The organism is Buchnera aphidicola (Cinara strobi), from assembly GCF_900560745.1.
GTDB lineage: Bacteria > Pseudomonadota > Gammaproteobacteria > Enterobacterales > Enterobacteriaceae > Buchnera_F > Buchnera_F aphidicola_AJ.
Genome location: NZ_LR025085.1, coordinates 288,358 through 403,700, shown reverse-complemented (window position 1 = coordinate 403,700; position 115,343 = coordinate 288,358). Strand labels below are relative to the sequence as shown.

The window sequence follows — 115,343 nt, the reverse complement described above, 5'->3', positions numbered from 1 at the left end:
TTATTTAGGTCAGGATCCTGATATTAGATACATGCCTAATGGAGGAGCTGTAGTAAATATTACTATTGCTACTTCAGACACATGGAAAGATAAAAATACAGGCGAAAATAAAGAAAAAACTGAATGGCATCGAGTTGTCTTATTTGGTAAAATAGCTGAAATTGCGGGCCAATATTTAAAAAAGGGATCTCAAGTATATATTGAAGGATTTCTTCAAACTCGTAAATGGAAAGATCAAAATGGGTTAGATCGTTATACTACAGAAATAGTAGTTAGTGTTACAGGTTCGATGCAAATGCTAGGTTCTCGTAATACAAATAATTCAAATGTTTTATCAGAAAAAAAAGTTCAAAATATTTCTAATGAATCTATTTTATCAAATTCTATGCATGATGATGATTTGTCAAATAACTTATCTGATGGATATGATAATAAATCTCATTTAGTAGATACTGCATCCAAAATTGACTTTGATGATGAAGATATTCCTTTTTAGTTGAGAAAATATATTCATGAATTCAGAAATAGAATTTTTAATTTAACATTATTGTTGTATTAACTATTAGGAAATATTTTTTTTATAAATTTTTTTATCATGTAACATAATACATCGGGGTGTGACAGGAAAGGAGCGTGTCTAGCCCCGGGAATAATAAAAAAATTATTTTTTTTCCATAATTTTTCTATTGCTTTACATGTGTCAAAGGATACTAGATTATCAAATTCTCCGTATATCCTTAATGTAGGAATATTTTTTTTTAACTTTTTTTTTCTTTGATCTATTTGTATTAACCATTTATATCCTATTTCAATAGCTTTTTTATTTGGATTAGGATATTTTTTTGCAATAGAATAATTTTTTTGAGAATAAAAATGTTTTTTTTTCTTATCAATTATTGCATGTAGTTTTATAAATTCTATTATAAATTTCTTATAATTAGATAACATATTTTTTTTTATTTCTTTTAATATTTTGATAGTTACCCCTGGCCAATTTTTTTTTTTAATAAAACAAGGAGATGAAGTAATGTATATAACAGCAATTGTATGTTCTGGATATTTAAAACTAAGATAGTGTGCAAATAAACCTCCTATAGACCATCCTAACCAAATTACTTTATATTTTATGTTTTTTAATAAAAAAAGAGATAATTTCTTAAAATTCATTATAGGACAGTTAATGCTTTTTCCAAATCCTGGTAAATCAATCAAATGTAAGGTAAAATGCTCTTTTAAGAGAGGAACAATTTTTCTCCAAATTTCGCAAGATAATCCCCATCCATGAAGTAGTATAATGTGAATTTCTCCTTTACCAATAGTAGACCAGTATATTTTTTTTTTTGTTTTTTTCATATGATATTTTTATATGTAAAAGTGTATTTTTTTAGTAGTAAAAAATTGTATTTTTTTGATTTATATTTTATAGACCATAACATATTATGAAGAAAAATTTTATGATTAAAATTTCTAGTGCAGCAGAAAAATATATTATTCAGTTGTTATCTAAACAAAAATTAAGAACTAATATTAGAATTTTTGTTAATTCACCGGGAACAATGTACGCTGAGTGTGGTATGTCATATTGTGATAGTTCAGATTTTAATGATTTTGATGATGAAAAAATCTCTTTTGATAAATTTGATATGTATGTTTGTAAATCTATGATTCCTTTTTTAAAGGATGTAGAAATAAATCTTATTCAGAATCATTTAGGGACACAGATTACTTTAAAAGCACCTTATGCAAAATTATTATCAAAATCGAAGAAATTTCTTAAATTAGAACCGGAAGTGAGAAATTTTTTGTTGACTATAATTAATCCAAATCTTTCTTTGCATGGTGGTTCAGTAGATTTATTAGGTATTGATAATTCTGGGATAGCTATTTTGAAATTTTCAGGAGGTTGTAATGGATGTTCGATGATAGATTTTACATTAAAAACATCAATAGAAAAAAAATTAATTAAAAATTTTCCTGAAATTATAGGTGTACGTGATATTACAGAGCATACAGCAGGTAAACATTCTTATTATTAATAAGATTTTATTAAAACAATCATTTAAAATATTTAATAAACATATAAATAATTGTATAAATTGATAAAGTTATTTTTGTAAAAATTTTTTTGAAATATTTGATGTTTACTAAGTAAAGTATTTATTAGTACATTACTAATTATAATGTATTTTTTGTTTTTTGAATTTTTTAATGGTGAGAAAGGGATTCGAACCCTTGATACCTCTTACAATATACATGCTTTCCAAGCATGCTCCTTCAACCACTCGGACATCTCACCATGTTTATTAGAAGTAATATATTATATTATAATTTTCTTTTATTATTTTTAATATATAAAAAAATATTTTAAAAATCAAGTTTTTTATTATATTATTAAATGTATTTTAATGAACCTAGTATTATTTTTGATATTTTTTAAGTATTTTTTTTGAATTAATAGAAATTATTTCTATTTTTGGAGGTTAGAGATGTATAGACATAAAAAAAAAAATATTTTTTTAATCGGACCAATGGGATCTGGAAAAAGTACTATCGGTCTCTGTCTTGCGAAATCTTTGAAGTATTTATTTTATGATTCTGATGTAGAAATTTCAAAAAAAACTGGTATGTCTATAGAAAATTTATTTAATCTTGAAGGTGAGTATAATTTTCGTTTGCATGAAGAACAGATGATTAAAAAATTAACAAAAAAAAAAAATATAGTACTGGCAACTGGAGGGGGGTCGATAATTTCAGAAAAATCAAGAAATTGTTTAATTTCCAGAGGTATTATAATATACTTACGAATTACTATTGACGAACAATTAATAAGAACTAGTTTAAATACTACTAGACCTTTATTATCTAATAATATTAGTAATAATAAAAAAATATTAATGAATTTGTCAAAAATACGCGATCCACTATACCATAAGATTGCAGATTTTTCTATAGATACTCATAACAAAAAAATTGATGTAATTCAAATGGATATTTTGCATAATATTAGTAAATTTTGTCATTCTAATTGATTTTTTCTTTTAAATAAATTTTTAATCAAATATGAGTCTTTTTAAGATGATAGATCAAATACGTGTTAATTTATATAGAAATAGTTATACAATATATATTGGTAAAAAATTATTAGACCAAAAATCTTTATTTACTTTAGTTTTTAAAAAAAAAAATAATCTTATTATTACTAATTCAACAATTAAAGATATTATTTTTAAAAAAAAAAATGATAGTCTTTTTAAAATTATAACAAAGATTCCGTATTATATTATTCCAGACGGAGAATCTTATAAGAATTTATGTGAAGTTGAGAAAGTAATATCTTTTTTATTAAAACGATCATATGGAAGAGATTTAAATTTGATTGCTCTTGGAGGAGGGGTAATTGGTGATATTACTGGATTTATTGCTTCAATATATCAACGAGGAGTTAGTTTTTTTCAGATTCCAACAACTTTATTATCTCAAGTAGATGCATCTATTGGGGGGAAAACAGGAGTTAATCATATATTAGGAAAGAATATGATAGGATCTTTCTGGCAACCTAATGGTGTTTTAATCGATTTAGATTTTTTGTCTACATTACCTAAATCACATATTATTTCAGGAATGGCTGAAGTCATAAAATACGCTATTATTTTTGACTATAAATTTTTTTGTTGGTTAGAAAAAAATATATTACAAGTATTAAATTTACAGGAAAAAGAATTATTATATTGTATTAAAAAATGTTGTAAATTAAAATCTATGGTAATTGAGAAGGATGAAAAAGAAACAAGTTTGCGAATGTTTTTAAATTTAGGACATAGTTTTGCTCATGCTATTGAGACTTATTCCGGTTATGGGAGTTGGTTACATGGAAGTGCGGTTTCAGTAGGTATTGTAATGGCTGCTCAGTTATCTTTTTATTTAAATATTTTATCAAAAAGTGAATTATTACGTATAATAAAAATATTTGATAGTAGCGGATTGCCTATTTTTGGACCTAAAAATATGCTTCCAGATGATTATTTGGAGTTAATGCTTCGAGATAAAAAAGTATTGAATAAAGTTATTCGTTTAATCTTGCCTATTTCTATAGGACAAGTAAAAGTATTCCCATCTATAGATAAAGATTTTCTATTTAATTTTATTAAAATTTATCAAAAAAAAATATATTTTTTTGGACTAAGGTGATTTTAATAGATTTCATTATAAGAATTTTTAGTAAAATAGTTTATTATATTTAATTTTCAAAGATTGAAATAGATATTTTTTTGAGGGAATTCATGAAAAAATTTTTGATTGTTCCATCTCTTTTATCGGCTAATTTTTGTTATTTAGGAAAAGAGATAAAAAAAGTCATACATGCGGGTTGTAATTTGATTCACTTTGATTTAATGGATTATCATTATGTTCCTAACCTTACTTTTGGCCCAATGATTCTACAATCAATAAAAAATAATGGTATTCATGTTCAATTTGATGTACATTTAATGGCTTCACCTGTAGATTCGTTGATTTTATTATTTTCTGATTTAAATGTTAAGTTTATTACTATTCATCCTGAAACAACTAAGCATTTAGATAGATCAATACAATTAATTAAACAAATCGGCTGTAAAGTAGGCATAGCTCTAAATCCAGCTACTTCTTTAAGTTATCTTGAATATATTATAGATGAAATAGATCTGGTTTTAGTAATGGCTGTTAATCCAGGTTTTGGCGGTCAAGTTTTTTTAAAATATATAATAAAAAAAATTCGAAAGGTACGTTCCTTAATAGATAGAAGAAAAAATGATATACTACTATCAGTAGATGGCGGAATTAATTTTTCTAATGTTGTACAAATTTTACGTTCTGGTGCTGATATTTTAGTTATTGGTTCAGCTATTTTTCATTCAAGTAATTATTTGAAGACGATACAGCGTTTTAAAAATTCTTTTCTTTAATAATTAGATATAATATTTGCGATTAATATATATTCATATAATTTATGAAATTAGAATATTATTTTTAAGGATTTTTTATATGTTAGATATTAATAAAAAAGACATTATGTTTACAGGTATTCAACCTACTGGAAATTTAACTTTAGGTAATTATTGTGGAACTATGTCTAGTTGGAAGAAAATGCAAGAACAATATCTTTGTTTTTTTTGTATTGCTGATTTGCATGCATTAACTGATACTGCAAAAAAAAATAAAAAAAATATTTCATATAATAATATATTAGATATGGTAGCATTATATTTATCTTGCGGGGTTAATCCTCAAAATAGTGTTGTGTTTTTGCAGTCTCAAGTTCATACTCATAGCCAATTGTATTGGATTTTAAGTAATTTTAGTTATTTTGGTGAGCTTTCTAGGATGACGCAATTTAAAAAAAGAGTTTTTTTTAATGCTAATAAAGTTAGTTTGTCTTTATTTAGTTATCCAGTTTTAATGGCTGCTGATATTTTATTGTATAAAGCTAATTATGTTTCTTCGGGTTTAGATCAAAAGCAACATTTAGAGTTAGTTCAAAAAATTGCTCGTCGGTTTAATTTTATATATGGAAATATCTTTATTGTACCAAATATTTTGATTAAACGAGTAGGATATAAAATTATGGCATTAAGAGAGCCGCAAAGAAAAATGTCTAAATCTGATTTAGATCAGAATAATGTAATTTTTTTACTAGATGATTTAGATATCATACGTGATAAAATTAGTAAAGCTATAACTGATTCCGATAATCCTGCTCAAATTATATATAATATGAATAAAAAACCAGGAATTTCTAATTTATTATCAATTCTTTCTTCTATTACAGAAAAAAATATTTCTCAATTAGAAAAAGAATTTGAAGATTATTCATACTCTCTTTTTAAGAGAAATATATCTGATTGCGTATGTGATGTTATATCAGAAATACAGAGATCATATTTTAGATTTAGAAAAGATCAAGATTATTTAATTGATGTTTTAAATTTTGGAAAAGATATAGCTATAAGTTGTAGTGAAAAGAATTTTGATGTTATCTGTAAGGCATTAGGTAAATGATACTTTGAAATATTAAATATTTTTGGTATATATTTATATATTATATAAATATATTTTATATGCTATTTACATAGATTTTTATCTAAATAAATATTAAATAAAAAAATCAAATTAAAAATAATTTTTATTTTTAAGAAATTAATATTAATAAAATAATAGTTTAAAATAATAAATTTTATTTATATGTAGTATAGTACTACTATTTATTAAAAATAAGTTTGTAGTATAAACTATGTATATAATATTATAATAGATTTTGCAATAAAAATTTAGTTTTATTGAATAGTCAAATAGATAATATTTATCAATTTTTAATATTTTAAATTATTTTATCTAAATAATTCTTAATTATATTATAGTTTAATATTTTTTTTGAGTAATTTCATTAATTTAATAGATATATTATTTTTATTTAAATGATATTTAAAATAGGTATGGTGGTAGGGTTATATATGAAATATTTAATTTTTGTAACAGGACCCCCGTATGGATCTCAAAATGCTATATCAGCTCTTCTATTTGTTAAGTCTGTTTTTTTAATGAATCATTCTGTGAAAAAAATTTTTTTTTATTCATCAGGTGTATATAATGCTAGTAGCATGTTATCCCCCCCAGAAAGTGAATGGAATATTTTATTAGAATGGGGAAAATTAAAAAAAAAATATGATTTACAATTGTGCGTTTGTCCTAGCTCTTCTTACAGAAGGGGAATAGTATCTGATAAGATAGCTATACAATTTGGTTATTTCAAAGGATGTTTTTCCTCATATTTTCAGTGGATGAGTTTATCTGAATTAGCATATTCAATAAATAATTATGATCGTATTATACAATTTTAACTTAATTTTTTAAATTTAATTTTATGAAATCAACTGCTTTTATTTTTTCAAGCTCCCCACATGGGAGTAGTATAGGTAGAGAAGGATTAGATGTTGCTTTATCGTTTTCGCTAGTTACAAAAAAAATTTCATTTTTTTTTATTGATGATGGTGTTTTACAATTAATGTTATATCAAAATCCTAATTTAATTCATTCACATCATCATTCCTTGAGTTTTAAAATTTTTTTATTATATGAAATTAAAGGTTTTTTTTTTTGTCAACGATCAGCTTATCAGCGTGGATTAAAGGAGGATGATAATTTTATTGTACCGGTAAAATTTTTAAATTCTCACTGTTTTTTAGAACAAATAAAGAAATATAATTTTATTTTGAAATGGTAAAATATTAAAGTTATGCTACATATCTTATTGAATTCACCGTATAAAATATCTCAATTGTCTTTATTTTCTTTAAGTTCTATTTTTGATGATTTAATTTGTATTCAAGATGGAGTTATATTAAGTATAGCAAATGATTTATTTTTTAAAAATATATATAAAAATTTTAATTTAGTTTATTTTTTAAAACATGACTTAATAGCTAGAGGTTTATTAACTCGTGCTTTAGAAAATAATTTGTTAGTTATCAGTTATCAATGTTTTGTTTTTTTAACGCTTGGTCATAATAAAAGTATAACATGGTGATTTTAAAGATTAATAGATATTAAATATTCGTATTAAATTATTTTTTTTCTGTAATATTTTTTTGATATTATTAACGTTAATGTAGTATTTGGAGTTTATATGTCGACAATTAATCAACTAGTACGTTTTTCTAGAAAACGAAAAATAGTTAAAAGCAATGTTCCTGCTTTATCTATGTGCCCTCAAAAAAGAGGTGTCTGTACTCGAGTGTATACCACTACGCCTAAAAAACCTAACTCTGCGTTAAGAAAAGTATGTAGAGTTCGACTTACTAATGGTTATGAAGTTACAGCTTATATTGGAGGAGAGGGTCATAATTTACAAGAACATTCTGTTATTTTGATTCGAGGAGGACGAGTTAAGGATTTACCGGGTGTTAGATATCATGTTGTTCGTGGTTCATTAGATTGTTCGGGAGTTAAAGATAGAAAAAATGGTCGATCAAAATATGGTGTTAAAAAAATAAAAGTATAAATATTCTAAAGGAATTTAATTATGCCTCGTCGTCGTATAGTAGGACAGCGTAAAATTTTGCCAGATCCAAAGTTTTCTTCAGAGTTACTAGCAAAATTTATTAATATATTAATGGTAGATGGAAAAAAATCTATTGCAGAAAATATTGTTTATTCAGCATTATCATCTTTATCTGAAAAAATACGAAAAAATGAATTAGATATTTTTTCTTTGGCATTAGATAATGTTAAACCTGCAGTAGAAGTAAAATCACGAAGAGTAGGGGGTTCTACATATCAAGTCCCTGTAGAAGTTCGTCCAATAAGACGGAATGCTTTAGCAATGAGATGGATAGTAGAAGCTGCTCGTAATCGAACTGATAAATCAATGTCTATTCGTTTAACTAATGAACTATTAGATGCAATGGATAACAAAGGTGCTGCTGTACGTAAACGTGAAGAAGTACATAAAATGGCTGATGCAAATAAAGCATTTGCGCATTATCGTTGGTAGTATTTAAGATAAAATTAGCTCTCATTGTTTTTTTTAAAAATATATTTAATTTTTATTAAAAAGATGTTAATAAGAGGACAGTTATGGTACGTATAACTCCGGTTACTCAATATCGAAATATTGGTATTAGTGCACATATTGATGCAGGTAAAACCACTACAACAGAACGTATTTTATTTTATACTGGTGTTAATCATAAAATTGGAGAAGTTCATGATGGCGCTGCTACTATGGACTGGATGGTTCAAGAACAAGAGAGAGGTATTACAATTACTTCTGCAGCTACTACAACCTTTTGGTCTGGAATGGCTCAACAATTTTTACCGCATAGAATTAATATTATTGATACCCCAGGTCATGTTGATTTTACAATAGAAGTTGAACGATCTATGCGGATACTCGATGGGGTTGTTATGGTTTATTGTGCTGTAGGTGGAGTACAGCCGCAGTCTGAAACTGTTTGGAGACAAGCAAATAAGTATAAAGTTCCTCGAATTGCTTTTATTAATAAAATGGATCGCATGGGGGCTGATTTTTTAAAAGTTGTTAATCAGATTCATACACGTTTACATACGATTGCTGTTCCTATTCAGTTATCAATTGGTTCTGAAGAAAATTTTAAGGGAGTTATTGATTTAATAAAAATGAAAGCTATTCAATGGTCTGAAAATGATCAAGGAGTTACATTTCAATATTATGATATTCCTCAGGAGTTATTATCTATTTCAAAAAAGTGGCATATGTATTTAATTGAAACTGCCGCTGAAGCGAATGATGAATTAATGGAGAAATATTTAAAAAATGAAATTCTTGAGGAAAAAGCAATTAAAGAAGGATTAAGAGTAAGAGTTTTAAACAATGAAGTAACTTTAGTAACTTGTGGATCTGCTTTTAAAAATAAAGGAGTTCAAGCTCTATTAGATGCTATTATTGAATATTTACCTTCTCCTAAAGATATTAGTGAAAAAAAAAAACTTATGAAAGAAAAACTTCCTGTTTCTTTATGTAAACCATTTAATGATCAAGAATCTTTTTCTGCTCTTGCATTTAAAATCGCATCAGATTCTTTTGTAGGAAATTTAACTTTTTTTCGCGTTTATTCTGGAGTTGTTCGTTCAGGTGATATAGTTTTAAATTCAACAAAATCTCATACAGAACGATTTGGCCGAATTGTACAAATGCACGCCAATAAACGTGAAGAAATTAAAGAAGTACGTTCTGGAGATATTGCTGCGGCTATTGGTTTAAAAAATGTAACTACGGGGGATACGTTATGTGATATAAATAATCCTATTATTTTAGAGAAAATGGATTTCCCTGAACCGGTCATCTCTATTGCTGTAGAGCCAAAAACTAAAGCGGATCAAGAAAAAATGGGATTAGCTTTAAATCGATTAGCAAAGGAAGATCCATCTTTTCGAGTATGGACTGATCATGAGTCCAATCAAACTATTATTGCAGGAATGGGGGAATTACATTTAGAGATTATTATTGATCGCATGAAACGTGAATTTAAAGTAGATGCAAATATAGGAAAGCCTCAAGTTTCATATCGTGAAACTATTTTAAATAAAGCTTTAAATATTGAAGGAAAGCATATTAAACAATCAGGGGGGAGAGGTCAATATGGACATGTTGTTATAGATATTTTTCCCTTAGAGAGAAGTGATATAGGTTATTCATTTGTAAATGATATTAAAGGTGGAGTAATTCCTGGAGAATATATTTCTGCTATTAATAAAGGTATTCAAGAACAATTAAAATCTGGTCCTTTAGCCGGATACCCTGTAGTAGATATTGGTGTGCGTTTACATGATGGTTCTTATCATGATGTTGATTCTTCGGAATTAGCTTTTAAGTTAGCTGCTTCTTATGCATTTAAAGCTGCGTTTAAACAAGCTAAACCAGTTTTATTAGAACCGATTATGAAAGTAGAAATAGAAACTCCTGAAGAATATATGGGTGATGTAATTGGTGATATTAATCGACGTCGAGGTATTATTGACGGAATGATTGATGATATGCTGGGCGGAAAGAATATAAAAGCTCATGTTCCGTTATCTGAAATGTTTGGGTATGCTACAGATTTACGTTCTCAAACACAAGGTAGAGCATCTTATTCCATGGAATTTATGAAGTATACTGAAGCACCAGGTATAATTTGTGATACTATTATCTCTAATCGATAATTTAAATTTATTAAAAATATAATATTTTTTATAATACAGTTTATATCAAACAATAAAAATAAAGGAATTTTTTATGTCAAAAGAAAAATTTAATAGATCCAAGCCACATATTAATGTTGGTACTATTGGTCATGTAGATCACGGTAAAACTACCCTGACAGCAGCAATAACTACCGTTTTATCAAAACGTTTTGGGGGAACTGCTTGTGCATTTGAGCAAATTGATAATGCTCCAGAAGAAAAAGCTCGAGGTATTACTATTAATACCTCTCATGTGGAATATGATACAACATTGCGTCATTATGCGCACGTTGATTGCCCCGGACATGCTGATTATATAAAAAATATGATTACTGGAGCTGCTCAAATGGATGGAGCAATTTTAGTAGTTGCTGCTACTGATGGACCGATGCCTCAAACTAGAGAACATATCCTTTTAGGGAGACAGGTTGGTGTTCCTAATATTGTCGTTTTTTTAAATAAATGTGATATGGTGGATGATGATGAATTGTTAGAATTAGTGGAAATGGAAGTTCGTGATTTATTAACTCAGTATGATTTCCCTGGTGATGATATTCCAATTGTGAGAGGATCTGCTTTAAAAGCATTAGAAGGAGAAAAAATTTGGGAAGATAAAATTATTGAATTATCTAATTATTTAGATAATTATATTCCAATTCCTGTAAGAGCAATTGATGAACCGTTTTTATTGCCCATTGAAGATGTTTTTTCTATTTCTGGTAGAGGGACAGTAGTAACAGGTCGTATTGAACGTGGTGTATTAAAAGTTGGAGAAGAGGTAGAGATAGTTGGTATTAAAAATACTACTAAAACTATTTGTACTGGCGTTGAGATGTTTCGAAAATTATTAGATGAAGGTAGAGCTGGAGAAAATGTTGGAATTTTATTAAGAGGTACAAAACGCGATGATATTGAGAGGGGGCAGGTTCTTGCAAAACCTGGAACTATTCATCCTCATTTAAAGTTTGAATCAGAAGTTTATGTTTTATCTAAGGAGGAAGGAGGTCGACATACTCCATTTTTTAAAGGTTATCGTCCTCAATTTTATTTTCGAACTACTGATGTAACCGGATCTATTGAATTACCTGAAAATATTGAAATGGTAATGCCTGGTGATAACATAAAAATGGTTGTTACATTAATTCATCCTATAGCTATGGCTGAAGGTTTACGATTTGCAATTCGAGAAGGAGGTCGTACTGTAGGAGCCGGAGTAGTTACAAAAGTGATTGCATAATGATAATATAAATTTTATTATACATCAATATTTTGACATTTTGTCAAGAATAGAGTAATTATTCTCTTTTCTTGGCATATTTTTTTATAGTACATTTTTAATAATCACTAATTGTTAATTATTTTATTAATATAATTTTAATTCATTATTTTTCATGGTTAAATAAGATTTAATTTTATTTTATCTATTAAAATTAATAGGAGTGCATCTTTTTTAATAAGGAGTTCTGTATTTATGCAGAATCAAAGAATTCGTATTCGTTTAAAAGCGTTTGATTATCGGTTAATTGATCAATCTACAGCAGAAATTGTAAATACAGCTAAACGTACCGGGGCTAAGGTTTTAGGTCCAATTCCTTTACCTACTCGTAAAGAAAGATTCACTATTCTAGTTTCACCGCATGTAAATAAAGATGCTCGTGATCAATATGAAATTAGAACTCATAAGCGTTTAATCGATATTGTGCAACCGACTGAAAAAACTGTTGATGCGTTAATGCGATTAGATCTTGCAGCCGGGGTTGATGTACAAATTAGTTTGGGGTAAATTAGGTATATAATATTGAGCTAGTTGTTAACTTATAAAGGTAAAATATTTCATGATAGGTTTAGTTGGTAAGAAATTAGGAATGACAAGTATTTTTTCCGATAATAGTATATCTATTCCAGTTACTGTTATTCAGGTTGAAGATAATACGATTGTACAAGTTAAATCATTGGCAATTGATCGATATAATGCTATTCAAGTAACTACTGGAATTAAAAAAAAAAATAGAGCACTGAGATCAGAAAAAGGTCATTTTTTGAAATCTAATACTCCAGTTGGAAGAGGTTTATGGGAATTTAAATATGAAAATTTATCTCAATTTAAAGTGGGTCAAAAAATAACTATAAAATTATTTCGAAATATTAAAAAGGTAGATATAACCGGGATTTCTAAGGGAAAAGGATTTTCAGGTACAGTTAAGCGCTGGAATTTCAGTATGCAAGATGCTACGCATGGAAATTCTTTATCTCATCGTGCTCCTGGTTCTATAGGGCAAAATCAAACTCCAGGTCATGTTTTTAAAGGAAAAAAAATGTCGGGTCACTTGGGTTTTGTTCGTGTTACTGTGCAAAACTTGAGTATTATTAAAGTAGATGAGATAAAAAAGATTGTTTTAATTAAGGGGTCTGTTCCTGGTTGTATAGGTAATTATATATTATTAAAACCTGCTGTTAAATTAAAATAAAGGTAGAAATAAAAATGGAATTAACGTTACAGGATTCAGAAAAAACATATTTTTCTTCTAAATCATTATTTAGTTCAGATTTTAATGAAGCTCTAGTACATCAGGCGGTAGTTTCTTATTTAGCTCGTAAAAGACAAGGCAGTAAAGCTCAAAAAAGTAGATCTGAAGTATCTGGTTCTGGAAAAAAACCATGGAGACAAAAAGGGACAGGTAGAGCTCGTGCTGGTTCTTTACGAAGTCCTATTTGGAGATCTGGAGGAGTTACTTTTGCAGCTAAGCCGAAAAATTATTGTCCTAAAATTAATAAAAAAATGTATCGAGGAGCAATGCGAAGTATTTTTTCTGAATTAATGCGACAAAATCGTTTATTTTTTTTTAAAGATTTTTCAATTTCTAAGCCAAAAACAAAAATATTATTAGAAAAGTTAAATTTAATAAATTTAAAAAATGTTTTAATTGTTGTTGATGTTATACATGATTATTTATTCTATGCCTCAAGAAATCTGTATAAGATTAGTGTTTTAAGTGTTGATTCTATTAATCCGGTTAGTTTAATATCATATAATCATATTTTAATTACTATCCCGGCAATCAAGAAAATTGAGGTGATGTTTCAATGATTCTGAAAGAGAGATTATTAAAAATACTATTATCGCCATATGTTTCTGAAAAAACATCAAGTCATATGAAAAAAAATAATACTGTTGTAGTAAAAGTATTAAAAGATGCTAAAAAGAGTGAAATTAAATTAGCTATTGAAAAAATTTTTCAAGTTCAAGTGTATAAAATTAATACTTTGATAGTAAAAGGTAAAAAAAAACGTCAAAAAAACAAAATATTCCAGCGTAGTGATTGGAAAAAAGCATATGTTATTTTACAGTCTGATCAAAATCTAGAGTTTTTAGGTTCTTCGGATAGATAATAAAAAAGAATAATAAGGAGTTGATGTGGCAATTATACGGTGTAAACCAACATCTCCGGGTAGACGTCATGTAATAAAAGTTGTTCATCCGCATTTATATAAAGGCCGACCTTATATGCCATTATTACAAAAAAAAGTAAAAACTGGAGGGCGTAATAATTTTGGTCGAATTACAACTCGTCATATAGGTGGAGGGCATAAAAGATTATATCGTTGTATTGATTTTAAGAGACAGAAAGATGATATTAAAGCAGTCGTTAAACGAATTGAATATGATCCTAATCGTTCATCAAATATTGTATTAATATTATATCGTGATGGAAGTAGAAGTTATATATTAGAGCCTAAGGGAATTCAAATTGGTGATATTATAGAATCAGGAAATATTGTTCCAATTAAATTAGGTAATTCTTTATTATTAAAAAATATTCCTATTGGAACTATAATTCATAATATTGAAATGAGACCAGGAAAAGGTGGTCAAATTTCAAGATCAGCTGGAAATTATGCTCAATTGATTTCTAAAGAAAAGAATTATGTAATTGTACGATTACGTTCGGGAGAGTTAAGAAAAATTCATATACAGTGTCGAGCAACAATAGGAGAAGTTGGGAATTCAGAACATATGTTACGAGTTTTAGGTAAAGCAGGTGCTAAACGAAGATGTGGTATTAAACCTACTGTTAGAGGAACTGCGATGAATCCTGTAGATCATCCTCACGGTGGTGGTGAAGGTAGAAATTTTGGTAAACATCCAGTTAGTCCTTGGGGTTTAAAAACAAAAGGTAAGAAAACTAGAAAAAATAAAAGAACTGAAAGGTTTATCATACGTCATAGAAACAAATAATTATTTATATAGGATAAGAAGTATATGCCGCGCTCTATTAAAAAAGGTCCTTTTATTGATGTTCATTTATTAAATAAGGTTAAAATAGTTGTAAAAGAAGAAAAAAAAAAACCTATTCGTACTTGGTCTAGACGTTCTACTATTTTTCCTAATATGATTGGTTTAACGATATTGGTTCATAATGGTCGTCAACATATTCCGGTATTTATTATGGAAGAAATGGTTGGTCATAAGTTAGGAGAATTTGCTGTGACTCGAACTTATCGAGGACATACTGCAGATAAAAAGATTAAAAAACCAGTTAAGTAAAATTATAAGGACATATAACATGGATATATTAGCTAAGTATAATCAAATTCGTTCTTCAGCTCAAAAAATACGTATAGTAGTCAATCTTATTCGAGGAAAAAAAGTATTATCAGCATTTCAAATACTAGCTAGTCTTAATAAGAAGTCTGCTATTTTAGTTAAAAAGTTATTGAAATCTGCATTATCAAATGCAGAGCATAATTATGGTTGTGATGTACAAAGTTTGATTATTTCAAAAATCTTTGTGAATAGTGGAAGTAGTATGAAACGTATGATGCCTCGAGCAAAAGGTAGAGCAGATCGTATTTTAAAACGTACAAGTCATATTACTGTTATTTTATCTGAACTTATTTATAAGGAGGGTCGAAATGGGTCAAAAAGTACATCCTAATGGAATGCGCTTAGGAATTATTAAGTCATGGAATTCTATTTGGTTTGCTAGTAAAAAAGAATTTTCTAACTATATCGATAGTGATTTTAAAGTACGTCGATTTATAATGAAAAAATTAGTAAAAGCATCGATATCTAGGGTAGTTATTGAGAGATTATCTAAAAGCGTTAGAATAACAATACATACTGCCAGGCCTGGTATTGTCATTGGTAAAAAGGGAGAAGATGTTGATAAGTTGCGTATAGAAATTTCTAATTTAATGGGGGTTTCGGCCCAAATAAACATTTCTGAAATTCGTAAGCCAGAATTAGATGCTAAATTAGTGGCTGATAATATAGCTTCTCAGTTAGAAAGAAGAATTATGTTTCGAAGAGCAATGAAGCGTTCTGTTCAAAATGCTATGCGTCAGGGGGCAAAAGGTATTAAGGTAGAAGTTAGTGGTCGTTTAGGGGGAGTAGAAATTGCTAGAAGAGAGTGGTATAGAGAAGGAAGAGTTCCTTTGCATACTTTAAGAGCAGATATTGAATATAATACGGCGGAAGCTCATACTACATATGGTATTATTGGTATTAAGGTATGGATTTTTAAGGGTGAAGTTTTAGGGGGGATGGTTTTATCTCATAGCAGTGAGAAAAAAGTTTTTGGTTTAGTGAAAAAGAATTCTCGAAAATATAGAAGATAAATAATGGAGATTTAAATATATGTTGCAACCAAAACGAACAAAATTTCGTAAAATGCATAAAGGAAAGAATCGAGGTTTATCACTAGATAATAAAGTTAGTTTTGGTGCATATGGTTTAAAAGCTATTGGCCGTGGTCGATTAACTTCTAGACAAATTGAATCTGCGCGTAGAACTATTACTAGATCAGTAAAAAGACAAGGGAGAATGTGGATTCGTATTTTCCCAGATAAACCAATTACGCAAAAACCTTTAGAAGTGCGAATGGGAAAGGGTAAAGGTAATGTAGAATATTGGGTTGCTTTAGTTCAACCAGGAAAAATATTATATGAAATTGAAGGTATATCTGAAGAAGAGTGTCGATCTGCCTTTAAATTAGCTTCTTCGAAATTGCCTATTAAAACTACTTTTGTATTTCGAAGGATGATGTAATTATGCGAATCATACGAAAAAAAAGTATTAATAAAGAAAATTTAAAAAATCAATTAATAAATTTATTAAAAGAACAGTTTAATATTCGACTTCAGTTAGCGTCTGGAAAATTGAAGAAGACTCATTTAATACGACAGGTAAGAAAAAAAATTGCTTGTATTAAAACTTTGTTAATAGATCGGATAAGTAATGAATTATGAATGAAAAAAAAAATATTTTACACGGTTATGTTAAGAGCAATAAAATGAATAAATCTATTATTGTTATTGTTAATCGTAGAGTTAAACATCCTATTTATGGAAAATTTATAAAAAAAAGAACAAAATTCTGTGTTCATGATGAAAATAATATTAGTAATGTTGGTGATTTAGTAGAAATTTGCGAATCTAAGCCGATTTCTAAAACTAAATCGTGGACCTTATTAAGTATTTTAGAAAAATCTGTAATTAAATAATTTATACCTTGATAGGTAGGAGGCATGATAATTAAATAGTGATTTTTTTCATGTCTTCTATTAGATGTTTTAATAATTAAAGATTTTTTATATGCTTAATAGTCTTAATAATACATATTAAATAAAAGGTTTTTTATATGATTCAAGTTCAGAGTGTTTTACAAGTTGCTGATAATTCAGGAGCTCGGATTGTTATGTGTATTAAAGTTTTAGGAGGTTCTCGTAAGCGATATGCTAGAATTGGTGATATCATTAAAGTAGCTGTTAAAGAAGCTGCCCCTCGGGGTAAAGTAAAAAAAGGTGATGTTTTAAGGGCTGTAATTGTTCGTACTAAAAAAGGTATTCGAAGAATAGATGGTTCGATGATTTGTTTTGATAATAATTCATGTGTTATTTTAAATGATACTACTGATCAACCTATTGGTACACGTATTTTTGGTCCTGTTACTAGAGAATTACGAACAGATTCTTTTATGAAAATTATATCTTTAGCTCCTGAAGTTTTATAAAATAAGAAAGGAAAAAATATGGCTTATAAAATACATGCAAATGATCTAGTTATAGTTTTGACTGGAAAAGATAAAGGTAAAACTGGTGTAGTAAGAAAAATATATCGAAATAAAAATACTGCCATAGTTTCAGGTATAAATATAGTGAAAAAACATCAAAAATCCATCCCTGATAGAAATCAAATGGGAGGAATTATTGAAAAAGAATTACCTATTCAACTATCTAATTTATCTATCTTTAATAAATTAACGAATAAAGCGGACAAAATAGAGTTTTTTTTAGATTCTGGAAAAAAAATACGTCGTTTTAAATCTAATAAAGAATTATTAAAGTAACTATAGGAAAATTTTATGTCTAGGTTATATCGTTATTATATTAATCAGGTTATCCCGCGTTTAATTAATCAATTTAATTATTCTACTATTATGGCTGTCCCTAAACTTGATAAAATTACTTTAAATATGGGTGTAGGGAAATCTATAACTGATAAAAAAGTATTAAGTTATGCTATGAATGATTTAACTCAGATTTCTGGTCAAAAACCAGTTATTACAGTTGCTAAAAAATCTATTGCTAATTTTAAAATTCGTAAAGGTTATCCAATAGGATGTAAAGTAACATTAAGAGGAAAAAGAAAATGGGATTTTTTTGATAAACTGATTACTATTGCCATTCCTCGGATACGTGATTTTAGAGGTATGTCAAATAAGTCTTTTGATGGTAGAGGTAATTATAGTTTAGGGATTCGTGAACAGATTATTTTTCCTGAAATTAATTATGAAGCTATTGATTCTATTAGAGGCATGAATATCACTATTACTACTACAGCTAATTCTGATAAAGAAAGTCGATATCTTTTAACTGAGTTTAATTTCCCTTTTCAAAAATAAAATTATTAAGGTCAATAGTATGGCTAAACAATCCATGAAGGCTCGAGAAATTAAAAGAATAAAATTAGCATTGAAATATTATTCAATAAGATTGAAATTAAAAAAAATTATAAATTCTCCATCTTCTTCTGATAAAGATCGTTGGGAAGCAATGTTAAAACTTCAAACTTTTCCTCGAGATTCTAGTCCTTCTAGACAACGAAATCGTTGCCGACAAACGGGGCGTCCTCATGCTTTTTTACGTAAATTTGGATTGAGTCGAATCAAGTTAAGAGAAGCTGCAATGAGAGGTGAAATTCCAGGTTTAACTAAAGCTAGTTGGTAATTATTTAAAATTTTTATATTACATTTTTAATTTGATTAAAGAGGTTATGTGTTTATGAGTATGCAAGATCCAATAGCAGATATGTTGACTTGTATTCGTAATGGTCAGCGTGCAAATAAAATCTATATTATTGTTCCATTCTCTAAAATAAAAGAAAATATTATTAGAGTATTAAAATATGAGGGATATGTTTATAATTATCAGATTAAAAAAAATGATAATTGGACATTAAAAGTTTTTTTAAAATATTTTAATGGACAAGCTGTTATTGAGAATATTTCTAGAGCAAGTCGTCCTAGTTTACGAAAATATTGTAAAAAAAATACTATACCGGTTGTTATGAATTATTTAGGTATTGCAGTTATATCTACTTCTAGAGGTGTTATGACAGATCGTATTGCTAGAGAAAAAGGTTTAGGCGGGGAAGTTATATGTTATGTCAATTAATAGTTATAATCTATTAAAATAGATAAGGAATGAAAAATGTCTCGTGTTGCTAAGTCAACTATAATTATCCCAAAAAATGTAAAATTTTTTTATAATGATTTAAAGGTTGTTATCGAAGGCCCGTTAGGTAAGTTAAAACGTATAGTTCATAAATGTGTTAAAATTAAACAAAGAAAACATTCTTTATTTTTTTCACATGATCACTGTTCGCAAACATATGGGTGGATGCAAGCAGGTACTTGTCGCTCTTTAGTATATACAATGATTATTGGGGTAACATCAGGTTTTCAAAAACAATTGAATTTAGTAGGTATTGGTTATCGTGCTTCATTAGAAAAGAATAATTTCCTAAAATTATATTTAGGTTTTTCTCATCCTATCTCTTATCAACTTCCAAAAACGGTACAAGTTACTATAGAGTCACAGGTTGAAATTACTTTAAAGGGTATTGATAAACAATTAGTAGGTCAAGTTGCTGCTAATTTACGTTCTTATCGTATCCCTGAGCCATATAAAGGAAAGGGTATTCGTTATTTAAATGAATCAGTTCGTATTAAAGAGGCGAAGAAGAAGTAGCATGAAAGGAAAAATAAATAAAAGATCTATTCGTATTAGGCGTTATACCAAAATACGTAAAAAAATACATAGTACTTGCAATTTTCGTTTAGTTGTGCACCGTTCATCAAAACATATATATGCTCAAATTATTTCTTATAAAACAGCCATGGTTTTAGTGTGCGCTTCTACTTTAGAATTTAAAAGGTTAGATATTAAAAATTTATATACAGGAAATAAAGAATCGGCAAAATTTGTGGGTACCTGGATTGCAGAAAGAGCTTTAAAATATGGAATTAAAAAAGTTTCTTTTGATCGATCTGGATTTAAGTATCATGGTAGATTAAAAGAATTAGCTGAATCAGCTCGTAAGTCAGGATTAATATTTTAAAAATAAGGATAAAGTATGAATTTTGAAAAAAAATTATCTACAGATTTACTAGAAAAATTAATTTCTGTAAATCGAGTATCAAAAACTGTAAAAGGAGGAAGAATTTTTTCCTTTACTGCCTTGACTGTAGTTGGTAATGGTAATGGAAAAGTAGGATTTGGTTATGGAAAAGCTCGTGAAGTCCCTGCGGCTATTCAAAAAGCAATGGAAAAGGCAAGAAAGAGTATGATTGTAATTCCTTTATTTCAGCAAACTATACAGCACTCTGTTAAAGGTTCGCATACTGGATCAAATATATTTATGAAGCCTGCATCTGATGGTACAGGTATTATTGCTGGTGGAGCTATGAGGTCAATTTTAGAAGTTGTAGGTATTAAAAATATTTTAGCTAAAATATATGGATCAACAAACCCAATAAATGTTGTTCGGGCGACTTTAAATGGTTTAAAAAAAATTCGATCACCTGAAATGATTTCTAAAAAACGTGGTAAATCCATAATTAAATTCTAAATTATAGGAGTGTACTTTATATACTTATGAAAAAAATTATTATCAAACAAATAAAAAGCCAAATTGGTCGTTTACCAAGTCATATTTCAACAATGAAGGGATTAGGTTTACGTTATATTGGTGATATTGTAGAAAGAGATGATACTCCAGCTATTCAGGGTATGATAAAAAAAGTTTTTTATATGATTTCAATTGAGAAAAGGAATTAATTATGTATTTAAATTCATTATCTAATTCAGTATATTTACGAAAAAAAAGAAAACGTGTATGTCGTGGTATTGGTTCTGGATTAGGAAAAACAGGAGGTCGAGGACATAAAGGACAAAAATCTAGAACTGGAAAAAAAATTCGTATTGGTTTTGAGGGAGGACAAACCCCGTTATATCGTAGAATTCCAAAGTTTGGTTTTGTTTCTAAAAAAAAAATATTAGTGGACGAGATACGGTTATTTGAATTAAATAATTTACTTGATGTAAATAATATTAATTTGTCAGTTTTAAAGAAGAAAAATTTGGTTAAAAAGAATATTAAATATGTTAAGATTATAAAAATAGGGTCTATTAATAGACCTTTAGTGATTTCTGGGTTATTAGTAACTAAAGGTGCTCGTGTGTGTATTGAATTAGCTGGAGGAATTGTTAATCCTTAAAAGATAATTTTATATAACTAAATAATTTATTTTAATAGAAAGTATATTATGTCTACATTATATAATTTACAAAAAAGAATTTTATTTGTTTTAATATCTATAATAATATTTCGAATAGGCTCTTTTATTCCAATTCCTGGTATTAATATTAAAGTTTTAGAACAATTTTTTTTAAGTAAAAGTGCTTCTTTATTATCTATGTTTAATATTTTTTCTGGAGGATCTTTAAATCGAGCATCAATTTTTACATTAGGCGTTATGCCGTATATTTCTGCTTCTATTATTATGCAATTGTTAACTTTAATTTTTTCACACTTAAGTCATTTAAAAAATGATGGAGCGGCCGGTAAAAAAAGATTAAATCAATATACTAAGTATATGACGTTATTTTTATCTTTTATTCAATCTACAAGCGTTATCGTTGGCCTACCTTTTCTTCCAGGTATGGAAAATATTATTGTTAGTACTAATTTTAGTTTTTATGCTGTTTCAGTGATTAGTTTGGTTGCTGGTACTATTTTTTTAATGTGGTTAGGAGAGTTTATTACAGAGAAAGGTTTAGGTAATGGTATTTCATTAATTATTTTTTCTGGAATCATTTCTCATCTTCCATCATCTTTTATTCAAACATTATCTTTAATGAAGAGTAGAAATTTTCATTTTTTACATATTTTATTGATTTTTTTAGTTATGTTTTTTGTAATTTTTATGGTAGTTTTTATAGAAAGTAGTCAGCGTAGAATTGTAGTATGTTATGCTCGCCGTCAGCACGGTCGACGAATGCATTCTTCTTACAATAGTTATTTACCTTTAAAATTAAATATGGCTGGAGTAACACCTGTAATTTTTTCATCTAGTTTAATTTTATTTCCTTCGATTATTATGACATATTGTCATCATTTTTTTAATGATTGGATTTATTTAGAAAAAATTTTTAATTTTTTTGAATGTAATTATGGTATTTACTTATTAATTAATGCATTACTAATTATATTTTTTTGTTTTTTTTATACTAATGTAATGTTTAATGTTTCTGATACTGCCATAAACTTAAAAAAATCAGGTGCTTTTCTTCCTGGTATCCGACCTGGTATACGTACAGCTGAATATATTCAAGCAATTGTTTTTAAATTAACGATAGTAGGGTCAATATATACTGTTTTAATATGTTTAGTACCAGACCTTATGCATTTTTTATTAGAAGCTCCATTTTATTTTGGAGGAACGTCTTTATTGATTGTAGTAGTAGTTTTAATGGAATTTATTACCCATGTTCAAACTTTAATGATGTCAACTCAATATAGACAGGTATTAAAAAAATCTAATTTATATTTAAAAAATTAATAAAATGATATAGTTTATCTATATTTCAGGAGAATTAATGAAAGTTAGAGCGTCAGTTAAAAAAATATGTCGTAGTTGTAAGATTATACGTAGAAAAAATATTATTCGAGTTATTTGCGGTAATGATCCTAAGCATAAACAACGACAAGGATAGATTAGGATAATAATTATGTATGATAAATAATAATAAAAATTATTATATTTACTGATTTATGTTATTTTTAATTTTTGTATAAAATTAAAATAAAAGGAGTAATTTATATGGCTAGAATTGCTGGAATTAATATTTCTGATTCTAAGCATGTTTTAATTGCATTAACTGGTATTTACGGTATTGGACGATCTTTATCTAGAAAAATTTGTATAGCATCTAATATTCCATATAATATGGTTGTTAGTAAATTAAATGACAGGCAACTTGATAGTTTACGAGTTATTATTTCTAAATTTATTGTTGAAGGTGATTTGCGTAGAGACAAGGCCGTTAATATAAAAAGATTAATGGATATTGGTTGTTATAGGGGTTTACGCCATCGTAGACACTTGCCAGTTCGAGGACAAAGAACAAAAACAAATGCTCGTACTTGTAAAGGTCCAAGAAAATTAATTAAAAGTAGATAATTAGGAAGATTATTTTTATGTCAAAAAAAATAGCTCATCGCCATATTAAGAAACGTATAAAGAGACAAATTTTAGATGGTATTGCGCATATACACGCATCTTTTAATAATACTATTGTGACGATCACTGATCGTCAAGGTAATACATTGAGTTGGGCTACTTCAGGTGGTTCTGGTTTTAGAGGTTCAAGAAAATCTACTCCTTTTGCCGCGCAGGTAGCAGCAGAAAAATGTGCAGATCGTGTTAAAGAATATGGAATAAAAAATTTAGAAATTATGGTTAACGGTCCGGGTCCTGGTCGTGAATCGACTATTCGCGCTTTGAATGCTTCAGGTTTTCGTATTACAAATATTAAAGATGTAACACCTATTCCCCATAATGGATGTCGGGCACCAAAAAAACGTAGAGTATAATGATTTTTTATTGAAGGAATATAAAAAGATGGCGAGATATTTAGGTCCTAAATTAAGATTAAGTAGACGAGAAGGTTCAGATTTATTTTTGAAATCAGGAGTTAGATCCATTGAGACAAAATGTAATATTGATCAAGCACCAGGTCAGCATGGATTTAGAAAATTACGTTTATCTGAATATGCTAAACAATTAAGAGAAAAACAAAAATTACGTCGTTTATATGGAGTTTTAGAAAAACAGTTTCATAATTATTATAAAAAAGCTGCTAGGTTAAAAGGAAACACTGGACAAAATTTATTATTTTTGTTAGAACATCGGCTAGATAATGTTGTGTATCGAATGGGGTTTGGGACCACTAGATCGGAAGCACGTCAATTAATTAGTCATAAATCTATTTGCGTAAATGATAAAATAGTTAATATTCCTTCTTTTCAAGTATCTTTAAAAGACAAAATATCTATTTGTCAAAAATCGAAAGGTCAATTGAGAATCAAGGCGGCAATAGAAATTATGCAGCAGCGAGAGCAATCTAATTGGTTTGATGTTAATTATAATGCTATGGAAGGTGTTTTTTTACGTTCTATTGATCGTTGTGATTTGTCTTCAGATATTAATGAACATTTAATAGTAGAATTATATTCTAAGTAGAAGTAATTATATATTTTAGTGAGGATGATAATGGAGCGGTTTGTAGAAGATTTTTTGAAGCCTAGATTAGTTGATATCATACAACTGAGTTCGACTCGTGCTAAGATTACTTTGGAACCGTTAGAGCGTGGCTTTGGACATACTTTAGGAAATGCATTAAGAAGAATTTTACTATCTTCTATGTCTGGATGTGCTGTGACAGAAGTAGAGATAGACGGTATTTTACATGAATATATGCATAAGGAAGGAATTCGAGAAGATATATTAAATATATTATTAAACTTAAAAGGTTTATCAATTAAATTATTTGGTAAAAATGAAGTAGTTTTACGATTGAAAAAAAATGGTATAGGACCTGTTTTAGCTTCAGATATTGAATATGATGCTTCTACTGAAATTATAAATTTACAACATGTTATTTGTTATATAACGTCTTCTACTGTATCTATTGATATGAGAATAAAAGTAATGCGAGGAAGAGGCTATATTACAGCTCAATCAAGAAAGGATTCTCAAGATGATAGTAATATTATCGGAAAATTATTTTTAGATGTATCATACAGTCCAATAGAACGTATGATTTATACTGTAGAAGCGGCAAGAGTAGAGAAAAGAACTGATTTAGATAAGTTAATTATTGATTTAGAAACTAACGGAACCATTGATCCTGAAGGAGCTATTAGAAGTGCAGCAACTATTTTGGCTGATCAATTGGAAGCTTTTGTAGATTTAAGAGGTTTTCGCGAACCTAAAATAAAAGAAGAAAAACCAGAATTTGAACCAATTTTATTGCGCCCTGTGGACGATTTAGAGTTAACAGTTCGATCTGCTAATTGTTTAAAAGCTGAAAGTATTCATTATATTGGTGATTTAGTTCAAAAAACGGAAGTAGAATTATTAAAAACTCCAAACTTAGGTAAAAAATCATTAACTGAAATTAAAGATGTATTAGCTGCGAGGGGTCTATCACTAGGAATGAGATTAGATAATTGGCCACCTAATATTTTAACAGAAGATAAGATTATATAAAAATAGATTATTATTTTGTATATTTTTAAAAATATAAATTACATTAATAGGATGAAATATTATGAGGCATAGAAAAACAGGTCGATTATTAAATAAAACAAGTAGTCATTTAAAATCTATGTTAAAAAATATGACATGTTCGTTAATTAAGTATGAACGTATTAAAACTACTGTACCAAAAGCCAAAGAACTACGTCGTTTTATTGAGCCAATTATTACGAGAGCGAAATATGACACGATTTCTAATCGTCGGTTAATTTTTTCTCGTATATGTGATATTTTTGCAGTAAAAAAACTATTTCATGAATTAGGTCCTCATTTTTATTCTCGTCCAGGTGGTTATTTACGAGTTTTAAAGTGTGGCTTTAGAAAAGGTGACAATGCATCTATGGCGTATGTAGAGTTTGTTGGCCGTAATATTTAAGGTATGTTTTATATATAAATAACATATTTTTAGATATCGGTTTAATAAAAACGGCATTTTTATGCCGTTATTTTTTATATCTTTAAATATTAGGGTAATACAGAATTTTTTTTAAATAATTTTTTTTTTGAATGTAATATTTGTGAAATATGTACTGTTTTTTTTCCCGGTAATTGTATTTTCTCTATATTTAGTATACCTGATCCAGTATTGACTTGTAATCCAGTTTTTGAAATTTCAATAATTCTTCCTTCTTGAAATTTATTTTTATAAATAGATAAAATAGATGATTTTTTAATTTTAATAAAAGTATTTTTAATTAAAAATTGACAACATGGCCAGGGTATCATAGCTCTAATTAATCGATCAATTTCAATAACAGTAAGAGACCAGTTAATTATTCCGTCCTTTTTTTTTATTTTTGGGGCTATGGTGGATAGTTTTTTATCTTGTTTTAAGTATTGGCGTGTATTGGAATAAATAACCATTTTAAGAGATTGATACATACATTGTAATGAAATGGGAATTAATTTACTTAATAATGATATGGTAGTATCAGTAGATTGAATTGGACAAGATAGAGTGTATATTATTTTTCCAGCATCAATAGTAGAATTCATTTTTATTACGCTAATTCCAGTTTTTTTATCTCCTGATAAAATCGCCCATTGTATTGGAGCTGCACCTTTCCACCGGGGTAATAAAGAGGCATGTAGATTTATTCCCCCTAAGGGAAATATTTTTAGTATAGTAGAAGGTATTTTATATCCATATGAAGAGACGATTAATATGTCTGCTTTTATTTTTAAAAGAAATTTATAAAATTTTTTTTCAAATAAATTATCAGGTTGTAACAAAGGAATATTTTTTTTAATAGCAAATTTTTTTACTGAAGAAAAATTATTATTTTTTTTTTTTATAAAAATATTATCCGGTTTTGTCAATATTGCAGAGATAGTATATGAAGAATAAAATAGTGAATTTAGATGCGCTAATGAAAAATCATTACTACCTGCAAATACAACTTTTGATATTTTTTTTAGCATATTTTGATTTATATTTGATTATATAGAAAGTTATAATTTTATTGTATTGTAGTCTATAAATAGTTTTCCAATTAAATGATCCATTTCATGCTGTATACAAATAGATAATAATGATTTTGCTTCTAATATGAAAGATTTACCAAAAGAATCTTGTGCTTTTATTTTTATATATTTTGATCTATAGATTGTAGAGGTGATCAGTGGAATAGATAAACAACCTTCGGTTGATTGTATATATTTTTTTTTTTTTTTTAATATTCTTGGATTAATTAAGATTAATTCAGGTTGTTTAGGTGATAAAGAACTGATTACAATAATTTGTTGATGTATATTTATTTGAGGTGCAGCTAATCCGATTCCATTATTAGCATACATAGTGTCAAACATATCAGATATAATTCTTTTAGTATATTGATTTATTTTTTTAATTGGTCGTGATTGCCAACGTAAACGCTGATCTGGAAATTTTAATATTTTACGTATAGACATAGTTATTTTTTTAAATTTTTTTTAATTTTTAATCAAGATAAAGAATGATTTTTTATTAAATACTTTATACGATAATTTATCGTATTTATTTAATTTGATTTTTTATATATATTAAATAATTTTAAAACTGTTCAAGGAGGTTTTATTATGTTGCCATTTCAAGGTATAAATAACTCTTATTCTATTGCTTTATTTGGAAATCCAGTAAAACATTCTTTATCTCCTGTTATACATGAAAATTTTTCTAAAGAAATAAAAATTAAATATCATTATAACATTTTTTTATGTAATGAGTTAAATTTTTTTAGAAAAGTAACGAAATTTTTTAACCAAGGGGGGTTGGGATGTAATATAACGGTTCCTTTTAAAAAAAAATCGTTTTGTATTCCTAGTAAATATACTAAAAGAGTCAAAGTTTCTCATTCTATTAATACGTTAGTAAAGCGTGAAGATAATAGTATTTTAGGGGATAATACGGATGGGATAGGTTTAATATATGATTTGAAGCGTTTAGCTTTTCTTAAAAAAAATACTTGTGTACTTTTATTAGGAGCTGGTGGAGCTGCTTGTTCTATTATATTTCACTTATTGAAAGAAAAATGTTGCATTTTTATTCTTAATAGAACTGTTAGTAAATCTATTGAATTAGTAAAGCGATTTAAAGTTTTTGGAAAAATATTTATTTTTTCTGATTTTTTATATCATAAAAATTTTGATATTATTATTAATTCTACATCGTGTGGTCTTTATGGATCAATTCCTCTTTTTCCAGAAAATTTAGTTTTGCCATCAACGAAATGTTATGATCTTTCTTATTCCAAGACATTATCTCTTACTCCTTTTTTAAAATTTTGTAAACACTTAGGTAGTAAAAATATTTCAGATGGTTTCGGAATGTTAGTTGCTCAAGCTGCTTATTCGTGTTATTTATGGTTTAATATACTTCCGGATATTAATAAAAATATTTTTAATTTTAAACATTCTAAATAATTTAAATTAATCCAAGTAATAAAAATATTATTTCTTATAAAATAAGATTAATGATATAGAAAATATTTTTTTATTTTTTTTTAAAGAAAATATAAAAAAACACTTGACACTTTTTATTCCTTCTGTAACATTGTAATGTAATATTTATATTTGATTGTTTTTTCTGTCCCCTTCGTCTAGTGGTTAGGACATCGCCCTTTCACGGCGGCAACAGGGGTTCAAATCCCCTAGGGGACAAAAATTAAAAATATTTTTGTATACTCATAAAAAAAAATATGATATAATTATTTTATAGTATATTAAGTTTAATAAAAATGTTCTTTAAAAATTTGGATATGATTAAAAATTTAGAAAAACACCTGTGGGTTGTAAGGTTAAGCGTAATAAGCGTATTTGGTGGATGCCTTGGCATTCAGAGGCGATGAAGGACGTACTAATCTGCGATAAGCATCGGTTAGCTGATAAGAAGCGTTATTACCCGATGATTTCCGAATGGGGAAACCCGACGTATAAACGTCATTATTAACTGAATAAATAAGTTAATAAAGCAAACCAGGGGAACTGAAACATCTAAGTACCTTGAGGAAAAGAAATCAATTGAGATTCCCTAAGTAGTGGCGAGCGAAATGGGAACAGCCTCGAATCAAAAAAGAGTAAAAGTATAGTAGAAAAGTTTGGAAAAGCTTACGATACAAGGTGATAGTCCTGTATACGAAGTATTTTTTCTCTGGGATTCAAAAAGTAGAACGGGACACGAGAAATCCTGTTTGAAGATAGGGGGACCATCCTCTAAGGCTAAATACTCCTGAATGACCGATAGTGAACTAGTACCGTAAGGGAAAGGCGAAAAGAACCCCGGTTAGGGGAGTGAAATAGATCCTGAAACCAGATACGTACAATCAGTAGGAGCTTTTTTCTAAAAAAGTGACTGCGTACCTTTTGTATAATGGGTCAGCGACTTGTATTTTGTAGCAAGGTTAACTATATAAGGGAGCCGTAGGGAAACCGAGTCTTAAAAGGGCGAATTTTTTATAGTTTCAAGATACAGACCCGAAACCCGGTGATCTAGCCATGAGCAGGTTGAAGGTTAGGTAAAACTAACTGGAGGACCGAACCGACTGATGTTGAAAAATCAGCGGATGACTTGTGGTTAGGGGTGAAAGGCCAATCAAACCGGGAGATAGCTGGTTCTCCCCGAAAGCTATTTAGGTAGCGCCTCGTGAATTCATTTTCGGGGGTAGAGCACTGTTTTGACTAGGGGGCCATCCCGGCCTACCAAATCAACGCAAACTCCGAATACCGAAAAATGTTATCACGGGAGACACACAGCGGGTGCTAACGTTCGTTGTGGAAAGGGAAACAACCCAGACCGTCAGCTAAGGTCCCTAAGTCATAATTAAGTGGGAAACGATGTGAGAAGGCATAAACAGCCAGGATGTTGGCTTAGAAGCAGCCATCATTTAAAGAAAGCGTAATAGCTCACTGGTCTAGTCGGCTTGCGCGGAAGATATAACGGGGCTAAATTATGCACCGAAGCTACGGCAATAAAGATACTTTTATTGGGTAGGGGAGCGTTCTGTAAGCCTGTGAAGATATTTTGAAAAAAATGTTGGAGGTATCAGAAGTGCGAATGCTGACATGAGTAACGATAAAGCAGGTGAAAAACCTGCTCGCCGAAAAACTAAGGGTTCCTGTCCAACGTTAATCGGGGCAGGGTAAGTCGACCCCTAAGGTGAGGCCGATAGGCGTAGTCGATGGGAAACTGGTTAATATTCCAGTACTTTTTTTTACTGCGATGGGGGGACGGAGAAGGTTAGGTTATCCGGGTGTTGGTTGTCTCGGTTTAAGTATGTAGGATGAAAAATTAGGAAAATCCGATTTTTTATAAAAATCTAAGATACGAATACGAATTATGAAAATAATGAAGTAACTAATACCATGCTTCCAAGAAAATCCTCTAAGCTATAGGTAAAATATAAATCGTACCCCAAACCGACACAGGTAGTTAGGTAGAGTATACCAAGGCGCTTGAGAGAACCTGGATGAAGGAACTAGGCAAAATAGTGCCGTAACTTCGGGAGAAGGCACGCTAACATATAAGTGTAAAAATTTACTTTTGAAGCTTAAGTTAGTCGCAGATACCAGCTGGCTGCAACTGTTTATTAAAAACACAGCACTGTGCAAACACGAAAGTGGACGTATACGGTGTGACGCCTGCCCGGTGCCGGAAGGTTAATCGATAAAGTTAAGGGAAACCTGAAGCTTTTGACTGAAGCCCCGGTAAACGGCGGCCGTAACTATAACGGTCCTAAGGTAGCGAAATTCCTTGTCGGGTAAGTTCCGACCTGCACGAATGGCGTAATGATGGCCAGGCTGTCTCCATCCAGGACTCAGTGAAATTGAATTTGCTGTGAAGATGCAGTGTACCCGCGGCAAGACGGAAAGACCCCGTGAACCTTTACTATAGCTTGACATTGAAAGTTGATTTTTATTGTGTAGGATAGGTGGGAGACTTAGAAGTTTGTGCGCTAGCACAAATGGAGTCAACCTTGAAATACCACCCTATAAAAATTGGTTTTCTAATCTAGTGTCGTAATCCGATACAGAGACAGTGTCTGGTGGGTAGTTTGACTGGGGCGGTCTCCTCCCAAAGAGTAACGGAGGAGCACAAAGATTGGCTAATTACGGTTGGAAATCGTAAGGTTAGTGTAAAGGCATAAGCCAGTTTAACTGCAAGCGTGATAACGCGAGCAGATGCGAAAGCAGGTCTTAGTGATCCGGTGGTTTCTGTATGGAAAGGCCATCGCTCAACAAATAAAAGGTACTCCGGGGATAACAGGCTTATACCGCCCAAGAGTTCATATCGACGGCGGTGTTTGGCACCTCGATGTCGGCTCATCACATCCTGGGGCTGAAGCAGGTCCCAAGGGTATGGCTGTTCGCCATTTAAAGTGGTACGCGAGCTGGGTTTAGAACGTCGTGAGACAGTTCGGTCCCTATCTGCCGTGGGCGTAGGAAAATTGAGAGGGGCTGCTTCTAGTACGAGAGGACCGAAGTGGACGTATCCCTGGTGTTCGGGTTGTCATGCCAATGGCATTGCCCGGTAGCTAAATACGGAAGAGATAAGTGCTGAAAGCATCTAAACACGAAACTCGCCTCAAGATTAGTTTTCCCTGAAATATAAAAATTATATTTACTGAAGGGACGTTGGAGACTACGACGTAGATAGGCTAGGTGTGTAAGCATAGTGATATGTTAAGCTAACTAGTACTAATGACCCAAGAGGCTTAACCTTACAACACCAGAGGTGTTTTTCTAAAAAAAATAATATTATACCTGGTGACAATAGTGTTATGGTACCACCTGAATCCATTCCGAACTCAGAAGTGAAACATTTCAACGCCAATGGTAGTGCAAGGTCTCCTTGTGTGAGAGTAGGACATTGCCAGGTATTATTGTTTTTTTTAATTTTATTTTTATCATATTTTTTAAAATTTTTATATTCTTATTTATATCTATTTCTTTTAAATTTATATTAATTAATAATTATGTTAATTTTAATAAATTGCTATTTTTAGAATTAATTTATTCTTAAAATAAGTACATTTTTATGAATTTAATATTGATTCTAGATATAATTTTTAGTTTATATTTTCACTCTAAGGTAATATATAGATGTCCAAGATTAAAGGTAATGTAAAATGGTTTAATGAATCTAAAGGGTTTGGTTTCATTACTCCAGAAGATGGAAGCAAAGATGTTTTTGTTCATTTTTCTGCTATCCAAAGCAACGGATTTAAAACTTTGGCGGAAGGTCAGAGTGTTGAATTCGAAATTACCGAAGGCGCAAAAGGCCCGTCAGCTGCTAATGTTGTAAGTATTTAATATTTATTAAAATATTCTATATTTTTTATAACAGCGGTAGTTCTTTTGCGGTGCGGAGGTATTTAATAATACCGCATCGCAAAATATTTTTATAAAACCATTCTAACTAAATGAATCTTACTTAATTCATTATACAAATTTTTTATTTGTTTGAAATTTTTCGCACAAATCGTTATAGATATTGATAAATATGTTCCTTTATTACTTGATTTTATTTGAGGTGCATAATCTCCCGGTATATGATGTTGTATTATTTTGATAATATTATTAGTTAGTTCGGGTTGAGCCAAACCGATTACTTTGTACGTAAATGTACAAGGAAATTTGAGAATTTTTTCTAGTTTTTTTTCCATTCTAAACTCTCCTTTTTTAATTATCTTTTTTTACTATTGTTTTTAATATTTAATTAAATTAATATTTTTATTATCACAATATTATATTTCATTTTGAATTGAAATAAAATAATATATTAATTTTAATTATTTTTTTGGTTATTATTATTAATAATTTGTTATTTTTTTTGTTTTATTTTTTTAAAAATATAAATTTTTATGATAATATTTTATTGGAATTAGAGTGAAAAAAATTCTACTATATATAGTATATTTTTGGTTGTATTGTTATGAGTATAACTATGTTAAAAATATTTAATACATTTACTAAAAAAAAAGAACTATTTTTACCGTTATCTAAAAAAAAAATAAATATTTATGTATGTGGCGTGACGACATATGATATTTGCCATATTGGGCATGCTCGAACTTTTCTCATATTTGATATAATTGTACGTTATCTACAGCATTTAGGGTATCGAACAAATTATGTTAGGAATATTACTGATATTGATGATAAAATTATAAATACTGCTCGTAAAAATCAAGAACCGGCTTTTATTTTGTCTCAACGCATGATTAAGTATATGAATAAAGATTTTTTACGTTTAAATTTAATTCTTCCTAATGAAGAACCCAGAGTTACTGAATGTATGCAAGAAATTATAAAAAATGTTGATCTTTTGTTGAAAAATAAACATGCATATATCTCGGATAATCGAGACATACTCTTTTCTATTTTACGTTATAAAAATTATGGATTACTGTCTCACCGTAAATATAGAAATTTTTCTCATTACGACTCTTTTTCTGCTGGAAAGGATTACAGGTTATCTGATGATTTTGTATTATGGAAGTATAATAACAATATTAAAAATAATTCTGATTCTTTATGGAATTCCCCCTGGGGATTTGGAAGGCCTGGTTGGCATATAGAGTGTTCCTCGATAATCAATAAATATTTTCATAATACGGTAGATATTCATGGAGGTGGAATTGATTTATTATTTCCTCATCATGAAAATGAAATAGCTCAATCGACATGCATGAATAGAAATTTTTCTGTACAATTTTGGATACATGTAGGTATGGTAGTTTTAGATAAACAAAAAATGTCAAAATCTTTATTAAATACTATCTCGATACGAAATTTATTAGAAAAATATGATTCTGAAGTTATTAGGTATTATTTTTTGTCTTCACATTATAGGCATCCATTAGAATATTCTGAAAAAAATCTTATTAAATCTCAGAATATTTTAATAAAGATTTATATGTCCCTTTTAGGATGTTCTATTAACTTATCGTATCGATCTTTGAGAAGGATACAAGTTAGAGATGATTTTAAAAATCAATTTTTTCAAGCTATGAATAATGATTTCAATACACCTGTCGCATGTTCAGTTTTGCGAAAATTATCTAAATATATCAATAAAATTAAAAAAAATAATTTTTATTTAGCTAATATTTTAGCATCTGATTTGATTTTTTTAGGTAATATTTTAGGTTTATTTACTCATAAACCAAAAGAATTTTTATTTAAATTAGATCAAGTTTTTATAAAACATTCTTATATTATTAGAAATTTAATAAAAATGCGTAATAATTATCGTTTTGAAAAAAAATGGCATTTATCGGATATAATTAGAATTAAGTTATTAGAGTTAGGAATTATTGTTGAAGATCATTTAAATAAATCTGTATATAGATACAGATAAATAAATCAATAAATTAATAAATAAAATTTTTTAATCAATCATTTTTAAAATTTTTGCATGCTTTTAGTGAATTTTGGAGCAACGATGCTATGGTCATAGGACCTATTCCACCTGGAACTGGGGTGATATAAGATGCTTTAAGTGACACTGAATCAAAATGTACGTCTCCAACTATTTTTTTATTTTGATTAATATAATTAATTCCTACATCTATTACAATGGCTCCTTCTTTTACCCAGTCTCCATATAAAAAGTTTGGTTGACCAACGGCTATAATTATTAAGTCTGCCCTTTGAACATGATTTTTTAAATTGATAGTTAATTTATTAGTTAGTGTAGTAGTACAGCCAGCTAAAATTAGCTCTAAACACATAGGTTTCCCGACTATGTTTGATGATCCTATGATTACTGCATGTAAACCAGATATATTTATTTTATAATTTTTAAGCAAGGTCATAATTCCTTTTGGTGTACATGATCGAAATTTTGAATTACATTGATATAAAGATCCAATATTATATGGATGAAATCCATCTACATCTTTATTAGGATCAATATTATTTACAATATTTATATAGCTAATATTTTTAGGTAACGGTAATTGTATCAATATTCCATCGATATGTTTATTATAGTTTAATTGGTTTATTAATTTTAATAAGTTTTTTTCACTGATATTGATTGGAAGATTCCAGTATACTGAAAAAAATCCTACTAAATTGCAAGCTTCTCTTTTTTTAAGTACATATGTCAGAGAAGCTGGATTGTTTCCTATAATAATCATGGCTAAGCTAGGAATTTTTTTTTTGTTTTTTTTTCTTTTGTCTATTTTCTTTTTTATTTTTTTTATTATTTTATTGGAAATTTTTATTCCATCTAAGATTTTTGTTTCCATGATTTCTGTTACCTAATAATATTATTTTTAATTTCCAAGCATAATATAATATGGATTGATATTTTTATATATATAAATGCATATTTATAGATAGATTGATTGATCTTTTATAATGTATTACGTATAATAAAGAATACTGGCTTTTAAGTTAAGCTAGTGTATAAATCTTTTCGCGCTCTTAGCTTAATTTGGATAGAGCAACAGCCTTCTAAGCTGTAGGTTACAGGTTCGAGTCCTGTAGAGCGCAAAAATTTTTTATTTTATTTTTCTATTGATGTAATCAATTATTTTTTTATTAATTCTGTTAATGGATTTACTAGAATCTAATTCTAGATATTCTATTTTTTTTTGAATTTGTTCATTTTTGAACCAGTTAACTAGTGGTTTGGTATATATATCATATTCTTTCAATCTATTTTTAATGATTCTCTTTTTATCATCTTTTCTTTTACTTAATAAGTCACCTGTTATATCATCTATATTATTTTTTTTTGGTGGATTAAAAGTTTTATGATACGTTCTCCCTGAAGGTTCATGTATTAATCTACCCTCAATTCTTTCTATTATATCTAAATACTTACTATTTAGATGTATAACACAGTGTATTGGAATCGTTTTATTTAAAGATTGAGCTTGTTCAATAGTTCTTGGAAATCCATCTAATATAAAACCATTATAGCAGTTTTTTTCTTGAATGTTTTTTTTAATTAATCTAATAATAAAATTATTTTTTACTAATTTTCCTTGGTTAATGGTATTTTTTATATAGTTTTTTGTTAGTTCATTTTTTTTTATTTCTTGACGTAATATTTCTCCAGCAGATATAAAGGGTATTTTTAAGTATTTTGACAACAAATTTGCCTGAGTACCTTTTCCGCTTCCAGGGGCTCCTAGCATAATAATACGTATCATTATAATTTCCTTTAAAAAATGATTTTCTATATAAATTTTTTTTTTAAAAAAAGTAATATATAAATTTTATGATAAAAATAGATTATTAATTTTTTCAATAAATATATTTGGATTATCTAAACTTCCTTTTTCTGCTAAAACTGATTGTAAAAATAATACATCTATCCAATTAGAAAATTCTTCTTGATTTTCTACTTTTTTTATTTTTTGGATTAAAGGGTGATTGGGATTAATTTCTAATATGTATTTTATTTTAGGTACAGGTTGCCCAGCAGCGCTAAAAATTTTTGCCATCTGTGTACTCATATCATTGGTATCTGTCAATACTATAGATGGTGTATTTTTTAATCGATATGTAATACGTACATCTTTAATTTTTTTATCTAATATTTTTTTTATTTTTTTAATAAAATTATCAAACTGATTGATATCAATATTATTATTTTTTTCGGAAGTTAATTTTTCAATTGAGCTATCTGATTTACTGACTGACTGAAATTTTATATTATTAAATTCAGTTAAGTAATTCATCATCCATTCATCTATTCTATCTGATAATATAAGTACATCAATATTTTTTTCTTTAAATATTTCTAGATGAGGGCTACTTAAACCGGATTTATAGCTATCTGATGTAAGAAAATAAATTTTCTTTTGTTCCGGTGTCATATTACTAATATATTTATTTAAAGATAATATTTGTTGTTTTTTTTTAGTTTTTATAGATGCAAATTTCAATAAATTAGCGATTACTTTTTGATTAGATGAGTCTTCAGCTAATCCTTCTTTTAAAACTAAACCAAATGTATCCCAAAATTTTTGATATTTTTTCTTATTTTCATTTTTTAGCGAATTCAGCATACCTAAAACTTTCTTGGTTAATGATTTACGTAAAATATTAGTAACCGAACTGTCTTGTAATATTTCTCTAGATATATTAAGAGGAAGATCTTGAGAATCGATAATTCCTTTTACGAAGCGTAAGTAGTTTGGAAGAAATTGTGTTGCCTTATCCATAACATAAACATGTTTTACATATAATTTTAATCCATGTTTATTCTCTTTATGCCACATATCCCACGCTGCTTTTTTAGGAATATATAAAATATTAATGTATTCTTGCTTTCCTTCAACTTTATTATGACTCCATGTTAATGGTTTTTCAGAATCATTTGTTATATATGTATAAAATTTTTGATAAGATTCTTTTGAAATTTCATTTTTATTTTTTGTCCATATAGCTTGTGCTTCATTGATTTTTTCCCAGGTAAGAGTTTTTGTTTTTTCGTCATAATTTTCTAATTCTACTGGAACTGGAATATGATCTGAATATTTTTTTATAATTTGTTTAATTTTCCAGTTTTCTAAAAATTCTTTTTCATTTTTTTTTAAAAATAAAATTATTTTAGTCCCGTGTTTTTTTATAGTTGTAGATTCTACAGTATAATCTCCTTCTCCATTTGAAATCCAAAGAGTCCCCTCATCTCCATCATTAGATGCATGTTTAGTGTATACAGATACACTATCAGCCACTATAAAAGAAGAATAAAATCCTACACCAAATTGGCCAATAAAATCATTTTTTTCTTTATTTTCTATTTTATTAATTTTATTTAAAAATGATTTTGTTCCAGATTTAGCAATAGTTCCTAAGTTTTTTATAACTTCTTCATGAGTCATGCCTATTCCGTTATCAGAAATAATAATTTTATTTTCTGTTTTTTTAATAGAAATTTTTATTTTAGGTATATCTGTATTTTTTTGATATTTGTTTGGATGATATAGTTTTTCAAATCTAATTTTTTCTATAGCATCAGATGCATTAGATATTAATTCTCTTAAAAAAATTTCTTTATTAGAATATAGAGAATGAATCATCAAGTGTAGTAATTCTTTAATTTCGGATTGAAACGAAAAAGTTTTTTTATTTTCCATATTAGATTTCTCTATTAAAATATTATTTTTATTTTTTTTATTATAAATTTTGGATTTTTTTATAAATTAGATATGTAGTATTTTATAATATTTTATGTGATATATTATTGATTGGATTCATCTAGAATACTAGATTCTAGTGATAATTTTTTTTTTTGTAATATGATAATTTTTTCTACAGCATTATTAACAGCCGAGACAACTAAATCTTGTAGGAATATTTTATTTTTTTCATTCCAAGCTTCATTATGTATTGTTATACACTTACAATAATAATTTCCTAGCATGGTTACTGTTACTAAACCTGCTCCAGATGTTCCTTTAATTTCTGTTGCATTAATTTCTTTTTTTATTTTTTCCATTTTTTGTTGCATTTTTTGTGCTTGTTTCATAAAATCACTGATTTTTTCATTAGTATACATTTTTTTTTCTTTTTTATTAAGCAAAATTTTTTAAAATTTTTTATGTTTGATATTATTAGTATAATATATTTTTTTATTTATATATAAATATATTTATTTATTTTAATTAATTTAATTTTATGAAACATGATATTTTTCATTTGTATATTGATATATTTGAAATAATATTATTTCCATTCCAATTCGAGGACTAGGAGCATACTTCAGGTATTTTTTTCCTCTGATAAGAATTTTACAATAATTTTGTATATCTTGAAAGAGAATTTTTTTAGATAAAATATAAATTTTTTGTTTATATTTAGATTTTTCATTTATTAGATTGTTTTCTTTTAATGTAGTAATTTTAATTATAGATAAGTTATGAAAGAATATAATTAATGATGATATAATATTATTGCATTGAACTCCTATTTTTTCAGCATAGTCTAGTATTTTAAGTACACTATGGATATTATTTTTAATAATATTTTGAGCTAGTATAAAAATACTATGTTTATCAAAAATTCCTAATAATTTATTTACATAACTAGTTTTTATTTTTTTTTTTTTTATTGAAGAAATAATAAGCTCTAAGTTGTTTATAGCATTTCTAATACTCCCTTCAGAAGAATAAGAAATTATATTTAAAATTTCTTTTTTTATATCAATATTTTCTTTTTTTAATATCTGTTCTAAATAATTTGATATACATGTTGGTTCAATAGAAGATAGGTGTACATGTAAACACCTTGATAGTATAGTTCTTGGTATTTTTTTTAAGTGGGTGGTAGCTAAAATAAATTTAATATATTTTGGTGGCTCTTCTAGAATTTTTAACAAAGCATTAAAACTATGTTTTGATAACATATGTATTTCGTCAATTAAGTAAATTTTAAATCTTCCTTGTATTGGAGGATATTGAGTTGAGTCTAATATTATTTTTATATCTTCAATTCTTGTTTTTGATGCTGCATCTAATTCTATGAAATCTAAAAATTTTCCTTTTTCTATTGCTTTGCAGTTAGCGCATGTTCTACATGGTTGTGACGTGATATCTTTTTTGCAATTTAAGCTTTTAGCTAATATTCGAGCTATGGTAGTTTTACCAATTCCATGCATTCCTGATAATAGCCATGATTGATGAATACGTTTTAAATTAAGACTATTAACCATCATTTTTATAAGATATTTATGACCTATAATTTGATTAAATTCTTGAGGTCTCCATTTATTTGATAATATTTGATATATCATTTTTTCCTACCGTTATTATTAATATAAAATTTTTTGATATTAAAATGTATATTTTTTCTTGACTTATATTCAGTATTGATGTTTAATATATCGATTGATAATCAATTCATTTTTATTGATTTATATTCTGTTAGAGGTTATTAATAATTCTATTAATTTAAAAAAATGGTCAGGTCTGGAAGGAAGCAGCCAAATTAAAGGATATAGGTTTTATTAATACTTCTAACAGAAGTTATAAAATAACTTTGTATTTAAAATAAAAATGATGATAATTATTTATTTTTTAATTGATTTTTATACATTTTGTAGTATAAATTTTTATTTTTTAACAATTTTTTATGTTTCCCTTTTTCAATTATTTTTCCTTTATTTAATACAATAATCATATCTGCATCTATTACGGTAGATAATCTATGAGCAATAACAATAACTGTAGATTTTTTTTTTATCTCAGATAATATTTTTTGTATTTTTTGTTCAGATTCTGAATCTATGCTAGCTGTTGCTTCATCAAATATAAGTATTTTAGGATTAGATACTAGTATTCTAGCAATTCCTATCAGTTGTTTTTGTCCTTGAGATAAACTTTCTCCGTTTTTTCCTAAAACAGATTTATATCCTTTAGGTAAAGTATTTACAAGTGTTTTTAATTGACTTTTATCTATCACTTTAATAATATCTTTTTTTTTAATATTTCGACCTAGTGATATATTCTTAATAAGACTATCACATATAATTGTAGGTTCCTGTTGGACAATAGAGATACTTTTACGTAATGTTTTATTTGATAGTGTATTAATTGGTTTTTTGTCTAAATATATTTTTCCTTTAGTAGTTTTATAATATCCTGATATTAAATTTGATAATGTAGTTTTCCCACTACCAGTTTTTCCAACTAATGCGATAAAACTTTTATCTGGAATATTAATGTTTATTTTTTCTAAAATATTTTTTTTGGTATTAGGATATGAAAAGTATATATTTTTTATTTTTATTTCTCCACTTTGTAATAATTGGGTATCTTCCCCGTATTTTTGGATAGGAAGGTCAATAAATTTAAAAACTCTTTGAGAAGAAACGATGACTTGCTGTAATATTGATTGTTGATTAGTTATTATAACAAGAGGTTCGTTAAGATATCTTAAGTAATTTATAAATGCGTGTAATACACTAATTTTTAAGGTTACGATAGGAAATAATTTTAATGTCATCACAATACAAGATAAAAGAATAGCAGATATTAAATTTAATAACGGTCTTAATAAGATTCCGTCTATTTTTAATATTTGCATTTTATGAAAGTATATTTTTTTGTTAAGAGTTGCAATTTTTTTTATAAATTTTTTTTCTTGATTAAATTGTTGAATTACTGTAATTCCACTAATAATTTCATTAATTTTAGTGTTTAACTGTGATGCATATGATTTAATTTTTTGAATAGATGGTTTACTATGATATTTATGTGTTCTTATAATTAAGATTAAAATAGGTGTAATTATAGAAGTAATTAAAGCCATATGCCATTCTAAAGTAAACATAGTTATTAAAATCATGCTAAATAATACAATATTTTTTATGAGTGATGATAATATTGTATCATAAAATTCTTTAATAGATTCAGTATCATTTGTAATTTTAGTAATTACTGAGCTGATAGGTTTTTTATCAAAAAATTCCATTGGTTGTTGTAATGCAATTGTTAGAATTTTAATTCTTATTTTTTTGATAATATTAGTTGACATTGAATTAAATTGGATTGTATAAAAATAGCAAAGCAGAGATGATGATATTTGTAGTGTTATAAATGAAATAGCTAAATATAAGATAGATGTTAACTTAACAGTATGATTTTTTATAATATTTGCAATAAAATTACTAAGTATAATAGGACTAGATATTTCAGTAATTATGCTAAATAAAATTAATATACATGAAGATAATAATAAATATTTTTTTTTATTATAATAAGATAATAGTCTTTTTATTATCTTCCATGAAGAATATTTATTCTCTTCCATTATTATTTTTCCTGTATTTATGAGAGTTTTTTAGATAATAAATATTTTTATTTTTCAGATTTTTGATAATTATACATTTTTTTATACCAATTATTTTCAGATAATAATTTTTGATGTCCCCCTGATTGTAATATTTTTCCATTTTTTAGAACAATAATATTATTAAATTTTTTTAATATTGAAAGTCTATGTGTGGTCATGATAATAGTAGCTTGGTTTTTTTTTGTATATTTATATATATTATTTATAATTTTATATTCTGTTTCATAGTCCACAGATGATAAAGGGTCATCTAAAATTAAAATTTTAGCAGTTACAAAAAAAGCTCTAGCAATCGTAATTCTTTGTTTTTGACCTCCTGACAATTTAATTCCATTTTCACCTACTTGAGTAAGGTATCCGTGTTGTAATTTTTTTATTTCATGATGAATACACGCTAATTTAGCTGCTTGTATAATTTTTTTCATGGTTACTTCTTTTTTTCCAAAAGAAATATTATTTAATATAGTGTCTGAAAATAAGAATGGTGTTTGATTAACTACCGATGCAATATTTCTCCATTTTTTTTTACAAATATTTTTTATATTATATTGATTATATTTGATATATCCTGATGATAGTTCAAAATGTTTTTGTAGTAATCGAATAATAGTAGTCTTCCCTGATCCAGTTGGACCGCAGATCCCTAATGTAGTATTTTTTTGTAATATAAATTTTATTTTTTGTAATGATTGTTTTGTTCTTGTAGGATATATAAATTTCTTGATGTTTACATATAAATTATTAAAATTTTCAAGATCATTTAAAATAACTGAATTTTTTTTTTTGTTATCAATGTTTTTTTTTATTTTATTAATTCTTTTCCAAGAAACATTTCCTCTTTCTAAAACATTAAACATCCATGAAAATGCTAGTATAGGCCATGCCATAGATCCTAAATATAAAATAAAACTAGTTAATTGCCCAAATGTTAATTGTTCTTTTACAATCAACCAACTTCCACCTAATATTGCAAATAAATTAGAGATGGCTATTGAAACATAAATGATTGGATTGAATTTTGCGCTAATTTTAGAGACTTCAAAATCTTTTAATTCTACATTTTGAGCTGCTGTAGCAAATTTTTCTATTTCTGTTTTTTCTAGTTTAAAACTTTTGATCATTTGTATGTTAACAAGACTATCCTGAGCTTGATTATTTAAATAAGAAAAATATTTTTGTGATTTCTGAAAATTTACATATAATTTATTTCCATATTTTTTTATTATTATAGCCATAATAGGCATAGGAAATAAAGAAAAAAAGGCGAGTTTCCAGTTTGTTTGTATGCACATCATGGTAAATATAGAACATCCTAGACTAATTGAATCAATGATTGTTAATACACCTTCTCCTGTTGCAAAAACTACTCTATCAATATCATTTGATATTCTCGATATTAAATCTCCATTTTTATATTTTGAATAAAATGTAGTATCTTGCTCTAGTAAAGCCGAGCAAAATTGTATTCTTAGTACAGATGCTAAATTATATGATGCCCCAAAAAGTAAGATTCTCCATAAATTTTTTAATATGTAAATTGTAGCAGATATTAAAATAATTTTTAAAACTTGCTGTAAGATTATATAAGTAGATGCTTGATTATTTAAAATTAAATCAACTACTGATCCAATTATTTTAGCTGGAAATAGTTGTAATAATGTTACTGTAATTAATAAAAAAAATGCCCCGGTATATCTTTTCCACTCTTGTTTAAAATGCCATTTTAATTGTTTTAATAGTTCCATTGAGCTGCCTTATTTTTTTTGAAATCAACTAGGTCAATGATTTAAAGTATAAAATATATATTATATAATAATATAGTTACTTAGTTGTTTTGAATAATTTCCTATTAAATATATTCTTTCTAAGAATTGTATATTAATTTAGATTTTTTATATAAATTTTTTAAAATTTCTGTAATAATTTTCATTTTAAGTTGTTGTTTTATTTGTTGAACAATAATATATTTTTCTTGTTTATTAATTTTTTTTAAAAATGTTTTTTTTAAAACAATAAGTTGTTTTTGCCCTTTTAAAGCAGGAAACAAAAAATATATGTAGCGATTATCTTTTAATTTAGGTAATTTATTTAAAATTTTAACAATTTCTTTATTATTTTGATTGGATATTGTTAATGTTGGATAAATATCAATAAGTTTTTTATTTAAATATTTTTTTTTATTATTCTCTTTAGTTAATAAAAATTTTTTTATATATAAGTGATTTTTATCATTTATTTTTTTCCATTGAAATAAATGCACAATCTTTTTAAAAATTATATTTTTATCTTGTAAACTTTTCCTAGTATATGAATGTATTTGTGAAAGATATATGTGTTTATTCTTATTTATATAAAATTTTATAGATGGATTAACATTTATATTTTTTTTATAAAAAAAATTTTTTTTAAGATATTGATTAAAATAACTAGAATGAGAGTAATAAGTTATATTTTTATAATTAATAGGATGAGTTTTTTGAGTTTTTTTCCAGTTTTTAGAGAATATTGTTTCTAATTTTAGATTTTTATTTTTTAATAATTTATTTAATTGGTTATTAAGGATCATTTTTTTAAAAATAATATTATTAAATTTTAATTTTTTTTTTATATATTTTTTTGCATATAAAATATTTTTAATGTAAGGTTTTTTAATAGAGTGAAGTTTAAAAATAAAAAAATTATTTTTATAAAAGATTATATCAGAATATTCGCCATTTTTTTTTAATTGAAATTTCTTGATAAAAGTAGGTATATTTTTTTGATCAATCCACCCAATATTTATACAATTAAAATTTGTTTTTTTATTTTTTATGGTTTGTTTTTGATTTTTTATGGATTGTTTTATATTTGAAAATCTTTGTATCATTTGAATTGCTTGTTGAAGGTTATTAGTTTGAATTAAATGGTAATTATATTTTTTTTGTGTTAAATATTTATTTATATTATTGTGATAATATAGTTTTTTTTTTTTATTTTTATCAATGAATTGTGTTCGTTTTTTTAAACAAAGAATTTTTAGTTTAATAGATTCTGGATTAAAAAATTTTTCTTTGTTAGTATGAAAATATTTTTTTATTTTTTTTATATTATATGTATCTTTTAAGTTTTCTTTTTTAACTTTAAAAGTAATTTGTTGTATGTTTTTTTGTTTTATTATTTTTTTTAATTCTTTTTTTATATCTGATCGTAAAATTATAATTGATTTTAAAAATACTTTAAGTAAATATTGAGCAGCTATTTTTTTATTTAATGCATCTATATATTGAGTATGTTTATATCCAATAAAATTAATGAATTTAAAGTATTTTGAATAACTAAATTGATTATTTTTTTGAAAATATTGAGAAGACCGAATAATTTTTTTTGCATATTTATTTAACATATATAAATCTATTTTATTTGCATATTGTTTAAAAAGAGATTCGTTTATAGCTTTCATAACTACTTGTTGAAATAAATATTGTTCATATTCATTTTTATGAATATTTTTTGAAAAAAATTTTTTTATTTCTTTTTCTTGTTTTTTGTGTGCCGTTTCATAGTTTAATTGTAATATTTCTGGGTAAATTTTTTCTTTATTGACTTGTATAGCCGGCAATGATTTTTTAAATATAAAAAAACTAGAAAAATGACTTAATATAATAGATAATGTAATAATAAGAGTAACAATTAGTAAAATTTTTTTTTTATAAAAATTCCGAAGAAACGACATAGTTTTTTGGACCTTTTTGATGAAATTATTTAACTAGATAAAAAAATTATTAATTTTAAAATACATTTTTTTATTTAGAAATAGCTATAGCTAGCATGATTTTTTTTGCTAGCTATCTTGATTATTGTGAAACTTTTATTTATTTTTTTTTTCACGTTTTTATTTACTTTAGATTACTAACATAAGGATTTTTTTCTAATGCTAACGTTAATACTTCTTCTATATTTTTTATTGGATATATGTGTAAATCAGAGAGAATGTTTTTTGGTATTTCTTCTAAATCCCGTTTATTTCCATGAGGTATAAGAACTTTTTTTACTCCACCTCGATGAGCCGCAATTATTTTCTCCTTTAGACCTCCAATGTTTAATACCTTCCCTTGTAGTGTTATTTCTCCAGTCATGGCGATATTAGATTGAACAGGGTTTTGGGTTAAGCATGATACTATTGCAGTACACATAGATATTCCTGCACTTGGCCCGTCTTTAGGTGTAGCTCCTTCAGGAACGTGTACGTGAATATCATTTTTATTATAGAAATTTTTTTTAATATTTAATTTATGCGCTTGAGATCTAACTACTGTTAAAGCTGTCTGAATAGATTCTTGCATCACTGATCCTAGAGAACCCGTATATATTAGTTTTCCCTTTCCTGATACACAGGCACATTCAATGGTTAAAAGATCCCCTCCCATTTCAGTCCAAGCTAAACCAATAACTTGTCCAATTTGATTATTTTTATTTGTTTTCCCATATGTATATTTTTTTATTCCTAAGTAATTTTTTAAATTATTTTTATTTATAATAATATTTTGAATATTTTCTAGTAATATTTTTTTTACTGATTTTCTACAAATTTTTGAGATTGCTCTTTCTAGATTTCTAACTCCTGATTCTCGTGTATAATACCTAATAATGTTTATTAAGGCTGTATCTTTAATTAATAATTCTGTTTTTTTTAGTGCATTTTCTTTCATTTGCTTGGGTTGTAAATATTTTTTTGCAATATTGATTTTTTCTTCTTCGGTATATCCAGATAGTCTAATAACTTCCATTCGATCTAGTAAAGGAGCAGGTATATTCATAGAATTAGAGGTTGCTACAAACATAACTTCTGATAGATCGTAATTTATTTCTAAGTAATGATCATTAAAAGAATTATTTTGTTCTGGATCTAAAGCTTCTAGTAAAGCTGCTGCAGGATCTACACGAATATCAAACGCCATTTTATCTATTTCGTCTAATAGAAAAAGAGGATTCTTGACACCAGATTTTGTTATATTTTGCATTAATTTTCCAGGCATTGATCCAATATATGTTCTCCTATGCCCCCGTATTTCTGCTTCGTCTCTAATTCCCCCTAAAGCCATACGTATATATTTTCTACCTGTTGCTCTGGCAATAGATTTCCCTAATGAAGTTTTCCCGATACCTGGAGGACCAACTAGACATAGAATAGGTCCTTTTATTTTTCTTTTTCGGTTTTGTACTGCCAAATATTCTAAAATATGTTCTTTAACTTTATTTAATCCAAAATGATCAATATTAAGAATTTTATGTGCAGTTTTTATATTTTTTTTTATTTTGCTCTTTTTATTCCATGGAACTTGTATCATCCATTCGAGATAATTTCTGACTACTGTTGCTTCTGCTGACATTGGTGACATCATTTTTAGTTTTTTCAATTCTGCTTTTGTTTTCTTTTTTGCTTCTTTAGGCATTTTTAATAAATTGATTTTGTTTTTTAATTTTTCATTTTCATCTATAGAATTTTCTGCATCTCCTAGTTCTTTTTGAATTGCTTTCATTTGTTCGGTTAAAAAATATTCTCTTTGATTAGTTTCAGTTTGTTTTTTGATCCTATTTCTAATACGTTTTTCTATTTTAATTAAATCAATTTCATTTTTCATTGCTCCCATTAAAAATTCTAAACGTTGATTAATAGACGGCATTTCTAGAATTAATTGTTTATCCTCTATTTTTAAAGGCATTTGGTGAGCTAAAGTATCACTGAATTTTTCGATATCTTTTATTTTTTTTAATTCATCTAATATCTCAATTGATAATTTTTTATTTAATTGAATATATTTTTTGAATTGTTTTAAAGTTGTTTTTAATAGTACTTTTTTTTCTTTTTCTTTTATTTTTTCTGTTTTAAGATAATTTATATTTGCGAAGTAATGGTCATCATTTTTTTTTATGTTTTGAATTGTAGCTCTTTTTTTTCCTTCTACTAATATTTTAACTGTTCCATCAGGGAGGTTTAATATTTGTAATATTTGTGCAACCGTACCAATTTTAAACAAATCATTTTTTTTTGGATTATCTGTTACAGATTCTTTTTGTGTAACTAAAAGTATTTTTTTATTATTTTTTACAGAAGATTCTATGCATTTAATTGATTGTTTTCTACCTATAAATAAAGGAGTAACCATATACGGATAAATTACAATATCTCGTAAGGGTAATATTGGAATAGTAATATTTTCAGAAGACCCAGAATTCATATATATCTCTCTCTATTAGTATTGTAGATATATAAAACTTATCTTGTTTTATATTTTTGTTTTTATTTTTATAAGAGTACATTTTTTATTTTAATGGATATGCATGATAATAGATTATCATATTACGTATTTTTATCTGATTTTTTTTCTAAAAAAAATAATTTAGGTGATGACTCTTTTTTAATTACAGATGCATTAATATGTATTCTTTTAATATTTTTTATAGTAGGTGTTTTATACATTGTATTAAGTAATATAGATTCTAAAATTGAACGCAGTCCTCTTGCTCCTGTTTTTTTTTTAATTGTTTGTTTTGCAATTTCTAGTATTGCTGAATCATCGAATGTTAATTCGATATTTTCTAAAGCAAATAATTTTTTATATTGTTTTATTATAGCGTTTTTTGGTTTACATAGTATTTGTATTAAATTATTTTCGGTTAAATCTTGTAACATTACTATAATTGGTAATCTTCCTACAAACTCCGGAATTAATCCGTATTTAATTAAATCTTCAGGTTGTATATTTATATCATTGTTATATTTTTTTTTTACTGTAGATTTTATTGTATTATTTGAGCGAAATCCAATTTTCGGTTTATTATGAATTCTGTTAAATATAATTTTTTCTAATCCAAAAAAAGATCCTCCACAAATAAATAAAATTTTCGAAGTATTGATTTTCCAGGTATCCTGTTGAGGGTGTTTTCTTCCCCCAGTCATGGGGATTGAGGCAACGGTTCCTTCAATAATTTTTAATAAAGATTGTTGAACCCCTTCTCCAGAAACATCGCGAGTTATAGAAATATTTTCTGATTTTTTTGTAATTTTATCAATTTCGTCGATATATATTATTCCTTGTTCTGCTTTCGAGATATCAAAGTTGCTATTCTCTATGAGCTTTCTTAAAATATTTTCTACATCATCTCCGACATAACCTGCTTCTGTAAGCGTAGTTGCATCAGCAATAGTAAATGGTACTTTTAGATATTTTGCTAAAGTTTCAGCAATTAGTGTTTTTCCTGTACCGGTTGGTCCAGCTAATAATATATTACTTTTACCTAATTCAATAGAATTAGTATCTTTAGATAAATAATGTAATTTTTTATAATGGTTATATACAGCTACTGATATAATTTTTTTAGCTTTCTTTTGTCCAATTATGAATTTATCTAAATATTTTTTTATATTTTTTGGTTTATTTTTCAAGAGGTCTGTTTTTTTTTTCTTAACATGATATTTATTTAAAATATCATTACAAAGTAAAATACATTGATCACAAATATGTCCAGACAACCCGCTAATTATTTTTTTTGCATCATTTTGGTTTTTTTTACAAAATGAACAAAGTATAGGTTTTTGAGTATCAATAGTATTATCCATATTTTTCCCTATAATTATTAAGAATTTAATATTTTTATAAAGATTTATTATATTGATTTTTTTTTAAAATTTTATCGATTAGACCGTATTCAAGAGCTTCTAGTGGGGAAAAAAAGTAATCGCGTTCTATTTCTTTTGTTATTTTTTCAATAGGTTGTTTAGTATGGAGAGATAGTAAATTATTAATTATTTTTTTTATATTTTTTATTTCTCTAGCATGTATGATAATATCTGAAGCTTGTCCTTCAAATCCGCCAAGTGGTTGATGTAACATGATTCTTGCATGAGGTAAACAAAATCTTTTTCCGTGTTTTCCAGCACATAGTAGGATAGCTGCCATTGAACAAGCCTGACCTAGGCATATAGTATTTATATCAGGTTGAACAAATTGCATAGTATCATAAATAGATAATCCAGATGAAATAATTCCTCCAGGTGAATTAATATATAAAAAAATATCTTTTTTTTTATTTTCTGCTTCTAAAAATAATATTTGAGATATAACAATACTAGCTAAATTATCATTTATTACTCCAGTAATAAAAATTATTCTTTCTTTTAATAGTCTTGAAAAAATATCATAGGATCTTTCTCCGCCATTGGTTTTATCAATAACAAATGGTATTAAAGATAGGTTGTTGGTTATCGTATTTTTTTTTTGAATAATTTTCATTTTTAATATTTTCTTTAAATTAATGATAAGAAATGTATTAGAAAACTATATTTTTATAAATATAGTTAATTTGATTAATTATTTAGATTACTTTACAGTAAATTTAATATTTTTCAAAATTAATAAATTTATTTTTATAGGTTAGTTTTAATAATATATATTTTGATATGTATAATAATTTTTATTTGTTCTTTTTATATCAATATAAGATTGATGTTAATTATTTGTTATAAATTAAAAGATTATATTTTTTAAATATAATTAATAGTGTCTAATAATAAATAATTATTATTTTTTATAATAAATTATCTATTAAATATAGATATTATTTTCTTTAAAATAAGATATTTAATTATATTTATAAGTATAATTTTTTTTTATGCATGGAATTGATTTAAATTTTTGATTTCTTTTTTTTTTCCATTCAGTAACGCTATAAGTATGTAACTGAATTGAATATATTTTTTGAGGGATATCTTTAAAAAAAATTTTATAAACTTTTTTATGTTGTTGAAGTAACGATATATTATTAAATTCGTATGCAGATACAATGATTTTATAATGCTTTGATGTTTTTACATTTGATTGATGTAATTTACTATTATCTATTATTTTTAAATAAAAAACAGTAAGTGAAGTTTTGATTTTTTTTTTAATGTTTTTTTTCATGATAACTTATTTTAACAGAATATTTATTGTTATATACTAAAATTTTTATTTTAACTAATACTAGTAAATAATTTTAGATGAATTTTTAAAGATTTTAAATTTTTTTTAACATATTGAACAGAAATTAAATAATTATTTTTTAAAAAGGTTTTTTATTATGTTTATATAAATCTTTTATTTTGAAAAAAGAAATCATTATGTAATAATATAATAAAAATTTCTTAATTATTTAATTATTTACGAGATTTGTTAAATATATATATTTTATTAATAAAATTTTTTTTAATATACAATATAATTGTTATGACTGTCAATTTAGAATTATTAATTGTATTTTTATATATATAAAACAATGAATAAATGTTATTTGTAATTAAAAAATGATATTTTATTTTTTATTCATATTTTTTTAAAAAATACTTATTTATTTTTATGAAATTATAATGATAAGTAAGTGTATTTTATGGTATAGGTTTTAAAATGATAAAATTATTTAATAAAAATAATATACTGAAATTTTTGTCTATTTCTTTTATATTAGTAATTTCTTTATTTGTAATGTATTTTAGTAACAATATACATATGTATAGTGATGGGTATATTTTACATCGTGAACTAAAATTAGCTTTAGTAGTTTTTAAGGTGATGTTACTTGTTGTTATACCTGTAATTTCTTTAGTATCATTTATTGCATATTACTATCGGGAATCAAATATTTTTGCAGCTTATAAACCTGATTGGACCCATTCATACTTTTTAGAAACAATATGCTGGTTAGTTCCAATTATTATAATAATTTTTTTAGCAGATTTATCATGGAAAAATACGCATAAATTAGAACCTAGTAAATGTTTATGTATTAATTCACAAGAGCCTATTATTATTGATGTAGTATCATTGAATTGGAGATGGTTATTTATTTACCCGCAGTATAAAATTGCAACAATTAATGAGATATATTTTCCTAAAAACACTTCGATATATTTTCGTATTACTTCACATTCTGTAATGAACTCTTTTTTTATTCCAGGTCTAGGAACTCAAATTTATACCATGGCTGGAATGAAAACAGAGTTAAATTTATTTGCAACTCGAGATGGTTTATATAAAGGAATTTCATCAAATTATAGTGGTCGTGGTTTTTCTAATATGAAATTTAATGTTTATGTAAAAAACAACTTAACTGAATTTCATGAGTGGGTAAATAAGGTTAAATCAAAAAATAATTTTTTAATCTTTAAGCAACAGTTTTTAAAGCTTTCTTGTAATAACGAGAAATATCATGTTCAGTATTTTTCATATGTTGATCCTTTATTATTTTATAAAATTATAAGCATTTTTAATAAATCTCATTGTATGTAATATTATGGTTAGTTTGAATTAAATAAATTTATTTTTTAATTTTTATATTTTAAGGATGAACTAATAATGTTTGGAAAATTGACTATAGATGCAATACCATATCATGAACCAGTTATTATGGTTACATATATTTTTATTGCGTTATTTTCTTTAATAATATGTGTATATATTACATTTTTAAAAAAATGGAAATATTTATGGAATGTGTGGTTTACTTCAGTTGATCATAAGAAAATTTCTATTATGTATCTTGTTTTGTCTTTTATTATGTTTATTCGAGGTTTTTCTGACGCGATTATGATGCGTTTACAACAGTATTTTTCTTCACTCCCGGGGCACGCTAGTTTACTTCCTTCAAATCATTATGATCAAATTTTTACAGCTCATGGGGTTATTATGATTTTTTTTGTTGCAATGCCATTAGTAATTGGTTTAATGAATTTCGTTATTCCTTTACAAATTGGAGCAAGAGATCTTGCTTTTCCATGGCTAAATAATCTTAGTTTTTGGTTAACTGCTAGTGCAGTTGTTTTAATGATGCTTTCTTTAGGAGTTGGTGAATTTGCTAGAACTGGTTGGTTGGGGTACCCACCTTTATCAGAAATTGAATTTAGTCCTGGAGTTGGTGTAGATTATTGGATTTGGATTTTACAAATTTCTGGAATCGGAACTCTTCTGACGGCTATTAATTTTATTGTAACTATTTTAAAATTACGGGCTCCGGGTATGTCAATGTTTAAATTACCTGTTTTTACATGGACTGCTTTATGCACTAATATTTTAATATTAATATCTTTTCCTGTGTTATTTATTACCTTGATATTTTTATCATTAGATAGGTATTTAGGTTTCCATTTTTTTACCAATGACATGGGCGGTAATATGATGTTATATGTTAATTTAATTTGGATATGGGGTCACCCCGAAGTTTATATACTGATATTACCAATATTTGGAATTTTTTCAGAAATTGTTTCTACTTTTTCAAGAAAGGGATTATTTGGATATTTTTCTTTAGTATGGGCTACTATTGTAATTACAGTTTTGTCATTTTTAGTTTGGCTGCATCATTTTTTTACTATGGGTGCAGGAGCGAATGTTAATTCTTTTTTTAGTATTACTACTATGATTATTGCGATTCCAACAGGAGTAAAGATTTTTAATTGGTTATTTACTATGTATAAAGGTCGTATTGTTTTTCATTCTTCTATGTTTTGGACAATTGGTTTTTTAATTAGTTTTACTATAGGTGGAATGGCAGGAGTTTTATTATCTATACCTCCTGTAGATTTTGTACTACATAATAGTTTATTTTTAGTTGCTCATTTCCATAATGTTATTATTGGAGGTGTCGTTTTTGGTTGTTTTGCAGGAATTACTTATTGGTTTCCTAAAATGTTTGGTTTTAAGTTAAATGAGTATTGGGGGAAATGTGCTTTTTTCTTTTGGATCTCTGGTTTTGTCGTAGCATTTGTACCACTATATATATTAGGTTTTATGGGTATGACTCGTAGATTAAGCCAAAACATTGATTGTGAATATCACGGTTTGTTAACAACAGCTGCTATTGGAGTTTTTATAATTTTTCTAGGTATTATTTCCCAATTTATTCAATTATTTGTTTCGATTAAAAATCGTCATACAAATTTATATAAGGATAATACAGGTGATCCATGGAACGGACGGACATTAGAATGGTCTATTCCCTCTCCTCCTCCAGTTTATAATTTTGTACGGATACCTACTGTTAAAAAAATAGATGATTTTTGGTATAAGAAAATTAATAAAAAAAAATATTTTTATACAGATAATTTAGAAGAAATTCATATTGAAAATAATACTGCTTCTGGAGTTTTAATAAGTACATTTGTTACTTTTTTTGGTTTTTCTATGATATGGCATATTTGGTGGTTAGCATGTATAGCATTGGTTGGTATTTTTTATAGTATTTTACAAAAATCTTTTTCAAAAAATAATGGATATATGCTTTCTATTGAGAAAATTAAAAAAATAGAGAAAAAATATGTTTTATAGGTAAATAATGATTTTTATAACTGAGATCAATAGAATGTCTTTTATATAAGGATATACAAATGAATAATAAAAAAAATGATATTTCATACGGTGATTTATCAAATATAAATATTCTTGGTTTTTGGATTTATTTAATGAGTGATCTTATTATTTTTTCTGTATTATTTATTGTACATATTATAATGTCACGACATGGGTATCATGGATTTTTAAGAGAAAATAATTTATTTTCATGGTCCCTTCTTTTTTTAGAAACTACGTTGTTATCATTTAGTGCATTATCATGTAATATATCAAAATATTTTTTTAGATTTTCTTCTAAAAAATACGTTATTTTTTTTTTATTATTAACCCTAATTTTAGGGGGTAGTTTTTTAGGATTAGAGGTTTATGAATGTTTAAATATTTTTAATCATGGTTTCTATCCAAGTATTAGCGGTTATCTTTCATCTTTATTTGTTCTGATAGGTATTCATGGTTTACATATAATATTCGGGTTATCGTGGATATTAATTTTAATATATCAAGTTTATCAATTTGGTTTCAATTCTTTTGTAAAAACATCATTAATATGTTTTAGTTTGTTTTGGCATTTTATAGATATAATTTGGATAGTATTGATATTTTGTGTTTATTTTAATTAGTGATGAAATATTTTATAATTTGTGGAGTAATAGATCATGTCTGTAAAAAAAAAATCTTTATTCATGAATATAATAGAATTTATAGTGCAAGAAAAATTTTTTACTGGATTTCTTGGCTCCTTTTTTTGTATCATTTTTTATTTTTTTATCTTAAAGAATCAATTATTTTTTTTGAATAATTGTAAATATTTTCTATACTTGATGGTTATTTTTCAAATTTTCTTATATTTGCAATATTGTGCTGGAGTTACGTTTTCAAAAAAAAATATTTTTTTTATATCATCGCTAATCTTTACTATAGTGATTATTGGGATTATTAATATAGGATCTTTATGGATTTTCGATCATTTAAATCATTAAAATTAAAAAATTTTTTTATATTTGATAAATATAAAATAATAAAGATGGTTGAATTAATTAAACCGGGTATTATTTTTGGAAATTTGATTAGTTTATCTGGGGGTTTTTTTTTAGCGTCTAAAGGAAGCATATTAATCTTATTATTTTTAAAAACTATTTTAGGGATGATATTTATTATCTCTTCTTCTTGTATTTTTAATAATATTATTGATAGAGATTTAGATAGAAAAATGCATCGTACGAATAATAGAATATTATGTACAAATTGTAGCAGTAATTTTTTAAAATTATTGTTTTTTTTTTCTTTATTCTTGTTTTTTTTAGGTTTATATATTTTTTTTACTTACATAAATTCCTTGTGTGCTTATATTTCTTTTTTAGGTGTATTTATATATGTTATTTTATATTCTTTATTTTTTAAAAGATACTCATCTTATTCAACTATAATAGGTAGTATTTCAGGTTCCTTACCACCTATTATTGGATATATTGCGGTAAATAATTTTTTTAATAAGTGTTGTTTGATTCTTTTTTTTATCTTTATTTTTTGGCAAATATCTCATTCGTATTCAATAATGATATATCGATTTAAGGATTATAAAATAGCAAAAATTCCTACTTTTTTTTCAATTTTTGGTATTAAATATACTATATATTGTATTTCATGGTGTATTGTTTTTATATTTTTTTTAAATTTTTTATTGTACTTTTTTTACTATGTAAATTTTTTTTATTTTTTTTATACCAGTATTTTTATTTTTTTATGGTTTATTTTTTCAATTATAAAAAATATTTTATTTTTATCTCTTAAATATTGGTCACGTTGTATGTTTTTTATTTCTATTTTTATTGTTTTTTTTATGAGTATATTTGTTTTTTTTAGCTTTTTATAATTTACGGTTTATTTTAAAAACAATTATTATTTATAGGTATCCCGGCTATTTGACTAGCATATTTTATGAATCCTTTTGGAAATAGGATAAATAAATCTTGACTAGTCAAAGAAATATTTTTTTTCTTCATATATGTTAACAAAAAACGAGTGGTAGGTGAAAAATTATATTTTTTATAAAAATCTCTTATACAATCAATAATTTCCCAGTGTTTTTTGCTCATTTTAATATTCAATTTATTAGCAACTTTTTGTGCATATTGAATATTCCATTTTTCTTTTTTTTTCATATTTTTTGTATAATTAATTAAAATATTAATATTAACTAGTTTTTATGAAATTTATAAAAATTTTTTTATTTTTTTTTTTTTATGTATAACTTTTAGAGTAATTTTATCTAAAATACTATTAATAAATTTATGACTTGTTTGCGAACCAAAAGTTTTTGCTAATTCAATTCCTTCATTAATAATGACTTTATATGGAATATCTAGTCTTTGAATAATCTCATATGAAGATAATCGTAGTATCGCTTTTTCAATAATATCTAGTCTTTGAATTTTTCTTGATAAATATAATTTAATAATTCTGTCAAGATAATCAACATTCTGAATGACCCCGTCGACAATTTCATTAAAATATTCTTTATCTAGAATAGATGTTTTATTTTGTTTTATTACGTATTTTTTAATTTCTAAAACAGAAGAATTATTTGAAACATGCCAGGAATATAGTGCTTGAATTGCTAATTCTCGCGCTTTCCTTCTTTTTGATGGAATCATTCTTTTTTATCCTGTTTATTTTTATTATTGATATTTTAACTAGTATTTTTTTATTATTCAAATAATTATGAAAAAAATATTTTTTATAAAAAATATTTTTAATAGTAAAATTATTAATAAATCAAGTTGCTTATTTTGATTTTTGTGTTATAATATTTAAAATTGATAGCGGGGTGGAGCAGTCTGGTAGCTCGTCGGGCTCATAACCCGAAGGTCGTTGGTTCAAATCCAACTCCCGCAACCATGATTTTATAAAAAATTTTTTTCTATTTCCATATTTTTATCTCTGATACTTGAGTATCTTTTTGTTTCGTTGTTAATTATATTTTTTAGTTTTTTTATATTAAAATATATTACTAATTTTTTTTTAGCTCTTGTAACTGCAGTATAAAATAATTCTTTAGATAGAATTTTTTTAGAGTAATTAGGAATAATTACTTGAATTGATGAAAATTCCGATCCTTGAGATTTATGTATAGTTATTGACCATGCTGATTCATAATTAAGTAGTATTTTAGGGTTAAAACATCTTATTTTTTCATTGGGAAGTAAAAAAAATGCCTTCATTTTATTATTTTTTAATAAGCAAATTCCAATATCCCCGTTCATTAATTTTAATTGTATATTATTTTTTTTAATAATAATTGGTTTCCCATGATACCATTTGATATTTTTTTTATAATGATTGTTTTTTTTTAATTCTTTTTTTTGTTTTTCTATAAACCATTTGTCTAAATTTTTATTGATTTTTTTTGTACCTATTGGTCCGTCAATAACAGAGCATAAAATTTTATATTTATTAAAATTTTTCATTATTTTGTATGGATCAGAATTTTTGTTAACAAATTTTCGATATTTATTATAATATTTTTTTAATTTTATTAATATATTATTATAATTTTCTGATTTTTTTAATGCTACCCATTTAACATCAGGGTATTTATTTATTAATAAATCATCTATTTGAATTTTTTTTTTTTTTTCTAATTGTTGAATCAAATAATTGATGCCTGAATTTTTTTTGAAACGATATTTTTTTTTTAATACAGCAATATTATTATTTTTTTTTTTAAATTTTTCTAATTTATTTTTTAATTTTGCTTGATATTTATCAATACATAATTCTTTTAAAATCGATCCCGTGTCTATGGAAGGTAATTGATTAATATCACCGATGAATATTATTTTAGTTTTCTTTTCAATATGCGTTGCAATTTTTTCCATGACTGTTAAACTTATCATTGATGATTCATCTATAATTAGTAGATTAATTTTTTTATATTTTTTTTTATTTTCTGAGTAGTTTTGGTTTTTTTTATAATTAATATTAAAAAATTTATGAAGTGTTATTCCATTTTTTGGAAGTGATAAGTATTTATTGTGTTTGTTATTATTTTTGTTTAGAACTTGATAAACTGATTGTGTTAATTTTATTGCAGCTTTTCCTGTAGGAGCGCATAATTGAATATTGATTTTTTTTTTTTTCAATTTTATTAATACTAAAATCAAGTATGCTAATAACGTTGTTTTCCCAGTTCCGGGCCCTCCAATAATAAAAAAAATATTATGTAATAAAGCTTTTATTATGATTTTTTTTTGAAAAAAATCAATATCATCAGGGCAATATTTTTTAACTGCTTGTTGATATTTGTATAAATTTTTATTATTAAATTGTAACCGCTTTTGGTAAATAAATTCAATAATTTTATTTTCAGCATACCAGTATTTATATAAAAATAAATACTTTTTCTCTAAAATTAATGGGGTTTGAATACCACCATTACTACATAATTTGCTTTCAATAACTTTTTGAAACCAATTATCATTATTTTCTTTTATTAAATAAAATAATTTTTTAAAAATTATATTTTTTTTTATAAAATAATTATTTTTATTGATGAATATGTTCACAGGTAAACAACTATGCCCGTTTCGTGCATAATAACTGAGCATAAGAATTATAAAAGATACTTCTGGAGAAATATTTTTAAAATTATGATTAATGCATAAATAAAAATCTGCACAAAATATCAATTCTTTTTTTTTAGCTTGTTTAATTATATTGAAAAATTTTTTTTTATTTTTTGGTATCATTTTCAGCACCATGTAAAAGATTATCTATTTGGTAAATTAAATTGTAAGGTGGCTTAAAAAAATAGATGCCTGTTGTATTATCTTTATTATTAATTCCTCGAATAAATAAATAAAATATTCCTCCAAAATGGATATGATACTGATAATCTTTTATTTTATTTTTTAAATAACGGTGTATAGACAAACTGTATATTTGATATTGTAGGTCATATCGATATTGCATAATTTCTTTTTGAATATTATTATGAGTATAATAATTTTTATTAGGACCTAACCAATTAGATTTATATTCAATAATATAGTATTTTTTATTCCAATAAAATATTAAATCTATTATTCCAGTAATTATTCCTGAAGTTTTTTGAAAATAGATATCGGGGCATTTTGCTGATAATGGATCAAACATTTTCATTACTTTATTTAGTTCATTTATTTTTAAATGATCTTCAATTGGTAAAATAAATTTTATTTCTTTTTGACAATTTGATTTTTTTAATTGATTAAGAGATAAATTTTTTTCATTTAAAGGAGAAGAGATAAACATACATAACCACTTAAATAAGTAATTCATCCATTTATTAGATAAAGATATAAAATTTAATTTTTTAATAATTTTTATTATATTATCTTTTTTTTGAAAGTCTATTTTTTTTAAAACATCATGAATATATATTCCGTAAATCTTTCCTGCTGGAAAATTAAATATATTTACTTTATTATAATTAATTTTTTTTATTAAAATAATAGATTTATTGGTACCGTTTTGTTTATTTTCAACTTCTTTTTTGTATTTAAAATTATATTTTAAAATTTTAGAAAAACTAATTTTATTCCAGGGGTGTTTTATTATTCGAAGAGTTTTAGGTAAAAAATATAATTTTTCTTTTAAAAAATTTTTTTTATAAATTATTTTTTTTTTTTTTGAAGTTTTCTGGATATTAATAATTTTTTTGGTATTTATTTTATATAAATTTTTTATAAAATTATTGAAAGTATTTTTTTTTCCTTTTTGTATTATAAAACTTAAACTATTTTGATGAAAGTTGGTATAACATTCTTTTTGTATTCTTTTATTTTTAATTACAGCTATACCTATACTGCAATGTAGGATACATCTTGTAAGAGCAACATAAAGTAATCTTATCTCTTCTGAAAAAGTTTCTTGATTAGATAAAATTTTACTATCCTTAGAATTTTTTAAATCAACTATTTTTTTAAATTTTTTTCTACAATAAAAAATTTGATTATTTTTTATAGTTCGGTGACTAAAAAATGGAATCCATACTATTGGATATTCTAGTCCTTTAGATTTATGTACAGTAATAATTTTTATATATTCTAGATGATCAAGTATTTGTTCTTCTTCTTTTACTTCATTTCCATTTTTTATTTCTTTTTTCAATATTTTTCTTTTAAACCAAACTAATAATAAAAATTTATTCTCAATAATTTTATTTTTTTTTTCTAAAATATCACTTAATTTTAAAAAGATTCTTGTTTTTAAATTATTATTTTTTTTATTTGTGTGAGATTTATAGATATTATAATCTAGGATTATTTTTTCGATCATTTTTGATATTCCATCATTTTTCCAAATAATATAATATTTTTTTAGTTTTTCTAAAAAAAAATAATATTCTTTTTTTTTTTTATTTATCTGATAAATATCATAAATATTTTTTTTAAAAATTTCTGTCATGAGTAATTTTTGAAATTTTGATTCGTTAGACAAATCTATAATTGAATCGATAATTTGCATTATTTCTTTTGCTTCAATAGTATGAAAAATATTATTTTTTTGAGATGTATAAATTGATTGAATATTTTTTTTTTCTAATTCTTTTTGAATAATAGATGCTTCATATTTATTTTTTACTAAAATTGTTATGTCGTTTTTTTTGATAGAACGCTTTTTTTGGTTTTTGAGAACAATAAAAGATTTTTTATTATATTGATTTGATAACCATTTATGTATTGAATTTGCACATTCTTTAGAAGCCCAGGAATAATATTCTTGAACTGTAAGTTTTTTTTTATGGTTAATAATAAAATTAAAAGCTGCTTGTTCTTTATTATTTACAATAAATTGCATAGTTTTATTTTTTAAATTAACTTTTGAAGGTTGGAAATTAATTTCTTTCAATATAAATGGATTTTTGAAGCGGGAAAATAATATATTAATGCCTTTAACAACATTATGAGATGATCGAAAATTTGTATTTAAAAAGAAACATTTTTTTATTTTCTTTTTAAATTTTAAATATAAAAATATATTAGATCCTCGAAAACTATATATGGACTGTTTAGGATCCCCAATTAGAAGTAAGGATTTTTTATGTGTATTGTTATATAAAAAATAAAAAACATTAAATTGAATATCATCAATATCTTGGCATTCATCAATAATTGTAACAGTATATTTTTTTAAAATATTTTTTTTTATTTTTGATTTTTTAGATTTTATTTGTGCCCACATAATTTTATTAAGATCATTAAATTCTAATCCTTTTTTTTCTATTTTTTTTTTTTGAATTATTTTTGGGATTTCCTTTAGAGATAAATAAATAAAATATTCAAAAAATAAATTATGAGTTTTAAAAATTTTTTCGACACAATTAAAAAAATAAAATTCTTTATTTCTTTTAAATAAATTATTATTAAAAATTTTTTTAAATTGAAAATATTTTAAAATTTTTGGAGTAAAATGGTTTGATGTAGTTTGGTTTGACCAAGACTCTATGGCTTGAAACCATTCTGTTATTCTTTTTTTATTATAAATTTTTTTATTTAAGGGGAGTTTTCTAATTAATTTTTTTATTTCTTTATTTTCTTGATTCCAAGTGGATTTAGTTATTTTTATAATTTCGACAATATTATTATATTGTTTTTTTAAACTAATTTTTTTATCAAAATTATATTTGAATTTTATATCTATTTGATTAATCCATAAATAAATATGTTCTAATAGTTTTTCTGGTGTTTTCCATTTATCAAATAATAGGTTTACGATATTTTTATCTAAAATATATATGTATTTTCTCCAAAAATCTTTAGTTGCATCTAATTGTATTTTTTTAATATTGGGTAATATTTTTTTAGATATTATTTTTTTACATAAAAACTTTTGTTCTAATAAAATATATCGAAAAAAACTATGTACAGTATATATCATAATTAAATCAATATTTTTTTTTACTTTTTTTAAAATTTTAGAAATTTTTTTAAAATCTTTTATTTCTTGGACGATTTCTTCTAAATCTTTTATTTCTTTTTTTTGATAGGTACATATTTCGTATAATTGATAAATTTTTTTTTTTATTCTTTGTTTAAGTTCATTTTTAGAGGCTCTAGTAAATGTAACAATTAATATTTCATTTATTGATAGAGGTCGTGAATACGATTTTTTTATTCCAATATTTAATATAAGACGTAAATATATAAGAATAATAGAAAATGTCTTTCCTGTTCCAGCAGATGCTTCTATTAAAGAAATACCATAATTTGGTATTTCTTTTGTATTAAAAGGTATATATTTCATAATGATTTTAATTTTTTTTTACATGGAAATTAATACATATCATTATATGATATGATATTTTTTAATTATAGTGTTTTTAAAAATAGGTAAGTACCAATATTTACAAGTTTTACATATTTTTTCGATGGTTTTATTATTCATTATGGGGATTAATTTTTTTAGAAAATGGTTTTCTTTTTCTCCAGGGCTAAATATATTTCCGTTCCATATTTTTAAAAAATTTTTTTTTGCGGTAAATATATCATCATGATTTTTTTTAAAGGTATCATTTTTTTTTAAAAATATTGAATGTAACCATATTATTCCAGATTTTAATATTAAGATAGGTTTTTTTTGTCCATCTAGATATCCTTGAATATATTGATTTAAATATTTTTTTGCTTGTTTTTTTTTTAAAGTAGAAAATTCTATAATAGAATTATTTGTTCCTAAAAGTATACTCTTTGTTGATTTTTTAATTATACAGCAAATTATATGTTCTATCCATATAGACATTATATCAGTATGTTTTATTTTATTTGCATTCCATCGAATTAAACCAAATTGATTAAATTCTTTTATTGTTCCATTTAATTGATATCGTTTTGATTTTATTTTAAAATAAATTTTTTTAGGAGAATTTCTGATTTTATTTATTTTATTAGATAAATTTTTTAATTTTTTTTCTTGTTCATTCCATAATATTTCTCCTATTTTTCCAAATGGCAATTTATTTTTTAATTGATATTTCTGAAATAATTTATTAGTATTTTTTTTTAAGATCATGTATTTTAATATTTTTTTATTTAAAAAAAATTGATCTAATGGATTAATAGAAAATAATTCGTCATGAGATATTTTTTCTAAATTTTCATTATAAATATTAACATGTAAGTTGTTTTTAAAAAAATAATTAATGGGATTTTTCCAAAATTGTATTAGTTTTTGGATATTGATTTTTTTTTTGCGAATAGAATTGAAACGTTTTTTTTTATTTATTGAAAAATATTTTTTTTTTTTTGTAGAGAGCAGATTATATAATTGATTTTTATGTTTTTTATATATTTGTTTTAAAATATTATTTTTTTTTTTTTTTTGAAAAAATAAATTTTTATAAGAAAAAAAATTTTTTTTTGCATAAGATAAAATATCTTGTATCCATATAGACGGATATGTTTTATTTTGGATGCTATTTTTTTTAATATAGCTGCAAAATAGGTATTTTTTTGAAGACATAATGGTTTCAAAAAAAACATTTTTATTATCTTTTTCTGTATTAATTATACTGAGTATATCTTTTTTTTTTGTTCTTGAAAAATTTTTTTGTGTGCAGCCCATGATTCCAATTATATCAAAAGGAATAGATTTTACTTGATTGAAATTTATGACATTTATCCCCCCCGACATAAATTGATTATCTGTAATTTTTAAAAAATTAAATTTAAAAAATCTTTCCAATAAAAACTCAATTGATATCTTTTTTTTGTAATTCATTTGAATACCGTTTAAGATAATTTTTTTCCATATATTTTCTAACATAAAAAAAAATTTTTTATATTGATTTGGTATTTTAAAGAAAATATTTATTACTCTAGGTAAAATTTTAATCCAGTTTTTTAATAGTTTTTTATTTATTATAGATTTTCGTAGTTTATTTAATTCAGAGATAAAATGAATAAAATTACCTAAAAGTATATTAACTTTCTCACTTGAGACATTATATATTGATATATTATTCCATATTGAATATTTTTTATTTAACCAAAAACCAGAAGTTATTCTATTAATTGCATAGACCCATGAACATGAGTATATATTAGGTAAAGACATTTTTTTAAAGTGATTTTTATCAAATCCATATCGGACATGTAAATCAGATAGTAGTGTATATAATGTTTTTATTTGTTTAGATTTAATAAAAAATTTTTTTCTTAAAAATTTAGTATCTAAAAGAGATAATACCCATATATATTTAAAACGATTATTTTTAATTTTAAATATATTCTGAAGTGTTGATAGTATTTTTTTTTTTTGAATATCTTTATTTTGGTATATAAAATTTTTATTATTGTATGATAGATGAAATGTTTTTTGTATATATGGTATATAAGGTTCAAGATTATTTGCAGTAATTAGAATATTTTTTGGTTTTATTGTTTTATCAACATTAAATATATTAATAATATGTTTGTATAATTGTTGAACTTCCTGTAATCGTGAATAGCATTGATGAATAGAAAATGAATTATCTTTTTTATTTAATATTTTTTTTTTTTTATTTTTATAAAAATTTTTTTGTAATAATTGATTTTGAAGGATGTATAAAAAATTTTTTTTATTGCTTTTATTTAAAAAAATTTTTTTTTTTATAGTTATAAATTTTTTTTTTAAAAAATTCTCTGGAAATAAAAAATTTTTTTTTAAAGAATGGACTATATCTTCTATTTTATTTTTTTTTGTATTAATGCATTGGTATTGGAATAGATATATTGAATTAGTTATTTTCAAGGTATGTATAATAAAATAATCTAATGGGCTAAGTGTTTTTGTAGATATTAAAAATAATTTTTTAGGTATTTTTTTTAAAAAATTTTTTTTTTTAATGTTTTTTAAAAAATTATTTATTATTTCGGTAAAATTTTTTTGTTTTAAACATTTAAGTTTTTTTATTATAAGAATCCATAACTTTTTTTGCCAGTTATATATGTTTTTTGATGATATAATTTTTTTTTTTTCCCATTCACAAATTAAATCAGGTCTAAAAAAAATATATTTTTTAAAAATATGAGCCATATGTACGCAAAATTCAAAATTTTGATAACATAATCCTTCTTGATTAAGAAAAAAATGATTTTTTGAATCATTGATAATTGACATTAGAATCCATTGTAAATTTTCTTGCTTAAATAGAGAACATAAATTATTTTTATTAGATTGATTTTTTTTGATTAAATTCGTAAAAAACTTTGAAATAGTAATATATTTGATATTCATGCTAATATTATTTTTATTTGCAAGATTTATATCTATCCATTTTGAAATATAAATATTATCTATTAGAAATAATTCATTTATAAGAATATTTTTTTTTTTATTAAATTTAATTTTTTTGCATATTTTTTTTATAAGATATGAAATTTTATTAGATTGATATATTTTAAGCATATAATTCCATAATTAAATAAAAATGATTATTTTTATGGCGTAGAATATTTTAACTCTCTACGCCACATATTTTAATAGAAACTATTTCTTGCTTTCTTTTTTTTGGTTTTTAGTAATTTTTAACATTTTGTGTATTTTTTTATATAAATAAACATCCATTTTAGGGTATGGTATAGTAATATTGTGTTGGTCTAATGCTTTTTTAAATTTTAACATTAAGTCTGAATATACTGAAGTTAATTCTTTATTATGACACCAGCATTTTACAACAAATTTTAATGATGATGGAGAAAATTCATTGAGTCCAACAAAATTTCCTGGATGTTTTAATACACGTTCTTCTTTATCAATGACAGACTGCAATACTGAAATGACTAAATCTACATTTGAGTCATATGCAACATTTATAACAAATTGATTTCTTCGAATTGGTTCTCTAGAATAATTTATAATATTTCCTGCAACAATTTTTCCATTTGGAACTACAATAATTTTACCGTCAAGGGTTTTTAGAATGGTATAAAATATATGTACATTTAGTACGGTTCCAGCTGCATTCCCTAAATTAACATATTCATTAGTTCTAAGTGGTCTTAATAAGACAAGTAATACTCCAGCAGCAAAGTTTGATAAAGACCCTTGTAAAGCTAAACCGACAGCCATCCCAGCTGCTCCTATTATAGCAATAATCGAATGGGTTTTTACTCCTATTTGTCCTAATGCAATAATAAATGTTAATATAATTACTGTATATCGAGCTAGAGTAGATAAAAATCCAGAAATAGTATTATCAATATGGCGCACAGATAACAGTTTTTTTGCCCCTTTTGAAAAAAACTGGCTAATAAAAAAACCAATGGTTACTACTATAACAGCAAGTAATAGATTAATAAAATGAGATAAAAAGGTTTTTTTTTTTAATAAAAAACATAGACCGATTTGTTTTGTGTAATTAATAATTTCTAGTCTCTCTATTATTTTTTTTATAGAAAAAAATTTTTCAACATTTTTATTTGACTATTCAAATAAATTTTTTTTTAACAAACAAAAATTTATTTATTTATTATAATAAATATTACATTATGTATTTAATTTAAATAAAGGATCATTGTGTTTATTTTTTATTTAATTTTTTATTTTATTAAATAGTCAAATGTACATAATATAACATGATTTTTCTTTTTAACAACACTAATATATATATAGAATATTTTATAGACTATTTTTTGAGTTTAGTTTATGAAACATTTTATTTAAATATTTTATAGATTGATTTTGTCCTTGTCGTAACCATACTCTAGGATCATAATATTTTTTATTTGGTTGATTAGGTCCTGTTGGATTACCTAGTTGTTTTTTTAAGAAATTTTTATTAGAAATATAAAATTTTAATACTCCTTTCCAGTTATTCCATTGTATATCAGTATCAATATTAAATTTTACAACTCCATAATTAATTGATTTTTTAATATCCAAGATATCTGTCCCTGACCCCCCATGAAATACAAAATTAACAGGATTTTCAGGTAACTTATTCATTAAGCTAATATGTTTTTGCGCTTCTTTTAATATAGATGGTTTTAGTAAAACCTTTCCTGGTTGATATACACCATGTATATTTCCGAATGCTGCAGCAATTGTAAAATTATCACTAATTTTATTTAGTTCATTAAATGCATAATGAATATCTATTGTATCAGTATACAAAAGATTTTTGTTTATTTTTGTATTATCCACTCCATCTTCTTCCCCACCAGTGCATCCTAGCTCTATTTCTAGAATCATATCTAATTTTTTAATAATTTTTAAATACTTGCTTGAAATGTAAATATTTTTTTTAATTTTTTCCTTTGATAAATCTATCATATGAGATGAAAATAATGGACGATGGTTTTTTTTAAAAAATTTCTTTCCAGCTTTTAATAATCCATCAATCCATGGGAGATGGTGTAGATCACAATGATCAGTATGTAGAATAACTGGAACTTGGTAGTATTTTGCAAGTAAATGTATGTGTTGAGCTCCAGATATTGCTCCTATGATTGCTTTTTGACACTCATTTTTAAGTTTTAACCCCGATCCACTAATAAATAATGATCCCCCATATGAAAATTGAATAATTATTGGAGATTTCATACTTGCTGCAGATTCTAGTGTAGAATTTATAGAATCAGTGTTAATACAATTTACAGCAGGTATAGCAAATTTATTTTTTTTAGCTAATGAAAAAACAATTTTTGTTTCGTTTGCATTTAACACACCAGGTTGAATAATATCTAGAATTTTACACATAATTAAGATCCTTATTGTAAGGTATTTTACGACATATAAATTTTTTAAAGATATATTTTTAAAATTGATTTAATCTATTAATTATTGGAAGTGTTTGTTTTTCTATAAATTCTAGAAAAGCTCCCCCCCCGGTAGAAATATAAGATATCTTTTCTTTTAAGTTTAATAAATCAATAACGGCAATCGTATCTCCTCCTCCTGCAATTGAAAATGAAGAACTATTAGCAATATAACTAGCAATTTTAGCTGTTCCAGTTCTAAAATTTGGTAATTCAAAGACACCTAGTGGTCCATTCCATAGTATTGTTTTTGCTTTTTTAATTATTTTTTTATATTTTTGAATTGTTTGATCACCAATATCTAGTATTTCTTCATTTGATTCAATCATAGAAACAGATTTTATTTTAGGGTTTGAGTTTACAGTATCAGTGATTTTAACGCGGGAATCGATTGGTAAAGATATTTTTTTTGTTTCAAGCATTTTTTTAGCTTGTTTTTGAAAATTTTTTTCATGTAAAGATTTTCCAATAGAATAACGTGTTGAAAGAAATGTATTTGCTATCCCTCCTCCAACTAACATAGTATCTGTAATTTTTAATAAAGAATGAAGCAATTGAAATTTTGTTGATACTTTTGCCCCACCAACTATTGTAACCATTGGGCGTAGTGGTTGATATAATATTTTTTTTAATATTTTTATTTCTGAATGAAGTAAAGGACCCATACATGCTGTTTTTACAAAATCACATATTCCATAGGTAGAAGATTCTATTCGATGTGCTGTAGCAAATGCATCCATAATAAAAATATCACATAGATCAGCATATTTTTTTGATAAAGTAATATTATTTTTTGTTTCCCCAATATTAAATCGAACATTTTCTAAAACAATAATTTGTTTAGATTTTATTTGAATTGGATTATCAAAATAATCTTTGCAAAAAATTATATTTATTTTTGGTAATTTTTTTTTTAAATATTGATATACCGGGAATAAAGAGTATTTTTTATTGTATGTACCTTCCTTAGGTCTTCCTAAATGTGATGCTAAAATAATTTTTGCATTTTTTTTAATTGCTAGTTGAATGGTCGGAATAGATCGATCAATTCTTTCGCTAGAAGTAATTTCATTTCCTTTTATAGGAACATTAAAATCTAATCTGATAAATACTTTTTTATTATTGAGATCAATATCTTTCATGTATAACATATTTTTACCTAATTTTTAGAAGTATTTCGGAATACAAAATTTTTTTTATAAGTAGTTGATAGTATATATATAATTATATATATATCTATAGATTATAAAAGCAAATATTTGAAAATAAATTTCATTATTTTATATTTTTTTGATTTATTTATATAATTGAATTATTTTTAAATTTTATTAATTTTATTTCTATTTTTTGTGTGTTACTATAGATATAATTTTAAAAGGTTAGTTAATATTAAATTTTAACATAGTATTTTTTTAAAATTATTAAATTTATAAATTTTTTATATTTAATAAATTAATTTTTAATTAATAAATATAATATTATAAATATATAATTTTTTTATTATATATTTTATTAAAAATTTATTAAAATATATATAAAGATATTTTATTAAAAAAATTTTAATTCCTGTTTTAATAAAAAGAAAAATTATTAATTTTTTATAAAATATTTTTAATGATATTTAATTATTTTTTTTAAAAAATTATGATAATGATATCTTTAAATTAATTACAATAATAATTTTAAAAATATTATTTTGAATAAATTTTTAAATATTTCTAGTGTTAATCTTTTATTTATATTTTTAAATATGATTTTAAATAAAAATTTAGTAGTTATATATTTTATAAAAATAATGTTACGTTTTTTTTTTAATCATAAATATTATATATAATATTTTAGATATAATAGTAATTATATTCATATTATGAAATATGTTTCTAATTTTTCTATTATAAAATATATGTCATTGAAACAATAGAGAAAAAATAATGAAAAAATTAGTTGGTTTTATTGGATGGCGTGGGATGGTTGGATCTATTTTATTAGATCGCTTAAAAAAGAATAATGATTTTAAAAATTTTTGTTCCATTTTTTTTACTACTTCGCAATTTAGTTTGTTAGCTCCCAATGTATTAAATTCTATTTCCTCAAAATTAGAGGATGCATATAATTTAGATCGATTAATAACATTAGATATTATTATCTCCTGTCAGGGAGAATTATACACAAAAAAAATTTATTCGAAATTAAAATCAATGGGATGGAAGGGATATTGGATTGATGCATCCTCTTATTTAAGAATGTATTCAGAATCTATTATTGTTTTAGATCCTGTTAATTATAACAGTATAAATGATGCTTTAAATAAAGGGATTAAAACTTTCATAGGTGGAAATTGTACAGTTAGTTTAATGTTAATGGCATTAGGAGGCTTGTTTTCTAATAATCTTATTGAATGGGTTTCTGTTTCTACTTATCAATCTGTATCCGGAAGTGGATCTAAAAGTATGTTGGACTTATTGAACCAAATCGGTATTGCTTACAAGAATATCCATTCTTATCTTTCTCTATCTAATAAATCGATTTTAGATATTGAAAAGATATTTACTGCTTCACTTAACAAAATTAATTGTATAAATAATAAAATAAAAGCGCCTTTATTAGGTAGTTTAATTCCCTGGATTGATATCCCTGTTGAAAACGGGCAAACAAAAGAAGAATGGAAAGGTTCTGCAGAAACAAATAAGATTTTAAATTATAAATATAATATACCTATTGATGGTATTTGTGTTCGCGTACCAACATTACGTTGTCATAGTCAATCATTTACAATTAAATTACGGAAGAATATTTCTATTAAAGAAATTCAATCATTGATTCTTTCGCATAATCAATGGGTTAAAATTATAGATAATACTCTAGATTCTACAATAAATGAATTAACACCTTTAAAGGTTACTGGAACGTTAGATATCCCTATTGGAAGAATTAAAAAATTAAATTTTGGAGATAAATATTTATCTGCTTTTTCTATAGGTGACCAATTATTATGGGGGGCTGCAGAGCCATTGCGACGTATGTTAAATATTTTAGTAAATTAAAGATTTAAAATTATATTATTTCAATAAATTTAATAGTTCATATTTTTTTTTCCGATTTCTATAATAAATTGATATGGAATTTTATTAGTAGAAACTACTAATAATTTATGTTCCATAAAATGGCAAAAGAGAGTGATATCTCTTTTACTAACTGGATCATCAGCTAATATTAAAATTTTTTGCCCCTTGTGAAAGGTTCTAATTTTTTTTCTTAAAATCATGATTAAATCAGGACATCTTAATCCTGATAAATTTAACTTGTTTTTCATAATATTTTTTAGAAATTATAATTGAATGGGATAATTTATTTTATAAAAAATTTTTAATAATTTTTTATTGATTGTTTTAAATAATTAATTTTTTCTTTTATATTTTAATCCAAAATTATAGATAATGTTTTTAAATGCATCCAAATGATTTTTTTTTTTTTTTTCTGTATGAATATTTCTATTTTTTTTAATAATTTAAAAGCTAATTGAATAGTTTTTATATCATTGTTTTTAATTAATGATTTTAATGATATTTGCATAATTTTTTTTTTATATTTTGTAAAATCAAAAAAATTATTTTCAATTTTTTTATTTTCTTTTTTATATAGGATAATATATATCAATGTTTTATAAATAGAAACTAGTTTTCTATAGTTATAACTTTGTTTTTTTAAAATACTAAGTATATTTATTGATTTTTTTTTTTGAGCAGTTATGATTGATTGAATCCAATCATAATAATTGATTTCTTGAACAGATTTAAAATATTTCTTTAGCATATAAATTGTAATAAGAACATTGGGATAGAGTAATATTATTTGTTCTAAAAAATTAGAAAAAAATTTTATATTAGTATAGCTATTTTCTAATAAAAAGTTTTTAGCAGATAAAGTTAATTTGATACCACTACTTTTAATTTTTTCTGTGATCCAATAATTAATATTTTTTATATAAAATTTCGAGTTATTTATTAATATTCTGGATTGTTTTGTATAATTTTTAAAGATCGTTACACACAGTTTTTCTGTATAGACTAAGTTAGGAAAAAGGATTATTATAATAATATTTTGATTAGAGTAATTTGTTAATTTCTTTATGTTTAACTGTGCATTTGAGGACATTTTAGAATCATATACTGTAATGCTAAATATTTTTTTTTTAGAAAATAAATCTTGTTTTTGTATTTTTTGATAAAGATAATTCCAGTCTTCATTTTTATATATTACTAATTCATTTTTTTTAAATTTATTTTTTTTATTTATTTGGTTAAGAATAATTTTTTTATTTTTTTTTATAAAAATAAATTCAGATTCTATAATAATATAAGTAAATATTTTTTTTTTATGTAAATATTTTTTTAAATTTCTTGTATCAATTAGCATATTTTATTTATTCTGAATGAGGACAAAATTAATAATTTTTTTAGGTATGTAAATTATTTTTTTTATGACCGTATTATAAAAATATTGTTTTATTTCTTTTTTATTTAAAATTAACTGAATTACTTCTTTTTTTGTTAAATTTTTTTTGATTTTGATTAAACTTTTTTTCTTTCCATTTACTTGTATTACAAGTTTTGTTTTATCAGAAATAATTAAATCATTTCTAGGTTCAGGCCATTTTTCAAAATCTATATAATGATTTTTTTTATATATTTTTCTCCATAACGCAAAACAAATATGCGGGGTAAAAGGATATAACATTTTTATAATTGTTTTTAATGATAGCTGTAGATTATTTTGATTAATTTTTTTTTTATTATTAAGATGAACTATATAATTAAAGAATTTTATTATTTTTGCAATAGCGGTATTGTATGAATTCTTTTTTTGAATATCGTTAGTAACATGGATAATAATTTTTTGTAATTTAGAAATTATTTTTTTTTGTTCATATATAATTTTACTAGTTTTATCGATAAATTCATTATTATATGTAGAATGTGTAAAATTCCATAATTTATTTAAAAATCTATGCATACCTATAATGCTATTGGAATTCCATTCTAATGATGATTGAATGGGGGCTGTAAACATGAGAAATAACCGTAATGTATCTGCTCCATATTTTTTTATAATTTTAGTCGGATCTATTCCATTATTTTTTGATTTTGACATCTTAATTTTTCCTGCATATATCACTTTACTAAGACATGATTTTTTGAAAACATTGATAATTTTTCCTTGTCTATTGCGTTTAATTTTTAATTCTGATGGTTTTAACCATTTTTTACTTCCATCTGTGTTATACATATAGAATGATTCTACAACAACCATACCCTGGCAGATTAATTTTTTTACTGGTTCCGGGGAATTTACATATCCAAAATCACGTAATAATTTATGATAGAATCTAAAATATATGAGATGCATTACAGCATGTTCAATACCTCCAATATATTGATCTACTGGAAGCCAGTATTTTGCTGCTTGAGAGTCTAAAATATCTAAATTAAAATGAGGATTAGTATATCTAGCATAATACCATGATGATTCTATAAATGTATCAAATGTATCAGTTTCTTGAATTACCTCTTTCTTGGGTTTTTTTTTTATAAGATCATTACTATTTTTAAATTCTATTATATTATTTTTATTAATATATTTTTTTAATATAACTGGTAATTTTTTTTTAGAAACTGGCAGATATTTTCCTTTATTATTATATATGATGGGAATAGGGGTCCCCCAGTATCTTTGTCTAGAAATACACCAATCTTGTATTTTATAATATTGACTTCGTTTTGCTTGTTTATTCTTAATTAGTTGATTAGAGATTATAATTCGAGCGTTTTTTTTTTGTAATCTACTAATTTTTTTAGAATTAATAAGAGTCGAAGTATTTTTTTTAAATTTTTCTTGTTGGTTAGAAGATTTATATTTAATTGGTAAATTATATAATTTAGCAAAATTGTAATCAGTTTTATTACTATTAGGGACCGCTATAATAGCTCCAGTAGCATAATTATATTTTACATAGTTTGTGATCCATAACGGTAATTTTTTTTTTGTTATAGGATGTAGTACAAATAAACTGGTATCTATTCCAATTAATTTTTTACAATTTTGAAACTCTAAATAAGATATGTATTTATTTTTCTTTAAAAATTTATTGATATTTTTATTGTTTTTAAGGAAAACATTAATTAACGGGTGATACATAGATATTGCAAAAAATGTTGCATCTAAAATTGTTTCAGGTTTAGTTGTGTATATTTTTAAAAAATAATCAGTTTGAAATATTAGGCATTTTATTATGATTCCAGTGGATTTTCCTATCCAGTTTTTTTGCATTTCAACTATTTCTTTTGGCCATTCCTGAAGTAGCGAAAGATCTTTTAATAATTCTTCAGCATATTCAGTAATTTTAATAAACCATTGTGATATATTTTTTAACTTTACTTTTGTACCACATCTCCAACACACACCTTTTTGAGCCTGTTCATTAGCAAGAACTGTTTTATCAAATTCACACCAATTAACTAAAGTTTTTTTTTTATAAATTAGTTTTTTTTTTAGCAGTTTTATAAAAAATAATTGTTCCCAACGGTAATATTCAGGTTTGCAGGTAGTAATTTCTCTACTCCAATCATAACTAAAACCTAATGATTGTAATTGTTTTTTCATAATAGATATATTTTTATATGTCCACTTTTTCGGTGAAGTATTATTTTTAACTGCAGTTTCTTCCGCCGGTAATCCGAAAGCATCCCATCCAATTGGATGTAGTACATTTTTCCCTAACATTCTTTGATATCTTGAAATTACATCACTAATAGTATAGTTTCGCACATGCCCCATATGCAACTTTCCAGATGGATAAGGAAGCATTGGTAAACAATAAAATTTTTCTTTTTTTTTATTTTCAGTTACAGAAAATGTTTTTTCTTTTATCCAACGTTCTTGAATGATTTTTTCAATTTTATTATGGTTATATTTATGGTTGTTCATTTTTATCCTTTATAGTATTTTCTTTTTATTACAGTAAAAATATATACTATTTTATTTTTAAATATTTTTTTTATTAAAAAATAATTTTATTAAAAATAAAATTATTTAATTTTAATATATAAATTTCTTATATTAATAGAGTAAATTTTATTTTTTAGTAAAATTATTTTTAATTAAATGATTTTAGATTCTGTGTTTTACAGCTGAGTTAATATTATTTTTATTTTTTATTAGAAATTATAAGAATATGGGTTGTTATAATTTAATTTTAACATAATTTTTTTTTCGATTTTTTGCATTTTTTTTTTTGAAATATCATTATTATGTTCATAATGTAACAAATGTAATGTAGAATGAATTACTATATGAGCCCAATGTTCTATTTTTTTTTTTTTTAAAAATAATGCTTCTTTATTGATATACGGGGGACATAAAATAATATCTCCTATGTAGAATGGAAAATGATGTTTTTGATTAATTGTTTTTGTAGAAGGGAAAGATAATACATTAGTGGGAATATTTTTACTTCTATATTTTTTATTTAAACATCTTATTTCTTTAATAGAAACTAATCTAATAGTGGTTTCTATTTTTTTTTTTTTAAAAATAGTTTTTAACCATAATAAAAAAAACTTTTTTTTTGGAAAAAAAAATGTTTTTTTGCATGCAATTTGAATGAATATTTTCATATTATAGATTTTTATTATTTATATTTTATTAATAATTAATAAAATGATTAGATATTTAATTATTAATTAAATAATAGTTCCTTTTAAATAAGTTTTATAGTTTATATCAATTATCTTTAATTGTATAAATTTTCCAATTAATTTTGGATGTCCTTCAAAATGAACAATTCTATTATTTTCTGTTCGACCTCGTAATTCCTGAATATTATTACCTGCAACTCCTTCTACTATAATTGACTGAACTGTTCCAAGCATTCTTCTTCTCCATTGAAAAGATTGTTGGATAATTTTTTTTTGTAGTATTGCTAGTCTCTTTTTTTTTTCTTCTATTGGCGTATTATCAATTAATTTAGCAGCTCTTGTTCCTGGTCGTTTAGAATAAATAAAGCTATAACTAGTATCAAAATTAATTTTTGAAATAATATTTAATGTTTTTTGAAAATCTTCTTTTGTTTCCCCTGGAAATCCAATTATAAAATCAGAACTAATATTTATTTTAGGTCGTATATTTTTTAGTTTTCTAATGATCTCCTCATACTGTTCTATAGTATAACCTCTTTTCATTAGTTTTAAAATTCTATTTGAACCACTTTGTAATGGTAAGTGTAAAAAATTAGTTAATTGTGGAATATTTTTATATGCTTCTATAAGGTTGTCATTAAATTCCATTGGATGACTAGTGATGTATCGAATTCTATGAATTTTGGGTATTTCTGATATTTCATATAATAAATCAGAAAAATTATATTTTTTTTGATATACATTGTCATATACATTATATGCATTAACATTTTGTCCTAATAAAATGATTTCTTTTACACCTATTTTTGTAAGTTTTTTTATTTCTGATATAATTTCATAATTATTTCTATGAACTTCTTTACCTCTTGTATAAGGAACGATACAAAAAGAACAGTATTTATTACATCCTTCCATAATAGACACAAAAGAAGTAAATTTTTTGTCTATCTTTGTATTAATTGAATTTTTAAACTTTTGTAGTGATTTTGTGTTAATATCAATAATTATTTTTTTATTTTTATATGCTTGTTTTAATAGTTCTGGTAATTTATGTATAGTTTGTGGTCCAAATATAATATTTATAAATTTAGCTCTTTGGTAAATTCTTTTCCCTTCCTGGGTAGCCACACATCCTCCTACAGCTATTATGATATTTGGTTTTTTTGTTTTAATTTTTTTCCATCTCCCTAATTGATGAAATAATTTTTCCTGTGCTTTTTCTCTAATAGAGCATGTATTTAAAATAAAAATATCAGAATTTTCTGGATTATTTGTTAAAATGTATTCTTTTTTTCTCATTAATATGTTTTTAATAATAGAGGAATCATGTTCATTCATTTGACATCCCCAAGTTTTGATATATATTTTTTTTTTAATGTTTTTTATATTCATGATTAAGATTTTTTTATTAAATATGTGGAATGTAAATAAGTTATTTTTTTTAAATTTGAATTTCAAAAGAAATGAATAATATATTTTTAAATGTATTTTAAAAATATGTGTAATACAAATACAAATTTTAGTTTAAATAATTGTCTCTAATTGTAATAGTTCTTTTATTGATTGGCGTTTTCTTATTAATTTGAAAGTATTATCAGAATATAATATTTCAGGAATCAATGGTCTACTATTATAGGTAGATGACATAGAAGCTCCATAAGCCCCGGTATCATGTATAATAATGTAATCACCAGGAGAAACCTTAGGAATTTTCCTAGGAAGTAACATTCCATTATAATCAACTGTAAATACATCTCCTGATTCACATAATGGTCCAGCTACGATACTATTAATTATAGGATGATTTTTTACTTTATTTATTTTTCGATGTATTATTGTTATTTTGTGATAACTACCATATAGAATAGGTCTCATTAGATCATTAAATCCAGAGTTTAAGAGTATAAAAGTGTTTTTTTCAGTTTTTTTTACAGAATATATTTTAGCAATTAAAATTCCAGATTGAGCAACTAAAAATCGCCCCGGTTCAATTTCTAGTTGAATTGAGCAGTTTAATTTAGAAGAAATTATTTTTTTTGTTTGGTTCCATTGGTTGAAATAACTGTCAATATCTATTTTTTTTTCTGTGGATTTATAAGGTACGTTTAATCCCCCTCCTGCGGATATAAATTTTATTTTCTGATTTAATAAAAGTGCATATTTTTCCATGTATGAGCATACCTGATATAAATTTTTTATATTTACTCCAGATCCAATATGGATATGTAATCCAATTAAATTTAATTGATATTTTTTAATTATTGAAAGAGCTTTCATAGGATTCCATATACCATGTTTACTATCTTTCCCCCCAGTTTTAGTTTTAATATGATGTCCATCTCCAAATTTAGGATTGATTCTAATCCAAACTGGATGTTGGGGACGTTTCTTGCCAATTTTTTTTAACATATCAATGGATCCAGCGTTAATAGGTATGTTATATTGAATTGCTTTTTTTAGCACTGATTTTTCTAAAATATCGGATGTGTAAACAATATTATTGTTTTTTGGAAGATATCCGGCAAGAAAAGCCCTTTCAATTTCTCCTAATGAAACAGCATCAACTTTTATATTATAATTTCTCATTAATTTTAAAATATGAATATTTGAGCAGGATTTTTGAGCAAATCGAATAATGTCAAATTTTTTTAGTTTTTTTATTTGTTTGATAATAGTATCTTCATTATATACCCACATTGGAGTTTTATATTTTTTAATTAAATAAAGCACATTTTTTCTTGTGAGCATTTTCTTAGACGTTTTTAATGTATCAGACATTTTAATTCCCATTATTTTTTTATTAAGTTTTTTTTTAAAATCATTATTTTTATAGTAATTATTTTATAGAAAAAAAAAATTATTTTTAATATTAGTAAACGAGTTATTAATTTTAATTATATTATAGTTTTTTTAAAATTGGAAAAAATATTACATCTTTTATGCTTTTCTGGTTAGTTAAAATCATGATTAGTCGATCAATACCGATTCCTAATCCTGAGGTAGGGGGTAGTCCATATTCTAAGGCAGTAATATAATCTTTATCATAATAGAAATTTTCTGATATATCTTTATTTATTTTTTTTTTAATTTCTTGTTTTTTAAATCGATTTTTTTGTTCTTCAGGGTCGTTTAATTCAGAGAATCCATTAGCTATTTCATATCCAGAAATAAAAAATTCAAATCTTTCAGCAAAATTATTTTTATCTTTTTTTCTTTTAGCTAGAGGAGATACTTCAATGGGGTATTCTGTAATAAATGTAGGTTGTATTATTTTTTTTTCTGTTGTTTTTTCGAAAATTAAATTAATAAATTCGCCAAGAGATGAGCAATTTGTAGTGTTTAAATTCAGTTTTTTTGTTATTCGTTTGATTTTTTTAATATCACTTAAATCAGATTTATGGATATTTTTATTAAATTTTATAATTGATTGAATCATTGTCATTTTTTTAATTGGTTTTTTAAAATTTAAAGAATGTTGGTGGTATGTAACAATTAATGAATTAGAAATTTTTTTTATTAAAAAAATAAATAAATTTTCTAGTAGATTCATCATATCTTTATAATTGCTATAAGACATATAAACTTCCATCATTGTAAATTCAGGATTATGTCTAGTAGAGACTCCTTCATTTCTAAAATTCCTATTTATTTCAAAAATTTTATCAAACCCTCCAATAATTAGTCTTTTTAAATAAAGTTCTGGAGAAACTCTTAGAAACATTTTTTCATTTAGTGAATTATGATAAGTAATAAATGGTTTTGCGTTTGCCCCACCTGGAATAGGGTGCATCATGGGAGTTTCAACTTCTATAAAATTTTCTTTTTTCATAAATTTACGAATATACGTAATGATTAATGATCTTTTTTTAAAAATTTTTGTAATTTTATTGTTAATAATAAGATCTAAATATCTTTTTCTATATTTAGTTTCTTGATTTTTTAATCCATAATATTTATCTGGTAAAGATCTTAAAGATTTTGTTAATAAATGTATTTCTTTGCAATAAATAGATAATTCTAATGTATTTGTTTTAAATATTGTGCCAGATACACCAATAATATCTCCTATGTCTAGATCAGTTATGTAATGTTTATAATAGTTTTTTGGAAATATATTACTTTTTATATATATTTGAATATTATAATTGTTATTTTTTATAACAAAAAATAAAGCTTTCCCTAAAATTCTTTTTATTGTGATTCTTCCAGCAACATTGGATGTACAATTTAATTTATATAAGTCATCTTTAGTATAATTTTGATATGTAAAATATATTTCTTTAATTTTATGTGTACAACAAAATTTATTTGGAAAATCAAAACCTAATGTACGTAATTTTTTTAGTTTATATTTACGATTGTTAATTTCTTTTTTTAAGGAATTATTTTTTTTTTCAGATTGGATCATGTTTGACATATTTTTTTTAAAATCCCATTTTTAAACTTGTATCGATGAATTGATTTAAATCACCGTTTAAAACATTCTGAATATCTTTTCGTTCTATTTTCGTTCTTACATCTTTTATTCTAGAGGCATCTAATATATATGAACGTATTTGATTCCCCCATCTAATATCTGGTTTATTTTGGTTAACTTTTTTTTTTTCCATTTTTTTCTTTTTATTTTCTATATTGTATAATTTTGCTTTCAGCTGTTTAATAGCTTTATTTTTATTTTTATGTTGTGATCTATTATTTTGACATTGTGTTGTTATCCCAGTAGGGATGTGTGTGACACGGACAGCTGATTCTGTTCGGTTAACGTGTTGCCCACCCGCTCCTGAAGATTTATATACATCAATTTTTAAATGTTTTTCCTGAATATCAATTTTTAAATCATTTTTTAATTCAGGATATACAAAAATAGAGCTAAATGAAGTATGTCTTTTTTTGCTAGAATCAAATGGACTTTTTCTTACTAAACGATGAACACCCGTTTCTGTTCGAAATAATCCAAATGCGAACTTTCCTTTTATTTTCAGTGTAACAGATTTAATACCCCCTATTTCTCCTATTGATTCTGAAATAATTGTTGCTTTAAATCTTCTTTTTATTGTGTATTTTATATACATTTTTAATAATATTTTTGTCCAATCCTGTGATTCAATACCTCCAGAACCAGATTGTATGTCAACATAGCAATTATTTGAATCATATTTATTTTTAAACATAGTATATATTTCTAATTTATTTATATTTTTTTTTAATCTACTATATTCTTTTATTATTTCGTTTATGATGATCTGATCACTATCGATTTTAAAAATTTTTATCCAATATTGTATATCTTTAAATATTGAATCAAGTTTTTTTATTTTTCCTATTTCTTTTAACAAGAAATTTTTTTCTTTATATAACTTTGATATTTTTTTAGGATGATTTTTGTAAATTATTTTTTTTATTTTTTTTTTAATTAAATTTATTTTTTTTATTTTTTTAAAATACTCAAAGATTCCTCTTTAATAATTTAATTCTATTTTTTATTTTTTTTATTTTTTTGAAAATTATAGAAGATTCTAACATTTTTTTCTCATTTTTTATTTATATAATTTTTAGTTTAATTGTAATTAAAATATATTTAAGTGTTACAATATATTATGTAACTTTAATAATATAATATTTTGGATGTAAATATCAATTACTTTATGTATATGTATATTTATAGGAGAAATTTTTTTGATGAATACAAATTATTCTGTTGATTCAGTTATTTACTTAAGCTCTGATTTACCTGCTACATGTATGGAATTAGATCAATGGTGTATAGTTCGTGTAACAGGTTCAGATAAAAAAAAATATTTAAATAGTCAATTTACTATAGATATGAATTTAATTCATAATAATGAATATAAAATTGGAGCTCATTGTAATATTAATGGAAAAGTATGGACTTCTTTTTTAATATTTTCTTATATTAATTGTTATTTTTATATTATTCGTTCTGAAATATTTAAAAAACATATCACTGAATTAAAAAAATATTCTTTATTTTCTAAAGTTAATATTACAAAAGAAAAAAATTTTCGTTTATTTGGATTATGCGGGTTTAATACTAAAGGGTTATTACAGAATATCTTTACTATCAATTTTAGTAATAAAAAAAATATTTTAATTTTTAAAAATTTAATTATTTTGAAATTTAATTTTATTTTTGAAAGATTTTTAATTCTAGTTCCTCAAACTGAATCAATTGATTTTTTGAACTCTATTAAAAGAAGTTTTAAATTTAGTAATTCTATTCAGTGGTCTTCTCTTGATATAGAGGAAGGTTTTCCAATTTTAGGAATGAAAACTTCTGGTAGGTTTATACTACAAACATTAAATTTAAAAAAATGGAATGCTATTAGTTTTAATAAGGGCTGTTATTATGGACAAGAATTTCTTTGTAAGTTTGAAAATAAACAGTTAAATAAATTTATTATTTGTTCATTAATTGGAAATAATTCCAGTTTACATATTCCAAGAATATGTGAGCATGTACAGTATACTGATAAATTTAATTTTAAATATAATATTGGTATAGTATTGTCATGGACACACGTATATCCAAAAAAGACATTATTACAAGTTCGTATGAAAAAAATTTTTTTTAATAAACAGCATATTTTTTCTATATTATCATGTCCAGAGTTATTTTTTAAAATATATCATATTTAAAAGAATAATTTTTTAAGTAGCTCTAATAAATATATGTTTACAATAATATCTTATCATGTATATATGATTAACATTATTTTTCTGAAAATATATTTTTATTTTATAGTAAGTTTTTATGTAAAATGATGATATATTTTTGTATATATAATATATGTAAGTTTATGAATTATAGCTTTAATGTTTATAAAAAATTTTTAATTTAGGATATTTTATTTAATAAAATAAGTTTTTTGTATAAAAAAAGAATCTTTTAATTATAAAGATTCTCTTTTAAATATTATGATTATAATAAAATATTTATGCTTAAGTTATATTATTTTTCAGATATATATAGATTATTTTTTTTATTTTTTTTTCTTTCATTTTCTTTTAAGTGGATTTTTCTAAACCTGATTGATTGAGGGGTAATTTCTATTAATTCATCATCATTAACAAAATTTAGAGCATATTCTAGTGTAACTTTTATTGGCGGTATAAGATTAATAGCTTCATCGGTACCTGAAGCACGCATATTTGTTAATTTTTTTCCAGTTAAGCAATTTACTGTTAAATCATTAGATCTATTGTGTATTCCAATAATTTGTCCTTCATAAACCGGTTCACCGTGTTTAATGAACATTTTTCCTCTATTTTGTAAGTTATTAATTGCGAAAGAAACTGCTGTTCCAGTACTTTTAGATATTAGTACTCCATTTTTTCTTTGTCCAAATGTTTTGTTTTGTATTGGTCCGTAATGATTAATTGAAGAAAAAAAAGTACCACTTCCTGAAGTCATATTCATGAACTCTGATCTAAAACCAATTAATGATCTACTAGATAAAATACATTCAATTTGAATTCTATTGTATTCATTATTTGTAATTTTCTGAATATCCCCTCTTAATTCACCTAATTTTCTTATTAACGCTCCCTGATGGTTTTTTTCAACATCTAATAATACTATTTCAAATGGTTCTGTTACAGTATTATTTTTATTTTTTAATATAACAGTAGGTCTAGATACCTCTATTTCAAATTGTTCTCTACGCAATTGTTCTAATAAAATTGATAAATGCAATTCTCCTCTACCTGAAACAGAAAAAATATTTGAATCTTTAGTTTCAGATATTTCTAGGGAAATATTTTTTATAGTTTCTTTTTTTAAACGTTTTAAAATTTGACGCGAGGTAATATACTTACCTTCCTTTCCACAAAAGGGTGATTGATTGACGCAAAAAAACATTTTAACTGTAGGTTTATCAATTTTTAAATTTGGTAACGGATGTAAAAAATTTGGATCACAAATAGTATCAGAAATTGAGATGTTATGTAGTCCTGTAATTGCAATAATGTCACCTGCATATGCCTTTTTGATTTTTTTTTTTTTTAATCCCTGAAATTTTAAAATATTATTAATTTTTCCAATATATATTTTTTTTTTATTTCTTAAGATAGCAACATTTTGACCTGTTTTTAAATTGCCTTGTTGTATTTTTCCAATACCAATCATCCCAAAATAATTATTAAAATCTAGTTGTGATATTTGCATTTGAAAAAATTTTTTTTGTGATATAATAGGATTTGGAGTATATTTAATAATAGCATTTAGAAGTGGTTTCATACTATTTTTCATTTTATCTGGCTGATTTCCAGATCTTCCTAATAAGGCAGAAGTGTATATAACAGGGAAATCAAGTTGCTCATCACTAGCTGATAGATTCACGAATAGATCAAATATTTGGTTAATGACCCAATCTGGTCGTGTTGTTGGTCGATCCATTTTATTAATTATTACTATTGGTTTAATTTTATATAAAAATGATTTTTTTGTAACGTATCTTGTTTGCGGCATTGGACCTTCAAAAGCATCTACTACGAGTAAAACAGAATCTACCATAGATAATATTCTCTCTACTTCTCCTCCAAAATCTGCATGCCCAGGTGTATCAATAATATTGATATGATAATTTTTCCATTTGATGGAAGTATGTTTTGAAGAAATTGTAATTCCTCGTTCTTTTTCTAATTCATGAGAATCCATAATTCTGTCGATTTTCTCTTCATGCTGTTTAAATGTACCGGATTGCTGCAGTAATTGATCGAGTAATGTTGTTTTTCCGTGATCAACATGAGCAATAATTGCAATGTTTTTGATGATTTTCTTCATACAAATACCTAATTTTAAATAGTTATATAAAAAATACAATGATTTATAAGAATTTTTAAATAATATCATTTTTTTAATTTATTTTATTAAAAGTTAATTGAATTATTTTAGACAATTTCATAGAAGTTTTTTAGTATATAACTTGTTTTTATTTATTAACAATCTATTAAAAAATATTATTTTGTAGGATACAATTGATAATAGTAGATAGAGTTAATATTTATTTTTATTTATTAATAGATTTATTAGTTAATAAGGATAACATAAATTTGAATAATATAAAATTCGATAGAACCTTTTTTTTAAAAAGTATTGTTGACTTTAATACTTTAAAAGATTTTTTAGGAATAGAAGTTGCTTTTTTAGGTTATTCTAATGTTGGAAAATCTAGTATTATTAATTGTTTGACTAAAAAAAAAAAATTAGCACGTATTAGTAAATTTCCAGGGAGTACTAGTACTATAAATTTTTTTAGCGTTTTTTCAGATTTTAGAATCATTGATTTCCCTGGTTATGGATATTCTAAAATAGGTCGTGATAATAAAATATCTCTTACAAAAAGTTTATTTTTTTATTTAAAAAAGAGACAGTGTTTAAAAGGAGTTGTTTTACTTTCTGATATTCGTCACTCTATAAAACCTATAGATCAATTGATTTTGAAAATCATAAAGCAAAGATTACTTCCTGTTTTAATAATTTTAACAAAAAGTGATAAAGTTTCTAAACAAGAAGAAAAAAAAATAGTTTTAAATGTATACAAAAAATTATTATCTTTACACATGAATGTTATTATATGTAGTTTTTCTAAGTTTAATATGGTTAATATGCCTATTATAGAAAGTAAATTATCTGAATGGTATTCATCTTCTTAATTTTCTTTAACATAATTTTTTTATTTCTTTCCAGTTTTTTCCAGTTTTTATCACAACATTAAGAGGTAAAATTAATTGAGTGCTTTGCTCCATATGATACTTAATAATTGGTATTAAAATGCTTTTTTTTTCTTCTTTAATTTCAAATATTAACTCATCATGTATTTGCATAATTATTTTAGCATCATTTAAAAATTTTTTTTTAAAAGTATCATCTATATGAATCATAGCTTTTTTTATAATATCGGATGCTGTATTTTGTATAATTGAGTTAATACAAAAACGTTTAGCATTTTTTTTTAAAATCGTATTTTTTGAATTAATATTAGGGATATATATTTTTCTTCCAAATAGTGTTGTAATTGATTCTTCTTTTTTTGCAGCGTTGTATGTTTCTATAATATATTTTTTAAGTTTTTTATATTTTTTAAAATAGGAAATAATATATTTTCTTGCTTCTAATATTGAAATGTTTAGTTTTTGGGATAATCCAAAAGGACTAATTCCATATAATATAGAAAAATTTATAGTTTTTGCTATATTTCTATGCAACGGTAGGATTTTTTCAGTGGGAAGTTTAAAAATATGACTCGCCGTATTTTTATGTACATCATTATTTTTTGATAAATCTTGTATTAAATTTTTGTCTTGCGAATAGTGTGCAATAATCTTTAATTCAATGTGCGAGTAATCTGCAGTTATTAATAACCATTTTTTTTTTACTATAAATGCAATTCTAATTTTTCGTCCTAGTTTTGTTTTTATAGGAATATTTTGTAAATTTGGATTACTAGAAGATAATCTTCCTGTTGATGTAGATGTTTGGTGGTATGTAGTATGTATTCTTTTAGTTTTTTTATTTATTGAGTTAATTAAATTTTTTAAATAAGTATTTTTAATTTTGTTTAGTATCCTATATTGTAAAATCATTTTAGGTAATTTATGGATTTTAGATAATTTTTCGAGTACTTTATCGTTAATAGAAATTTGGCCTTTTTTTGTTGTTAAAATATGAGGCAGGTGGTATTTATCAAATAATATTTTTTTTAATTGATTTAGAGAGTTAATATTAAATTTTTTCTTGTTTAGTAAATATATATTTTTTTTTATTTTTTTTATTGTCTTAGTGATTTTTTTTTTTTGTTTTTTTAATATTGTTTTTTTTATTAAAACTCCATTATTTTCTATTGTTGTCAATACTGTTAATAAAGGCATATCAATCAATTGAAATATTTGTTTATTAAAATTTTGGATATATTTTTTTTTTTCTTCGTCATATCGTTTAAATGAGATAAGTGTGTCTTGAATTAAAAAATTTATTTTTTTTTTTTTAAAATATTCTGTATTTTTTTTTTTTTTAATATTTTTTAATTTTTGGTTATTTTTATTTTGTAATTGATAAAAATAATTAATTATTGAGAGATTAAATTAAATCCCGTTTAATTTAATATTAAATTTTTTAAAAAATCAAAAAATTTTTTTTAGATCATTTCCTATTTTTTTATATTTATTATTTTCTAATATAGGTTTAAGCATTTTTAGTATGATTTTTTTATTAATTTCTTTATTCTTTTTTTTCGTTGAATTGCAGGAATACCACCATGTATAATTTTTTTTTAAAGTAATTGCAATAAAAAAATTTTTTTTTCTAAATGTTATTGCTATAGAAAATATTTTTTTTTTAATTATTTTTTTTATAATATTAGTAAGTATTTTTTTATTTGTAATTTCAATTTTTTTTTTTTTATTTTTTTTTTTGTGATATATATTAATTATAGGAAATTGATTAAGATCTATATCTTGTAAATATTTTTTTAGTTGATAATATTTTAATTTTTTTTTTAGTTTTGAAAGATTTAATTGACAATTTTGAAATATATCATGCAAGTTATCTAATTTGATATTTTTATCAATAGTGGTTAGTTTAGATGATAATAGAGCTTGATTTTTATTTTTTTTTAAATTGATTATTATTTTTTTATAATTTCTAATTTTTAGAGTAGATATTTGTGATATATTTTGATAAATTTTTTTAACAGATAAAAAATTCTTTAAAAGAATAGCTGCTGTTTTTTTTCCTATCCCCGGGACTCCAGGGATATTATCAGAAATATCTCCAACTAATCCCAAAAAATCGGCTATACATTCTGATTTTATACCAAATTTTTTATAGACGTCATTTTGATTAAGTATATCTTTTTTTATAGTTCCGGGTATAATAGAAACATTTTTGTTAATTAGTTGAAGCATATCTTTATCAGCACTGTATATTAATACATAATATTTTTTTTTTATAAATTTATCTGATAAAGTTCCTATTATGTCATCTGCTTCAAAATTATTAACTTTAATTGCAGGTATTCCTAAGTATTGAATAATTTTTTTTAATGGAGAAATTTGTTTTTTTAAATCATCAGGCATAGCTGGTCTATTAATTTTATATTTTTTATATAATTTATGTCTAAAAGTTTGAACCGAAGAGTCAAATGCAATAATTATTTTTTTAGGATAGAATTTAGTTATTAATATATTTAATATTTTAATATATCCATATAATACTCCAGTCGGATGTTTTGAATCATTTTTTAATTTTTTAAAAGAAAAATAGGTTTGGTATAAACAGTAGTTTCCGTCTATTAATATTATATTTTTTTTTTTCATATATACCTCATGAAGATAATTTGATTTACTGGAGTTATAACAAACGATATTTAGTAAAAATTATATAACTGTGTTAACATGAAATAATTTTAAAAGATTTTTTAATTTTACAAATTATTATTAATTTAATATTTTTTTGATTTTTTATGTTGTAGTACATGATATTTTAGCTTTTATTTCATGGGAATAATTATTTTTTTATTTTTTATTTTTATTAGATTAAGAATATTATTCCTCAATACGTGATTCAGTTATTGAACGATTTTTTAAAAATTTAATTTTAATTAAAATATTTTTTGGAGAAATTTATTTTTAAGAAGATATTTTTATTATTTTAATAGTAAGAGAGGGGATTTCAGGCCCCCTCTATTTAGGATAGATTATTTATTTTCAATAAATATGTTTTTAAAAATTTTTTTTAAGTATATTAAAGTGATCAATTTTTTTTTTGAATGTTTCTTTTTGAAGTGGTAAAAATTCTTCTATTCTAATAAGTCTATTATATTTTGCTGTTCGCTCAGATCTACATACTGATCCTGTTTTTATTTGACCGGCTGATGTTCCTACAGCAAGATCAGAAATACTAGTATCTTCAGTTTCCCCTGATCGATGTGATATTATTGTAGAATACTGATTTTTTTTTGCTAATTGAATCGTTTCTAATGTTTCAGTTAAGGTTCCTATTTGATTTAGTTTAATTAAAATAGAATTTGCAATTTTATTTTTAATTCCCTTTTTTAGAATTTTTTTGTTAGTTACAAACAAATCATCTCCAACAAGTTGTATTTTTTTTCCTAAAATTTTTGTTTGGTATATAAATCCTTCTAAATCATTTTCATGTTGCCCATCTTCTATAGATATAATTGGATACTTTTTAGTTAATTCTTCTAGATAATGAGTGAATTCTTGAGAAGTAAATTCTTTTTTTTCACTTTTTAACTGATATCTATTCGTATTTTTATTAAATATTTCTGAAGCAGCGCAATCTATTGCAAAAGCTACTTCTTCCCCTAGACTATATCCTGCTTGTTCTACCGCTAAACTAATAATAGACAAAGTTTCTTCGTTAGATTTTAAATTAGGAGCATATCCTCCTTCATCTCCAACACAAGTTGAATGTCCTTTTTCTTTTAGAATTATACCTAATTTGTGAAAAATTTCTGAACTTATTTGAACAGCTTGTTTTATATTTTTAGCTCCAATTGGTTGTATCATAAACTCTTGAATATCAATATTGTTATTAGCGTGAGCGCCTCCATTAATGATATTTACCATTGGTAATGGAATAGAAAATTGATTTTTTGAATTATTTAGATGGGAAATATATGAATAAAATGGTATATTTTTTTGAGATGCAACAGCTTTTGCTATTGATAAAGAAACAGAAAGAATGGTATTGGCTCCAAATTTTGATTTATTTTTTGTCCCATCCAATTCAATCATAAAATAATCTATTTCTTTTTGATGATCAGCTATTTTATTAAATAATGCTTTTGAGAGATTTTTATTAATATATTTTACTGCTTTTTGTACCCCTTTTCCAAAAAAACGATTTACTTCACCATCTCTTAATTCTAATGCTTCTTTGGATCCAGTTGAAGCGCCTGATGGGACAGAAGAGCGTCCAATATGCCCGCTATTTAAATGAACTTCAGTTTCAATAGTAGGATATCCTCTAGAATCTAGAATTTCTCTAGAAAATATTTTTTTTATTTTTGACATTTTTTTCTCAATGTATTTAATGAATTTTTATAAAAATAATTTTTTTATATTTTTAAAAATATTTTTAATAAAAATATATGAGTGATTTTTATTTAATAATTTATTTTTTTAATTATAAAAATTTATATATATAAAATATGATTTTTATTTTTTAAAAAAATTTTAAAAAAAATTCTTATATGTAATTACTTTCTTTCCTAGAACTACTATATTTATAGTTTATTTTACTATAAAAAAAAGTAAAAAAAATATTTTTATTTTACTTATAATGATCAGTAAAGAAATTTACTTAAAAATATTTAATTAAAATTAAAAATATTAATTAAGAAAAATTTTTATATTTATTTTTTAATGATACAATTCTATTAAAAATAATAATTTTATTTTTTTCTTTTTGTTTTTTTTTTAAAAAATATCCAATTCTTTCAAATTGATAAGCATGTTTGATTATTTCTTTTTTCACAATAGATTCAACATATCCATTTTTTATGATATATGATTTAGGATTATAGAATTTCATGATATCATCTTCTTTTTCTGGGAATTTAGATTTAAATAGTACATCAAATAATTGAAATTGAACTGGAATAGAATTTTTAGTAGACACCCAGTGAATTATATTATATTTTTTATATTGTTTTGTTTCTTTAGGATAATATTTACATAAAATAATGATATTTTTGTTTTTTTTATTTTTTAAAATTTTTTTTGCTTTTATTGTATATGCATACTTTAATTGAACTTTTTTTCCTAATACTAATCCCTTATAATTTTTTTTTTGTTTTTTGCAAAAATCTTCTTTATCAATATATATTTCTTTAGAAAAAATAATGGTTCTTTTTCCCATATCTTTTATTTGAGGATGATTTGGTGCTTGTAAATTTTCAGTATGGTTTTTTTCAAGGTTTATAATGATAATTTTAATAGGATTAATTATAGCCATTCTTCTAGGAGAGGATTGGTTTAAATCATTGCGAATACATGATTCTAATAAATTTAACTCGATAGTATTTTGTTGTTTAGTAACTCCTACTTTTTTGCAGAAATTTTTAATAGCAGTACTAGTGTATCCTTTTTCTCGTAATCCTGATAATGTATATAATCTTGGATCTTTCCATCCTTTTATTAGTTTAGATTTGATCAATTCTTTTAATATCCTCTTAGATAGAATTGTATATTCTAGACTTAGTTTAGAAAATTCGTATTGAAAAGGTACTTTATTATTAAAGTTTAATTTTTTTAATATCCACTCGTATAGTTTTCGATTATCTTGAAATTCAAGTGTACATAAAGAATGAGTAATATTTTCTAAAGCATCTACAATACAGTGTGAAAAATCATACATAGGATAAATGCACCATTTTTTATGAGTTCGATGGTGTTTAGAAAAAATAATTCGATATAAGATTGGATCTCGTAAAATAATAGATGAAGATTCCATATTTATTTTTGCTCGTAAGCACATAGATTTTTCTGGGAAAACCCCAAGTTTCATTTTTTTAAAGAGAATTAAATTTTCTTGAATAGTTCTATTTCTAAAGGGACTATTTTTCCCAGATTTTTTTAATGTTCCTCTATATTTTTTAATTTCTTGTGGATTTAATTCTTCTACATACGCAAGATTTTTTCGGATTAACTGAATAGCATATTTATATAATTTATCAAAATAATCTGAAGTATATGTTGGTTTTTGGTACCAATTAAAACCTAGCCATTTTATATCTTTTTTTATTGCATGAATGTATTTGATTTTTTCTTTTTTTGGATTAGTATCATCAAATCTTAAATGGCATTCTCCTTTGTATCGATATGCGATATTAAAATTTAAATATATAGATTTTGCATGCCCTATATGTAAATAACCATTTGGTTCAGGAGGAAATCTTGTTTTTATTTTACGACGTGGTTGCTTAAGAATTGATTTTTCTACTATTTTCGTAATAAAATTTTTTTTTTTAGTTTTCATAAAAATACCTTTAATAATTTTAGTTAATGTATTATGAAAATTAATATTTTATATTTTTATAATAAAAAATATTTTATTTTTAAATTTTTATTGTAAAAATGATTATAATTGTGTAAAATTATTATTCAAATAAAATATTCAATAACAATTTGGCTATGTAGCTCAGTTGGTTAGAGCGCAGCACTCATAACGCTGAGGTCACGAGTTCGATTCTCGTTGTAGCCATAAAAATAATATTTTATATTTTTTTTTGCGGGAGTGGCGAAAATGGTAGACGCACCAGATTTAGGTTCTGGCACTGAAAAGTTTGCGAGTTCAAGTCTCGCCTTCCGTATAAATTATCATTTATTTTAATATTTTCATTTATAATATCATAAATATTGGGGTATAGCCAAGAGGTTACGGCACCGGTTTTTGATACCGGCATCCCTGGTTCGAATCCAGGTACCCCAGATATAAAATTTATTTTTTATAAAGATTTTATTATCTTTTTATAAAAATTTAATTAATTTTATTAATAATTTTTTTAAAAAATTAAATTTTATTTTTTTTTAAATATTTTTAATATCAATAGTTTTAATAATAATTAAATTTATTTTTAAATATTTTTAATATTATTGAATATTTTTTTATTATTATTTTTAATGTATTATGGAGAATATATGTCTGATACGTTAAAAAAGTCTGTTGCGCAATATGCTTTGTCATATATTCCTAAAAATTCTATTATTGGTATTGGGTCTGGTTCAACGGTACGGTTTTTCATTGAGGCATTATCTACAATATCTCACCTAATTAAAGGAGCGGTATCTAGTTCGTCAGTTTCAGATAATCTATTAAAAATTTTTAATATTCCTATATTTAATTTAAATGAATTAGAAGATTTAGCGATTTATATTGATAGTGCTGATCAAGTAAATTCTACATTTGAAATGATTAAAGGAGGAGGGGGGGCTTTGACAAGAGAAAAGATTATAGCATCCGCTTCAAAAAAATTTTTATGTATTGTAGATCAATCTAAGTATGTAAATAAATTTAATAATTATCCGATTCCTATTGAAGTAATACCTATGGCGTTAAAGTATGTATCTCGAGAAATAAAAAAATTAGGAGGTATTCCAAAATATAGAAAAAATTTTATTACTGATAATGGCAATCATATTATTGATGTATATGATTTAAATATTTTTTATTCGATTGACTTAGAATTTCAAATAAAGAATATTCCTGGAGTTGTAGAAGTAGGATTGTTCTGTTTTAGAAAAGCTGATGTACTATTAATTAGTGATTCTAATGGAGTTAAAGAATTTTATTTATAATTAAAATTTTATAAATATGTTTTTAAAAATTAAGTTATTAGGAATAAAAGGTATACTATATTTTTTAATTAATTATTTATTGAGAACAGTTTATGTCATTAAAATCTATTGATATAGAAGTTTTTGGGCGTTGTATACGTGTAAATTGTCCAGATAAAAATTCTTCAGATTTATATTATATAGCAAATATTTTAAATGAACGTTTAGAGGAATTAAAAGGAAAAACGGGTGTATCGAATATTGAGCAGTTAATTTTTATTACTGCGTTAAATCTATGTTATGAATTAGAAGTAGAAAAACAAAAATCAATGCATTGTGTTAAACATTTAAAATCAAGAATGATGATTTTAAATGAAATGATGAATTCGGCATTACCTAAAGAATAATTTTTACATTTCAGAAGAGTTATATATTTTTATGGATTTATAATTTTTTATTTTATATCTCCAAAGTATATCTGTAATGCAGTTATTGCAGCAATACCAGCTGTTTCTGTTCTTAAAGTTCTAGGCCCTAGTGATATATTTAAAAAATTTCTTTTCTTAATATATTCAACCTCGCTATTTGAAAATCCTTTTTCGGATCCTATTAAAATGTAGATATCCTTATCTTTATAAGGAATATTGCATATTTTTTTTTTTGCATTAACAGTAAAAATAATTTTATTTGATTTTTTTGGAATAGATTTGTACCATTGACTGATTGTAGACGGTTGATTTAATTTTGGTAAAATGTTTCTTTGAGATTGCGCGCAGGCAGAAATAATTATTTTTTTCCAATGATGAATTTTTTTAGTAACGTTTTTTTTTAATTCTTGGTTGGAATATTTATTTTTTTGAAAAATAGGAGTTATAGTATGTACTCCTAATTCTACTGATTTTTCAATTGTAATATTCATTTTTTTAGAAATTATTTGACCTAAATGAATATTGATTGGAGATTCGTTATTTTTTTTTTTTTTTTTTATAATTTTAACAATAATATTTTTTTTTTTCATTTCTATTATTTTAGAGATAAAAATATAATTAGTATTATTAAATAAATGAATAATATTATCTATTTTTAATCTAAGAACATTCATGCAATAATGTATAGTATTTTTTTTAAGTTTTATTATTGTATTAATATTGATTATTTGGTTGTAATAAATTCTAGGGATATACACAATTTCATACCTGAAATATATTAAAAAATTTTATTTTTTATTTTTAAAAAGTTTTACTATGATATATAGTAAATTTTTATAAATAATATTATTTATGCATCCGGAAGGATTCGAACCTCCAACCTCTCGGTTCGTAGCCGAGTGCTCTATCCAACTAAGCTACGGATGCATAAATAATATTATTTTATGGTGAGAGAGGGATTTGAACCCTCGATGCATATAAATACATACTCCTTTAGCAGGGGAGCGCCTTAAACCGCTCGGCCATCTCACCTATTGAATATTTTTAATATTTTTTCAAATTACTTAATATAATTATATTATAGATTTTATGCAATAAGTCAAATAAAATTTTAAAAATTAAATAATTAAAATTTTTAGTAAACGTTACTGTATTTTGTTGACATACAAAATACAGTATTTATTTTTATATTTTTATGTAATTTTTTTTTTTTCTAATTGTATTCTTTTATATATTTCTTCTCGGTGTACAGATATTGATTTAGGTGCATTAACACCAACACGAATTTGATTTCCTTTAATTCCTAATATTGTTACTGTTATTTCATCGCCGATTATCAATGTTTCGCCAATTCGACGAGTTAAAATAAGCATTCCCGTGATTCCTTTTTTTTTAAGTTTAAAAATATAATTTAATTACATAATAATATTTTTTAATAAAAAATTCATAAATTTTTATTGCGTTTTTATAATTTATTATTATTTATTATTTTATTTTTTTTAAAATTATATCTTTTATTTTTTTTAATTCTTGTATTGAAATATTATTTTTAATAATTCTTCCTTCTACTATATTTTTTTTTCCTCCTCCTTTTCCAGGTAAGACCAGAAAGAGTATTTTTGCTATTTCTAACGCATGTATGTTATTAATAACATTATGGCTAACACTAATTAAAAATGTTATTTTTGGAGCATCAGTATTAATTAGAATTATGATTGCTGAATTTATTTTTTTTTGAATAATATCAGAAATTATTCTAAGGTGTATATGTTTAATATTTGATATTGTTTGAATAATTAGAAGTATTTTATTGTAAGTTTTTGCTGTTTTTAATAAATTATTAGCAATATATTGAATATTTTTTTTTTTTATTTCTTCATTTTCTTTTTTTATTTTTTCAATTTTTTTAAATAGTTTTTTGATAGAGTGATAAGTATTTTCTTTGTTTGTTTTGAATAGCTGATTGATTTTTTTTTCTTTTTTTATCATATCATATAAATAGTTTATAACCTTTATTCCAGTTATTGCAATAATTCGTTTTATTTTTTTTCCAATATTTTTACAAGATATAATTTTAAAACTCCCGATTTGACCAGTATCTGTATGGTGAGTTCCTGTACATAATTCAATAGAAAAATTATTAATTTCAATTAAACGGACTGTTTTTTTATATTTTTTAGAGAACAAATATTCTGCATTATATTTTTTAGCTTTTTGAAAGGATGTAGTAATTGTATTGATTGGAATATTTTTTTGAATTTTTTTATTTATAATAATATCTAAATCATTAATAATTTTTTCGGTGATATCTTGATGACAACTAAAATCGAATCTTAATTGATGTTCGTTTATTAATGATCCTTTTTGTACTATTTTAGAGTTAAAGATTTTTTTTAATGCTGCATGTAGTAAATGTGTACTTGTATGATTAGATTGTATCATTCTTCTTTTTTTAATATTTATTTTAGCTGTTACAATATCTTTAATATTTATCGTCCCAGTTTTCATAAATCCGATATGTGCAATATAATCTTTATATTTTTGAGTATCTTGAACAATAAATGTTCCGTTTTTATTTTTTATTTCCCCTGAATCCCCTATTTGACCACTAGATTCACCATAAAAAGGTGTGATATTTAAGATAATAATCCCTATAGAATTATCTAATAATTTAGACTGACTTGAGTTATTATGAATTATTTGAACAACTTTTGATTTTCTGATATATTCTCTATATCCATCAAAAATAGATTTTTTTGTTATGAATATTAAAGATGAATTTTTTTTTACTTTTTTTTTATTTTTTATTTTTTGTTTCTTTTGATTAGATTTTATAATTTTATTTAATTTATTTGAGTCAATGAATATTTTTTTTTCTTTACAGATATCTTTAGTTATTTCAATGGGTAAACCGAATGTTTCGTATAAATAAAAAATTTTTTTTTCACATAATTGATTATTTTTTATTTTTTTGATTATTTTTTTTAATTTCTTCATTCCATTTTTTATGGTAAAATGAAATTGTCTTTCTTCATTAAGTAAGATATTTTTTATATTATTTATTTTTCGAGAAATATTAAATTCTATATTTATATTTTTCATACTATTAATAATAGTTTTTGATAATTTATAAAAAAATGGATTGCGTATTCCCATAAAATACCCGTGACTTAGAGCACGTCGTATTATTCTCCTTAATACATAACTTCTTCCTTCATTTCCAGGTAATATTCCTTCAGAAATTAAACATACAGTTGTTCTTATATGATCGGCAATAATTCTTAATGCAATATTATTTTTTTTTTTAATATTTATTTTTTTTTGTATAGATGCTATTAATTTTAAAAAGTTATCAGTTTTATAGCTAGAACTAACATTCTGTAAAATTATGGAAATACGTTCTAACCCCATTCCTGTATCTACTGATAAGATAGGTAATGGAATTAATTTATTAGATTTAGTTTGGTTAAATTGCATGAATACTAGATTCCATATTTCTATACAATGTTTTTGTAAATCTTTATTATTTTTTATTATTTTATTTTTTTTATTTTTTTTTCTTGTATCATAAAAAATTTCTGTACAAGGTCCACATGGACCTGAATCCCCCATTTTCCAGAAATTATCAGAATTATACTTAACATTATCATGATCATGTATTTCGATTAAATGATTGGATTGAATTTTAATAATATTTAACCAAGTATTTTTTGTTTCTTGATCACAGTAATAGTATGTAATCCAAATTTTATCTTTAGATAATCCCAACCATTTTTTATGAGTTAAAAACTCCCATGCATATTGGATAGCTTTTTCTTTAAAATATTCCCCGAAACTAAAATTTCCTAACATTTCAAATAATGTATGATGATAAGGTGCATATCCTACTTTCTCAAAGTCGTCATGTTTTCCACCTGTTCGAATGCAATATTGAGAACTAGCATAAGATATCGGACGAATTTTTTTATATCCTAAATATATGTCTTTAAATTGATTCATACCAGCATTTGTAAACAACAAGGTATCATCGTTTTTAGGAATTAAAGAACTACTCGAAACAACATGGTGTTTTTTTTCTTTAAAAAATTTTAAAAACATAGTTCGAATTTCATCAGTTTTCATATATTTAAAGTACTCTTAAATAGTATTAAAAAATATCATAATGATATATGTAAATATTATAATATATTTTATAAAAAAATATTAATATATATAAAATGAATATTTTATTATTTTTTTTAAATTTTAATTTTTTATATGTAAAATTTGATATTTCTGTTAAAATATTTTATTAAAAGTTAAATGATAAAATGTTTATTATAATGAATTATTTTTTATTTTGAATAAATAAATTTTTAAATCCAATGAGTATAATATGTATTATTTTAAAAAAATGAGTTTTGTAGTTTCAAGATTAATTCATAAAAATTCTCGATTAGACATAATTTTAACAAAATTTATTTCTACAGTGTCTCGTTCATATATTAAAAAAATGATTTTACTAGGATATGTTTCAGTTAATAATGTTATAATTAAAATTCCAAAAAAAAAATTTTTTTAAAAGATTTAATATCTGTTTCTATAAAGAAACAATTAAATTTTATTTCTATTCATAAAGAAAATATACCATTAGATATTTTTTTTGAGGATTCAGAAATATTGATAGTGAATAAACCTAGTAATTTTGTAGTTCACCCCGGATATGGAAATATCTCTGGAACGTTATTTAACGCTATACTTTATCATTACCCAAATAATATGAAGCTTCCAAGAGCCGGAATTGTTCATCGATTAGATAAAAATACTACAGGATTATTGTTAATTAGCAAGACTATTTTTTCATATCAATATTGTATAAAATTATTTAAAAAACGTCAGGTTATAAAAGAATATGACGTAATTGTGATTGGTCGTATGGAGGAAAATGGAGAAATTAATAGTCCTATTAAAAGAAATATGTTTAATCGTACTAAAATGGCTATTAATTCAGGAGGAAAAGAAGCAATTACTCAATATAAGATCATAGTGAGATTTAATCACTACACATATATTCGGGTACGTACAAAGACTGGTCGTATGCATCAGATTAGAGTACATTTTTCATCTATCTGTCATCCTGTATTAGGGGACAGTGTATATTCTAGAGGTATACAACCAAAAGTTTTTAATTTTTCAAATAAGTTATTAAAAATATTTTTAGATTTTTCTCGTCCGGCACTTCATGCTAGAATGTTAAAATTTTCTCATCCTATCACTCGAATACAAAGAATTTGGATAGTCTCACCACCAATAGATATGATTATATTAATTAATTCGTTATATATAGAAGACATGAATCCATGAAATAAAAAATAGAATGTCTAAATTTTAAAATATATACTTATCTGGTATAATAATTTTATGAATTTTTTTTCATTAATTTTCCTGCAAGCAAACAAAAATTCTTTGTATTTTTATTTTAATCGTTTTTTATATTAATAAAATTAAGTAAATTTTATGTTAAGTAGAAAAAAATCTAGTCCATTTATTGTATCAAACTTGATTAATAAAGAAATTTCATATATTCCGTTAACTGACTATATTAGAATTGCTTTAAAAAATTTTTTTTTAATCGTTATTAAAAAAAAAGAAAATAATTTATATCAAATGTTTTTATCTGAAATAGAGAAACCGTTGTTTGATAGTATCATGCAATATACTAGAGGGAATCAAACGAAAGCAGCGTTAATTTTAGGAATTAGTCGAGGTACATTACGAAAAAAGTTAAGTATTTATTATAAAAATAAATAAATTAAAATAAATTTTATTAATCTAGCAATAAATTTTATTTTTTAAAAGATTTTTATAGGAAAATTTATAAACTTTTGCAAATATTACTATCTTAATATACAGTTATTTTTTTGTTAAAATGTTAACTGCTGTACGTAATGCCCAAATATATCCATCTGAACCAAATCCAGATATAATTCCATTTGATATGTCGGATAACCAGGAATGTGATCTAAAATTTTCTCTAGAAAATATATTGGAGATATGGATTTCAAAAAATGGAATTCTTACTGCTAAAAATGCATCTCGCATAGATATGCTAGTATGTGCAAATGCACCGGGATTTATTATTATGAATTGTATCCCTGCTTTTCTACTTTCTTGTATTTTTTCTACTAACTTGTGTTCTGCGTTAGATTGGAAATGAAATATTTTAGTATTTAATTGGTTAGCTTTTTTTTTTATTATTTTTATGATTTTCTGTAAGGTTTCTTTTCCATATATTGAAGGTTCACGTTCGCCTAATAAATTTAGATTAGGTCCGTTTATTAGAAGGATTTTAAGTTTCTGATTCATATATTTTCCTTTTTATGAATATGTTTTTATAAATGAATTAATAAGATTTATGTATAATAACATTTAATAAATCAATTATGTAGTTTTTATAAAAATATTTTAATAAAATATATATAAAATTATGTATTCTTTTGACAGATAGTTTAAATTCAAATTAAGAATTTTTTTTAAAACATAATATTTATATTATATAATAATATTTTATTAATTAATGATTTAAAGAGATTAATTTTAATGAAAAATATTAAAAAGAATTTTTTATTTAATAAATATGATTTTAATGAAAATGATATTTTTTTTTTACTAAATATTATGTCAGATAGTCAAGTAGATTTTGGAGATATTTATTTTCAATCTAAACAACAAGAGGTATGGATTTTAGATAATAAAATAATTAAAAAAGGAACTTATTTTTTTGATGAAGGAGTAGGAATTAGAATAGTTAAAAATTTTTCTACTAGTTTTTCTTATACTAATTCTATTAAATTAGAAAATTTAATTAATTGTACAAACTCTGTATGCAGCATGCTTCCTTCAAAATCAAATCGTATTTTTAAAAAAAACTTATCTATAAAGAATAATTCATATTTTTACACTAATATTAATTCAATAAAAAAATATTCTGTTGAAAAAAAAATTTATATTTTAAATACCATTGATTGCATAGCAAGAAAACAAGATGTTCGAGTGATTGATGTGTACGCAACACTTACCTGTGAATATGAAGAGATAGTAGTTGGTTCTACAGATAATGACTTTATTTCAAAAGATATTCGCCCATTGATTAATGTTACTATTTGCGTGATTGTTGAGCAAAATAGTAATCGTGAAAAAGGTTATAGCGGAGGAGGAGGTAGGCTTAAATTTGATGATCTTATAAAAAAAAAAATAAATAGTGAAAAATTAATAGATTTTTGGGCAAAAGAGGCAGTTCGTATTGCTTTAGTTGCTCTATCAGCAAAATTATCCCCGGCTGGTTTATTTCCGGTAGTTTTAGGATCAGGATGGCCAGGAATTGTTTTTCATGAAGCTGTTGGACATGGCTTGGAAGGAGATTTTATTCGAAAAGAAACATCTATTTTTTCTAAAAAAATAGGTCAAGAAGTTGCTTCTAACCTATGTACTATTGTAGATGATGGAACGTTAATTGATTGTAGAGGATCAATTAATATTGATGATGAAGGAACATCGAGTCAATATAATATTTTAATAAAAAATGGAATTTTAAAGTCTTTTTTACAAGATAAGTTAAATGCTCATTTAATGCATCAAAAAAGCACAGGAAATGGACGTAGAGAGTCATACGCATGCCTCCCTATCCCACGTATGACTAATACATATTTACTACCCGGAATAGATAAACGTGAAGATATTATTTTAAGTGTAGAGGAAGGTATTTATGCAGTTAATTTTAGTGGTGGTCAGGTAGATATTACTTCAGGAAATTTTGTTTTTTCTACTTCTGAAGCATATATGATTAAAAATGGTAAAATTATCTATCCTATTAAAGGAGCTACACTTATAGGATCTGGAATTGATGTAATGAAATCTATTTCTATGGTCGGAAATGATTTATGTATGGATAGCGGTTTAGGTATTTGTGGAAAAGATGGACAAAATGTTCCTGTTAGTGTTGGTCAGCCTACAATTAAGATTAATAAATTAACAATAGGTGGAATATCTTAAGATATTTTAAAATATTTTGTGCAGTCAATTGGGATTTCTGACTGCATAATTTATCTCACTATTATAATAATAAATTTTATTTTTAATATTTTTTAAGTATAATGTAATTATATTGATGAATGTAATAATTTTTCCTTAATTCTAGCTGATTTACCTATACGCGTACGTAAATAATATAGTTTTGCTCGTCGGACTAATCCTTTTTTTAAAATTTTTATTTCATGTATATTTGGAGAATGTATTAAGAATTTTCTTTCTATTCCTTCTCCATTAGAGATTTTTCGAACAGTAAAAGATGAATTTAGATTTCTGTTTCTTTTTGCTATAACTATTCCTTCAAAAGATTGAATTCTTCTTTTACTACCTTCAGAAATCCATATTTTTATAATGACTGAATCACCGGATCTAAAGTTAGGAATATCTTTTTTTTTATATTCATTTTCAATAAGTTGGATATAATTATTCATGATCAATATACCTATTAATGTATTTATTTTTGAAAAAAATTTTTTTTATTTAACTTTTTATAATTAATCAGCATTTTTGGTTTTTTTAATTGAGTATTTTTTATTGCATGTTTTAATCTCCATTGTTTAATTTTTTTGTGATTCCCTGATAGTAGAATTGATGGAACTGAAAAATTATTTATTTTTTTAGGACGAGTATAATTTGGATAATCTAGTAACCCGTTTATGAATGAATCTTCATGCAATGATTGTTTATTATTTAAAACACCTGGAATAGATCGTGTAATAGTATCTATAAAAATCATTGCAGGTAATTCTCCTCCAGTTAGTATATAATCACCAATAGACCATTCTTCATCAACCTGGCTCTTTATAAACCGTTCATCGATTCCTTTGTATCGACCACAAATAAATATTAAATGTTTTTTCTTAATAAATCGTTTGATTTGTTGATAATTTAATAATTTTCCTTGAGGAGATAAATATATTACTTTACTTTTTTTATTTAGTGATTTTTTTGCTGCTTGAACTGCTTTGAATAGTGGTAAAAACATAATTATCATACCGGAACCACCGCCATATACTTTATCATCTACCGTTCCTTTTTTATTAGTGCTATATTTTCTTAAATTAAAAATATTAATATTAATAATTTTTTTTTGGATAGCTTTTTTTATAATCCCGTATTGAAAGATTGTGTCAAACATATTTGGAAAAATAGTAATAATACTAAATTGTATCATTTTTAATCTTACTTTTAAGTTGTATGTTTATTTTAAATCAAACCCATTTAGAAATGATAATTTTTTTACTTATATTTATTTTTTTAATAAAATTAGGTTGTATGAAAGGTATATATATAGTTTTATTTTTTTCTTTATACCAAACCTCTAAAATATTGTATACTCGGTTTTCAAGAATATTAATAATTGGTCCGATTATTTTTTTTTTTAGGTTAAATATTGTACATTTTTTAATATCTTTCCAGTAATAATTTTTATTTCCTAGTTGAGGCAATTGGTCATTTTTAATGAAAATATTTTTATTTGCAAATTTATAAGCCTGTGTTCTAGTATGTATATTTTTAAATTGTATAATGAAATTTTTTATATGTAATTTGTATTTTATTACATCGCTTTTTTTAATTTTTATATTTATTTTTTCTATATTCCACGGGAAGTATTTGAAAATATTTTCTTTTAATTCAGTAAAAGAAATAACGTGAATCCATCCTAAAATTCCATATGGATTACCAATTTTTCCGATGATAATCATAATGATTATAAAGTAATAATGTAATTTGATTATTAATTATTTTTTTTTTTGATATGCAAGTAATAAATTTTTTACTGTATTTGATGTTTTAGCTCCTCTTTTTAACCAATATTTCACTCTATCATCATAAAAATGAACTCTTATTTCCTTTTTTTGAGCAAAAGGATTAAAGTATCCAACGCGCTCAATGAATTTTCCATCACGGGGGGATCTTACGTCTGATATTACTATTTTATAGAATGGTTTTTTCTTAACTCCGTGTCGAGCTAGTTTTATTTTTATCATGGTTATTCCTTTTGATTTAATTATTTTAATAATTTATATGTTTGGTATCTATATTTTATATGTTTTATTTTAATTTTATTAGATAATCTTTAATATTTTCAAATATTTTATTTCTTTTATTTTTTTTAATTTGTTTCATAATTCGTTTCATTTGTTCAAATTTTTTTAAGTAATTATTTATATCCTGTATTGTATTCCCTGAACCATTGGATATTCTTATTTTTCTAGAAGCTTTTATAATAGAGGGGAATTTTTTTTCTTTTTCTGTCATAGAGTTAATCATAGCTTCGATTTTAATAAATGATGTTTCGTTTATATCATTCAAGATCAGATTAGAGGGGATTATATTTTTTGGTAATTTTTTAATTAATGTATTAATGCTTCCTATTTTTTTTATTTGTTTTATTTGTGTTAAAAAATCATTTAAATTAAAATTATTTCCTTTTTTAGTAGTTTTTGTTAATTTATATAATTCTTTATCTTTTATTTTATTTTTTATATCTTTTATTAAAGATAGCACATCCCCCATCCCTAAAATTCTTTTTGCAATCCTTTTTGGATGAAAAATTTGTAAATCATAAATTTTTTCTCCGGTTCCTATATATTTGATAGGCTGATTTGTAAGTTCTCTAATAGATAAAGCGACTCCTCCTCTAGTATCACTATCTAGTTTAGTTAAAATAATTCCTGATAATTTAAATTTTTTATTAAATTTTTTGATGCTATGTACAGCATCCTGTCCAATCATAGAATCTACAACAAATAATGTTTCTTCTGGTTTTATATGATTTTGTATTTTTTTTAATTCTTTTATTTTTAATTGATCTGTATGCAATCGTCCAGCAGTATCAATTAATAATACATCATAATTCTTTTTTTTTGCTTCTTTAACAGCCATTTCTGCTATTTTAATAGTTTTTTGAGTGACTTGCGATGGAAAAAATATTGCTTTTGTTTGTAGAATTAGTTTTTTTAATTGAAGAATAGCTGCTGGTCGGTAGATGTCTATAGAAACAACTAATACTTTTTTTTTATATTTTTCTGCTAACAGATAAGCTAATTTTCCTACACTTGTTGTTTTCCCAGCTCCTTGCTGACCTATAATAGTACAGATAGTTAATTTATTAGGTAATAAATTTAAGGGATTATGTTTTTCCCCCATAATTTTAATTAGTTCTTTTAGAACAATTTTTATTAAATTTTGACTTGGGCTAAAATTTTTATTGATATGACTGTTAGAAATTTTTATTTTAATTTGTTTAAGAAATTTTTTAATTACTATTAAAGAAACGTCTGCTTCTAATAACGCTATTTTTACTTGATTTAAAGTTTCTTTAATGGTTTTTTTTTTTAAGTATCCCTGATATGAGATTTTTTCAAAAATATCAGAAATTTTTTTTGTTAAGTTATTAAACATCAATTTAATTAAATACCTTTATCAGTAATATTATTTGCGATACATAATTTTTACACGTATTATTTAGTATATATATTTATTCTTCTATCTTATTGAGGGGATTATTATATTTTTCTATTGCATAACAACCAAGTATTTTTATTTTTTCTGCATATTTTTTTATTCGATGCAATGTATCTTTGATGATCTGGGAAAATATGTTTCCTTGAATTTCTGTAAAATATATTTTGTTTTTTTTATTTTTTTCATATTTCTGATGGATCATTTTTATCAGATTAATATTCATGTTTTTAAATATTTTTAATATTTCTTGATGATTTTTTTTACTATCACTAATTTTTAGTAGCATAGTTATTTTAGTTGAAACATTATTTAAATTTTTTTTTTGTTTTTTAGATATCAGTATAAATCTTGTTACATTATTTTTTTTATTAGATAAATTTATAGCTATTTTTTTTAAATTATAAAAAGATCCCCCAATTGAGTTTCCAATTACGACTGTGTTTTTTTTTCTTTCTAAAGATAAACGTTTCATTGCTTCAGAAGTGCTGTTAAAATAATGTTTTTTCCATTCTGGAAATTTTTCTAAAAAAATACTACATTGTTTAAAGGGTTGTGTGTGGCTATATATATTTTCAATATCACAAAAAAAACATTTTTTAATAGATAATAATTGATGCTGAATTTTTAGATATGTTTCTCCAATAATGTATATTTTGTCTTGTTCTTTTAGTATATCATATACTTCAGGAATAATACCTGATATGCTATTTTCAAGAGGTAGTAACGCAAATTGACAGTCATTATTATTTATAGCATGGATAATTGATGAAAAATTAGGATATTCATTTGCTAAAAAGTTTTTTTTATGTTTTTTAATAAAGGAATTATAAGCTATGTATGAATAAGAACCGATGGGCCCTAAATATGCGCAGTGATATTCTTTTTGATTTAAAATTATTTTTTTTTTATTAAATTCCTGAATTTTGATAGAATTTTTAACAATCAGATTAAATAACTGTTCTATAAATAATGGATCGATTTTATTGATTTCACTATATTTTTTTAAATTTTTAAATAATTCTATTTCACGAGTTTTATCACGTACATTAAATTTATGAAATATTTTATATCTTAAAATATCTAAAGATATAGATTCTCGACTTGATAATAATTTTATTATTTTATAATCAATTTTATTTATTTTGCTTCTTAATAAGTATAATATTTTTTTTTTATTCATTTAATTAACACCGAGATTTAATTTTTAATATCAAGTATTATATACTATGTATATTGTTTTTAATATGAAATTAATTTTTGAATAAATAAAATAATTTTTCACATTTTAATAATTAAGAATATTTTTCTTGATATAACCATATATTGGATCATTTATTATGAAAAGTTTTTCAGCTAATGTAAATAAAATTTCTAAATTTTGGTATTTGGTTGACGGAACAAATAAAATTTTAGGTCGTTTTGCAACAGAAATAGCAACACGATTACGTGGGAAACATAAACCAGAATATACCCCTCATATTGATATTGGTGATTATATCATAGTTATAAATGCATCGAAAATAATTGTTACTGGAAAAAAGGAAATTAATAAATTTTATTATCATCATACAGGATATGTAGGAGGGATAAAAAAATATACTTTTCAACATATGATGTTAAATTATCCAGAACGTATAATTACTAAAGCAGTAAAAGGCATGCTACCTAAAGGTTCTCTTGGTCGATTAATTTTGAAAAAATTAAAGGTATTTCCATCAAATGAACATAATTTAACAGCACAAAAACCCGTTTTTTTAGATATTTAAAATATATGAATAAAAAAGGTTAATACTATTTATGTCTGTATACATTAATTATGGTACTGGTCGTCGTAAAAGTTCTTCTGCTCGTGTTTTTTTACGAAAAGGAGAAGGAAACATTATTGTCAATAAACGTCCTTTAAAAGAGTATTTTGGAAGAAAAACATCGTATATGATTGTTCAGCAACCACTAAATACGATAAAGATGTTATTTTTTTTTGATTTTTATATTACAGTTAAGGGAGGAGGGATATCTAGTCAAGCAGGGGCTATCCGTCAAGGAATAACTCGAGCATTAATAGAATATGATAGTACGTTACGGGAAAGTTTACGAAAAGAAGGTTTTGTTACTCGTGATTCAAGAAAAGTAGAACGTAAAAAATTCGGTCTTCGTAAATCTAGAAAAAAACCTCAATTTTCTAAAAGATAAGATTTTACAACGTGAGAATCCCGGTTTCCAATCATCCGGGTTTCTTTATATAAGAAATATTTTTATATTTTTTAATATTTTAAATATTATCATCTAATTAATTAGTGACAGTATCTTTTTATTTTAATTTTTATTTACTTTGAATATAAATACTGAGCGATATCTTGAGATAATTTTTTTACCCCAATTTTTTTTTGAGCTGAAATAAAATAACATTTCTGATGATTTGATATTTTTTTTTTTATATAAATTAATGTTTTAGAAAAATTTTTTTTTGTTAATAAATCAATTTTATTAAAAATTAACCAGCGAGGTTTATTAAATAAAGATTGATTAAATTTTTTTAATTCTTTTAATAAAATATATCTCATTTTATTAATATTTTTTTTTTTTATTTTTGTAATGTCTATTACATGTAATAATAATCTACAACGAGATAAATGTTTTAAAAAATTTATTCCTAATCCTATTCCAGATGCTGCTCCTTTTATTAGTCCTGGTATATCAGCGATAATAAAATCTTTTTTTTTGATTTTAACTGTTCCTAATACTGGATGTATTGTACTAAAAGGATAGTTTTTTATATTAGTTTTTGCATTGGACACTGAGCTAGTTAGAGTAGATTTACCGGAATTAGGTAAACCTAGCGTTCCAACATCTGCTATTAATATTAACTCTAATCTAAGAATTTTATATTCTCCAAATTTTCCATTGGTTTTTTTTCTTGGCGTTTGGTTAATAGATGATTTAAATTTTGAGTTCCCAGATCCATGTTTTCCACCTTTTGCTATCAAGATTTTTTGATTTTTTTGAGTAATATCAGCTATTATTTCATGTGATTCAGAATTTGTAATTCTAGTACCTATTGGTACTCGCACAAAAAAATCCTTTCCTTTTTTTCCAGAGCTATTAGATCCTGATCCATTTTTCCCATTCTGAGCATGAAATATTTTTTTTATTCTATAATCTGTTAACGAATTTATATTTAAATCAGCTATGATCCAAACATCACCTCCATCACCTCCATTTCCTCCATCTGGACCCCCTTTTGGAATAAATTTTTCTCTTCTGAAACTTATACATCCATCCCCCCCTCGACCAGCAGATACATGAATTGTAGCTAAATCAATAAATTTCATTTTTTCTTCTTTTTTAATATATTTGTAAAACGATATATATCGTTGTTTTTAACAATAAATCATGGTTAGAATAAATTCTTTATTTTTTATTACTAATTACATTAACAAAAATCTTATTTAGTAAACCTTTTTTTTTAAATTTTACTGTTCCGGTAGAAATAGCAAACAAAGTATAATCTTTTCCACATTTTACATTATTACCAGGATGAAATTTTGTTCCTCTTTGTTTAATTAAAATATTTCCTGGAAAAACTTTTTCTCCTCCATATTTTTTTACTCCTAACCTTTTTGAATGAGAATCTCTTCCGTTTCTAGAAGAACCACCAGCTTTTTTATGTGCCATTTTTTTTCCTTTTAATTTATTATTTTAGAGGATATATTATATTTTTTATAACTATATCTGTATAATCTTGTCTATGACCTAAAGTTTTTTGATAATGTTTACGACGATTAAATTTTATAATTTTTATTTTTTTTGTTTTTCCATGTTTGTATATTAATCCTTCTACAAGAAAATTTTCTAGTACTGGTTTCCCAATGGAAATTTTTCCATTATTAGATGATAATATTATTTTTTGAAAAATTATTTTTTCTCCTATTTTAGCGTTAATTTTTTCTAATCTAATTATTTTTCCTAATGTTGCTTTGTATTGTTTATTTCTATCTAAAAATACAGTATACATAGTATATTTCTCAAAATATTTTGGAGTTTAAAAGATCTATTAATAGAATTATTAATATTTTTATATTTATAAAAACAAAATTTTTTATATATATTTTATATAATACTATTATACTTTTTTAATGAAATGGGTGCAATTATTTTATCAGAATTGGTTTTATAAAGTTTTATTTTTAAAATATATATTTTAAATTTTTTTCTATCTTTAATTTTATTAACTAATTTTATCAAAAATACAATATATTCATATATGAGTATGCATAGAATATTTTATATAAAGATAATTTTTATTATGAACATATATAGTATTTGCAGATTTTATTATTAATAAGATTTTATATTATATAATATAATAATTATTTATCAGATGTTAAATTTTTATTGAGATATGTATGTAATGTTTAATGATAGTTAAATAACTTTAAAAAATTGATATTTTAAAAATAACTGATGTTTATAAAACAGATTTATTGATCTTGTATATAATATCTTTTTTTTAAATACATTTTCTTTATTTTAATCATATATGTGTTATATCTATTCTAGATTAATGTAACTTTTTTATTTTTCCATTCTTTTTGTGTATATGCATGTATTTTAATTGCATGGATTGTTTTTTTTAAAAAAAAGGGTAGTAAGATTTTATAAATATTTTTTTGTCTTTCAAATGAGTTCATTCCTAAAAAAAAATCTCCTATAGCTGAAATAATTATATTTTTTTCATTTTTAATGATTAATACTTTATTTAAATTGAATTTTTTCTTAATTAATTTTTTGATTTTTTCAATATTCATATGACTGACCTTTTATTTTTACAAAATAAATAAATAAATGAAAAAAAAATATTTTTAGTTAATATGTAATATTATTTTAGTTATGATCGTGTACATTAAAATAACTAAGTTATTTTTTTAAATTAGAATTTTAAATTTACTAAATGATGTTATTTAAAACAATTTTTATTTTAAAATTAAAATTATATATATATTTAATATATTAATATTACTTCTTTAATTAATAAAATAATATATATGTATAAATTATATGATGTATTATATTATATATTTTAACATAGTATATAGTTATATATCATTTATATTTTATTTTGAGCTGTATTGTTCACAATCGTTAATATAATTAACAAAATTAATAGAAAATTAATTTTTCTTTTTTCTAGAATAAAGGAGCTCAGAGATTGTTAAATAAAGTTCCAATGACATTACGAGGTTTTAATAAATTAAAATCTGAATTAAAAAAATTAAAAAATAAGACAAGACCTAGTATTGTGCAGGCAATTGCTAGTGCTCGTCAATTAGGAGATTTAAAGGAAAATGCAGAGTATCATGCAGCTCGTGAAGAGCAAGGGTTTTGTGAAAACAGGATATGTGAAATTGAAAAAAAATTATTATATGCTCAAATTATTGATGTTACAAAAATACCATTTAAGGGAGTTGTTATTTTTGGATCTACAGTAACAATCTTACAAATATGTACAAATAATATTTTTGTATATACTATTGTAGGTGATGATGAAGCTAATTGTAAAGAATTTTCTATTTCTATTCATTCTCCTATGTCTAGAGCGTTAATTGGAAAAAAAGAACATGATATGATATTAGTTAAAACTCCTAAAGGTTTAGTGAAATATTTAATTAAAAAAATTGAATATATTTAAGATTATATTTTTTAAATAGATTATATGAATTTTAAAGTTATGTTTATTGAAATATATAGATAAACCTCTTAGTAACTCAATAGTTTTATTATATGACATACTTTTAAGAAATATTTTGTTTAAATATTATCAATATAAAATTTACAATATTTTTATATTTTTTAATGTTAATTAATCTTATGATATTTAGAAAAAAAATAAATAGCTCAAAAAGCTGGTTACAGCGATATTTTAAAGACCCGTACATCAAAGAAAGAAATAGAAAAAATTTAAGATCTAGGGCTTGGTTTAAATTAAAGGAAATTAATGAATTAGAGAAAGTTTTTAAAAAAAACATGAATGTTATTGACTTAGGATCAAATCCTGGCGGTTGGTCTGAATATGTTCGTCAGAAAATTGGAAAATTAGGAATAATTCTTGCATGTGATATTTCTCCTATGCGTGCTTTAGATGGTGTAATTTTTTTTCATGGTGATATCACTCAAACTGATACTCTAAAAAAATTTTTTTTAATTATTAAAAAATATTCTTGGAATGTAGTGATGTCTGATATGTCGCCTAATATTAGTGGTTGTTCTATTGTAGATAATATGAATATGTTTAAATTAAGCGATATTGTGTTAGATATTTCTATTCAAGTTTTATCAAAAACAGGGTATTTAATAATTAAATTATTTCAAGGTTATGGTTTTGATGAATACATAAGTAAGATATATGATCTATTTTCGTTGGTAAAAATTTATAAACCGCGTTCTTCGCGGGATAATTCTCGAGAAGTATATATTATAGCTAGCAGATGTAAAATATAATTATTTTTTACTTGAAAAAAAAATGTAAAGAGAGGTTGTTTTTTTGAATAATATGATTAAAAATTTGATTTTTTGGTTTTTTATCACCGTTATATTAGCTACATCACTTCAAGATTTAAATATTTATAACATTAATAAAAATCAAGTCAATTATTCTTCTTTTTTAAAAGAAGTGAATCAAAATAAAATTCGTGATACCTATATTAGCGGAAGAAAAGTAGTTGTAACTAGAAAAGATATGACACAATATACAATTTATCTTCCTATTAAAGATCCTCGGTTGATAGATACGTTAGTAAAGAAAAATATTAAGGTTACCGGCGCTATTTCAGAAGAGCATAGTATTTTTATTTCTTTTTTTACTTCCTGGTCTCCAGTATATATTTTAGAGGTCGCGTTTATTTTTTTTATCATAAAAATTCAAAATGGTAATGGTAAAAATTTATCTTTATTTGGAAAAAGTAAAGCTAAAATGTTGTTTAAAAATAATATTAAAACCACTTTTTTAGATGTAGCTGGTTGCAAGGAAGCCAAGGAAGAGATGTCTGAATTAGTAGAATATTTAAAAAAACCAAAAAGATTTAAAAAATTAGGAGGAAAAATTCCTAAGGGAATATTACTGGTAGGTCCCCCTGGGACAGGAAAGACGCTGTTAGCTAAAGCAATAGCCGGTGAAGCTAATGTTCCATTTTTTACAATTTCTGGTTCTGATTTTGTTGAAATATTTGTAGGTGTAGGTGCATCTCGTGTAAGGAATATGTTTAGAAATGCTAGAAAAAATGCTCCTTGTATAATTTTTATTGATGAAATTGATGCAGTAGGTCGTCAAAGGGGAGTTGGTTTAGGAGGAGGTAACGATGAACGTGAACAAACTCTTAATCAAATTTTAGTTGAAATGGACGGATTTGAAGGAAATAAAGGAATAATTTTAATTGCAGCAACTAATCGGCCCGATGTACTAGACCCTGCCTTATTACGTCCAGGGAGGTTTGATAGACAAATTGTAGTCCCACTTCCTGATATTAAAGGTCGAGAAGAAATTTTAAAGATTCATATGCGTAAAGTTCCAATTTCTTCTGATGTAATTCCAATTATACTTGCTAGAGGTACGCCGGGTTTTTCTGGTGCTGATTTAGCTAATTTAGTAAATGAATCAGCTCTTTTAGCTGCTCGTTGTGGAAAAAAAGTAGTATCTATGTTAGATTTTGAAAATTCTAAAGATAAAATTATTATGGGTTCCGAGAGAACGTCCGTTGTAATGACAGAAAAACAAAAAGAATCTATTGCATATCATGAATCTGGTCATGTGATTGTTGGTAGGTTAGTCCCAGATCATGATCCTGTCCACAAAGCAACCATCATTCCTAGAGGACAGTCTTTAGGGGTTACTTTATTTTTACCTACTAATGATATATTTAATTTAAATCGTGAAAAATTAGAAAGTCAGATTTCAGTACTTTATGGTGGAAGATTAGCTGAAGAAATTATCTATGGATATGAACAAGTATCTACTGGAGCATGTAATGATATAAAAGTAGCTACTGACTTAGCTAGAAGAATGGTTACAAAGTGGGGTTTTTCTGAAAAATTAGGCCCAATATTATATACTGAAAATGGTAATGAAGTTTTTTTAGGAAAATCTTTTTCTAAATCAAAATATATTTCAAATGAAACTGCTCGGATTATTGATGAAGAGATAAAATCATTAATTGAAATCAATTACCAACGTGCAAAAAGTATTTTACTTGATAATATTGATATTTTAAATGCAATGAAAGATGCTTTAATTAAATACGAAACTATTGATTCTTCTCAAATTGATGACTTAATGTCTAGAAAAAAAGTTCGTGATCCTGAAGGATGGGATAATAATTAAATAGTCCTTTTAATAATCTTGATTTGTAAAGAGAATATTTATGATTTTATAATTAAAGTTTGTATGATATTAAAAATGATTAGTTATATTTTATAAGGATTATAAAATTATTTAAAAATATTTATTATTATCAATGTTATACGATTATTAATCAATGATATCTATATTTTATATGATAGGTATCATTGGCGTTTAATTAATTTTTATAAAAATCTTTTATTATTATTTATATTATTTAATTTATACTTAAAAATAAAAAAATGTAAAACTTACTATTTTATATAATAAAGATAAACAAGAAAATTTATTTATTTTAAGATGTATTTAAATGGTATTTATATACTATTTTAATTAGTATATACTTTTCTTATCATATATATAAGATTTATATATGTTTTATTTTGTTTTTTAATGGTATTAATAGTTTATATAAAATTAATTTTTAATTTGCTGTATTTATAACTTAGTATAATATACGGTGCCAGCCATGTATTTTTTTTTATTAACAGTTTTTATTTCTATATCTTTATTATTAATTGTTATAATTATATTTCAATCTAATATAGGTAATGATTTATCAACTACAACAAGTGACTATTCTTCTCAGTTATTTACTGAAAATTCGAAAAGTGATGTGATTACGTATACAATATTTTTTCTTTTAATTTTTTTATTTATAATGAGTATTATTTTATGCAAATATAGTAATCTTACTGTTTTTAATTGGAACGTATAATTTTTAGTATAATAATTTTATTTTTATAGTTTTTTTTTATTTAATTATTTTAATTAATTGATTATACTATTGATTATAGAGCAAATATAATATAGCTTTACCGAAGTGGTGGAATAGGTAGACACACTGTCTTGAGGAGGCAGTACTTAATTTTAATAAGTATACGGGTTCAAATCCCGTCTTCGGTAGGATACTATATTTATTTTTTTCTTTCTTTTTTTTGATTTTTTTATATACCTGTATAAGCATCAAAACAGTGATTTAATATTTCAACCCCGAAATTTTCGGGGTTTTTTGTTATAACATATTTATAAATATATCGTATTATTTAATAATATTTATAATAAAATATTTAATATTTTAAAAAAATTAATTTTCTATTTAAAAATATTTTTTTTGTTAATTAATAAAATTTTTTTTGAAAAAATTTTTTATTTGGTTGAGTATATCCATTTTAATTTAAGGATAACTGATATGAACAAAGAAATATTATCTGTAGTAGATGCTGTTTCGCATGAAAAATCTATTCCGAGAGAAAAAATTTTTGAAGCATTAGAAAGTGCTTTGGCAATTGCAACTAAAAAAAAATATAATCAAGATATTAATATTAGAGTATGTATTAATCGAAGCGACGGAAGCTTTAATACATATCGTAGATGGTTAGTGGTAAATATTGTTTCTAATCCAACCAAGGAAATTACATTAGAAGCTGCTCGTTTTGAAAATAGTAATATACAATTATATGATTATATAGAAGATCGTATTGATTCTGTTACTTTTGATCGTATTGCTACTCAAATAGCAAAGCAGGTTATTATACAAAAAGTTAGAGAAGCTGAACGCGAAATGCTGATTCATCAATTTTATCAGAAAAAAGGTCGAATTGTTGTAGGTATTGTTAAAAAAATTAATAGAGAATCTGTTATTTTAGATGTTGGAAGTAGTTTAGAAGGTATCATAATGCGCGAGGACATGCTTCCTAGAGAAAATTTTAGGGTGAATGATAGAGTTCGAGGTATATTATATAATATTTCTAGTGAAAAAAAAGGATCTCAATTGTTTATTAGTCGATCTAAATCAGATATGTTAATTGAACTATTTCGAATCGAAGTTCCTGAAATTGGAGAAAATTTAATAGAAATTAAAGCTATTGCTCGTGATCCAGGATCAAGATCAAAAATAGCAGTCACTACATAC

Annotated in this window: 115 protein-coding genes, 10 tRNA genes, 2 rRNA genes and 1 other RNA gene (2 of these 128 only partly in view); 74 read left to right on the top strand and 54 right to left on the bottom strand. The window is 24.2% G+C overall.

The window, feature by feature from the left end; translation table 11 throughout:
• A protein-coding gene (gene ssb, locus EAO23_RS01830; protein ID WP_158349223.1) for a single-stranded DNA-binding protein crosses the window boundary here: on the top strand, nt 1–496 show its 3' portion. The gene continues 38 nt to the left of window position 1, outside the view; 496 of the gene's 534 nt are visible here — the last part of the coding sequence; the start codon falls outside the window, past its left edge; it ends in the stop codon at nt 494–496.
• Nucleotides 497–555: 59 nt separating this feature from the next.
• On the opposite strand, the gene EAO23_RS01825 is transcribed toward ssb, so the two are convergent.
• A complete protein-coding gene (locus EAO23_RS01825; RefSeq protein ID WP_158349222.1) occupies nt 556–1,353 on the bottom strand; it encodes an alpha/beta fold hydrolase in 798 nt (265 codons plus the stop codon).
• 86 nt (nt 1,354–1,439) lie between these two features.
• On the opposite strand from EAO23_RS01825, the gene EAO23_RS01820 reads away from it, so the two are divergent.
• Nucleotides 1,440–2,036 (top strand): NfuA family Fe-S biogenesis protein, encoded by a 597-nt coding sequence (locus EAO23_RS01820; protein WP_269460652.1) that lies wholly within the window; start codon nt 1,440–1,442, stop codon nt 2,034–2,036.
• A gap of 173 nt (nt 2,037–2,209) precedes the next feature.
• Here EAO23_RS01820 and EAO23_RS01815 read toward each other — a convergent pair.
• A tRNA-Ser gene (locus tag EAO23_RS01815) sits at nt 2,210–2,296 on the bottom strand.
• 190 nt (nt 2,297–2,486) lie between these two features.
• Here EAO23_RS01815 and aroK point away from each other — a divergent pair.
• The 39 genes from aroK to rplQ all read left to right on the top strand — a co-directional run bounded on the left by aroK (nt 2,487) and on the right by rplQ (nt 25,997).
• Nucleotides 2,487–3,029, top strand: coding sequence for a shikimate kinase AroK (gene aroK, locus EAO23_RS01810; protein WP_158349221.1), 543 nt, complete (start codon nt 2,487–2,489; stop codon nt 3,027–3,029).
• Between the two features lie 46 nt (nt 3,030–3,075).
• Nucleotides 3,076–4,188 (top strand): 3-dehydroquinate synthase, encoded by a 1,113-nt coding sequence (gene aroB, locus EAO23_RS01805; RefSeq protein ID WP_158349220.1) that lies wholly within the window; start codon nt 3,076–3,078, stop codon nt 4,186–4,188.
• Between the two features lie 92 nt (nt 4,189–4,280).
• Nucleotides 4,281–4,943, top strand: a complete 663-nt coding sequence (gene rpe, locus EAO23_RS01800) for a ribulose-phosphate 3-epimerase (protein WP_158349219.1) — start codon at nt 4,281–4,283, stop codon at nt 4,941–4,943.
• Between the two features lie 79 nt (nt 4,944–5,022).
• The gene (trpS, locus tag EAO23_RS01795; protein WP_158349218.1) at nt 5,023–6,036 is read left to right on the top strand and encodes a tryptophan--tRNA ligase; all 1,014 of its coding nucleotides are present in this window, start codon (nt 5,023–5,025) and stop codon (nt 6,034–6,036) included.
• Between the two features lie 452 nt (nt 6,037–6,488).
• Nucleotides 6,489–6,875, top strand: coding sequence for a sulfurtransferase complex subunit TusD (gene tusD / locus EAO23_RS01790; protein WP_158349217.1), 387 nt, complete (start codon nt 6,489–6,491; stop codon nt 6,873–6,875).
• A gap of 23 nt (nt 6,876–6,898) precedes the next feature.
• Nucleotides 6,899–7,258, top strand: coding sequence for a sulfurtransferase complex subunit TusC (gene tusC / locus EAO23_RS01785; protein WP_158349216.1), 360 nt, complete (start codon nt 6,899–6,901; stop codon nt 7,256–7,258).
• Nucleotides 7,259–7,270: 12 nt separating this feature from the next.
• Complete coding sequence (tusB, locus tag EAO23_RS01780) at nt 7,271–7,561, top strand: sulfurtransferase complex subunit TusB (protein ID WP_158349215.1); 291 nt, start codon at nt 7,271–7,273, stop codon at nt 7,559–7,561.
• A 99-nt stretch (nt 7,562–7,660) separates the two neighbouring features.
• Complete coding sequence (rpsL, locus tag EAO23_RS01775; protein WP_158349214.1) at nt 7,661–8,035, top strand: 30S ribosomal protein S12; 375 nt, start codon at nt 7,661–7,663, stop codon at nt 8,033–8,035.
• Between the two features lie 21 nt (nt 8,036–8,056).
• Nucleotides 8,057–8,527: a 30S ribosomal protein S7 gene (rpsG, locus tag EAO23_RS01770; protein WP_158349213.1), complete on the top strand. Its 471-nt coding sequence runs from the start codon at nt 8,057–8,059 to the stop codon at nt 8,525–8,527.
• Nucleotides 8,528–8,610: 83 nt separating this feature from the next.
• Nucleotides 8,611–10,716 carry an elongation factor G gene (gene fusA, locus EAO23_RS01765; RefSeq protein WP_158349212.1) on the top strand — a complete coding sequence of 702 codons (2,106 nt, stop codon included), beginning with the start codon at nt 8,611–8,613 and terminating at the stop codon, nt 10,714–10,716.
• Nucleotides 10,717–10,789: 73 nt separating this feature from the next.
• Nucleotides 10,790–11,974, top strand: coding sequence for an elongation factor Tu (tuf, locus tag EAO23_RS01760; RefSeq protein WP_158349211.1), 1,185 nt, complete (start codon nt 10,790–10,792; stop codon nt 11,972–11,974).
• Nucleotides 11,975–12,208: 234 nt separating this feature from the next.
• Nucleotides 12,209–12,520, top strand: coding sequence for a 30S ribosomal protein S10 (rpsJ, locus tag EAO23_RS01755; protein WP_158349210.1), 312 nt, complete (start codon nt 12,209–12,211; stop codon nt 12,518–12,520).
• A gap of 52 nt (nt 12,521–12,572) precedes the next feature.
• Nucleotides 12,573–13,205: a 50S ribosomal protein L3 gene (gene rplC / locus EAO23_RS01750; protein WP_158349209.1), complete on the top strand. Its 633-nt coding sequence runs from the start codon at nt 12,573–12,575 to the stop codon at nt 13,203–13,205.
• A gap of 14 nt (nt 13,206–13,219) precedes the next feature.
• Entirely contained in the window at nt 13,220–13,825 is a 606-nt protein-coding gene (gene rplD / locus EAO23_RS01745) for a 50S ribosomal protein L4 (protein ID WP_158349208.1), read from the top strand.
• Complete coding sequence (gene rplW / locus EAO23_RS01740; protein WP_158349207.1) at nt 13,822–14,127, top strand: 50S ribosomal protein L23; 306 nt, start codon at nt 13,822–13,824, stop codon at nt 14,125–14,127. Before rplD ends, rplW begins: the two co-directional genes overlap by 4 nt.
• 25 nt (nt 14,128–14,152) lie before the next feature.
• Nucleotides 14,153–14,974, top strand: coding sequence for a 50S ribosomal protein L2 (gene rplB / locus EAO23_RS01735; protein WP_158349206.1), 822 nt, complete (start codon nt 14,153–14,155; stop codon nt 14,972–14,974).
• Between the two features lie 24 nt (nt 14,975–14,998).
• Nucleotides 14,999–15,283 (top strand): 30S ribosomal protein S19, encoded by a 285-nt coding sequence (gene rpsS / locus EAO23_RS01730; protein WP_158349205.1) that lies wholly within the window; start codon nt 14,999–15,001, stop codon nt 15,281–15,283.
• A 19-nt stretch (nt 15,284–15,302) separates the two neighbouring features.
• Nucleotides 15,303–15,674, top strand: coding sequence for a 50S ribosomal protein L22 (rplV, locus tag EAO23_RS01725; RefSeq protein WP_158349204.1), 372 nt, complete (start codon nt 15,303–15,305; stop codon nt 15,672–15,674).
• Nucleotides 15,652–16,356, top strand: coding sequence for a 30S ribosomal protein S3 (gene rpsC / locus EAO23_RS01720; protein ID WP_158349203.1), 705 nt, complete (start codon nt 15,652–15,654; stop codon nt 16,354–16,356). Before rplV ends, rpsC begins: the two co-directional genes overlap by 23 nt.
• Before the next feature lie 19 nt (nt 16,357–16,375).
• The gene (rplP, locus tag EAO23_RS01715; RefSeq protein ID WP_158349202.1) at nt 16,376–16,786 is read left to right on the top strand and encodes a 50S ribosomal protein L16; all 411 of its coding nucleotides are present in this window, start codon (nt 16,376–16,378) and stop codon (nt 16,784–16,786) included.
• A 2-nt stretch (nt 16,787–16,788) separates the two neighbouring features.
• Entirely contained in the window at nt 16,789–16,986 is a 198-nt protein-coding gene (gene rpmC / locus EAO23_RS01710) for a 50S ribosomal protein L29 (protein ID WP_158349201.1), read from the top strand.
• On the top strand, nt 16,983–17,240 hold the full coding sequence (gene rpsQ, locus EAO23_RS01705) for a 30S ribosomal protein S17 (RefSeq protein ID WP_158349200.1): 258 nt from the start codon (nt 16,983–16,985) through the stop codon (nt 17,238–17,240). Before rpmC ends, rpsQ begins: the two co-directional genes overlap by 4 nt.
• 137 nt (nt 17,241–17,377) lie before the next feature.
• The gene (rplN, locus tag EAO23_RS01700) at nt 17,378–17,749 is read left to right on the top strand and encodes a 50S ribosomal protein L14 (protein ID WP_158349199.1); all 372 of its coding nucleotides are present in this window, start codon (nt 17,378–17,380) and stop codon (nt 17,747–17,749) included.
• Between the two features lie 18 nt (nt 17,750–17,767).
• The gene (gene rplX, locus EAO23_RS01695; protein WP_158349198.1) at nt 17,768–18,085 is read left to right on the top strand and encodes a 50S ribosomal protein L24; all 318 of its coding nucleotides are present in this window, start codon (nt 17,768–17,770) and stop codon (nt 18,083–18,085) included.
• 15 nt (nt 18,086–18,100) lie between these two features.
• On the top strand, nt 18,101–18,640 hold the full coding sequence (gene rplE / locus EAO23_RS01690; protein WP_158349197.1) for a 50S ribosomal protein L5: 540 nt from the start codon (nt 18,101–18,103) through the stop codon (nt 18,638–18,640).
• 19 nt (nt 18,641–18,659) lie between these two features.
• Entirely contained in the window at nt 18,660–18,965 is a 306-nt protein-coding gene (rpsN, locus tag EAO23_RS01685; RefSeq protein WP_158349196.1) for a 30S ribosomal protein S14, read from the top strand.
• 54 nt (nt 18,966–19,019) lie between these two features.
• Entirely contained in the window at nt 19,020–19,412 is a 393-nt protein-coding gene (rpsH, locus tag EAO23_RS01680) for a 30S ribosomal protein S8 (protein ID WP_158349195.1), read from the top strand.
• Nucleotides 19,413–19,448: 36 nt separating this feature from the next.
• On the top strand, nt 19,449–19,988 hold the full coding sequence (gene rplF / locus EAO23_RS01675; protein ID WP_158349194.1) for a 50S ribosomal protein L6: 540 nt from the start codon (nt 19,449–19,451) through the stop codon (nt 19,986–19,988).
• 1 nt (nt 19,989) lies between these two features.
• Nucleotides 19,990–20,358: a 50S ribosomal protein L18 gene (gene rplR / locus EAO23_RS01670; RefSeq protein ID WP_172575456.1), complete on the top strand. Its 369-nt coding sequence runs from the start codon at nt 19,990–19,992 to the stop codon at nt 20,356–20,358.
• A 15-nt stretch (nt 20,359–20,373) separates the two neighbouring features.
• Nucleotides 20,374–20,868 (top strand): 30S ribosomal protein S5, encoded by a 495-nt coding sequence (gene rpsE / locus EAO23_RS01665; RefSeq protein ID WP_158349192.1) that lies wholly within the window; start codon nt 20,374–20,376, stop codon nt 20,866–20,868.
• Between the two features lie 26 nt (nt 20,869–20,894).
• Complete coding sequence (gene rpmD, locus EAO23_RS01660; protein ID WP_158349191.1) at nt 20,895–21,077, top strand: 50S ribosomal protein L30; 183 nt, start codon at nt 20,895–20,897, stop codon at nt 21,075–21,077.
• A gap of 2 nt (nt 21,078–21,079) precedes the next feature.
• Entirely contained in the window at nt 21,080–21,517 is a 438-nt protein-coding gene (gene rplO / locus EAO23_RS01655) for a 50S ribosomal protein L15 (protein ID WP_158349190.1), read from the top strand.
• A 48-nt stretch (nt 21,518–21,565) separates the two neighbouring features.
• Nucleotides 21,566–22,861 (top strand): preprotein translocase subunit SecY, encoded by a 1,296-nt coding sequence (gene secY, locus EAO23_RS01650; protein WP_158349189.1) that lies wholly within the window; start codon nt 21,566–21,568, stop codon nt 22,859–22,861.
• A gap of 37 nt (nt 22,862–22,898) precedes the next feature.
• The gene (gene rpmJ / locus EAO23_RS01645) at nt 22,899–23,015 is read left to right on the top strand and encodes a 50S ribosomal protein L36 (protein WP_158349188.1); all 117 of its coding nucleotides are present in this window, start codon (nt 22,899–22,901) and stop codon (nt 23,013–23,015) included.
• Between the two features lie 107 nt (nt 23,016–23,122).
• On the top strand, nt 23,123–23,482 hold the full coding sequence (gene rpsM / locus EAO23_RS01640; RefSeq protein WP_158349187.1) for a 30S ribosomal protein S13: 360 nt from the start codon (nt 23,123–23,125) through the stop codon (nt 23,480–23,482).
• A 17-nt stretch (nt 23,483–23,499) separates the two neighbouring features.
• A complete protein-coding gene (rpsK, locus tag EAO23_RS01635) occupies nt 23,500–23,895 on the top strand; it encodes a 30S ribosomal protein S11 (RefSeq protein ID WP_158349186.1) in 396 nt (131 codons plus the stop codon).
• 28 nt (nt 23,896–23,923) lie between these two features.
• The gene (gene rpsD, locus EAO23_RS01630; protein ID WP_158349271.1) at nt 23,924–24,544 is read left to right on the top strand and encodes a 30S ribosomal protein S4; all 621 of its coding nucleotides are present in this window, start codon (nt 23,924–23,926) and stop codon (nt 24,542–24,544) included.
• A gap of 30 nt (nt 24,545–24,574) precedes the next feature.
• Nucleotides 24,575–25,573: a DNA-directed RNA polymerase subunit alpha gene (locus tag EAO23_RS01625; RefSeq protein WP_158349185.1), complete on the top strand. Its 999-nt coding sequence runs from the start codon at nt 24,575–24,577 to the stop codon at nt 25,571–25,573.
• A 61-nt stretch (nt 25,574–25,634) separates the two neighbouring features.
• A complete protein-coding gene (gene rplQ / locus EAO23_RS01620; protein WP_158349184.1) occupies nt 25,635–25,997 on the top strand; it encodes a 50S ribosomal protein L17 in 363 nt (120 codons plus the stop codon).
• An 89-nt stretch (nt 25,998–26,086) separates the two neighbouring features.
• On the opposite strand, the gene fmt is transcribed toward rplQ, so the two are convergent.
• Complete coding sequence (gene fmt / locus EAO23_RS01615) at nt 26,087–27,043, bottom strand: methionyl-tRNA formyltransferase (RefSeq protein ID WP_158349183.1); 957 nt, start codon at nt 27,041–27,043, stop codon at nt 26,087–26,089.
• Nucleotides 27,044–27,073: 30 nt separating this feature from the next.
• A complete protein-coding gene (gene def, locus EAO23_RS01610) occupies nt 27,074–27,532 on the bottom strand; it encodes a peptide deformylase (protein WP_158349182.1) in 459 nt (152 codons plus the stop codon).
• A gap of 147 nt (nt 27,533–27,679) precedes the next feature.
• On the opposite strand from def, the gene aroE reads away from it, so the two are divergent.
• From aroE to cspE, 5 genes are all read left to right on the top strand, one after another.
• On the top strand, nt 27,680–28,522 hold the full coding sequence (aroE, locus tag EAO23_RS01605; protein ID WP_158349181.1) for a shikimate dehydrogenase: 843 nt from the start codon (nt 27,680–27,682) through the stop codon (nt 28,520–28,522).
• A gap of 165 nt (nt 28,523–28,687) precedes the next feature.
• A tRNA-Glu gene (locus EAO23_RS01600) sits at nt 28,688–28,759 on the top strand.
• 135 nt (nt 28,760–28,894) lie between these two features.
• A 23S ribosomal RNA gene (locus EAO23_RS01595) occupies nt 28,895–31,817 on the top strand.
• 40 nt (nt 31,818–31,857) lie between these two features.
• A 5S ribosomal RNA gene (gene rrf / locus EAO23_RS01590) occupies nt 31,858–31,973 on the top strand.
• Between the two features lie 224 nt (nt 31,974–32,197).
• Nucleotides 32,198–32,407, top strand: coding sequence for a transcription antiterminator/RNA stability regulator CspE (gene cspE / locus EAO23_RS01585; RefSeq protein WP_158349180.1), 210 nt, complete (start codon nt 32,198–32,200; stop codon nt 32,405–32,407).
• An 89-nt stretch (nt 32,408–32,496) separates the two neighbouring features.
• Here the strand turns inward: cspE and ybeD are convergent, their stop codons facing one another.
• Nucleotides 32,497–32,760, bottom strand: coding sequence for a DUF493 family protein YbeD (gene ybeD / locus EAO23_RS01580; protein WP_158349179.1), 264 nt, complete (start codon nt 32,758–32,760; stop codon nt 32,497–32,499).
• Between the two features lie 281 nt (nt 32,761–33,041).
• Between ybeD and cysS the strand changes: the two genes are divergently transcribed.
• Complete coding sequence (gene cysS, locus EAO23_RS01575) at nt 33,042–34,457, top strand: cysteine--tRNA ligase (RefSeq protein ID WP_158349178.1); 1,416 nt, start codon at nt 33,042–33,044, stop codon at nt 34,455–34,457.
• Nucleotides 34,458–34,491: 34 nt separating this feature from the next.
• On the opposite strand, the gene folD is transcribed toward cysS, so the two are convergent.
• On the bottom strand, nt 34,492–35,352 hold the full coding sequence (gene folD, locus EAO23_RS01570) for a bifunctional methylenetetrahydrofolate dehydrogenase/methenyltetrahydrofolate cyclohydrolase FolD (protein WP_158349177.1): 861 nt from the start codon (nt 35,350–35,352) through the stop codon (nt 34,492–34,494).
• Between the two features lie 172 nt (nt 35,353–35,524).
• Here folD and EAO23_RS01565 point away from each other — a divergent pair.
• Nucleotides 35,525–35,599, top strand: a tRNA-Arg gene (locus EAO23_RS01565).
• An 8-nt stretch (nt 35,600–35,607) separates the two neighbouring features.
• On the opposite strand, the gene EAO23_RS01560 is transcribed toward EAO23_RS01565, so the two are convergent.
• The 4 genes from EAO23_RS01560 to dnaX form a co-directional block, all read right to left on the bottom strand.
• Nucleotides 35,608–36,264 carry an adenylate kinase family protein gene (locus EAO23_RS01560; RefSeq protein ID WP_231996020.1) on the bottom strand — a complete coding sequence of 219 codons (657 nt, stop codon included), beginning with the start codon at nt 36,262–36,264 and terminating at the stop codon, nt 35,608–35,610.
• Between the two features lie 66 nt (nt 36,265–36,330).
• Nucleotides 36,331–38,199, bottom strand: a complete 1,869-nt coding sequence (htpG, locus tag EAO23_RS01555; protein WP_158349176.1) for a molecular chaperone HtpG — start codon at nt 38,197–38,199, stop codon at nt 36,331–36,333.
• 104 nt (nt 38,200–38,303) lie between these two features.
• The gene (locus EAO23_RS01550; RefSeq protein WP_158349175.1) at nt 38,304–38,621 is read right to left on the bottom strand and encodes a YbaB/EbfC family nucleoid-associated protein; all 318 of its coding nucleotides are present in this window, start codon (nt 38,619–38,621) and stop codon (nt 38,304–38,306) included.
• Between the two features lie 117 nt (nt 38,622–38,738).
• Nucleotides 38,739–39,854: a DNA polymerase III subunit gamma/tau gene (gene dnaX, locus EAO23_RS01545; protein WP_158349174.1), complete on the bottom strand. Its 1,116-nt coding sequence runs from the start codon at nt 39,852–39,854 to the stop codon at nt 38,739–38,741.
• A gap of 135 nt (nt 39,855–39,989) precedes the next feature.
• On the opposite strand from dnaX, the gene ffs reads away from it, so the two are divergent.
• An RNA gene (gene ffs, locus EAO23_RS01540) (signal recognition particle sRNA small type) lies at nt 39,990–40,079 on the top strand.
• 47 nt (nt 40,080–40,126) lie between these two features.
• Here ffs and EAO23_RS01535 read toward each other — a convergent pair.
• The 7 genes from EAO23_RS01535 to EAO23_RS01505 all read right to left on the bottom strand — a co-directional run bounded on the left by EAO23_RS01535 (nt 40,127) and on the right by EAO23_RS01505 (nt 50,856).
• Nucleotides 40,127–41,872, bottom strand: a complete 1,746-nt coding sequence (locus EAO23_RS01535; RefSeq protein ID WP_158349173.1) for an ABC transporter transmembrane domain-containing protein — start codon at nt 41,870–41,872, stop codon at nt 40,127–40,129.
• Between the two features lie 47 nt (nt 41,873–41,919).
• Nucleotides 41,920–43,659: an ABC transporter transmembrane domain-containing protein gene (locus EAO23_RS01530; protein ID WP_158349172.1), complete on the bottom strand. Its 1,740-nt coding sequence runs from the start codon at nt 43,657–43,659 to the stop codon at nt 41,920–41,922.
• A 119-nt stretch (nt 43,660–43,778) separates the two neighbouring features.
• A complete protein-coding gene (locus tag EAO23_RS01525) occupies nt 43,779–45,626 on the bottom strand; it encodes a SurA N-terminal domain-containing protein (RefSeq protein ID WP_158349171.1) in 1,848 nt (615 codons plus the stop codon).
• 163 nt (nt 45,627–45,789) lie between these two features.
• Nucleotides 45,790–48,132: an endopeptidase La gene (lon, locus tag EAO23_RS01520; RefSeq protein WP_158349170.1), complete on the bottom strand. Its 2,343-nt coding sequence runs from the start codon at nt 48,130–48,132 to the stop codon at nt 45,790–45,792.
• Nucleotides 48,133–48,254: 122 nt separating this feature from the next.
• Nucleotides 48,255–49,514: an ATP-dependent Clp protease ATP-binding subunit ClpX gene (clpX, locus tag EAO23_RS01515; RefSeq protein WP_158349169.1), complete on the bottom strand. Its 1,260-nt coding sequence runs from the start codon at nt 49,512–49,514 to the stop codon at nt 48,255–48,257.
• Nucleotides 49,515–49,548: 34 nt separating this feature from the next.
• On the bottom strand, nt 49,549–50,187 hold the full coding sequence (locus EAO23_RS01510; RefSeq protein ID WP_158349168.1) for an ATP-dependent Clp protease proteolytic subunit: 639 nt from the start codon (nt 50,185–50,187) through the stop codon (nt 49,549–49,551).
• A 348-nt stretch (nt 50,188–50,535) separates the two neighbouring features.
• Entirely contained in the window at nt 50,536–50,856 is a 321-nt protein-coding gene (locus tag EAO23_RS01505; RefSeq protein ID WP_158349167.1) for a BolA family protein, read from the bottom strand.
• A gap of 480 nt (nt 50,857–51,336) precedes the next feature.
• Here EAO23_RS01505 and cyoA point away from each other — a divergent pair, with 480 nt between their 5' ends.
• The 4 genes from cyoA to EAO23_RS01485 all read left to right on the top strand — a co-directional run bounded on the left by cyoA (nt 51,337) and on the right by EAO23_RS01485 (nt 56,149).
• A complete protein-coding gene (gene cyoA / locus EAO23_RS01500; RefSeq protein ID WP_172575455.1) occupies nt 51,337–52,218 on the top strand; it encodes a ubiquinol oxidase subunit II in 882 nt (293 codons plus the stop codon).
• A gap of 66 nt (nt 52,219–52,284) precedes the next feature.
• Complete coding sequence (gene cyoB / locus EAO23_RS01495; RefSeq protein WP_158349166.1) at nt 52,285–54,252, top strand: cytochrome o ubiquinol oxidase subunit I; 1,968 nt, start codon at nt 52,285–52,287, stop codon at nt 54,250–54,252.
• Nucleotides 54,253–54,311: 59 nt separating this feature from the next.
• Nucleotides 54,312–54,896 (top strand): cytochrome c oxidase subunit 3, encoded by a 585-nt coding sequence (locus EAO23_RS01490; protein WP_158349165.1) that lies wholly within the window; start codon nt 54,312–54,314, stop codon nt 54,894–54,896.
• A 332-nt stretch (nt 54,897–55,228) separates the two neighbouring features.
• The gene (locus EAO23_RS01485) at nt 55,229–56,149 is read left to right on the top strand and encodes a protoheme IX farnesyltransferase (protein WP_158349164.1); all 921 of its coding nucleotides are present in this window, start codon (nt 55,229–55,231) and stop codon (nt 56,147–56,149) included.
• Nucleotides 56,150–56,162: 13 nt separating this feature from the next.
• Here the strand turns inward: EAO23_RS01485 and EAO23_RS01480 are convergent, their stop codons facing one another.
• Entirely contained in the window at nt 56,163–56,456 is a 294-nt protein-coding gene (locus tag EAO23_RS01480; protein WP_269460657.1) for a TusE/DsrC/DsvC family sulfur relay protein, read from the bottom strand.
• A 33-nt stretch (nt 56,457–56,489) separates the two neighbouring features.
• The gene (gene nusB, locus EAO23_RS01475; RefSeq protein WP_158349162.1) at nt 56,490–56,930 is read right to left on the bottom strand and encodes a transcription antitermination factor NusB; all 441 of its coding nucleotides are present in this window, start codon (nt 56,928–56,930) and stop codon (nt 56,490–56,492) included.
• Nucleotides 56,931–57,097: 167 nt separating this feature from the next.
• Between nusB and EAO23_RS01470 the strand changes: the two genes are divergently transcribed.
• Nucleotides 57,098–57,174, top strand: a tRNA-Met gene (locus EAO23_RS01470).
• Between the two features lie 5 nt (nt 57,175–57,179).
• Here the strand turns inward: EAO23_RS01470 and recD are convergent.
• The 6 genes from recD to EAO23_RS01440 form a co-directional block, all read right to left on the bottom strand.
• Entirely contained in the window at nt 57,180–59,036 is a 1,857-nt protein-coding gene (gene recD, locus EAO23_RS01465; RefSeq protein WP_158349161.1) for an exodeoxyribonuclease V subunit alpha, read from the bottom strand.
• Nucleotides 59,008–62,562, bottom strand: coding sequence for an exodeoxyribonuclease V subunit beta (gene recB / locus EAO23_RS01460; protein WP_158349160.1), 3,555 nt, complete (start codon nt 62,560–62,562; stop codon nt 59,008–59,010). The genes recD and recB overlap by 29 nt, the downstream gene beginning before the upstream one ends.
• 42 nt (nt 62,563–62,604) lie before the next feature.
• A complete protein-coding gene (locus tag EAO23_RS01455; RefSeq protein ID WP_158349159.1) occupies nt 62,605–65,706 on the bottom strand; it encodes an exodeoxyribonuclease V subunit gamma in 3,102 nt (1,033 codons plus the stop codon).
• 81 nt (nt 65,707–65,787) lie between these two features.
• Complete coding sequence (mscS, locus tag EAO23_RS01450) at nt 65,788–66,681, bottom strand: small-conductance mechanosensitive channel MscS (RefSeq protein WP_158349158.1); 894 nt, start codon at nt 66,679–66,681, stop codon at nt 65,788–65,790.
• A 237-nt stretch (nt 66,682–66,918) separates the two neighbouring features.
• Nucleotides 66,919–67,998, bottom strand: coding sequence for a class II fructose-bisphosphate aldolase (gene fbaA / locus EAO23_RS01445; protein WP_158349157.1), 1,080 nt, complete (start codon nt 67,996–67,998; stop codon nt 66,919–66,921).
• 58 nt (nt 67,999–68,056) lie between these two features.
• Entirely contained in the window at nt 68,057–69,208 is a 1,152-nt protein-coding gene (locus tag EAO23_RS01440; RefSeq protein ID WP_158349156.1) for a phosphoglycerate kinase, read from the bottom strand.
• A gap of 780 nt (nt 69,209–69,988) precedes the next feature.
• On the opposite strand from EAO23_RS01440, the gene asd reads away from it, so the two are divergent.
• The gene (gene asd, locus EAO23_RS01435; protein ID WP_158349155.1) at nt 69,989–71,101 is read left to right on the top strand and encodes an aspartate-semialdehyde dehydrogenase; all 1,113 of its coding nucleotides are present in this window, start codon (nt 69,989–69,991) and stop codon (nt 71,099–71,101) included.
• A 29-nt stretch (nt 71,102–71,130) separates the two neighbouring features.
• On the opposite strand, the gene tusA is transcribed toward asd, so the two are convergent.
• The 8 genes from tusA to prfB form a co-directional block, all read right to left on the bottom strand.
• The gene (gene tusA, locus EAO23_RS01430; RefSeq protein WP_158349154.1) at nt 71,131–71,370 is read right to left on the bottom strand and encodes a sulfurtransferase TusA; all 240 of its coding nucleotides are present in this window, start codon (nt 71,368–71,370) and stop codon (nt 71,131–71,133) included.
• A 104-nt stretch (nt 71,371–71,474) separates the two neighbouring features.
• On the bottom strand, nt 71,475–72,473 hold the full coding sequence (locus EAO23_RS01425) for a hypothetical protein (RefSeq protein WP_158349153.1): 999 nt from the start codon (nt 72,471–72,473) through the stop codon (nt 71,475–71,477).
• Between the two features lie 3 nt (nt 72,474–72,476).
• Nucleotides 72,477–75,041 (bottom strand): leucine--tRNA ligase, encoded by a 2,565-nt coding sequence (gene leuS / locus EAO23_RS01420; RefSeq protein WP_158349152.1) that lies wholly within the window; start codon nt 75,039–75,041, stop codon nt 72,477–72,479.
• A gap of 230 nt (nt 75,042–75,271) precedes the next feature.
• On the bottom strand, nt 75,272–75,730 hold the full coding sequence (ybeY, locus tag EAO23_RS01415; protein WP_158349151.1) for an rRNA maturation RNase YbeY: 459 nt from the start codon (nt 75,728–75,730) through the stop codon (nt 75,272–75,274).
• 66 nt (nt 75,731–75,796) lie between these two features.
• Complete coding sequence (gene miaB, locus EAO23_RS01410) at nt 75,797–77,143, bottom strand: tRNA (N6-isopentenyl adenosine(37)-C2)-methylthiotransferase MiaB (protein ID WP_158349150.1); 1,347 nt, start codon at nt 77,141–77,143, stop codon at nt 75,797–75,799.
• A 132-nt stretch (nt 77,144–77,275) separates the two neighbouring features.
• The gene (gene lysA / locus EAO23_RS01405) at nt 77,276–78,529 is read right to left on the bottom strand and encodes a diaminopimelate decarboxylase (RefSeq protein WP_158349149.1); all 1,254 of its coding nucleotides are present in this window, start codon (nt 78,527–78,529) and stop codon (nt 77,276–77,278) included.
• A gap of 121 nt (nt 78,530–78,650) precedes the next feature.
• Nucleotides 78,651–80,159: a lysine--tRNA ligase gene (gene lysS / locus EAO23_RS01400; RefSeq protein ID WP_172575459.1), complete on the bottom strand. Its 1,509-nt coding sequence runs from the start codon at nt 80,157–80,159 to the stop codon at nt 78,651–78,653.
• Nucleotides 80,160–80,175: 16 nt separating this feature from the next.
• Nucleotides 80,176–81,274, bottom strand: a protein-coding gene (gene prfB, locus EAO23_RS01395; protein WP_172575454.1) for a peptide chain release factor 2 whose coding sequence is annotated in 2 segments (ribosomal slippage) — nt 80,176–81,198 and nt 81,200–81,274 — 1,098 coding nt in all. Because the reading frame shifts where the segments join, the coding sequence is not laid out codon by codon here.
• Nucleotides 81,275–81,430: 156 nt separating this feature from the next.
• Here prfB and ygfZ point away from each other — a divergent pair.
• Nucleotides 81,431–82,408: a tRNA-modifying protein YgfZ gene (gene ygfZ / locus EAO23_RS01390; RefSeq protein WP_158349146.1), complete on the top strand. Its 978-nt coding sequence runs from the start codon at nt 81,431–81,433 to the stop codon at nt 82,406–82,408.
• Between the two features lie 313 nt (nt 82,409–82,721).
• Here the strand turns inward: ygfZ and typA are convergent, their stop codons facing one another.
• Nucleotides 82,722–84,554 (bottom strand): translational GTPase TypA, encoded by a 1,833-nt coding sequence (gene typA, locus EAO23_RS01385; RefSeq protein WP_158349145.1) that lies wholly within the window; start codon nt 84,552–84,554, stop codon nt 82,722–82,724.
• A 269-nt stretch (nt 84,555–84,823) separates the two neighbouring features.
• Between typA and yihA the strand changes: the two genes are divergently transcribed.
• A complete protein-coding gene (gene yihA, locus EAO23_RS01380) occupies nt 84,824–85,426 on the top strand; it encodes a ribosome biogenesis GTP-binding protein YihA/YsxC (protein ID WP_172575453.1) in 603 nt (200 codons plus the stop codon).
• A 6-nt stretch (nt 85,427–85,432) separates the two neighbouring features.
• On the opposite strand, the gene EAO23_RS02080 is transcribed toward yihA, so the two are convergent.
• The 4 genes from EAO23_RS02080 to EAO23_RS01365 all read right to left on the bottom strand — a co-directional run bounded on the left by EAO23_RS02080 (nt 85,433) and on the right by EAO23_RS01365 (nt 91,775).
• A complete protein-coding gene (locus EAO23_RS02080; protein ID WP_231996018.1) occupies nt 85,433–86,641 on the bottom strand; it encodes a DNA polymerase in 1,209 nt (402 codons plus the stop codon).
• Between the two features lie 252 nt (nt 86,642–86,893).
• Nucleotides 86,894–88,087, bottom strand: a complete 1,194-nt coding sequence (locus EAO23_RS02075) for a 5'-3' exonuclease (RefSeq protein WP_231996017.1) — start codon at nt 88,085–88,087, stop codon at nt 86,894–86,896.
• 405 nt (nt 88,088–88,492) lie between these two features.
• Complete coding sequence (eno, locus tag EAO23_RS01370) at nt 88,493–89,809, bottom strand: phosphopyruvate hydratase (RefSeq protein ID WP_158349143.1); 1,317 nt, start codon at nt 89,807–89,809, stop codon at nt 88,493–88,495.
• 322 nt (nt 89,810–90,131) lie between these two features.
• Nucleotides 90,132–91,775: a glutamine--tRNA ligase/YqeY domain fusion protein gene (locus EAO23_RS01365; RefSeq protein ID WP_158349142.1), complete on the bottom strand. Its 1,644-nt coding sequence runs from the start codon at nt 91,773–91,775 to the stop codon at nt 90,132–90,134.
• A gap of 151 nt (nt 91,776–91,926) precedes the next feature.
• On the opposite strand from EAO23_RS01365, the gene EAO23_RS01360 reads away from it, so the two are divergent.
• The 5 genes from EAO23_RS01360 to zapA all read left to right on the top strand — a co-directional run bounded on the left by EAO23_RS01360 (nt 91,927) and on the right by zapA (nt 93,480).
• Nucleotides 91,927–92,000 (top strand) — tRNA-Met (locus EAO23_RS01360).
• A gap of 27 nt (nt 92,001–92,027) precedes the next feature.
• Nucleotides 92,028–92,109 (top strand) — tRNA-Leu (locus tag EAO23_RS01355).
• 47 nt (nt 92,110–92,156) lie between these two features.
• Nucleotides 92,157–92,228: transfer RNA gene (locus EAO23_RS01350), tRNA-Gln, on the top strand.
• A gap of 209 nt (nt 92,229–92,437) precedes the next feature.
• Nucleotides 92,438–93,094: a ribose-5-phosphate isomerase RpiA gene (gene rpiA, locus EAO23_RS01345; protein ID WP_158349141.1), complete on the top strand. Its 657-nt coding sequence runs from the start codon at nt 92,438–92,440 to the stop codon at nt 93,092–93,094.
• A 92-nt stretch (nt 93,095–93,186) separates the two neighbouring features.
• Nucleotides 93,187–93,480, top strand: a complete 294-nt coding sequence (zapA, locus tag EAO23_RS01340) for a cell division protein ZapA (RefSeq protein WP_158349140.1) — start codon at nt 93,187–93,189, stop codon at nt 93,478–93,480.
• A gap of 47 nt (nt 93,481–93,527) precedes the next feature.
• Here zapA and EAO23_RS01335 read toward each other — a convergent pair whose 3' ends face one another.
• From EAO23_RS01335 to alaS, 5 genes are all read right to left on the bottom strand, one after another.
• A complete protein-coding gene (locus EAO23_RS01335) occupies nt 93,528–94,259 on the bottom strand; it encodes a 16S rRNA (uracil(1498)-N(3))-methyltransferase (RefSeq protein WP_231996016.1) in 732 nt (243 codons plus the stop codon).
• Between the two features lie 95 nt (nt 94,260–94,354).
• Nucleotides 94,355–94,428: transfer RNA gene (locus EAO23_RS01330), tRNA-Arg, on the bottom strand.
• An 18-nt stretch (nt 94,429–94,446) separates the two neighbouring features.
• Nucleotides 94,447–94,533, bottom strand: a tRNA-Ser gene (locus tag EAO23_RS01325).
• A gap of 161 nt (nt 94,534–94,694) precedes the next feature.
• Entirely contained in the window at nt 94,695–94,874 is a 180-nt protein-coding gene (gene csrA, locus EAO23_RS01320) for a carbon storage regulator CsrA (RefSeq protein WP_158349138.1), read from the bottom strand.
• Nucleotides 94,875–94,986: 112 nt separating this feature from the next.
• Nucleotides 94,987–97,623, bottom strand: coding sequence for an alanine--tRNA ligase (gene alaS, locus EAO23_RS01315; RefSeq protein ID WP_158349137.1), 2,637 nt, complete (start codon nt 97,621–97,623; stop codon nt 94,987–94,989).
• Between the two features lie 253 nt (nt 97,624–97,876).
• Here alaS and EAO23_RS02070 point away from each other — a divergent pair, with 253 nt between their 5' ends.
• The 3 genes from EAO23_RS02070 (at nt 97,877) to EAO23_RS01305 (ending at nt 99,291) form a co-directional block, all read left to right on the top strand.
• On the top strand, nt 97,877–98,062 hold the full coding sequence (locus tag EAO23_RS02070; RefSeq protein ID WP_231996015.1) for a S4 domain-containing protein: 186 nt from the start codon (nt 97,877–97,879) through the stop codon (nt 98,060–98,062).
• Entirely contained in the window at nt 98,053–98,844 is a 792-nt protein-coding gene (locus tag EAO23_RS01310; protein ID WP_331850911.1) for an RluA family pseudouridine synthase, read from the top strand. The genes EAO23_RS02070 and EAO23_RS01310 overlap by 10 nt, the downstream gene beginning before the upstream one ends.
• 153 nt (nt 98,845–98,997) lie before the next feature.
• On the top strand, nt 98,998–99,291 hold the full coding sequence (locus EAO23_RS01305) for a helix-turn-helix domain-containing protein (protein WP_158349136.1): 294 nt from the start codon (nt 98,998–99,000) through the stop codon (nt 99,289–99,291).
• 102 nt (nt 99,292–99,393) lie between these two features.
• Here the strand turns inward: EAO23_RS01305 and aroQ are convergent, their stop codons facing one another.
• Nucleotides 99,394–99,846, bottom strand: a complete 453-nt coding sequence (gene aroQ, locus EAO23_RS01300) for a type II 3-dehydroquinate dehydratase (protein WP_158349135.1) — start codon at nt 99,844–99,846, stop codon at nt 99,394–99,396.
• A 234-nt stretch (nt 99,847–100,080) separates the two neighbouring features.
• Between aroQ and tldD the strand changes: the two genes are divergently transcribed.
• The gene (gene tldD / locus EAO23_RS01295) at nt 100,081–101,532 is read left to right on the top strand and encodes a metalloprotease TldD (RefSeq protein ID WP_158349134.1); all 1,452 of its coding nucleotides are present in this window, start codon (nt 100,081–100,083) and stop codon (nt 101,530–101,532) included.
• A 107-nt stretch (nt 101,533–101,639) separates the two neighbouring features.
• Here tldD and rplS read toward each other — a convergent pair whose 3' ends face one another.
• From rplS to EAO23_RS01265, 6 genes are all read right to left on the bottom strand, one after another.
• Entirely contained in the window at nt 101,640–101,999 is a 360-nt protein-coding gene (gene rplS / locus EAO23_RS01290) for a 50S ribosomal protein L19 (protein ID WP_158349133.1), read from the bottom strand.
• Nucleotides 102,000–102,022: 23 nt separating this feature from the next.
• Nucleotides 102,023–102,742: a tRNA (guanosine(37)-N1)-methyltransferase TrmD gene (gene trmD / locus EAO23_RS01285; protein WP_158349132.1), complete on the bottom strand. Its 720-nt coding sequence runs from the start codon at nt 102,740–102,742 to the stop codon at nt 102,023–102,025.
• 37 nt (nt 102,743–102,779) lie between these two features.
• Complete coding sequence (gene rimM / locus EAO23_RS01280; RefSeq protein ID WP_158349131.1) at nt 102,780–103,274, bottom strand: ribosome maturation factor RimM; 495 nt, start codon at nt 103,272–103,274, stop codon at nt 102,780–102,782.
• A gap of 36 nt (nt 103,275–103,310) precedes the next feature.
• Nucleotides 103,311–103,559: a 30S ribosomal protein S16 gene (rpsP, locus tag EAO23_RS01275; RefSeq protein ID WP_158349130.1), complete on the bottom strand. Its 249-nt coding sequence runs from the start codon at nt 103,557–103,559 to the stop codon at nt 103,311–103,313.
• A 64-nt stretch (nt 103,560–103,623) separates the two neighbouring features.
• A complete protein-coding gene (ffh, locus tag EAO23_RS01270; RefSeq protein ID WP_158349129.1) occupies nt 103,624–104,976 on the bottom strand; it encodes a signal recognition particle protein in 1,353 nt (450 codons plus the stop codon).
• A gap of 76 nt (nt 104,977–105,052) precedes the next feature.
• The gene (locus EAO23_RS01265) at nt 105,053–106,219 is read right to left on the bottom strand and encodes a prephenate dehydratase domain-containing protein (RefSeq protein WP_158349128.1); all 1,167 of its coding nucleotides are present in this window, start codon (nt 106,217–106,219) and stop codon (nt 105,053–105,055) included.
• A 157-nt stretch (nt 106,220–106,376) separates the two neighbouring features.
• On the opposite strand from EAO23_RS01265, the gene rplM reads away from it, so the two are divergent.
• Both rplM and rpsI read left to right on the top strand, forming a co-directional pair.
• Nucleotides 106,377–106,805, top strand: coding sequence for a 50S ribosomal protein L13 (gene rplM, locus EAO23_RS01260; protein WP_172575452.1), 429 nt, complete (start codon nt 106,377–106,379; stop codon nt 106,803–106,805).
• A 31-nt stretch (nt 106,806–106,836) separates the two neighbouring features.
• Nucleotides 106,837–107,229, top strand: coding sequence for a 30S ribosomal protein S9 (rpsI, locus tag EAO23_RS01255; RefSeq protein ID WP_158349126.1), 393 nt, complete (start codon nt 106,837–106,839; stop codon nt 107,227–107,229).
• 134 nt (nt 107,230–107,363) lie between these two features.
• Here the strand turns inward: rpsI and cgtA are convergent, their stop codons facing one another.
• The 4 genes from cgtA to EAO23_RS01235 all read right to left on the bottom strand — a co-directional run bounded on the left by cgtA (nt 107,364) and on the right by EAO23_RS01235 (nt 109,844).
• Nucleotides 107,364–108,368, bottom strand: a complete 1,005-nt coding sequence (cgtA, locus tag EAO23_RS01250; protein WP_158349125.1) for an Obg family GTPase CgtA — start codon at nt 108,366–108,368, stop codon at nt 107,364–107,366.
• A gap of 79 nt (nt 108,369–108,447) precedes the next feature.
• Nucleotides 108,448–108,711 (bottom strand): 50S ribosomal protein L27, encoded by a 264-nt coding sequence (gene rpmA, locus EAO23_RS01245; RefSeq protein ID WP_158349124.1) that lies wholly within the window; start codon nt 108,709–108,711, stop codon nt 108,448–108,450.
• 19 nt (nt 108,712–108,730) lie between these two features.
• Complete coding sequence (gene rplU, locus EAO23_RS01240; protein ID WP_158349123.1) at nt 108,731–109,051, bottom strand: 50S ribosomal protein L21; 321 nt, start codon at nt 109,049–109,051, stop codon at nt 108,731–108,733.
• A gap of 541 nt (nt 109,052–109,592) precedes the next feature.
• Nucleotides 109,593–109,844, bottom strand: a complete 252-nt coding sequence (locus EAO23_RS01235; protein WP_158349122.1) for a BolA/IbaG family iron-sulfur metabolism protein — start codon at nt 109,842–109,844, stop codon at nt 109,593–109,595.
• 401 nt (nt 109,845–110,245) lie between these two features.
• Here EAO23_RS01235 and greA point away from each other — a divergent pair, with 401 nt between their 5' ends.
• From greA to nusA, 6 genes are all read left to right on the top strand, one after another.
• Nucleotides 110,246–110,725, top strand: coding sequence for a transcription elongation factor GreA (gene greA, locus EAO23_RS01230; protein ID WP_197713302.1), 480 nt, complete (start codon nt 110,246–110,248; stop codon nt 110,723–110,725).
• Between the two features lie 179 nt (nt 110,726–110,904).
• On the top strand, nt 110,905–111,534 hold the full coding sequence (locus EAO23_RS01225; protein WP_158349121.1) for an RlmE family RNA methyltransferase: 630 nt from the start codon (nt 110,905–110,907) through the stop codon (nt 111,532–111,534).
• A 52-nt stretch (nt 111,535–111,586) separates the two neighbouring features.
• The gene (gene ftsH / locus EAO23_RS01220; protein WP_158349267.1) at nt 111,587–113,410 is read left to right on the top strand and encodes an ATP-dependent zinc metalloprotease FtsH; all 1,824 of its coding nucleotides are present in this window, start codon (nt 111,587–111,589) and stop codon (nt 113,408–113,410) included.
• A gap of 487 nt (nt 113,411–113,897) precedes the next feature.
• Nucleotides 113,898–114,146, top strand: coding sequence for a preprotein translocase subunit SecG (gene secG / locus EAO23_RS02090; RefSeq protein ID WP_158349120.1), 249 nt, complete (start codon nt 113,898–113,900; stop codon nt 114,144–114,146).
• Between the two features lie 99 nt (nt 114,147–114,245).
• A tRNA-Leu gene (locus EAO23_RS01210) sits at nt 114,246–114,334 on the top strand.
• 286 nt (nt 114,335–114,620) lie between these two features.
• Nucleotides 114,621–115,343 carry the start of a transcription termination factor NusA gene (gene nusA / locus EAO23_RS01205; protein WP_158349119.1) on the top strand. 765 nt of this gene lie beyond the right edge of the window, so 723 of the gene's 1,488 nt are visible here — the first part of the coding sequence; the start codon lies at nt 114,621–114,623; the stop codon falls past the right edge of the window.

What these genes read in the sequence shown, in the direction of transcription:
- EAO23_RS01825 (WP_158349222.1), bottom strand. Translation starts at nt 1,353, where the DNA reads ATGAAAAAAACAAAAAAAAAAATATACTGGTCTACTATTGGTAAAGGA.
- EAO23_RS01820 (WP_269460652.1), top strand. Translation starts at nt 1,440, where the DNA reads ATGAAGAAAAATTTTATGATTAAAATTTCTAGTGCAGCAGAAAAATAT.
- aroK (WP_158349221.1), top strand. Translation starts at nt 2,487, where the DNA reads ATGTATAGACATAAAAAAAAAAATATTTTTTTAATCGGACCAATGGGA.
- aroB (WP_158349220.1), top strand. Translation starts at nt 3,076, where the DNA reads ATGATAGATCAAATACGTGTTAATTTATATAGAAATAGTTATACAATA.
- rpe (WP_158349219.1), top strand. Translation starts at nt 4,281, where the DNA reads ATGAAAAAATTTTTGATTGTTCCATCTCTTTTATCGGCTAATTTTTGT.
- trpS (WP_158349218.1), top strand. Translation starts at nt 5,023, where the DNA reads ATGTTAGATATTAATAAAAAAGACATTATGTTTACAGGTATTCAACCT.
- tusD (WP_158349217.1), top strand. Translation starts at nt 6,489, where the DNA reads ATGAAATATTTAATTTTTGTAACAGGACCCCCGTATGGATCTCAAAAT.
- tusC (WP_158349216.1), top strand. Translation starts at nt 6,899, where the DNA reads ATGAAATCAACTGCTTTTATTTTTTCAAGCTCCCCACATGGGAGTAGT.
- tusB (WP_158349215.1), top strand. Translation starts at nt 7,271, where the DNA reads ATGCTACATATCTTATTGAATTCACCGTATAAAATATCTCAATTGTCT.
- rpsL (WP_158349214.1), top strand. Translation starts at nt 7,661, where the DNA reads ATGTCGACAATTAATCAACTAGTACGTTTTTCTAGAAAACGAAAAATA.
- rpsG (WP_158349213.1), top strand. Translation starts at nt 8,057, where the DNA reads ATGCCTCGTCGTCGTATAGTAGGACAGCGTAAAATTTTGCCAGATCCA.
- fusA (WP_158349212.1), top strand. Translation starts at nt 8,611, where the DNA reads ATGGTACGTATAACTCCGGTTACTCAATATCGAAATATTGGTATTAGT.
- tuf (WP_158349211.1), top strand. Translation starts at nt 10,790, where the DNA reads ATGTCAAAAGAAAAATTTAATAGATCCAAGCCACATATTAATGTTGGT.
- rpsJ (WP_158349210.1), top strand. Translation starts at nt 12,209, where the DNA reads ATGCAGAATCAAAGAATTCGTATTCGTTTAAAAGCGTTTGATTATCGG.
- rplC (WP_158349209.1), top strand. Translation starts at nt 12,573, where the DNA reads ATGATAGGTTTAGTTGGTAAGAAATTAGGAATGACAAGTATTTTTTCC.
- rplD (WP_158349208.1), top strand. Translation starts at nt 13,220, where the DNA reads ATGGAATTAACGTTACAGGATTCAGAAAAAACATATTTTTCTTCTAAA.
- rplW (WP_158349207.1), top strand. Translation starts at nt 13,822, where the DNA reads ATGATTCTGAAAGAGAGATTATTAAAAATACTATTATCGCCATATGTT.
- rpsS (WP_158349205.1), top strand. Translation starts at nt 14,999, where the DNA reads ATGCCGCGCTCTATTAAAAAAGGTCCTTTTATTGATGTTCATTTATTA.
- rplV (WP_158349204.1), top strand. Translation starts at nt 15,303, where the DNA reads ATGGATATATTAGCTAAGTATAATCAAATTCGTTCTTCAGCTCAAAAA.
- rpsC (WP_158349203.1), top strand. Translation starts at nt 15,652, where the DNA reads ATGGGTCAAAAAGTACATCCTAATGGAATGCGCTTAGGAATTATTAAG.
- rplP (WP_158349202.1), top strand. Translation starts at nt 16,376, where the DNA reads ATGTTGCAACCAAAACGAACAAAATTTCGTAAAATGCATAAAGGAAAG.
- rpmC (WP_158349201.1), top strand. Translation starts at nt 16,789, where the DNA reads ATGCGAATCATACGAAAAAAAAGTATTAATAAAGAAAATTTAAAAAAT.
- rpsQ (WP_158349200.1), top strand. Translation starts at nt 16,983, where the DNA reads ATGAATGAAAAAAAAAATATTTTACACGGTTATGTTAAGAGCAATAAA.
- rplN (WP_158349199.1), top strand. Translation starts at nt 17,378, where the DNA reads ATGATTCAAGTTCAGAGTGTTTTACAAGTTGCTGATAATTCAGGAGCT.
- rplX (WP_158349198.1), top strand. Translation starts at nt 17,768, where the DNA reads ATGGCTTATAAAATACATGCAAATGATCTAGTTATAGTTTTGACTGGA.
- rplE (WP_158349197.1), top strand. Translation starts at nt 18,101, where the DNA reads ATGTCTAGGTTATATCGTTATTATATTAATCAGGTTATCCCGCGTTTA.
- rpsN (WP_158349196.1), top strand. Translation starts at nt 18,660, where the DNA reads ATGGCTAAACAATCCATGAAGGCTCGAGAAATTAAAAGAATAAAATTA.
- rpsH (WP_158349195.1), top strand. Translation starts at nt 19,020, where the DNA reads ATGAGTATGCAAGATCCAATAGCAGATATGTTGACTTGTATTCGTAAT.
- rplF (WP_158349194.1), top strand. Translation starts at nt 19,449, where the DNA reads ATGTCTCGTGTTGCTAAGTCAACTATAATTATCCCAAAAAATGTAAAA.
- rplR (WP_172575456.1), top strand. Translation starts at nt 19,990, where the DNA reads ATGAAAGGAAAAATAAATAAAAGATCTATTCGTATTAGGCGTTATACC.
- rpsE (WP_158349192.1), top strand. Translation starts at nt 20,374, where the DNA reads ATGAATTTTGAAAAAAAATTATCTACAGATTTACTAGAAAAATTAATT.
- rpmD (WP_158349191.1), top strand. Translation starts at nt 20,895, where the DNA reads ATGAAAAAAATTATTATCAAACAAATAAAAAGCCAAATTGGTCGTTTA.
- rplO (WP_158349190.1), top strand. Translation starts at nt 21,080, where the DNA reads ATGTATTTAAATTCATTATCTAATTCAGTATATTTACGAAAAAAAAGA.
- secY (WP_158349189.1), top strand. Translation starts at nt 21,566, where the DNA reads ATGTCTACATTATATAATTTACAAAAAAGAATTTTATTTGTTTTAATA.
- rpmJ (WP_158349188.1), top strand. Translation starts at nt 22,899, where the DNA reads ATGAAAGTTAGAGCGTCAGTTAAAAAAATATGTCGTAGTTGTAAGATT.
- rpsM (WP_158349187.1), top strand. Translation starts at nt 23,123, where the DNA reads ATGGCTAGAATTGCTGGAATTAATATTTCTGATTCTAAGCATGTTTTA.
- rpsK (WP_158349186.1), top strand. Translation starts at nt 23,500, where the DNA reads ATGTCAAAAAAAATAGCTCATCGCCATATTAAGAAACGTATAAAGAGA.
- rpsD (WP_158349271.1), top strand. Translation starts at nt 23,924, where the DNA reads ATGGCGAGATATTTAGGTCCTAAATTAAGATTAAGTAGACGAGAAGGT.
- EAO23_RS01625 (WP_158349185.1), top strand. Translation starts at nt 24,575, where the DNA reads ATGGAGCGGTTTGTAGAAGATTTTTTGAAGCCTAGATTAGTTGATATC.
- rplQ (WP_158349184.1), top strand. Translation starts at nt 25,635, where the DNA reads ATGAGGCATAGAAAAACAGGTCGATTATTAAATAAAACAAGTAGTCAT.
- fmt (WP_158349183.1), bottom strand. Translation starts at nt 27,043, where the DNA reads ATGCTAAAAAAAATATCAAAAGTTGTATTTGCAGGTAGTAATGATTTT.
- def (WP_158349182.1), bottom strand. Translation starts at nt 27,532, where the DNA reads ATGTCTATACGTAAAATATTAAAATTTCCAGATCAGCGTTTACGTTGG.
- aroE (WP_158349181.1), top strand. Translation starts at nt 27,680, where the DNA reads ATGTTGCCATTTCAAGGTATAAATAACTCTTATTCTATTGCTTTATTT.
- cspE (WP_158349180.1), top strand. Translation starts at nt 32,198, where the DNA reads ATGTCCAAGATTAAAGGTAATGTAAAATGGTTTAATGAATCTAAAGGG.
- ybeD (WP_158349179.1), bottom strand. Translation starts at nt 32,760, where the DNA reads ATGGAAAAAAAACTAGAAAAAATTCTCAAATTTCCTTGTACATTTACG.
- cysS (WP_158349178.1), top strand. Translation starts at nt 33,042, where the DNA reads ATGTTAAAAATATTTAATACATTTACTAAAAAAAAAGAACTATTTTTA.
- folD (WP_158349177.1), bottom strand. Translation starts at nt 35,352, where the DNA reads ATGGAAACAAAAATCTTAGATGGAATAAAAATTTCCAATAAAATAATA.
- EAO23_RS01560 (WP_231996020.1), bottom strand. Translation starts at nt 36,264, where the DNA reads ATGATACGTATTATTATGCTAGGAGCCCCTGGAAGCGGAAAAGGTACT.
- htpG (WP_158349176.1), bottom strand. Translation starts at nt 38,199, where the DNA reads ATGGAAAATAAAAAAACTTTTTCGTTTCAATCCGAAATTAAAGAATTA.
- EAO23_RS01550 (WP_158349175.1), bottom strand. Translation starts at nt 38,621, where the DNA reads ATGTATACTAATGAAAAAATCAGTGATTTTATGAAACAAGCACAAAAA.
- dnaX (WP_158349174.1), bottom strand. Translation starts at nt 39,854, where the DNA reads ATGATATATCAAATATTATCAAATAAATGGAGACCTCAAGAATTTAAT.
- EAO23_RS01535 (WP_158349173.1), bottom strand. Translation starts at nt 41,872, where the DNA reads ATGGAAGAGAATAAATATTCTTCATGGAAGATAATAAAAAGACTATTA.
- EAO23_RS01530 (WP_158349172.1), bottom strand. Translation starts at nt 43,659, where the DNA reads ATGGAACTATTAAAACAATTAAAATGGCATTTTAAACAAGAGTGGAAA.
- EAO23_RS01525 (WP_158349171.1), bottom strand. Translation starts at nt 45,626, where the DNA reads ATGTCGTTTCTTCGGAATTTTTATAAAAAAAAAATTTTACTAATTGTT.
- lon (WP_158349170.1), bottom strand. Translation starts at nt 48,132, where the DNA reads ATGAATTCTGGGTCTTCTGAAAATATTACTATTCCAATATTACCCTTA.
- clpX (WP_158349169.1), bottom strand. Translation starts at nt 49,514, where the DNA reads ATGGATAATACTATTGATACTCAAAAACCTATACTTTGTTCATTTTGT.
- EAO23_RS01510 (WP_158349168.1), bottom strand. Translation starts at nt 50,187, where the DNA reads ATGAAAATTATTCAAAAAAAAAATACGATAACCAACAACCTATCTTTA.
- EAO23_RS01505 (WP_158349167.1), bottom strand. Translation starts at nt 50,856, where the DNA reads ATGAAAAAAAACATTAAAAAAAAAATCAAAACTTCACTTACTGTTTTT.
- cyoA (WP_172575455.1), top strand. Translation starts at nt 51,337, where the DNA reads ATGATAAAATTATTTAATAAAAATAATATACTGAAATTTTTGTCTATT.
- cyoB (WP_158349166.1), top strand. Translation starts at nt 52,285, where the DNA reads ATGTTTGGAAAATTGACTATAGATGCAATACCATATCATGAACCAGTT.
- EAO23_RS01490 (WP_158349165.1), top strand. Translation starts at nt 54,312, where the DNA reads ATGAATAATAAAAAAAATGATATTTCATACGGTGATTTATCAAATATA.
- EAO23_RS01485 (WP_158349164.1), top strand. Translation starts at nt 55,229, where the DNA reads ATGGATTTTCGATCATTTAAATCATTAAAATTAAAAAATTTTTTTATA.
- nusB (WP_158349162.1), bottom strand. Translation starts at nt 56,930, where the DNA reads ATGATTCCATCAAAAAGAAGGAAAGCGCGAGAATTAGCAATTCAAGCA.
- recD (WP_158349161.1), bottom strand. Translation starts at nt 59,036, where the DNA reads ATGGTGCTGAAAATGATACCAAAAAATAAAAAAAAATTTTTCAATATA.
- recB (WP_158349160.1), bottom strand. Translation starts at nt 62,562, where the DNA reads ATGAAATATATACCTTTTAATACAAAAGAAATACCAAATTATGGTATT.
- EAO23_RS01455 (WP_158349159.1), bottom strand. Translation starts at nt 65,706, where the DNA reads ATGCTTAAAATATATCAATCTAATAAAATTTCATATCTTATAAAAAAA.
- fbaA (WP_158349157.1), bottom strand. Translation starts at nt 67,998, where the DNA reads ATGTGTAAAATTCTAGATATTATTCAACCTGGTGTGTTAAATGCAAAC.
- EAO23_RS01440 (WP_158349156.1), bottom strand. Translation starts at nt 69,208, where the DNA reads ATGTTATACATGAAAGATATTGATCTCAATAATAAAAAAGTATTTATC.
- asd (WP_158349155.1), top strand. Translation starts at nt 69,989, where the DNA reads ATGAAAAAATTAGTTGGTTTTATTGGATGGCGTGGGATGGTTGGATCT.
- tusA (WP_158349154.1), bottom strand. Translation starts at nt 71,370, where the DNA reads ATGAAAAACAAGTTAAATTTATCAGGATTAAGATGTCCTGATTTAATC.
- EAO23_RS01425 (WP_158349153.1), bottom strand. Translation starts at nt 72,473, where the DNA reads ATGCTAATTGATACAAGAAATTTAAAAAAATATTTACATAAAAAAAAA.
- leuS (WP_158349152.1), bottom strand. Translation starts at nt 75,041, where the DNA reads ATGAACAACCATAAATATAACCATAATAAAATTGAAAAAATCATTCAA.
- ybeY (WP_158349151.1), bottom strand. Translation starts at nt 75,730, where the DNA reads ATGAAAATATTCATTCAAATTGCATGCAAAAAAACATTTTTTTTTCCA.
- miaB (WP_158349150.1), bottom strand. Translation starts at nt 77,143, where the DNA reads ATGAATATAAAAAACATTAAAAAAAAAATATATATCAAAACTTGGGGA.
- lysA (WP_158349149.1), bottom strand. Translation starts at nt 78,529, where the DNA reads ATGTCTGATACATTAAAAACGTCTAAGAAAATGCTCACAAGAAAAAAT.
- lysS (WP_172575459.1), bottom strand. Translation starts at nt 80,159, where the DNA reads ATGATCCAATCTGAAAAAAAAAATAATTCCTTAAAAAAAGAAATTAAC.
- ygfZ (WP_158349146.1), top strand. Translation starts at nt 81,431, where the DNA reads ATGAATACAAATTATTCTGTTGATTCAGTTATTTACTTAAGCTCTGAT.
- typA (WP_158349145.1), bottom strand. Translation starts at nt 84,554, where the DNA reads ATGAAGAAAATCATCAAAAACATTGCAATTATTGCTCATGTTGATCAC.
- EAO23_RS02080 (WP_231996018.1), bottom strand. Translation starts at nt 86,641, where the DNA reads ATGCCTTTATTAACAGTATTGACAACAATAGAAAATAATGGAGTTTTA.
- EAO23_RS02075 (WP_231996017.1), bottom strand. Translation starts at nt 88,087, where the DNA reads ATGAAAAAAAAAAATATAATATTAATAGACGGAAACTACTGTTTATAC.
- eno (WP_158349143.1), bottom strand. Translation starts at nt 89,809, where the DNA reads ATGTCAAAAATAAAAAAAATATTTTCTAGAGAAATTCTAGATTCTAGA.
- EAO23_RS01365 (WP_158349142.1), bottom strand. Translation starts at nt 91,775, where the DNA reads ATGAAAACTAAAAAAAAAAATTTTATTACGAAAATAGTAGAAAAATCA.
- rpiA (WP_158349141.1), top strand. Translation starts at nt 92,438, where the DNA reads ATGTCTGATACGTTAAAAAAGTCTGTTGCGCAATATGCTTTGTCATAT.
- zapA (WP_158349140.1), top strand. Translation starts at nt 93,187, where the DNA reads ATGTCATTAAAATCTATTGATATAGAAGTTTTTGGGCGTTGTATACGT.
- csrA (WP_158349138.1), bottom strand. Translation starts at nt 94,874, where the DNA reads ATGCTTATTTTAACTCGTCGAATTGGCGAAACATTGATAATCGGCGAT.
- alaS (WP_158349137.1), bottom strand. Translation starts at nt 97,623, where the DNA reads ATGAAAACTGATGAAATTCGAACTATGTTTTTAAAATTTTTTAAAGAA.
- EAO23_RS02070 (WP_231996015.1), top strand. Translation starts at nt 97,877, where the DNA reads ATGTATTATTTTAAAAAAATGAGTTTTGTAGTTTCAAGATTAATTCAT.
- EAO23_RS01305 (WP_158349136.1), top strand. Translation starts at nt 98,998, where the DNA reads ATGTTAAGTAGAAAAAAATCTAGTCCATTTATTGTATCAAACTTGATT.
- aroQ (WP_158349135.1), bottom strand. Translation starts at nt 99,846, where the DNA reads ATGAATCAGAAACTTAAAATCCTTCTAATAAACGGACCTAATCTAAAT.
- tldD (WP_158349134.1), top strand. Translation starts at nt 100,081, where the DNA reads ATGAAAAATATTAAAAAGAATTTTTTATTTAATAAATATGATTTTAAT.
- rplS (WP_158349133.1), bottom strand. Translation starts at nt 101,999, where the DNA reads ATGAATAATTATATCCAACTTATTGAAAATGAATATAAAAAAAAAGAT.
- trmD (WP_158349132.1), bottom strand. Translation starts at nt 102,742, where the DNA reads ATGATACAATTTAGTATTATTACTATTTTTCCAAATATGTTTGACACA.
- rimM (WP_158349131.1), bottom strand. Translation starts at nt 103,274, where the DNA reads ATGATTATCATCGGAAAAATTGGTAATCCATATGGAATTTTAGGATGG.
- rpsP (WP_158349130.1), bottom strand. Translation starts at nt 103,559, where the DNA reads ATGATAAAAATAAAACTAGCTCGACACGGAGTTAAGAAAAAACCATTC.
- ffh (WP_158349129.1), bottom strand. Translation starts at nt 104,976, where the DNA reads ATGTTTAATAACTTAACAAAAAAAATTTCTGATATTTTTGAAAAAATC.
- EAO23_RS01265 (WP_158349128.1), bottom strand. Translation starts at nt 106,219, where the DNA reads ATGAATAAAAAAAAAATATTATACTTATTAAGAAGCAAAATAAATAAA.
- rplM (WP_172575452.1), top strand. Translation starts at nt 106,377, where the DNA reads ATGAAAAGTTTTTCAGCTAATGTAAATAAAATTTCTAAATTTTGGTAT.
- rpsI (WP_158349126.1), top strand. Translation starts at nt 106,837, where the DNA reads ATGTCTGTATACATTAATTATGGTACTGGTCGTCGTAAAAGTTCTTCT.
- cgtA (WP_158349125.1), bottom strand. Translation starts at nt 108,368, where the DNA reads ATGAAATTTATTGATTTAGCTACAATTCATGTATCTGCTGGTCGAGGG.
- rpmA (WP_158349124.1), bottom strand. Translation starts at nt 108,711, where the DNA reads ATGGCACATAAAAAAGCTGGTGGTTCTTCTAGAAACGGAAGAGATTCT.
- rplU (WP_158349123.1), bottom strand. Translation starts at nt 109,051, where the DNA reads ATGTATACTGTATTTTTAGATAGAAATAAACAATACAAAGCAACATTA.
- EAO23_RS01235 (WP_158349122.1), bottom strand. Translation starts at nt 109,844, where the DNA reads ATGAATATTGAAAAAATCAAAAAATTAATTAAGAAAAAATTCAATTTA.
- EAO23_RS01225 (WP_158349121.1), top strand. Translation starts at nt 110,905, where the DNA reads ATGATATTTAGAAAAAAAATAAATAGCTCAAAAAGCTGGTTACAGCGA.
- ftsH (WP_158349267.1), top strand. Translation starts at nt 111,587, where the DNA reads ATGATTAAAAATTTGATTTTTTGGTTTTTTATCACCGTTATATTAGCT.
- secG (WP_158349120.1), top strand. Translation starts at nt 113,898, where the DNA reads ATGTATTTTTTTTTATTAACAGTTTTTATTTCTATATCTTTATTATTA.